The organism is Erysipelothrix sp. HDW6A, from assembly GCF_011400295.1.
In the GTDB taxonomy this organism is placed as follows: domain Bacteria; phylum Bacillota_I; class Bacilli_A; order Erysipelotrichales; family Erysipelotrichaceae; genus Erysipelothrix.
The window spans coordinates 57672-173014 of sequence record NZ_CP049859.1 but is presented as its reverse complement, the minus strand read 5'-3'; the positions used below and the strand labels follow the sequence as shown (position 1 = coordinate 173014).

Below are 115343 nucleotides of genomic sequence, written 5' to 3'. Positions count from 1 at the left end.
ATACATACGTTTTCACTGTGGAAGAGAATGGAGAATATGAGTTTCAAGCGAACTATGCTTTAGAAGTTGTTGGCGAAGACGAACAACCTCTAAGTAGAGAAGAAACTTATGGATTTAAAGTAAATGTCTTAGAAGTTAAAGATAAAACAGAAACATTAAGTGATGAAGCAAGTCAAGATCAACTTAATTCACCTACAGGAACACCCGAAGCAACTATGGGGTCGAATGCCGTTGATGGCGTAATAACCATGAACATTCCCGAATATGATGGTGTTGGCTGGAATAACGATGATATTAAATCTAAAACATTATCGATAAGTGTTGATTTTTTAGCAAATGCTGAGAAGCCAAACAAACTTGAGGTAGTTATTCCCGAAGGAATGAGAATAACTAGTCTTCATGTTGTTCCGGGTACTGATGTTTCGGGAATTGATCCTCAAACAGGTATCATAGCTGAATATGGTGATTCGTCACCTCATGCTAAAGCAATTAAGAAAATGACAGTTCCTAAACAAGAAGCTTTTCCAATGAAATCCATTTTTGGAAAAGTTGTATATGAATTTAATGACGAACTAACAGTTGATGCAATAACCTTAGATATAGGACTATCTGTGGATGAAAAACGTTTCTATGGTCCACATACAGTTCCTGAGCCTGTATCTGCAACAGCTTACCGTGTTTCTACATTGACTCAAGAAATGGGTCATGTCGCTGAAGTCATTCATGCTACTGGTACAAACGGACTTAAAAGGGTTCAGTATAATGCTGCTCCAGCATCACAACTACTAACAAGCACTGCGGAAGTGCCAACACGTTCAACAGCAGGAAATATTAAAACAACTTTAAGTAATGCAAAATCAGAAGAATTATTTGCTCTATTTATGGTGTATAACTTTACTTATCCAAAGGAATTTAAAGTTGATCAAAAAGCAAGTGATTCAAGGTTTGTTAAGTATCTAACTGATGAAGCTAAAGGTGAAATATCATTTGCAAGTAACTGGAAGTCTACTACTTATCTAGGAGTAGATTATGAATTACCTCTTGGGCTATCAGCTGGTGATTATGCACCGCTTAAGAACTCTTCGGTAGAAGTTACATTTTATGATGGTCATACGATAACATTAGAGCTTGCAGATAGTGCACGAAATGTAAAAGTAATTGATGAAAACCTTAATCAATTAAGCCTATTGTCACATGATGTGAGAGATGTTTCTGGAGTTCCAAATCATACAGTAATAGGAGCAGGGTTTGTTGTTGGTAATAGAAGTGGTGGCCCAGTAACTAATCAGATTTTTGAGATGGAAATCGATGGGTTATTCCAAACCGAAAAAATAATGCTTCCAACAAGATTTGTTAAAGGTGACTCAGTATCTGTTCAATATACAACCACAAAGAATAGTACGGAAAGAACTTATGTTGGGACCATTGGTTATCAAAATATTAATTTAAGTTTTGTTGACCAAGAAATATTAGGTTTAGATTCTGACGAATATATCACTTCAATTAAGCTCGAAGTGGGAGATTTCCCTTATCCTTATTCAAGTGGTGCATACGCTCATGAGTTTGAAAGAGTTGCACCGATAGGAAAATTACCAAAAGGAATGGGAGTAACAAATGTTACAGTAAGCACCTATGACGTAAATGATAAGCAAAACACATTTTCAACAAAAACAGCAACAATCACCGAAGATGATAATGTTATGGCGTATGGTAACAACTCTGGTACTTTTACTCCTGGAGCTATTATGGCGGGGGAAACTTATTCTGTAGATGCAAAACTTGCCCTAAGAGATTCACAAGGTGTTATGATGACAGGATTATTTGAACCAGAGATATATATTCGCGAGGTTAAAGGACATAACTTAAATCTTAATAGTCTTAAATTGACCGATGCAAATGGAGATTCAGTTGACTGGACATTTGTCAAAAAGCAAAACTCCGCAGGCGAGAATGTCTATACAATAAAAACAAGAAACTATACAATGACTCATGGGGGTACCGGAGACATAAGACCATTAAATGTGGTTTTTGATGTATCCACAACAATCCAAGCTGACGACGAATTCACCATGAACGAAATAATTTCTTTTGGAAAACCTGGACTTAAGTTAGGTACAAGTTATTCTTGGATTCCTAATAAAGTTACTAAAGATATTCATGACTTAAATGGCAATGGTGATACGACAGAAAACATGATTGGTGTAAGTGCAACAATATTCAAAGTTAACAAGTACGACGGCATGATTGTTGAATCGTTCTTGGTGCTTGCAGGCGAAGATCCAAAAGCGCCTTTTGTCCCAGGAAATAAAGAAACCGTTGCGTATTTTACACCGGGAACTGATGCTGAGTATGTTGTTAATATGACTAATAATGGTTCTGTACCGTCATCAGAATACATACTATACATTCCTATTCCAAAAACTGGCGACAACTTTGCGGGAAATTTCCAAAAAGAAGCATTTAAATGGGATATGAGATTAGCGAAAGAATTGGATGCTGTTTCAGGATATACAATTGACTATGCTACTACAGCGACATCAACTAACTATAAAGAAAACTCAATCTATAATTCAACAACACCATCAGATCTTGCTGATGTTAATATGATTCGAATTAAAGCAACGAAACCTATTGAGGTAAATGAGGGAGCTGAATTTAAAGTTCCACTTGTTGTTGATGAGACTTTCCTAAGTGCTACTCAAGATAAGAAAATTGGAAAGATGAATATATATTCAGCAGCATTTAGCATTGTTAGTGATAAGTTTAGTGGTGAGCTTCCAGGTACTCTAGCTGGAGCTGAACTGGTAATCGCTGAAGTAGGAGGAACTATTTTCCTCGACAAAGATGTTGATGGAATTTACGACACAAGTAAAGGCGACGAACCAATTAGTGGTCATACTGTCGAATTATATGAGTGGAATGATACAACTAGTTCATATGAACAAGTGGTAGTAAATGGTGTTAAAGTTTCTACAGTTTCAGACTCAAACGGTGTATATGTATTTGATGAAAATGCAAATCTAGGGTACGGTAAGTATGCTGTTCGATTTGTAGAAAAAGGCAATGGTACATATGAATATACAATAAATACCGCAAACCCTACATTCTACGAATTAGATAGTGATGCAATTATTAATGCTGATATTCCAAATGTTGGTGATAGTTATAAAGGTTGGGCGCTAGATATTGATGCGACAAAACCAGAAGCAAAAACTATTGGTGCTGGATTTATTGCATATAATCCTCCAATTGATCTGACTGTAACTATCGGAGGTCCAACAGAAGTTAAATCTAATGAATCAATTACACTAAGTCCAGAATCTATCACTCCTGATTTCTGGAACAACATAAAAAATCCTAATAATCCATATTCTTGGTCAATTGTCGGAGATGCAGTGGAACAAGCCAAAGCTAGCCTTACTGTAGATCAAGCAACAGGAGATGTGCGTTTAACAGCTGCTACCCTTGCAAAAGGAAAAACAACAGTAAAGGTTAAACTTACAATTCATGATATTTATGGTAATGAAGCTGAAAGTAATATGTTAGAAATAACAATTCTTTCAACAGAAAAACCAGTAATTACAGTTGTTACAAATCCTACAGTTATTGAGTATGGTGAAACTGCACTTGATGAAGCAGCATTTATTGCTCGTGCTGGAATCAGTGCAAAAGATAATGAAGGAACTGAAATTAGCTTTACAACTGATTTTGATTCAGTAGTGGATCAAACAATCCTTGATGATTATACAGTTACGATTACAGCAACTGACTCATTCGGTAATACAGCGACACGTCAAATGACTGTTACTGTTCAGGATAAAACACCACCTGTTATTACCTTGGCTAAAGATACTCATACTGTAGAGATGGGACCTGAAGTTACATTTGAATCTATCGAAGCTGCATTTGATGCGAAAGCTACAGATAATTATGATCCAAGTGTTACAGTTACAAATAATATAGCAGATGAAGTTAAGTTAGATGTTGCAGGAACCTATATAGTTACTTTCACGGCTACAGATACAAATGGAAACACATCTACAAAGACAGCGACAGTTGTAATTAAAGATGAAACACCTCCAAACATTACATTTACAAAACAAAATGTTGTTGTTGAGATCAATAGTGGTCAAACACATGATGATATCTTAGTGTTGATTGGTGCAAGTGTTACTGATAACTCAGGAGAAACTCTTACTCTTTCAAATAACATAACAACTGTTAAACTTGATACATTAGGAACTTATCCTGTTATCTTTACAGCTGAAGATTCAAATGGAAATAAAACAAGTAAAACAGCAACTGTAAAGGTTCAAGATACAACAAACCCTGATTTAGTAATTACTAATAGAGAAGTATCTATTGAAATTAATGGTGGAACAACCGAGGATAAACTTATGGAGTTAGCTGGTATAACTGCTACAGATAACTCAGGTATTAAACCAACAATAACCTCAAATTTTGATTCGGAAGTAAATCAAACTCTATTAGGAACCTATAATGTGACTATTACAGCTTTCGACTTAAGCAGCAATGTTTCAACAGACACTGTTGTCGTAACAGTTGTAGATACAACAGCACCTGTAATTACAATTGTAAACTCTGAGGTAACTATCGAAATCAACGGTGGGACAACAGCAGATGATCTGATTACATTAGCAGGAATTACTGCAACAGATAATTCAAATGGTACAGTTACAATAACATCAGATTTTGATGAAAAAGTAGATCAAACAAAGGTTGACATCTATACAGTAACTGTCACAGCAACAGACCCATCAGGAAATGAAACTATTGAAACTGTGGAAGTAACAGTGGTAGATACAACAGGTCCAGAAATTACAATTGAAAAACCAGAAGTATCTATCGAAATCAATGGCGGAACAACTGAGGAAGAATTTATCAAGTTAGCAGGAATTGATGCAACAGATAACTCAGGTGAAGCACCAACAATTACAACAGACTTTGATACAGTAGTAGATCAAACAACACCTGGAGATTACACAGTAACTATCACAGTAACTGACTCAGAAGGAAACGTTACAACAGATACAATTGTTGTTACAGTTGAAGATACAACTGGTCCAGTAATTACAATTGAAAAACCAGAAGTATCTATCGAAATAAATGGCGGAACAACTGAGGAAGATATTATCAATTTAGCAGGAATTGATGCAACAGATAACTCAGGTGAAACACCAACAATTACAACAGACTTTGATACAGTAGTAGATCAAACAACACCTGGAGATTACACAGTAACGATTACAGTAACTGACTCAGCAGGAAACGTTACAACAGATACAATTGTCGTAACAATTGAAGATACAACTGCTCCAGAGTTAACACTCACAAATGACGTTGTAGAAATTAACTTAAACAATCCTTTAAGTGATGAAGACTTCATCAAATTAGTTGGCCCAGTAACATCAGACAACTCAAAAGGAAAAGTTACAGTTACAACAGACTTCGATCTTGTGGATCAAAAGAATCCATTAGGAGAATACATAGTTACAATTACTGCAACAGATGAAGCAGGAAATGTTACAACAGAAACACTTACAGTCAAGATTTTAGATGACGAGAATCCAACTGTTAGCGGTGGAGAAGAATATTCATACATCGTTGGTGGAGATATTACATTAGAACAACTAATTGATGATATCGGATTTATCGCAACTGATAATAGTGACCAAACATTATACCCAGTATCAATCACTTCAGATATCGCAAATGTTGATTTCAGTAAGATTGGTACCTACGATGTAACAATTACAGTTACTGACGTATCTGGAAATGTTACACAACATGTTGTTACAATTAATGTTGTACGTGAAGCTACATATCATATTGAAGCTGACCGTGTAATTATCGATGTTAAAGACTTAGATGCAATTCTTGCACTCGATAATGTCGAAGATAAAGTTATCGAACTTCTAAATGCTAAAGCATGGCTCGATGACGCAATCAATGGTATTACTGACCTTCCAGTATATATCAAGAACTACGAAGAGATGATTAATTTCTTAAGTAGAAAAGACCTTGCAAATGGAGATCTATTTGATGTAATTCTTACAACAAACAATCCATTATCAAGAAGTCTATTTGGATCAGAAACAGTTGCTCAAATTGAAATTACGGGCGTTGTTGAAGATCTACCGGTAGTTGATGAAACTCCAAAACTTCCAGCAACGGGTGTTGGCAATAGCTACATCGCGTTATATGGAGGAGTCTTAGCAGTCTTTGGTGGATTGATCTTATCATATTCAAAAAAGAAAAAAGAAGAAGAAAATTGCTAAGAAGTAAATAGTTAATAAAGGCCACTCAGTATTATGCTGAGTGGCTTTTCGTTTCGTGTGATTATGGTTGAATTCTATTTATGCTGAGTGACTGCGTTTGCTTTCTTCGTAAAGGAGTCTCTCTACCTCTTTCTGTTTTTGATTAGCTCTAAAGAGAAGCGAGAAGTAAATCAAAATAGGAACAATTAATGTTGTTGCGAGTATCGTTGAGAAAGTAAAGTAGTTCTCATAAGTTTCTTGCTTGGGATGAAATGATTGATGGTAGAGATCGAGAATGATGTCATCTACAATATTACACAAGACAGTAACGCTCGTGCCTTTTTCTGTAGCGAAGGTAACTTCCCATATGTTGTCTCTAAGTTCATGAACCTTAACGCTAGTAATTGGGATATCTTGATTAGTATCTAAGTCCCATGCATAAGCGTCCGCCTTATCAATCAATTCAGCATCTGTAAGGTTATTTACATCTTCAGTGACAAGGATTTTAAAGTCTTTTGCATCAATAGCTTCATTATTGTTTTCGTTTACTACTGTGCTTGGAAAGGTTACTACTACAGCGACTTGTTTTTCTACAGTATTACCATTTTCATGTGCGTATACTGTAACAAAATACGTTCCAGCCTTCTTAATGTTTGTAATATCAAATTCTTCTTCCTCTGCCCTAATCTCGCTAGGAAATAATATGAGTAAAGATAGAACTAGTATAAGAATAGTTTTAAGTTTGAAATTAAGCTTCATGTCTACCACTATCCTTTGGAATGATAGCTTGAATTCTAATTACTGAGTCTTCAACAAACAAGTTATACTCGCCACATAAATTCGCTATCATTTCTTTAATAATAAACATACCTACACCGCTACTATATTTATTGGTGGAGCTTGGTTCTAAATTAGAGAATAGATGTTCAGATTTCTTAATTCTATTAATATCTTCTTCAGTAGCTTCGTTAATAGTTTCAATAATTACTGAATCATCTTGACTCTTTACAACAAATGATATTTCTGTTTCTTCAGGAGAGTAAGTAACGGTATTTGATACTAGATTAAATAGTAATATTTGCAGTGAAGCATAGTTTGTTGAAACCTTCACATCATCTTCCAGAATAAGATTTGGAAAGTTATTCTTCAATCTCATATCATTTTCAAATGTACGAACTGTTTCATGAAAAAGTCTTGATACATCAACGGATTCAATGTTAGATAAATAATTGTTGTCATCTTTTTTTAGAATATCCAATATTTGATTTATTTGTGTAATCATTTTATCGGATATCTTAATGTTGGTAATTAGAGTCTCTCTTAATCGTTCGTTACTTTCATCTGGTTTATTTAATGAATGTTGACTTCTTAATATAAGTTGATGAGCTGGTGTTTTAAGGTTATGGACTAGTGATTTAGAGAAAGTAATGATGTTTGATAGACGTTCTTCTTGCTCTTTGAGTTCAATCTCAAGGTGTGTGTAGGATCTTGATACATTGTCGATAGTCTTCTCTAAGCTTGAAGAAAATTCGTAGAACTCCCTGTTTATCACATCCTCTGAAGATTTAACTCCTTCGAAGTTGTAATCCTTAATATTGTTGATACTCTCTTTAATCTGTTCTAACGGTTTAATCATTTGTTTTCGAGTGTTAAAGAACATAAAAGAAATAAGGAGTAATGACAGTATTGAGATACCAAGTTGTGATACTAGAAATTTACTTGAGAAGTCACTGGAGTTTGGTGAGTAGATTGCATACCATAAGTCATATCCTCGAATCTCTCCTTGAGCCTCAAAAAGCAAGGCCTGAGGATTGATGTTATTCATCTTATTGTAAGATGGACCAAATGATATGGAGCTATAGATATCTTTATTATCTTTTGTAAGACCAATCTCAAGCAAATAGTCTTCAGTGAGTTTTTCAAGTTTCGATGCAATAGTTTTAGGGTCAGAGTTGTTTTCTATAACATCTGATATTTCTTTTTCGATTGTCTTAATGTGTTTGTCTTCAAATTTTCGATAAGAGTTCGAAATATTTAGTCCATTAAAAATCAGTAATGATATTAACACAATGTATAACATAATAAATATGATATTAATTTTGCTTTGTTTTTTTATCGTCTTCATAAACAGTTTCTTTCTATATTTATATATGTTAATTATATCATACGAGCAGAGCATATAATCAACTTCTCACCACAACATCAACAACATCTTAAACTTCCTAAACTTATTAATATCAATTATCCAGGATAAATGAAAGAAACAGAAACTATTTTATGATAAAATGAAATCAATGGTGATAGTCTATGGATAAACAAGTGGAAAAGGTAATGGATGCGTGCATCCTTGCTGGTAAAGTTTTAATGGAAAATGGTGCAGAAATGCATCGTGTTGAAGATACTATGAATCGTATTCTTGCGGTAGAACAGGGCAGCAATCATGCTGTTAGTTTTGTAATGCCAACAGGCATTTTTATTACCTCTGCTCATGGTTCAACAACAAAAATGAAGAGAATCACAAAGCGCAGGCAAAACATGGATCGAATTGGTGAGATTAATCGTTTGTCGCGTGACTTTGCATCTGGTAAATATACAGTAGATGAACTTTATGATGAAATAGTTAAAGTTGAAAATGAAGAGCCTGATTATCCATTATGGCTTAAATATATTAGTGCTGGTGCGGTGAGTGCTGCAATGTCAGTAATATTCAGAGGTCCACTTGAGGATATCTTCGTTGCTTTCATTATTGGTGGAGTAGGGTACATGCTTTATGGACTGCTAAACCGAACTCTAGGTACACGTTTCTTGCAAGAATTAATCGTTTCTTTTCTAATGGCTACGATTGCGAATGCATTGTTTGCTCTGGGCTTAGTCAGTAATCACGATACCCTAATAATTGGATGTATCATTATATTGGTTCCAGGCATTCAAATCATGAACTCAATTCGTGACTTTTTATCTGGGAATACCATATCAGGATCCATCTTCTTAATTGAAGCAATCTTTGTGGCTTGCATGATTGGCGCAGGCGTTATGACAGGGGTGAAATTCATATGACAATACTCATTCAATTCATAACGAGTTTCATTACCGGTCTTTGTTTTGGAATCATAGTAAACGTACCGCGTCGTGTCTTAGTTCAATGTGGACTCGTTGGTATGTCGGGTTGGGTTGTAAACTGGTTATTCTTACAATTAGGTGTTACTGAAATCTATGCGATTTTTATGGGAGCGACTGTGGTATCCATTGTTTCGATTATCTTTGCGCGTCGTTACAAGGTCCCTACAACGACCTTTAACCTTCCGGGGTTCTTCCCTCTAGTTCCAGGAATTAGTGCATACCAGGCCCTTAGACACCTAATGAGTGGCAAATATATGGAAGGTATCGAGATGCTCTCAAAAACACTGATGCTTTCAGTAACGATAGCACTAGCTATTGTAATGGTAGAGGTAGTATTACGTGTTATAGAACGACCAAGGAAAGCGAGAATCCGTCTATGAGAAAAGTTGAAACTACGAAACAACATATTAACCTAAGTTTTCTATTTTTTGCAGGATCATTAGTTCTTTTATATATTACAGCCTGGGCAATCTCCTATTTAAATATAGGGTGGAATGCGCTCTTTACAGGGGTAGGGCTTATGATTGTTGCAGGGATACTCCATTATTTCGCAAAAGACTATTATCACTTCTATATTATGAGTTATGTACTAAATATGGTAGGTTCTGGTTTATCGTTTGGATCCTATTTCACAATTAAAGAAGTAGCTTTCGACAGTAAAATCATGATAATCGTCATGTTATCGGGGATTGTTATTGGATTTGTATTCTCTCGTGCTTACCTGAAAACGGAGTATTATAACTACCGAAACTTAAACTTAATATTGGGATTAATTACAGGATTTGTAGCTTTGATTTTTGCACTATTCTGGATATCTGGAGTTAACAGTGCTAAAAACGCAATCATGACCATGATGTTGATCTATGTACTCATATATATTGGCTTACTTAATTTCATTGTAAAACGAGGCAACCAATATCGATATATTTCTCTGTATAGTTTTGGAATCTATATCGTTGTAACGTCAATTGTATTAATGGCGGTAACAGAAGGAGACCTATTCCCAGGGGACTTCCTTAGTTTCTCAGGTGAGCCGAATAATAAGCGAAATCAACAACCAAAATTGTAGAAAAAAGTGATATATTTTGAGACTCATAATTGCTTATTAAAGCTCTGGTACCAGAATGAAATTCGGTTGTTAAACCTAAATATTAAATGACTCTGTATACTAATAAAAAGGTCATAGATAATAAACTAACAATCATTATAACTTTTAGGACAAAAATCAAAGTGAATAATTACTTTGATTTTTTCTTTTCCTCAGAGTATAAATATCACATTATGACCATAAACAAGATATAATGACAGCATTATGTAAGCGTTATATATTATGATGTAAGAGTTATATGTGTGCTGAAAACAGTATAGAGGGAGAAACTTTATGGTAAAAAAATACGATGATAGTTTAATTAGTGTAATTAAAGAAAAGGAATACCACAAAAACATTAACGATGTCGATGTTCTTGTAAAGCCGATTCCTGATTGTAATATACCGGGAGCAATGGATCCAAGGTTGTATGCTTCAGCAAAGAAAACGGTGTTTATGATGAAGTTCATACCAAAAAGATTATTGAAAATGGATGCGAGTCCAAAATCAATTGCCAGACTTCGTAAAATGTTTAACTCAGTGGATAGTACTCCTATGGTAGAAGAAGACATTGTTGTTGAGAATCATATATGTCTAACTCGAGATAGTTTTCAAATGCCTATTATTAGCTATACGCCGAAGGTAAGAAATAAGAATGTACCGATTCTATACTATATCCATGGAGGAGGCTTCTTTGCAGGACATCATGGTGTCGTCGAAGAGGCGATGAAACTGTTAGTAGAAAAGACAGGAATTGCTATTTTCTCGGTAGACTACCGTTTAGCTCCAGAGAACCCATATCCAACAGGCCATGAAGATTGTTATGACGGATTGAAGTGGGTACATGAGAATGCAAGACACGTGGATGGAGACTCTGAGTCAATTTTTATTGCAGGAGATAGTGCTGGTGGAAACTTAACACAGTACTGTACCAATAAAGCTCTGGAGGATGGACTTTCATATGTAAAAGGGCAAATGCTGCTCTATCCAACAGTTAATATGGGTGGTATAAGTGATGAGTATGTAGACTTCGATATCAATAAAATTGAAATATACGATAAGCACGCCAAAGCAATCAATCTAAGCCTAGGAATGTTTGGTAATTCATCATCGATGCTACAAGACCTATTGGGGACAGATAATATATTAAGTAAGTATCTAACTCCATACAGTGATGTTAGCCCTAATCTTCCACCAACATATGTGACAGTAGGAGAACATGATTTTCTAGCTATAGAAACCTTGGCCTATGCTCGCAAGCTTGTTAAGGCTGGAGTCGATACAACGACCGTGTTATATAAAGGCTTGGGACATGCATACATAGATCATGTCGGAAATTATCCACAAAGTGAAGACTGCATAGATGAAATGGCTAGGTTTATTCTAAAGTATTCATGAAAGTAGAATGAAATTAGATGAAAAGTCCTCAGTAAGTGAAGATTTTTCAAGACACATATTGAATAGATCGAAAACACAAGTCTTGTCACCTGATGAGACTTGTTCTCTGTTTAAGAAGATAAACAGTTTTGGTGTATAATGAAGTTACTATTAAAGGAAGGTTTGGCGTGTATATGAATATAGATGTAAAAATGGTGGATAAACTAATTCAAGAGCAGTTCCCAAAATGGAACGGTCTATTGATTAAGCCAGTAATCCAAAGTGGACATGATAATAGAACGTTTCATTTGGGTGATTCCATGCTGGTAAGGATGCCAAGTGGTCCGGAGTATGTAGCTCAAATTGAAAAAGAGAATAAATGGCTACCTTTACTCGCAAAAAATATTAGTTTGCCAATAACTAAACCAATAGCGCTAGGAAAGCCCGATAGAGAGTATCCATATCCTTGGGCAATTAATGAGTACCTTCCTGGAGAAACTGCCAACACAACGAATTTTCGTTCATTGGAGAGCTTTGCGGGAGAGATTGCGGAATTCTTAAAGGAACTCCAAACTTTGGATACTACAAATGCTCCTACAGCAGGAGAACATAATTTTTACCGAGGAGCTCATCCTTCTGTGTATCAAGAAGAAGTCAATGAATCCTTGCGAGATTTAAAAGAAATTCTTCCAGTTAAAGATATAGAGACAATTTGGGAAGAGTCAATTAATTCGGTGTGGAAAAAAGAACCAGTTTGGATTCATGGGGATATTGCACCAGGGAACCTACTTGTAAATGATGGCCAACTTTCAGGTGTTATTGACTTTGGAATTATGGGTGTTGGTGATCCTGCATGTGATTATGCGATGGCGTGGACTTTTTTTAATATAGATTGTCGAGCTAGTCTTTTTAAATATATTGATGAGGATACTCAAAAGCGTGCAAGAGCGTGGGCTTTATGGAAAGCGTTGATAACATATCGCTCCGAAAACAAAGCGATAAGTGATAATGCTAAAGCAACAATCAATGAAATAATGGAAGAGTATTACGCTACACGATAATATGGAGTAAATATGTAGTGTCATTGAATAAAATCCATTGCACATTGGTTAATAGTATGGTATTATAACTTAGCACTTATCTAAGGTGATCAAATCAGCTTAGGCGGAAGGAGACATGAACATATGAAAAAAGGAATTCATCCAGAGTACGCAAAAACTAAAATTGTTTGTACATCATGTGGGACAGAAATTGAAGTAGGTTCAACAGCAACTGATTTACGTGTTGATACATGCTCAAACTGCCACCCATTCTATACTGGAAAACAACGTTTCGCAAATGCGGCTGGACGTATTGATAAATTCAATAAGAAATACGGTCTAAAATAAGGGGTAACCCTTATTTTTTTTTGCAAAATAAGTTAGAATATAACAGAGGTGATTGGACATGATGTATCATCAATATAAAGATGGTTACGTAGAATTGATTACAGGGTGTATGTTTGCAGGAAAGACGGAGGAATTAATCCGTCGAATTAATACATTAAGTTATGCACACAAGAATATTATTGTGTTTCGACCACGTATCGATAATCGATACAGTGATAATGAAGTCGTATCACATGCTGGAAAGCGTGTAGCAGCTGTTATTATTGATAATGCTTTAGAAATATTAGATTATGTTTCTGAAGAAACGGATGTTGTCGCAATCGATGAAGTGCAGTTCTTTGATGAGAATGTCATTAAAGTTTGTGACTATCTTGCTGAACAAGGAATCCGTGTTATGGCAGCAGGTCTTGATATGGACTTCCGTGGAGAACCTTTTGGGTTATTCCAAAACTCATGACAACAGCAGAGTTTGTTACAAAGCTTACCGCAGTCTGTACAGTGTGTGGTGGACCAGCAACGCGTTCTCAACGTCTTGTTAATGGGAAACCTGCATCCTATCATGACCCAATCGTATTAGTTGGAGCGAGTGAGGATTATGAGGCACGTTGCCGTCATGACCACATCGTCGTTGATAAGCCAGGAATTGAAAAATAAAGTTAGGTGAAGTAAGTATGGAAAATACAATGAAACAACGCTTAGATTCTATTCTAAGTCGTGATGCCGAACTTGGTGAATTAATGATGAGTCCTGAAGTATTAGGAGATCATCGTTTGATGGCTAAGTACGGTAAAGAACAAGCGTCATTAATAGGAACAGTAGAAGCATACCGTGAATATTTAGATGCAGAAAACTTCTATAACCAAGCAGTTGAAGTTGCTCAAACAGAAACAGAAGCAGAGCTTGTTGAACTTGCAGAAATGGAAATGGAAGAATACAAGGAAAAGATGGACACTTTAGTAGAATCACTACGTCTCCTTCTTATTCCTAGAAACCCAGCAGATAATTATGATGCGATTATTGAAATTCGTGGAGCTGCTGGTGGTGATGAAGGTAATATCTTTGCAGGTGACTTATATCGTATGTATACTCGTTATGCAGAAAGTCTGGGTTACAAGTATGAAGTTATTGAAGCATCAGAAGCTGAATCAGGCGGATATGCTTTGATCTCATTTGTAGTTAAAGGTCAAGAACCATACCGTCACTTTAAGTTTGAATCTGGTGCACACCGTGTTCAACGTGTACCAAAGACTGAAACACAAGGTCGTATTCATACATCAACCGCAACAGTACTAGTTATGGCCGATGTGGAAGATGAAGGCTTTGAGATTGATGTTAATGATCTTGAAATTGATACAATGAGATCTTCAGGTGCTGGAGGACAACACGTTAACAAGACGGACTCCGCGGTAAGAATTGTGCATAAACCTACAGGTATCTCAGTTAAGTGTCAAGATGGTCGTTCACAACATGATAACCGTGATAAGGCAATGCGTTTAATTAGTGCACGTGTCTTCGAACATCACCAACAAAAACTTGAAGAAGAAAAGAACGTAAACCGTCAATCAAAAATTGGTAAAGGCGATCGTTCAGAAAAAATCCGTACCTATAACTATCCACAAAACCGTGTTACTGATCACCGAATTGGTTTAACACTTCAAAAATTGGATATTATTATGGAAGGAAAACTCGATGAAATCGTTGATGCTCTCCTTGCAGAAGAACAACGCGAAATATTAGAAAATGGTGGACTATGATCTATAGAGATCTTGTAAAAGAAGGAACAAACATCTTAGATAAGCATTCAATTTACACAGGCTTTGCTCGTGTTTTAATGCTTGAGTTGCTTCGTGAACAAGATATCGACATGTTTGCTGAATTTGATAATGAAGCAGATGAAGCAATCGCCACAGATTACATGAAGAAGATTCAAGAACTTGCTCAAGATATACCTTTAGGATATGTATTAGGTTATGAGTGGTTTTATGGTTATAAAATCATTGTTAATGAAGGTGTCTTAATTCCTCGAGGAGAAACTGAGGAGTTAGTAGGTCATGTGTTGAGTGATATTGATGATTACTTTGAGGATCCAGTGATTGCTGATGTTGCTTGTGGTAGTGGTGCTATTGGACTTGCTCTTGCTAAAGAGACAGGTCTACCAGTCTTCGCAACAGATATAAGTGAAGAAGCACTCGTTGTTGCTAAAGAAAACGCAAAAATTAATGAAGTGGATATGACATTCTACCAAGGTGATATGTTACAACCACTCATTGATCGTAATATTAAGTTGGATGTACTTGTATGCAACCCTCCCTATATTAAGAACACCGAACACGTTCAAACATCTGTACTGAATAATGAACCTCATGTAGCATTATTTGGTGGAGAGGATGGTCTATTCTTTTACCGTAGTGTATTATCGAATGCCCATAAAGTGTTGAATGAAAAAGCAATGATTGCTTTTGAAATTGGTTTTGATATTGGAGAAGCGGTTGTAGAATGTGCACAATCCTTTTTCCCAACCGCTCATATTGAATTGCGTCAAGATATGAATCAATGTGATCGTATGGTTTTTGTTTATCAAGGTATTAGTCCTATTAAGGACTAGTATCTTTTTTTATGTTAAAATACTCTTAGAAATTAGGGGGTAAGTATGATTACCAAAGTATATAATAAAAGTGAAATTAATGAAGTTTCAGAACAATTAAAAAAGGGTGAGCTTGTCGCTATAATGACGGATACCGTTTATGGGCTCGCTGCTAGCACGCACGATGAAGCTTTGTATCAGAAGTTAATTGATGTGAAGCATCGACCAGATACAAAACCCTTTCCATTAATGGTGGCTTCGTACGAACAGATTGAAGCAGTAGCAGAACTTGAAGACTGGCAACGTCATCTCATGCATACCTTTATGCCTGGGGCAGTGACCTTTATCTTCAAGAGAAAACAAGGAGTCTTTGATTTCCTGGGAAATCAAGATACCCTAGGAATTCGTATGGCTGATGATGTTTGGGTTCAAGAATTAATCGATAAACTTGGACATCCATTATGGCTGCCTTCAGCGAATATTTCAGGAATGCCCACAGCGACATCATCGGCTATGGTATTGGAACAATTAGATGGTAAAATAGCTGGTGTAATTGAAGGGGATATTCAGGGAAAAATATCATCAAGTGTATTTGACCTTACAGGGTCTCAAGTAGTATGCTTAAGAGAAGGAATTGTTCCTTTAAAAGCAATCCTAGAGGAGGTAAAATAGTGAAAACAATAGCATTGGCATGTGATCAAGGTGGTTACGTTCAAAAAGAAGCATTAAAAGAAGTGATTACAGGACTTGGTTATGAAATAACTGACTACGGAGTAATGTCTGAAGATAGTGTTGATTACCCAGATGTAATCTATCCAGCAGCAAAAGCTGTAGCTAGTGGTAAACATGATTTAGGTATTATTTTATGTGGCACTGGTATTGGAGCTTCAATCGTAGCTAACAAAGTGCGTGGAATCCGTTGTGCCCTCGTTACGAGTGTTGAAGTAGCGACATTAACACGCGAACACAACAATACAAACATTCTTGCAATGGCAGGAAGAACTACACCTCTAGAGGTAAACAAAGAAATCGTTAAAGCATGGTTAGAAACACCATTTAGTAATGATGAACGACACATACGTCGTATCAATAAAATTAGCGACATTGAAATTGTGGAGGAACGCGAATGAGAGATGATTTAGTCTTTGCAACGATTGCAGATGAAGCAACACGTCAAACAGAAAACATTGAATTAATTGCCTCAGAAAACTTTGTATCCAAACAAGTTTTAGAAGCACAAGGAAGCATCTTAACCAATAAATATGCAGAAGGATATCCAAACAAGCGCTACTATGGTGGCTGTGAGTTTGTCGATATTATTGAAACACTAGCAATTGAAAGAGCAATTGAAATATTTGGTGCAGAACACGCTAACGTTCAACCGCACAGTGGTTCGCAAGCAAATATGGCAGTCTATTTATCAGTCCTAGAACACGGAGATGTTGTTTTAGGGATGGACTTGAACTCCGGTGGCCACTTAACACACGGTCATAAGCTAAACTTCTCAGGTAAGAATTATACATTCTTTGGTTATGGAGTTGATCCAACAACAGAAAAGATTGATTATGATGTCGTTCGTGAATTAGCGCTTGATATTCGTCCAAAGTTAATTGTTGCGGGTGCTAGTGCATACTCACAAATTATTGACTTTGCAAAGTTTAGAGAAATCGCGGATGAAATTGGTGCTTACCTCATGGTCGATATGGCACACATTGCAGGACTTGTTGCTGCAGGTGTTCATCCAAGCCCAGTTCCATATGCTGACTTTGTAACATCAACAACACATAAAACATTAAGAGGTCCACGTGGTGGGTTAATCTTATGTAAGAAAGAATATGCGAGTGCGATTGACCGTTCTGTATTCCCAGGGGTACAAGGTGGTCCACTAATGCATGTAATCGCAGCTAAAGCAGTATGCTTCCATGAAGCCCTACAACCAAGCTTTAAAAAATACCAAGAACAAGTAGTAAAGAATGCATTAGCTCTTGCTGAAGAGCTTGGAAACTGTGGATACAGACTTGTTAGTGGTGGTACTGAAAACCATTTGGTTCTTGTTGATCTCAAAACAAGTATTGGTATCACAGGTGCACATGCAGAGAAGATTCTTGAAACAGTAGGAATTACGCTCAATAAGAACGCAATCCCATTTGATAAAGAACGTCCTGCAGTTACAAGTGGTATCCGTATTGGTTCGCCAGCAATGACAAGCCGTGGATTTAAAGAAGAAGAATTCAAACTTGTCGCACGTTTTATTGATGAAGCATTACGTAACTATGAAGATGAAGATAAGCTTGCATCAATTAGAGAAGAAGTTGTCGCACTTACTAGAAATTACCCAATCAGAGGAGAAGAATAATTATGATAACAGTTTTAAATCACCCATTAATTACACACAAGCTAACACAAATGCGAAGTCTTTCAACAGGTACTAAGGACTTCCGTCAAAACCTTGATGAAATTGCAGGGCTAATGGCGTATGAAATCACTCGTGATTTAAAATTAGAACCAGTAACTGTTAATACACACAGTGGTCCTTATGATACATTCCAACTTAATAAAGAAGTTGTGCTTGTACCAATCTTACGTGCTGGTTTAGGAATGGTCGAAGGAATTCTTGATCTTATTCCAACTGCTAAAGTAGGCCATGTGGGAGTGTATCGTGATGAAGAAACATTACTACCTCATGAGTACTTTGCGAAGTTCCCAGATAAACTAGAACAAGCAGAAGTATTAGTTCTAGACCCAATGCTTGCAACCGGTGGTAGTGCCGATGCAGCAATCGAAATTGTTAAAAAACGTGGAGCAAAAACTATTAAATTAGTATGTCTAGTAGGAGCACCAGAAGGTGTTGAGTTTATTAAAGAAAGACATCCAGATGTTGATATCTTTTTAGCGGCTCTTGATGAAAAACTTAATGAACATGGCTATATTGTGCCAGGTTTAGGAGACGCTGGAGACCGTATTTACGGTACAAAATAATTGTAGTTAAATGAATCTTTGAGGCCTTATGAAAATAAGGCTTTTTTTTGAAATTAGTATATATGTATAAAATATCTAAACGCTTACATAATCATGAACGTTTGCACACAATACATGTTAGAATATAAGAAAAGGAGACCTGTATGAATAATTTGAAGAAAGATGCATTAGATTTACATAAAACATTAAAAGGGAAAATAGAAATTAGAAACAAGGTTAGTGATGTAAGCCAAGAGTCATTAAGTTTACTTTACTCACCAGGAGTTGCAGAACCTTGTTTAGAGATTGAGGAGACGCCTCATAAAGTATACGATTATACTTGGAAAGGAAACACTGTAGCGGTTGTAAGCAACGGGACTGCAGTACTAGGTTTAGGTGATATCGGAGCAGCAGCGGGACTTCCTGTTATGGAAGGGAAAGCGTTCTTATTCAAAGAGTTTGCGGGGGTTAATGCGATTCCACTCGTACTAGATACTAAGGATACCGATGAGCTTATTAGAACTGTAGAGATTCTTTCACCAACCTTTGGAGGTATTAACCTTGAAGATATTAAAGCACCAGAGTGTTTTATCATCGAAGATGCTTTAAAAGAGAAACTTGATATTCCAGTATTTCATGATGACCAACATGGTACAGCGATTGTTGTAATGGCAGGATTGATCAATGCTTATAAACTGTTAGGAAAAGATTTGAAAGAAGCTAAGGTAGTTGTGTCAGGAACAGGTGCTGCAGGATGTTCGATCATTCGTATGCTCTATGATTATGGAATTCGTTCAATTAAAGCAACAAATAGTAAAGGGATTATTGATCCAAAACAAAAAGAAAAATATAATGAAGCAGTTCAAAGGATCATTCCTTATTTAAGTGACATTAACGATGAGAAGACATTATCAGATGGTATGTGTGGAGCGGATGTGTTTATTGGCGTTTCAGCAGCAAACATTGTTTCTAAAGAAGATGTAAGTTCAATGAATCGTAATGCAATTGTATTTGGACTTGCTAATCCAAATCCAGAAATACCTTACGATGATGCTATTGAAGCTGGTGCACGTATTGTGGGAACAGGTCGTTCTGATTACCCAAACCAAGTCAATAACGTTCTTGCTTTCCCAGGTATATTTAAAGGAGCGTTATCTGTAGAAGCTTCAGAAATTACAGAGTCAATGAAGCTTGCGGCAGCATACGGTATCGCTTCCATGGTTAAAGATAATGAAATATCAGAAACAAACATTCTTCCTCTTGCTATTAATAGAGATGTTGCGGATGTTGTAGCTGAGGCTGTTGCAGAAGAAGCGATTCGCGCAGGAGTAGCACGAAAACATGAATAAAATCGCAGATATTTACGGAGAAGTCACCATTCAAGAAGGTGCACTTTGGGGAGCAAACACACAGCGCAGTCTTGAGAACTTCCCAATTGGAACAGAGAAAATGCCTAAAGAGTTTATCGAGATGCTATGCGAGCTTAAAAGAGCTTGTGCAGTTGCTAACCAAGAATTAAAGGCTGTTGAGTATGATAAGACTCTTGCAATAATTAAAGCTATTGATGAGCTTTTGATGCAAGATTTTATGCAACACTTTCCACTTGCTATCTGGCAAACAGGGAGTGGTACACAGACAAACATGAATGCCAATGAAGTTATTGCTACACTGGCTTCAAGGATACTGGGTTCAAAAGTTCATCCAAACGATGATGTGAACCATGGTCAATCATCCAATGATGTCTATCCAACCGCTATGCACATGATGGCAGTAAATATGATTGCTCAGGACTTAATTCCGGTACTCGATAAAGTAATCATTACCTTAACACAGTTAAAACGAGAAAACACACTGTCGTATAAGTTAGGTAGAACACATTTCCAAGACGCTACCCCGATGACATTTGCTCAAGAGGTAAGTGGTTGGATTGTAATTTTTACTGATGCAAAAAAACAATTAGAAGCATTGCTTCCGTTTATGAGACAACTTTCTATTGGCGGAACCGCAGTAGGGACGGGGCTTAATACAATAAAAGGATTTGATGAGCAAGTAGTTAGAGCACTTTCTCAAAGTCTTAAACAAGAGTTTACAGTTTGTGAGAATAAGTTCTTTGCGATGGGATTTAAAGATGCTTATGTAAGTGTACATGGAATCTTAAATACTCTCGCGTCAAATTGTCTAAAACTTACAAATGATATTCGATTCTTATCCAGTGGTCCACAGACTGGACTTCAAGAGATTAAACTTCCGGCTAATGAGGCAGGAAGCTCGATTATGCCTGGAAAAGTTAATCCAACACAAGCAGAAAGTCTAGCTATGGTTTGTGTGAGGGTAATTGGTAATCATCAAACGATAACACTAGCAAACTCTCACGGGAATCTTCAACTTAATACCTATATGCCTGTGATGGTATATAGCATGTGGCAATCTATTCGTTTACTTTCAGATGGATTGGACAGTTTTAATACACGATGCTTAGCAGGAATCGAAGTTAATACGGAAAAGATGATGGATAATGTAACATCATCAATTATGACTGCGACATTCCTTAATGAAAAACTTGGATATGATACAACTGCCAAGATTGTGAAAGAGGCATATCAGGATAAGAAGACATTAAAAGAAGTTGTTGTGTCAAATGGACACATGACTGCCGAGGAATTTGATCAATACTTTGATTATTCGAAAATGATTCAAGCAAAATAATAGATTATGAACACTATCAGAGAAAAGAGGAACTTTTAATATGGTTAGAATCGAGAAAGATTCTTTAGGTGTTGTGGATATTGCAGACGACGTACTTTACGGAGTTCAAACGGCAAGGGCAATAACAAACTTCCAAATAACTGGACAGTATGCAAATCCTGAATTCTTTACATCCCTTGCAAAGATAAAGAAAGCTTGTGCGCTTGCAAACTTTGAAGTAGGAGATCTTTCACAAGAAGTGTGCGATGCGATTTGTCAGTCATGCGATGAAATTATTGCGGGCTCTTATTATGAATACTTCGTTACTGATGTCATTCAAGGTGGAGCCGGCACATCGTTAAACATGAATATTAATGAGATTATCGCAAACAGATCGGCACAAATACTAGGAAAAGACCTTGGTGTATACGATGTAGTCCATCCTAACGATCATGTTAATCGATCACAGTCCACTAACGACATTATTCCTACAGCAGGTAAGTTAACGACATACTTGTTGGGACAAGAACTCATCCGCGCGATTAATCAGCTCTCTGACTCTTTTGCATCAAAAGGTGATGAATATCAATCGATAATAAAAGTTGGGCGAACACACTTACAAGATGCTGTGCTTATTTCGATGGGACAAGTTTTCCACAGTTATGAAACAATGCTCCGTCGTGAAGTTAAGCGTATTGAACATGCCCTAGAAGAAATGTTGATAATTAACCTTGGTGCTACGGCGGTTGGTACAGGTATCAACTCATTAACGGGTTATCGAGAAGCCGCTGTGAAGAATCTTTGCGATATTACTGGTCTTAAATTTGAAAGTGCCGAAGACTTAATCGATGGTACAAAACATATTGATGGTTTTGCCTATGTTCATAGCAGTCTTAAGTCATTGGCTTCAAGTCTATCCAAAATGTGTAATGACTTACGTCTAATGGCATCTGGCCCTAAAGTGGGTATCAGTGAAATCATTCTTCCAGGTAAACAACCCGGATCATCGATTATGCCTGGGAAAGTTAATCCTGTGATTCCTGAAGTTGTGAATCAGATTGCTTTCCAAGTTATCGGTAATGATCTAACAGTGACAATGGCAGTAGAGGCAGGCCAAATGGAGCTTAATGTCTTTGAACCTGTCCTCTTTAAGAATCTATTTGAATCATTAATGATACTTACCAATGCATGCGATACCTTAAGAATTCACGCGATTGATGGACTCATTGTGAATAAGTCACGAATTGAACATCTGGTAGACCATTCATTAGCAATGGCAACAGCTCTAGTTAAAGAGTTGGGATATCAAAAAGTATCGGATATCACGCAAGAGGCACTTGATACTAATCGTTCCATTCGCGAGATTGTTCTTGAGAAAAAACTCATTGATGAAGAGAAGTTACAAGAACTGCTTAGACCTGAGACAATGATTGCTCCTAAGAACAGACCATAATTATTACTAATCTAAGAGGTCCATAATATTGGGCTTCTTTTTTAGTGTGAAGAGTGGCCAAAGTTCATCTCTTTTGACAAAAAAAGTATAAGTGTGTGAATCTCATGAGAAGTAAATTGAAGTAATGGAATTTTCACTAAATATTTGATATAGTATTAGCGGTGAATAAAATGTATGATATTCTAAGAATTAGTGTCTATTTACTTTGCTTTCTATTAGCTTCTTATGCTTTAAGTGGCTTTGATTTTTCCAAAGTAATGAGACCTCAAAGTCAAACTAAAATGCAAGTGCTCTATCTTTTACTTTCACTTGCACTAGCCTATCTTGTGGCGCAATTTCTTCTTGGGTTATCGGTCAATTATTTAGTATAAAATTATCGGAGGATTTCTTATGTTTTCAAAAGCAGTAGGTATCGACTTAGGTACCGCAAATATTTTAATTTATGTAAAAGGTGAAGGTGTTGTTTTAGATGAACCATCAGTAGTTTCTATTGATGCAGAAACAAAAAAATGCTTAGCAGTTGGGCAATCAGCTAAAGAGATGCTTGGTAGAACACCAGGTCGTGTCTTAGCAATTCGTCCATTAAAAGACGGTGTCATTGCAGATTTTGAAGTTACAGAAATGATGCTTCAATATTTTGTTCGCAAATTGAATTTGAAAGGTGTGTTCTCACGACCAACAATATTAATCTGCTGTCCATCAAACATTACATCGGTTGAACGTAAAGCAATTAGCGATGCTGCATACCGTGCAGGAGCAAAACGTGTTTACATTGAAGAAGAACCAAAAGTTGCTGCAATCGGAGCAAACTTAGACATTTCTAAACCACAAGGTTCAATGGTATTGGATATAGGTGGTGGAACTACAGATGTCGCAATTCTATCGTTAGGTGAAATTGTTACAAGCACAAGCCTTAAAGTTGCTGGTGACCGTTTAGATTCAGATATTATCAAATATGTAAAAGATACATACAAACTTCTTATAGGAGATCGTACTGCTGAAGAGATAAAAACTCACATCGGTGTTGCAGGTAAAGATGTAATTAGCGAATTAGAGAGTTCAACATTTGCGGTTAGTGGACGAGACTTGGTAACAGGATTACCAAATACTATCGTACTAAATGCTGAAGAAACTGAACTTGCAATGAAAGAGAGTTTACAAGACATTGTTCGTGCTTGCCGTACAGTGCTTGAACAAACACCTCCTGAGTTATCAGCAGATATTGTAACTCGTGGAATTGTGTTAACAGGTGGTGGTGCCCTACTTAGAGGACTTGATACATTGATTTCAAATGCTTTAGGTATTCCAGTCTATGTAGCAGGAAATGCATTAACTTGTGTCGCAGAAGGTACAGGAATGATGCTAGAAAATCTTGATTTAGTTCGATAAAAATTTCAAAGACAGTCCGTTAGGATTGTCTTTTTTATGTGATTTATAAAAATAATAAAAAAATTAAAGAAATTTTTAGGAATAATAAAAATACTTACTTATTTATTAATAAGGAGGTATCCAAAACATGGAACTTAATGAAGAATGGCTAGACAGCTATAGAAGATTACCAAGAAAAGATTTGATTGAAGATTACATTGAGAATTACAAGATGTACTTAGAAAGTTTAAGTGACGATCACCTAAAGCGTGAATGCATTAGTGGACGTAACCGACTGACTAGAATGGGGATTACAAGATGTGTAATTCCCGATGAAACAATAAAAAGCGGGGACATATGTCTTTTCGATTTTGGACAGGCATATATTCAAGAGAGTGGATATTCCCACTTAGGTATTGTAATATCACTTGAGATACAGAAAGTATTAGTGGCACCACTTTCGTCAAATCCACATGCTGTGGCATCTGCTCGAAATATGAAGAAAAATGGGAAACAACATTTATATACTGTTGGAAAGTTGCCAGGCTTAGATAAACCATCAGTCGTGTTCCTCAATGATTGTAAGTACGTTAGTTCTTCACGGATTATTGATGTTAAAACACATCTTGCTGTAGAGTCAGAAATGTTTCAAGAAATTATTTCTATCATCCGAGAGAATATGTTTGGCGGTATTATGTTAAAATAGATTCGGTGATATAAATGACAGAAACTTGGGTTGTAGCTGTTTCAGGTGGTCCTGATTCAATGATGCTACTGGATGTATTGCATAATAAAGGAATCCAATGCATTGCTGCGCATGTAAACTATCATAAACGTAATACAAGTGATCGTGATATGAACATTGTAAAAGCATATGCAGAGAAACATAATATTCCATTAAGAGTAAAACATTTTGACGCAGAAGTTAGGGATAACTTTCAAACAGCTGCCCGAGTTTTTCGTTATCAATTTTTTAGAGACATAGTAAAAGAAAGTAATGCAATAGGAGTAGCGGTCGCTCATCACTTGGATGATGATGTGGAAACATATATCTTTCAAAAAGAGAGAAATATGAAAAGCGATAGTATTGGTCTAAATGAAAGACAACACATTGAGAATACCGAAGTGTGGCGTCCGCTTCTTTCCTTAAGTAAAAAAGAGATTGTTGAATATTGTGAAAACAATAAGATTCAATTTGGTATTGATGAAAGTAATCTGGAACTCGATTACACACGGAATAAAATTAGACACACATTGTCTATGTTAAGTAATAAGGAATATAAAGATTTGATTACTGAAATGTATAAAGAAAAGGCAGAACATGAGAAGTATGTAACAGACCTTGGAAAAACTGTAGAAGATTGGGGAACAAAAGTTCCGATAGATACGGTAGAGTCAACAGATTTACTTCGGTACTGGCTTAGAAAGCAAGGGGTTCCTATTCACGAAACGAGCGAGCGCCATTTAGAAGAAATGCTCAAGGCATTTCAGAAGAATAAAGGTGTTTATGAATTTGATGAGTGGATTGTGAATGCCCAGTATGGTTATGTATTTTTAGGAAAGTTACAAAATGTCTATGATACGCATACTAGTTTTGAACTGGGTGATTATCATGGATATCGTTTTAGCAACAAAGGTCTAAAAATTCAAGGGCTTGTCTTAGAGGAAAAAGACTTTCCAATTGTTGTGAGAAATGCCCGAAAAAATGATAAAATAAAAATGAGATACGGAACAAAACTCTTGAGCCGACATTTCATTGATCGCAAAATACCGCTCATAGAACGTAAAAATTGTCTCGTCATTGAAAATTCCTTGAAACAAATTGTGTTTGTTGTGGGATTAGGCAGTGATATTCATCATTACGCTAACAATATGAATAATTTTGTGATAGAATTATGATTATCGCAGGAGGATTTTTACGATGCATAAAGATGTAAAAAGTATTTTAATTGAGGAAGCAGCAATTGAAGAAAAATGTGCTGAACTGGGTAGTATAATAACAAAACATTATAGTGATAGTGAGAAGCCACTTGTGTTGGTTGCATTACTAAAAGGATCTGTACCATTTTTAGCTCGCTTAATTAAATACATTGACTTGGATATTGAATATGATTTTATGGACGTATCCAGCTATGAAGGAACAAATTCAACCCGCGACATTAAGATATTAAAAGATCTCGATCGTTCAATTAAAGATGTAAATATTTTGTTAGTTGAGGATATCGTTGATACAGGACATACAATTGAAGCAATCATTAACTTACTAAATAATAAAGGAGCAGCAGAAGTTAAAGTTGTATCTTTATTAGATAAACCTTCACGTCGTGAAGCAAACGTTAAAGCTGATTTTGTAGGTTTCGAAATTCCAAATGAGTTCGTAATCGGATTTGGATTAGATTTCAACGAGAAGTACCGTCAATTACCTTATATTGGAATCTTAAAAGATGAAATTTATCAATAAAAAGGAGTGCACATACATTGAAGAAAAATAACAAGAATAATCTGTTACTGACAATTATGTCGTTGCTTGTGGTCATTGTGTTAATTCGTTTTGCAATGTTCTCAACAACTTCAACAGTGTCCGTAAGCCAATTTGAAGAAGTGTTAGAAAAACAAGATGTTACAAACATCGTAGTTTCTCCACGTCAATATGTTATTGATGTTACAGGTAAATATAAGGAAAACGGACGTGAGTTCCAAGTATCAACACGCTATCCTAAATCAGAGACAACAACTAATGAACTATTAGGTAAGTTATCTCAAGAAGATCCAAAGTTAGAGTATGTTGATGTAACTCAAACAAATCCATTCATTGAAATTCTTATGTATACAGTTCCTTACATCATTCTTGGGGTGGCAATGATTTTTGTCTTCTCAAAACTTGGTGGAGGCGGAAACAACAAAGCCTTCGAATTCAGTAAATCTCGTGCTAAAATTCAAAGCAACGTTAAAGTTCGCTTTAGTGATGTAGCGGGTGCTGATGAAGAAAAAGAAGAAATGAAAGAATTAATCGACTACTTAAAAAACCCTAAGAAATATGAAGCAATGGGTGCTCGTATTCCTAAAGGTATGCTCCTTGTAGGGCCTCCAGGAACAGGTAAGACTCTTCTTGCGAAAGCAGCAGCAGGTGAAGCAGACGTTCCATTCTTTGCGATTTCTGGTTCAGATTTCGTTGAGATGTTTGTTGGTGTCGGTGCAAGTCGTGTACGTGACATGTTTAAAGAAGCTAAGAAAAATGCTCCAAGCGTTATCTTTATTGATGAGATTGATGCTGTTGGTCGTCAACGTGGTGCTGGTCTTGGTGGTGGACATGATGAACGTGAACAAACACTTAACCAATTACTTGTTGAAATGGATGGTATTGAAGAAAACTCAGGTGTTCTTATCTTAGCAGCTACAAACCGCTCTGATGTACTTGACCCTGCACTTCTACGTCCAGGTCGTTTTGACCGAACAATTACTGTAGGATTACCTGATATTTCAGGACGTACAGCAATCTTAGGCGTTCATGCTCGTAATAAACAACTCGCAGCAGATGTTGATTTAAAAGGAATTGCACGTCGTACACCAGGATTCTCTGGTGCTGACTTAGAAAACGTTCTTAACGAAGCAGCTATCCTTACTGTTCGTGAGAATGAACCAAAAATTACAACCGCAATATTAGATGAAGCAATTGACCGTGTTATGATGGGTCCTGCTAAGAAATCACGTAAGTATTCAGAAAAAGAACGTTACATGGTCGCTGTTCACGAAACAGGACACGCTATTATTGGTATCAAGTTAGCAGCAGCTGATAAGGTTCAAAAAGTTACAATTATTCCTCGTGGTGAAGCAGGTGGTTACAACCTCATGATGCCAGAAGAAGAGACATTTACACAAAGTAGAACGGAACTTGTAGCACGTATTACAGGATTACTTGGTGGTCGTGTAGCCGAAGAAGTTTACTTTAATGAAATTTCTACAGGTGCATACAGTGACATTCAAAAAGCAACACGTATTGCTCGTGCAATGGTTACCACTTATGGTATGAGTGATTTGGGACCAATCCAATATGATGATGGTCATGGTGATAACGTCTTCTTAGGAAGAGACTACTCATCACGCTCAAGCTATTCAAGTGAAATTGCATTTGAAATTGATAAAGAAGTTCGTCGTATTATTGATGAAGCAAAAGCAGATGCTAAGACAATTGTTGAAGCAAACCGTCCATTAATGGATAGAATTGTTGAAGCGCTTCTTGAGTACGAGACCATTACCGCTGAACAAATTGAAAATATTAGCGCGGGTCGTGATCTTAATGACTCAGGAGATATTGTAGTAGATATTCCCAGTGAAAATTAATGAGAACCCCTGTTAAGGGGTTTTCTTGTCTAAGGAGAAAAAGATGGCAGATAAAATTATTAGAGGTATTGCAAGAAATGGAAATATTCGCTTTTTTGTAGCGAAGACAACCGATTTAGTAGAAAAAGCACGTGTACTTCATGACACCTACCCAGCTGCATCTGCGGCATTAGGTAGACTCATGAGTGTATCCGCAATTATGGCACTTAACCTTAAGGGTGATGATGAGAAGCTCGTTGTTGAGATTCGTGGAGATAATGAGTTAAAACATATGCTTGTCGATGCAGATCGTAATGGATCAATTCGATCAATAATTTCTCATCCACATGTACACCAAGTGAATGAAGCTACTGGAAAATTGGATGTTGGTGGAATTATCGGTGAAGGATTCTTAAGTGTATCTTATAAACTCAATGGAGCAACTACATTTAGTTCCCAAATTGAATTACAAACAGGTGAAATTGGAGATGACTTTGCTTACTATTATGCACAAAGTGAACAAATTCCTTCAGCACTCTCTGTTGGAGTACTCGTTAACGAAGATATTACCATCAAATCAGCAGGAGCAATCCTGGTACAAGTTATGCCAAATGCTACAGAAGAAGATATCGTTGCAATAGAAGACTTATTCGCAAGACTTGCACCGGTATCAACAATTATGATTGATCATGAAGCATTGGAAGTTGCAACAACATTATTTGATGATGCTGTGATTTTGGATAGTGTTGATTTGAAATATCACTGTGGATGCAATCGTGATCAAATGCGTGATGTATTGAATACATTAAATGATGACGAACTCCAACAACTCATTGATGAAGACAATGGAGCAACCATTATTTGTCAATACTGTGGAAAACAATATGCATTTAGCGGTGAAGAGCTTGGAGAGATTATCAATGCTCGGAAAACAAATTAAAGTAGGAAATGTCATTTTAGACAACAATGTCATTATCGCACCAATGGCAGGAGTTAGTGATATCTCATTTCGTTCAATGCTAATTGATTTTAAACCTGGACTCATGGTTTCAGAAATGATTAGTGATAAGGGTATACTTTATAAGAATGAACGTACTTTAGAAATGTGCAAAACATTAGAACACGAACATCCAATTTCACTCCAATTATTTGGCAGAGATTTAGAAACTATGATCCCGGCAGCGAAATTTCTTGATAAGGAAACAGATTGCGATATTATTGATATCAATATGGGTTGTCCTGTTGCCAAGGTAGTAAGCACTAATGGTGGCAGTTCCCTCCTAAAAGAGCCGGAACATGCCTATGAGCTTGTGAAAGCAATTGTGGAAGCCGTTGATAAGCCGGTAACGGTCAAGATGCGTGTTGGTTGGGATTCAACGTCAATCAATGCAGTAGAATTTGCTAAACTCATGGAAAAATCCGGAGCGAAGATGATTGCGATTCATGGTCGTACTCGCTCACAGAAATACAAAGGTGATATCTATTATGATGTCATTCGTGATGTGAAGAATGCTGTATCAATCCCTGTTTTAGGTAACGGAGACATAACAGATATCGCAAGTGCTCGACATATGATGGAGACAACGGGTGTCGATGGTGTTATGATTGGTAGGGCTATTCTAAATAACCCTTGGCTCATTGAAGAAGTTAAGGCAGATTTTTTTGAAAAAGAGTATGCAATGACAATGACAAACGAAGATCGTTTCAAATGGCTTCGCAGTCGTTTTATTAAAATGATAGAAATTACAGAAGAATCTCATGCAGTTAAGAAAATGAGAGGCTTCTCAACATGGTTTATAGCGGGCTTACCAGATAGTAAAGCACTTAAATCACGCTTTATTAGGATGAATTCCGTTGCAGAATTTGATAGAATAGTAGAAGAATATCTAGAAGAGAGGAACGTGTGATATTATGCCGCATGAATTAACAGAACAAGAACTCGTCCGTCGCGAGAAAATGGAAGCCCTACGCGAAAAGGGAATTGAACCTTTTGCAAGTGGTTTTAAACCTTCAGCACATTCTTCAGACATTGTTGCAGAATACGATGAGAAAACAAAAGAAGAACTTGCTGAGATTAATGCACCTACATCAATTGCAGGTCGTGTTATGACAAAACGTGTTATGGGTAAAGCAGGATTTGTTCACGTTCAAGATCGTGATGGCCAAATCCAAGTTTATATTCGTAAAGATACAGTTGGAGATGAACAATTTGAATATTTCCAAGACTTAGACTTAGGAGATATTATTGGTGTAGAAGGAATTGTATTCCGTACAAACCACGGAGAACTTTCAGTTAAAGCTACAAACCTTGTCCACTTAACCAAAGCATTACGTCCACTTCCAGATAAATATCATGGATTACAAGATATTGAAGAACGTTACCGTCGTCGTTACGTTGATTTAATTATGAACGAACAATCACGTAAAACAGCTTTTATGCGTCCAAAGATTATGAAAGCAGTACGTAACTTCTTTGATGATCGTGGATTAGTAGAAGTAGAAACTCCTGTACTTACTTCAATTCTATCAGGAGCAGCAGCTCGTCCATTTGTAACACATCATAATACTTTAGATATGGAATTCTACTTGCGTATTGCAACTGAACTTCCATTGAAGAGATTAATTGTTGGTGGTATGGAAGGCGTTTATGAAATCGGTCGTTTATTCCGTAATGAAGGAATGAGTCCAAAACATAATCCTGAATTCACAACAATTGAAGCATATATTGCTTATGCAGATATGTATGACATTATGGATTTAAGTGAACAATTCTTTGAATATCTAGCAAAAGAAGTATTAGGAACAACAGAAATCACTTATCAAGGAACTGAACTATCATTAAAAGCTCCATTCAAACGTATTCATATGGTTGAGCTTATTAAAGAAGTAAAAGGTGTAGATTTCTTTACTGTAACTTCAGATGAAGAAGCATTAGCATTGGCTAAAGAACATGGTCTTCATATGGAAAAACACCAACAATCATTTGGTCACGTTGTGAACTCATTCTTTGAAGAGTTCTGTGAAGAAACATTGATCCAACCTACTTTAGTTTATGGTCACCCATTAGAAATTTCACCACTAGCGAAAAAGAATCCAGAAGATCCACGTTTTACCGATCGATTTGAAATCTTTATCAAAGGTAGTGAGTATGGAAATGCCTTTAGTGAGTTAAATGATCCAATCGATCAACGTGAACGTTTCGAAAACCAATTAAAAGAAAAAGATTTGGGTAATGATGAAGCAAACGAGATGGATGTAGACTTCGTAGAAGCATTAGAATATGGTATGCCTCCTACAGGTGGTATTGGTATCGGATTAGACCGATTAATAATGCTACTAACAGATAGCGCAAGCATTCGTGATGTAATTCTTTTCCCACATATGCGTCATAGATAAATATATAAACTTAGAGGCTGCAAGCCTCTTTTTGTTGCCTCTTTAGTTTCTGGTTTTGGTGATCCAATATCTTAAGTTATTGAACCATGCCACACATTTCTCAATGTGTGTTTTTTTTATTGTACTAATCTTACCATAGTATTCGTGGTTAGTAAGATTCTACTTCTAAAATTATTGAAATCTCGATAGCCAAAAGCGACTCGTTTTATACCTTTGATTAAGTTATTGGTTCCTTCAAGTAGACCGTTCGTTGTTTGATACTTCATTGAGTTTCTAATCGATGTTTTATGTTTAGTTAGAGTATGTAGCGCTTTCTTCATTTGAAGCGACAATCCTTTGGGATTGGAATGTACGAGGTTAAACATATCTTCAGCTCGACCGTCATTATAAGCATTTATAAAAGATTGATAAATATGATAGCTCGTTTCTAATTCTGAATCTATTCTCAATAATTTATCAACCACTTGGCTTTGTGTCATGAGATAAGGAAAGCATGTGTAGTGTTTGTGATTCTTAAAATCTAGCTTTCTTTCGTTCATGAGTAATAGTTTCCAGTATCGTTTAAGTTTACGGTAATGTTTAGGATACTTCTTCATGGTTTGAATCCGTGTTCCGGATAATTTCGTGATAAATGTTGAATAACATGGAATCTATCTGTGATAATCTTTGCATTGGGAAAGCAAGCCTGTATACACTCGATATAGGGAACGTAGATATCAATACATATTGTCTCTACTTTGGCTCTTACTTCATCAGGATAGGTCCAAAAGTAACTTTTTAAGTAGCTTAGGCGTCTTTCTTGAAGGATATCAATGACTTAATGGGTATGAGCATCCGTTGATATTTTGTTTTTATAGGAGAGAATACACGAGTGGAATGTGTTGTTTGAAATGGAATGATTATCTTTGACGATACTTGTAGAAATAGTAAAAGTATGATCACAGTGTTTGCATAGATAGAGTTGCTTCTTCAATTCTAGAAAAGTTCGTTGATTCGATACACGTGACAACTTGATTCGAATCAATTAAAAAACCATGCTTGATGATGTCGAATTGGTGATTAATGCATCCACACTTAGGATATAAATCAGGAGTCTGAGGTGATAGTGTACCTTTGAATATAAGACATTGAGTTCCTTTGATAGTTTTCTTAAAAATATAATTTTTTGAGAACCTTACTCTCTTATCTTTAATATTTAACAATAATCGTATAGAATAAGAAATGGCCATAGTAATTTTCCTTTCTTCCTTGTGTGTCGTAACTCAAGTATATCGGAAATCACTATGTCTTTTTATATATATATTCAATTTGATACAAAAAGGTGTTAGCAAGAATAAATCTCACCAACACCCGAAATTGTAGAACCCAAATAGTTGTTTTCTTTTTCTAGATTCAAAATGTGAAATACATCGGAATACTAGAGCATAATGGATAAACTATAGTGTTGCTTTCTCTTGTAAACGCTTTAATAGTATGATGTAATAAGTATAGTGGATATCAATAAATAGTTTATTATATGAATTATATATCAACGGTAGTATTCAAAAGGAGAGCATAATGAACAATTCAGAACATTTTATTGAACTATATAAAGAATTGGAAAATACAGTTAGAGAAATTTACAAAATTAACGATGGAGATTCAATTTCACATTACCTTGCAAATAACTCAAAGTACAAAAGAAACAGCAATGAGATAAAATATTGTCAAAGAGTAAGAAACTTATTGCAACATAATACAAAAATTAACAATGAATTCTCTGTAGTTCCATCTGATGATATGATATTTTTTTTAAAAAAGTTAATAAAAGACATTTCTAATAGACTACAAGCTAAGGATGTTTCAATAAATTTAAATAGTATATATTTCAAGGCAATGGGTGATAGAGTCGACCAAGCTATGATAAGAATGAAAAGAGACAATTACACGCACATTCCAATTTTAGAAGAAAACGTTGTCAAGGGAGTTTTTGACGAGAATGCTGTTTTCAATTATATTGCCGATGAAGAAATCATTACCTTTGAACATACAAAATTTATAGATCTGGAACAGTATTTGAGTTTAGACAATAGAGAAACCGTTACTTTTGATTTTGTTAGCCCTAATGATTATGTCGAAGATATTCTAAAGAAATTTGAATGTAACTTGAGTAAAGGTGTAAGGCTAGGGATGATATTTGTTACTCCTTCGGGAAAAAGGACAGAGAAAATAACTGGAATAATCACACCTTGGGATATTTTGGGCTCTAGTAGTTTATAGAGTTTTGAGGTGGTCAATATGGATGGAGACTTAAGCAAAACAAAAAAAATGATTAATGAAAGATTCAGATATGGATCATCAGTTAAGTATGAAGAGATACAATTACTTATTGATATCAACAACATTAAAGAAGATGAGGTTTCAGAGATTTATGAAGAACTCGAATCTTTAGATATTGATTTAATATATTCGAAAGATTATATTCGAATAATCATAAATGAAATATTCATCTTAATTACTAATGAAGAAATTAAGTTGTCTGAGTTATTGAATTGGTATAACAACAAAAAAATAAATTATTTGCTACAAAATCAACTAACTCGTGAATTGCAAAAAGTTGGTGTATCAATTATCAATGATTTGGATTTAGAGCCAAATTATGATGACCTAGATTTAGATTTTGATGAAGAAACAGATCTGGATTCCTTAATTGACAGTGAGGAATTCAAAGCAGGAGTAGCGTCATTAAAAGAAGTTATAAGAAAAGAAAATAATATAGAGTATTTAGAGGATTTCAGTTATGCCACAGATATAGATATGAAAAAGAGGTCATTAGAAAAAATAGTAGTGGCAAATGAAGGACTAGTTTGGAAAGTTGCTATGAAATATAAACATTATGCGACACCTTCTTTCAGTGTTGAAGATATGTACCAAGAAGGTGTTAACGGACTTACCAAAGCAGCTGAAAGATTCGATATTAGTTTGGGTAATCAGTTCTCTACGTATTCTGTGTGGTGGATTCGTCAAAGCATTCTTAGGGGAATAGCTAATTATAGTACGTTAATTCGAATTCCCGTCCATATGAGAGAAAAAATACAGAAATACAACAAAGCGATAGGTTATTTTTGGAGCGAAAATAGTCGTGTTCCTTCAGATGAAGAATTATCAAAGATATTAAGTTTTTCTTTAGAAGAAATAAAAGATCTAAAACAATATATTCAAATTTCAAACTTGGTTAGTTTTGATCTTCCAATAGGAGAGGGTCAAGACACTTATCTCATAGATTTCATTAAAGACAATAAAGTACAAACACCTCAAGAGTTTAATGATCATCTTGAGTTAAAAGAAGAATTAGAAAATTCGATGAATTCCTTGCTAACAGAACGTGAAAAGACAGTAATTAGGTTGAGATACGGTATTGATGAATGTAAAGTTCATACGCTAGAAGAAATTGGTAATCAAATGGGAGTTACTCGTGAAAGGATTAGACAAATCGAATCTAAAGCACTTGGAAAACTGAAGAAGAATAAAATTAAAGAAAGGTTAAAGCCGTTTTATTATGATAACTAGTAAGATTAATGAAATAATATTGAAAGAAGGAAGGTCAATTATTGTTTTAATAGGGTTAGATACATCGGAGCTTCCTGAAGAAAAAAAATACTTTGGATTTACTATTGACCATTATGACATAGTGGATTTAAGTACATTAAGAGAGCAAGCTCAGGAAGATATAATTAACAACAGAGAATTTGAGGAAAATTATAAATGGATGACAATTGAAGAATATCAATTATTTAATGAAAGTAAAAACATTAATAAAATGCCGATAGTCATTCTAAAAAATAACATCTACTATAAGCAATATCCATATGACTATAAACTTAGTAACATAGAAAGCATATATCATTATCTTTATTTTCAAGAAGATAAGGAACTAGAAAATGAAGAGCTAAAACTTCTTGAAAATGTTTCGTATTTTTATGGACAAATTGATTACTCTAAACAAGGTAATAATTATTATTTAACTTATCCAGAAATAGACAATAGCATTCCGGAATACAAATTATTTAAAGGACTTAGTCAATCGATAGAATTTACTGAGGATTTTCCTGAAGATGTATATAGAATTGAACTATCAGATGACGAATTACCTTTTTTAGATTTTACAGAGAACCTTCTTAAGAGTAGTAAACATAAAGAAATATTATTTGTGGTTTCAGGAAATATAGAAGAGCTGCCAAACAATTATATTGAAAGAATTAATATCTTAAAGGAATACAAAAATCTGGTAGTGTTTTTCACTTCATTAACATTGAAAAGACAAATTATTAAAAGGGAAACCGAGTATATAAAAATATTGAAAGAGGTATATGGATATTCGAGTTTTAGAAACTTGGAGTTCTATAGAAATATTGAAAATAAATCTAAGGAAACCGTAAATATCTCACAAGCGCAGATAATAGATGATATAGTTGAACAAGCAGAAAATGCAATAAGTGGAGAAAGTTTTCAGGACATTTATATAACATCGTCTACGGGGTCGGGAAAATCAATAATGTTTCAAATACCCGCTTTGTATTTAGCAAATAAATATATAGAAAATAAACCCTTGACTCTTGTAATTTCTCCGCTAATTGGTTTAATGGATGATCAAGTAGGTAGTATGAGAAGTAAAGGAGTGTCTTCAAGTGGAACAATACATGGGAACACTTTACCTTTCGAAAGAGAAAAAATATTAGAAAAAGTGCAGACAGAAGAAATTAATGTGCTTTATTTATCACCTGAAACTCTACAAGCTCGAAGTGACATTAAAATGTTGGTAGGTGATCGAAGAATAGGGGTAGTAATAATTGATGAGGCACATATTGTAACCACTTGGGGAAAATCTTTTAGAGCTGACTACTGGTACTTAGGGATATATCTTGCAAAACTAAGAAAAGAACATAAATTCCCTATTGTAACATTTACTGCTACCGCAATATATGGTGGCCGTGAAGATATGTATCTTGACACCAGAAACAGCTTAAACATGATCAGTCCAATCTCTTACTTTGGTAAAGTGAGAAGAGATGACATAATAATGAATGTAAAAAGCAGTGAAAAAGAATTCAAGATACAAGGAAGTGATTATAGAAAAACAAAAAATGCTTTAGCACTAAAGCATGTTTTAAAAGCGTATGAAAACAACGAAAAAACATTAGTCTATTTTCCTACAGTCAAATTACTTACAGATTTTCACAATTTCTTGTTACATAACAATATAGAGTTAAAAGAAAAAGTTGGGAAATATTATGGAAATTTGAGCAAGGAAGAAAAAGACGAGGTATTAAAACAATTTAAAACAGGAGAAATTAGATTTGTTTTAGCAACAAAAGCTTTTGGAATGGGCATTGATATCCCCGATATTAATAGCGTTTATCATTATGCACCTACTGGGAATGTAGTAGATTATATCCAAGAAATAGGTAGGGCTGCACGAGATAAAAGCAAAGTGGAATATGGAGTTGGAGCAATAGATTTCTTGCCTAGAGATTTTAATGAAGTTAAGCAATTACATGGAATGTCAGCAATAAAGAAGATGCAAATCTTGGAAGTAATGAATAAAGTTCTTTCGGTATATAAGGAAAAAGGAAATAGTCGTAATTTAATAATAAGCCCTGAAGATTTCAAATATATCTTTGTTCAAAATAAGAGAGATGAGGAAACTTTGGATAATAAAGTAAAGACAGTATTGCTCATGATTGAAAAAGACTTTTCCTCACCCAGCAAATTAGGATATTCTCCATTTGTTGCGCGTCCTCGAAGTCTATTTGGAAATGATTTAATTTTTGTCGATAAGAGCATTGAAAAAAAAATAATTACTTCTGATTTGTCGCGTTATTTTACCAAAATTGAGGAGATTAATGGAGGTAAGTATAAATCAATTTATCAAGTTAATTTAAGTGGAATATGGGAAAAACATTACAAACGAATGACATTCCCCAGCTTTAAATTTTCATTGTTCAGTAGTGAAGAAATAGATAAACTTAAGCATTCAGGTTTGTTTAACACATTTATATATAGTTCAGGTATCACAGTACAAATTAATGACAGCACATCTGCCGAAGATACTATATCAAAATATAGAAAAATTCTAAGATCATTTGAAGACTTTATCAATAACTATAAAATAAGCGATGGTTACTTTTCGGTAAAAGATCTTGGATATCATTTTGTAAAAACACTGAAAATATCTGATGCTTTTGAAGCGAGATCATTCGCTCAAACACTAATAAATGCTTCTTTTGAGTTTAGCAAATTGAAAAACATTAAATTCATTTCAGAAAGACAGAACCACACATCTAATGTACAAAGTTATAAAATACATCACGATGGTGATATTTTTACAAATTTTATACTTGATAATGTTAAAGAAGTGATTAATCCGAAAGATAACTATACAGTAAATGAGATGGGAATTACCTCATACTATTTCCGGAAGTCTTCAATCGACATTGATGCTAGAATAACTGCTCTTGGGATAGGTGAGGCAAGAAAATTATTAACATACCAATTAAAAGGTGGTAATAATCCTCAAATATACTTGAGAATGAACTCAGTTTATCCACTCGAAAAAGCAGTCAAGGAAGGAAGTTTTTATCAAAATGAAATTTTAAATAGCGTACAAAGAAAACACTATATTAGTGTTCAAATGCTTACTTATTTATTCAAAAAAGAAAAAGAAGGGGAGACTAGTAAAGAACAAATAATCAATTATACAAAATGGTTCTGGGATAAAATTGAAAACTATTTTATGGGGATAATTCCAAATGAAGTGGTAGAGAATTCAAGTGCCGATAAGCCAGAAATTGAATAATGGTTTAAGTGAAAAAATGCTAACATCTAAAATAAGTTTTATTAAATACGAACAGTATTCACAAAGGTGAATAGAAGCGCTTCCATACAAAAAGTTTCCCACGGGAAAAGGCCAAGTAAATTTATGAAAATGGCAAGAATCAAAGACTAACTAATGCTGATCCATTACAAAATTTATCTGTGAAGATTTGCTTAAAATAAATAATAGGGTATAGTTAGTGCGAATTAAGGAGAAAATAATATGGAAAAAGAAATATTTGACTTCAAAGGGTCAGATAAAGAAATGCTAATGTATATTGGTGCTTCGTTAGTGGCATTGTTGTTACCGATTTATAAAGTTAGTTTTTTGGGGCTTTCAGAATCAATTATAGGGTTTGATTTAGTTTTCTCAAGCGTCTACTTTATCTACATAGTAGTATTATTGGCTGCATTCGCGGTTCAAGTTGTTCCACAAGTTAGAGATCACGAGCTTGTAAGACAAAATAGTAAGGTGATTGACATAGTGATTCCTGCAGTTCTTGCATTCATTACATTCTCGATGACACGTAGTGTAAAGCAAGCAGCATTAGGAATGGGAAGCAGAACAATCTTTGCATACCTATTAATTGTTGCTCATATAGGATTCGCATTATATAAAAGCGGTCAATTGAATACTATCATTGATAAAATTAAGAGCAAATAAATCGTAAGTTGGTAATTTATATAAATTATCAACTTTTTCTTTGTGAATTGCATAATATTTAATGGTATGATTAACATAACAAATGAAAGGGCTTTACTATGAGAAAAATAATATTGGTTTGTGCTGGTGGCATGTCTACTAGTATTCTAATGAAACGAATGGAAGATACCGCAAAAGAACAGGATTACGAAATTGATGTATCAGCTCACCCTGTAAGCCATGCTTATAAAGTAGGGGTAGATGCAGATATTATCTTGATTGGACCTCAAGTTCGATTCCAACATCAAAAAGTTCAAGACTTATTTCCAGAGAAACCTGTTTTGGTTATGGATATGAGAACGTATGGAATGATGGACTCTGTTGCGATTATCAAAACTGTAAAAGAAACATTGGGTGACTAAGCTTCTAGGAGGGGACTATGCAATATCTTGTATTTGATATTGGTGGAACATTCATTAAATATGCGTTGATGAACGAGGAGTTAGATATTCTTGAAAAGGACAGTGTACCAACACCGCTTGATACACAAGAAAACTTCGTTGCATCGCTAAAAAATATCTATGAAGAATATAAAGATCAAATTGATGGTATCGCAGTATCAATGCCAGGTCGTATTGATCCATATAATGGATATGCTTTTACCACTGGATCGCTACTACATTCAATGGAAACAGATCTTGTTAAGTTATTCCGACAGTTCACTGACTTACCAGTATCGTTTGAGAACGATGCAAAATGTGCTGTTCTTGCAGAATTGGACAAAGGGGCACTCCAAGGTGTTCAAGATGGTGCTGTCTTGGTGTTTGGTTCAGGAGTTGGTGGAGGAATTGTAAAAGATGGTAAGCTTCATCGTGGACATAACTTTGCGGCTGGAGAATTTAGTTTTATACTAGGTTTGAATGAGCAAGGGAAATTAGGACATTTCGCACTGTCCTCCAATACTATGTCTTTAGTACGTAAAGTTGCGAAACGAAAGAATGTACCAAGTTCTACTTTAGATGGTAAGGCAGTCTTTGATCTTGTTGAAGAAGGTGATGAGGATGCGTATGCAGCTCTTATCGAATTCTGTGATACTATTGTTGTCCAACTCTATAATATTCAATATATTAATGACCCAGAAGTTATGGCTATTGGTGGCGGTATCAGTGCTCGACAAGTTTTTATTGACACTCTAAATGATCGAATCGATGTATTGGAAACGAAACTACCTTTCGAGATGACAAAACCACGTGTAACGGTCTGTAAATACAGAAATGATGCAAACCTAATTGGTGCTTTGCTTCATTTTAAAGAGAATGCAATTCAATAATAACCAAAAACGCGATATTATCGCGTTTTCTTCACATTATTAACTTTAATCCCAAGGTATGTTGTGCTAGAATACTAGAAAGGAGAAAACATGATGGAGTATTCAGTATTAGTTGTAGCTGCTGGTAAAAAAGCGGGAGAAGGCGAAAGCTATGAAAAAGTTCATGCTTTGTTTAATGGTTCAAAGCGTGTGCTAGATCAAACTGTTTCAATTTTTTTAGAGGACGAAAAATGTAAACAGATTGTAGTGGTAACCAGCCCTGCTGATATGCAAACATTTGTAAAAACTTCTGGCAGTGGAAAAATATTATTTGTAAAAGGCGGTAAGACCCGACAAGAAAGTGTTCTTATTGGACTTACAGCAGTGTCTGAGGATATCGTATTAATTCATGATGGAACGCGTCCTTGGTTAACTCATGATCTTATCGATAAATTGGTGCGTCGAATGAAGGAAGAAGAAGCGTGTATCTTAGCGGTTCCTACAGCGACTGCAGTACATCGCGTTGAGAATGGATATGTAGTAGAAACATACCCTTCTGAAGAAACAATGCTTTCACAAACACCACAAGCATTCCAAACATCCTTTATTATAAATTGCTATCAAAAAGCAATTCAACAAGGACTTTCACTTCTTGATGATTCAGCAGTTGTAGCTGCGGTTTCTGATAGTAAAATTGCGATTGAAGAAGGAGACATTCGCAATACACGATTTATTTTAAAAGATATTAATAATTAATAGGAAGAAACCAATTATGTGCATATATTATAGTGATGGAATATGTTTACATAGTAGGTTTCTTTTGCTATAATAGTCTAACGGATAAAGAATATTATCCTTGCTCGAAAGAGCCATAGACCAAAAGGAGGTGTACAAATGCGTAAATATGAACTAATGTACATCGTAAAACCTTCACTAGACGAGGAAGCTCGTACAGCTGTTGTCGAAAAAGCACATGCTATCTTAACAGATAACGGAGCAACAATCGATAAAGTTGATGAATGGGGATTACGTGAACTAGCATACGAAATCGAAGACTTTAAAAAAGGTTACTATGTAGTTACTACATTTACATCTAATGACGAAGCTGTTAACGAATTCAATCGTTTGACACGTATTAACAAAGATGTATTACGTCATATGATTGTTCGTTTAGACGAAAAAATCTAAGGAGTGATTAACTATGATTAACCGCGTTGTATTAGTGGGTCGTTTGACTCGAGACCCAGAACTTCGTAAAACACAAACAGGAAAATCGGTACTTTCATTTGCCGTTGCAGTTAACAGAAGATTTTCAAAAGAAGATCAAGCTGATTTCATTAACTGTGTAGCGTGGAATCAAACTGCTGATTTTATTGCGAACTACCTTACAAAAGGTGCGCTCGTTAGTGTCGAGGGTTCAATTCAATCGAGATCGTATGAAGATGCTACTGGTAAACGTGTTTATGTTCAAGAAGTGGTTGCAGAATCTGTAAACTCACTTGAATCAAGAACACAACGTCAAGAGCGTGAACAACAAACACAACCGTATCAATCATCTGGAAACACAGGATACCAACCTGATCCAGAACCATCATTTTCAATGGATGATGAGCCGGTTCTTGACATTACAAGTGATGATCTTCCGTTCTAATTTAGAGAGGAGCTAGACTATGTCATTTAGAAAATTCCGTGGTCCACGTCGTAAAGTTTGCTATTTTACAAAAAATAACATCCAAACAATCGATTACAAAGATGTGGAACTATTAAAAAGATTTATCTCAGCAAATGGTAAAATTATTCCTAGACGTGTTACTGGTACAAAAGCTAAGTATCAACGTCCATTGGCAACTGCAATCAAACGTGCTCGCCAAATGGCTTTATTACCATACGTTTCAGATAACTAAGAAACAATCAATCCTCTCCATGTGAGAGGATTTTTCATAATTTTAGGAGGGGTAGAATGAAGCAAACAAAAAGCTTAACAGTTGGTGCGATGACAATCGCCTTAACAATGATGATTATGATGCTTGATAGAATAACGACAGGTTTCTTTATGACGTTTTTGGGCATACCTCTAGTTGTGTATGGCTCATATTATGATCTTAAGAACAGTGTTATTGTCTATGTTGCTTGTATTGTTATGACATTCATTCTAACTGCCTATCTTCCAACAATTCTACTCATGATAGGTTATGGTGGAATGGGATTAGCTACGGTCTATACTTACAAAAAGAACATGAAAAAATGGCAATCTTATTTTTTCACTTACTTACTAAGTCTTCCGTTCTATTTTGTAATGATATATTACTTTGGTCAATTCTTTGGAGTTGATATTCAAGCGTCCATTGACCTTGTCGCCAACATTATTCCGGTAGAATCCAATGAACTTGTAGCTAACTTATTTGTATGGCTTAATATTATGATATTGCCAGCATTAGAAGTATGGCTCATTAGAATTTCTGCATACCTCGTTACAAATCTATTAAAACAACGATATCCTAATCTTCTACAATAGTCACAAAGGTCTTTTTGTGGTAGTATTTAGAAGTACCGACAAGGGGGAACAGTATGTCCAAACGATTGGAAAATTTACGTAGTAAACTCTATATTCTTGTCTTAATTCAATTAGTAGTAATTGTTATTTTTCAAGTGTTCATCACTGATTATTTAAGTATCGTACAATATATTGCTTTATTAATAGATGTCGTGTTAATTTTTGTGGTTCTATTTAACGCTGTAAAAAGTGGAAGAGAACGTGTAGTTGAAGTTGCTGAGCTTTTAGGAGAAGAAGCACAATCGGCTTTTGAGTATGGAAAGATTTCCGTAATAACTCTTGATCAAGCTAATATCATTACTTGGATTAGCGAAAACTTTGATGAAGCTGTAATTGGAAGTCGTATTGATGAGGTGTTTCCTGATCTAATTCCATTAGTCTCTGGAAAAGAAGAAAAAGTTCGATTAATTATGAAAAATCATAATTATGAGGCAACAATGGCTGAAAGTGATCAACTTATCTTTCTTAAAGATGTTACGGTTCTTACAGAACTAGAACGTGTTAACCGAAACAATGCTATTGTTCTTGGTTTAGCTCACCTTGATAACTATGAAGAAATTACACAATACGAGGAAGAACAAACAATTGCATTAATTGATGCAAACATTCGTCAAGAAGTTGTACGTTGGGCTGATACTCATAATATGTATGTCCGTCGTATACGACAAGACCGTTATTTATTAGTATTAAATGAACAAATTTTTGAAACTATCTCTGAGGATCGCTTTTCAATACTTAATGATATCCGAAAAGCGTCCGCTAATATTCATGCAAGTATTACCTTATCCCTTGCGTTTGCACGTAAAAGTGAGAACTTAAAGGAACTAGAGGATATGTCAAACTCAGCTCTTGAACTTGCTCAGGCACGTGGAGGAGACCAAGTTGCTATAAACCATAAAGAATCAGGAATGTCTTATTTCGGTGGTGCTAGTGAAGCCGTTGAGAAAAGATCGAAGGTTCGAGTTCGGGTTATGGCAGAGAACTTGGGAGACATTATTAGTAAATCCAAGGATGTAATTATCTTAGGACATAAAATGATGGACTTTGACTGCTTTGGTAGTGCTCTTGGTGTAGGTGCTATTGCAGAGGCATATGGTAAGAAAACATACATTGTTATGGATGAGAAAGATACGGAGATTAATCTTCTGGATGCTTTCTTTGATAAACGCGAAGTCTTTGAAGAACACCATAACTTCATTTCAAAAGAAGATGCATTTAAACTCATAAGTGATAAAAGCCTTCTCATTATGGTTGACCATCACAGTCTTGAACAAACTCAATCTGTTGAACTTGTTGGGGTTGCCAAGAGAATTGCAGTGATAGACCATCACCGTAGAACGGGTGACTTTAAGTTTAAACCGATACTAACGTATATTGAATCATCGGCATCATCAGCAAGTGAGTTAATTGTTGAACTGTATCCTTACCATAGGAATAAAGTTCTCATTAGTAAAGATGTCGCAACCTTTATGTATACAGGTATGCTTATTGATACTAATCGATTCCGACATAGAAGTGGAAGTAGAACGTTTGAAGCGGCTGCTGAACTAAGAAAGTTTGGAGCAGATATTTCAGAAGTTGAAAACATGCTTCGAGATGACTATGTTGATTTCGAGATTAAAAATAAAATATTGGCAACAAGTAAACTTTATGACAATTACTATGTTATTGCTGCATATAAACATGAACCACTATCTCGTACAATGCTTTCACAAGCAGCAGATGAAATATTATCAGTTCGAGAAGTAGAAGCTTCATTTGTTGTTGCTTATATTAATGATGATACAGTAGCTATATCTTCCCGTTCAAAGGGAGAACTCAATGTGCAAATCGTTATGGAACGACTTGGAGGTGGTGGTCACTTTACGGGTGCAGCTACAGTTATCCATGATCAATCCATTCAAGAGATTGTAGAACGATTAGTTAAAGTAGTCGATGATGTAAGAAAGGAAACAGAAGTATGAAAGTAATATTATTAAAAGATGTAAAAAAACTAGGTAAAAAAGACGATATTGTCAATGTAGCAGATGGTTACGCTCGTAACTTTTTACTCCCAAATAAATTAGCGGTTATCGCAAGTGGAACCAGTCGTGATGTTTTATCCGATCAAAAAGAAGAACGTGCCAAAGAACATGATAAGAAAGTTCAAGAAGCGCAAGAACTTGCAAAGGATTTAGAAAAGATTGTTCTTGAATATACTGTTAAGGTTGGGAAAGATGGTCGTCCTTTTGGAACAATCTCAACCAAACAAATTGAAGAGACATTAAAGAAAGAACACGGTATTGCTGTTGATAAACGTAAGTTTAAACCAAGTGGACCTTTAGCACATTTAGGAACCACGAAAATTACAGTAACACTTTATGATACTGTCACAGGTATTATTGAAGTTAGAGTCCATGCTGAATAGGAGATAAGAAATGCGTAAACTTCCTTATAGTCAAGATGCTGAAATAGCACTTTTGGGTACTTTATTAGTTTACCCTGAGTCTGTTGACCGCATTCGAGAATACAATCTCAATGAAGATGATTTTTATAACACCGAACACAAGCGTATCTTCCAAACTATGGTAGATATTCTTGATGCTGGGAACTTTTTAGATTCAACAACACTTATTTCCAAACTACGTGACTATAATGAATTAGAACGTGTTGGTGGAATTGATTTTCTTTTCCACTTAACAGCTAACGCTGCAGCTCCTGCAACTCTAAAACACTACATCGATGTAGTTCAAGAAAAGTCACAGATGCGTCGACTTATTGAAGTTGCGCAACTTGTTGTTGATAAAGGATTTGATTCAAGTACAGAGCTCAACACACTTTTAGATTTTGCAGAGAAGAATGTATTATCCGTTACACAAGCACGACAAACTTCAGATATGTTATCAAGTCGTGAAGTTGTTGAAGAGTTTATGGAAAACTTAGCTCGTATCCAAGAGAATAAAGACAGAATCACTGGACTTCGTACAGGATATGATTCCTTGAACCATATAACTAACGGACTTCAACGTGGTGACTTAATTATCTTAGCGGCGCGTCCATCAGTTGGGAAAACAGCGTTTGCCTTAAACTTAGGATTAAACGTTGCTCGTCATAACTTAAATGGCAAAGCTGGTGTTGCTATCTTCTCACTAGAGATGCCTGCAACGCATTTAATGAGTCGTATGTTATCGGCTCAATCATCAATCAAGAGTGAGTTTTTACGTTCTGGTCAACTCAATAACGACCAATCCAACGACCTCAGTGTTGCGGCTGGAGTTCTTTCGTCAACAAATATCTATATTGACGACAGTTCAACGGTAACTGTACCTGAGATTTTCTCAAAATGTCGAAAGATGAAAGCAGAAGTCGGTCTTGATCTCATTGTTATTGACTATATTCAATTAATTACAGGTCGTGGGAATAGTGATAGTCGACAACAAGAAGTTTCTGAAATTTCTCGTGGTTTGAAACAATTGGCCCGTGAGATGGATGTTCCGGTTATTGCCTTATCACAATTATCTCGTAACGTTGAAAAACGCGAAGTTAAGATTCCGCAATTAAGTGACTTGCGTGAGTCAGGTTCAATTGAGCAAGATGCCGATATTGTTATGTTCTTATACCGTGAAGCGTACTATGATAATAATGATGATGATAATGCAACGCCAATGCCACCACAAGAACGACAAGAAGTCCTTGTAAAAATTAGTAAACACCGTAACGGTGCCCTTGCTGATGTGACTATGCAATTTAACCCTTCGATTACGAAATTCTATGATATTGCTCACGATCGAAGATAAGATTTTAGAGGTGTGTTATGAAGTATACGATTTTAGCTAGTGGTTCCAAAGGAAATGCCAGTATTGTTGAAACTGACAATATACGAATTCTTATTGACTGTGGAACTACTAAACGATATTTAACTCAAAGATTTGAGGAACTCGGACTGCAATTCAATGATATTGATGCAGTCCTTATTACTCATGATCACTCAGACCATACGAGTCAACTTAAACACTTTGTTGGAGCGACGATATATTGCCCATCACCAAATCCCTATACCAATGTTCAAGTTGAACCGTATGAAAGATTCTTTGTGGGTGATGTAGATGTGTTTCCAATCAAAACATCCCATGATGATGAATACTCTGTGGGATATGTGATTACTTGGAATGACACCAAGCTGGTTTATATTACAGATACAGGATATGTCCGTGATCAAGATCTAGTTTACATTGAAGATGCAGATTACTACATTCTTGAAAGTAACCATGATCCGGAGATGTTAATGAAAACTAGCCGTCCCTATTATATTAAACAACGCATTCTTTCTGATGAAGGTCACTTATCTAATGATGATGCAGGACAAGTCTTAGCGAAGATTGTTACCGAAAGAACAAAAGAAGTTGTTCTTGCTCACCTTAGTGAACAGGCTAATACAGAAGTGCTTGCAGTTCAGACTGCAAAGAAATATATTGAATATCAAGAGATTCAAGTGAGAGCTGCCAAACAATTTCAAATAATGGTAGGTGGTAAGCGTGAATAAAACAGAGTTCAAACGTATTTTTATCGGTGCGAGTATATTAGTGGGTATCTGGATGCTTCACTTGAGTTTTCAGTATGGAGAAGCTCAGGACAGAATAGAACGCCAGAATTCAAGTGTTGCAGAAACTCGAGAAATAACCAATTATGAATTTGAGACTCCAGTTACACGTGCATATGAATCTGCGAAAGAAAGTGTTGTAAGTGTCTTAAACTACAAGTCTACCGATGAAAAGAAACATAACTCTTATGGATCGGGTGTTATTTATAGCGCAACTGATGACGGGCTCTATATTGTTACCAATCACCATATCCTTGAACCAGGACTAATTCATAATGTTAGATTCTGGGATGGAAGAGAACTACAGGCAACATTTGTTGGTTCAGACAAGTATAGTAATTTAGCGGTACTTTACGTAGAAGGTGACTTCGAGTATCAAATTATTAAGCATGCGAATAGTGATGAAGTAAAATCCGGAGATTATGTCTTAGCTCTAGGAACTCCACATGACTTAAGTTTTGCGAACTCTGCAAGCTTTGGTGTGGTATCAGGGTCTAATCGTGTAATAGCGGTAGATACAGATGGAGATGGACGTGTCGATTGGAACATGCGCACGCTTCAAAGTGATGCTTCAATAAGTAATGGAAGTAGTGGGGGTCCTCTTGTAGATATGGACGGATCTCTTGTTGCTATTAATACATTAAGAATCAGTAAAGAAGCAGTTGAAGGAATGGGTTTTGCGATACCAATTAATGATATTCATGCTGTAGTAGATACATTAATCAAAGATGGTTCAATTCAGTATCCATCTCTTGGTATTACAGTTCAATCTATTGAAGACTTGAGTCTCTATAACCGTATTCAAAAAGGAATACCTGATTCAATTGAGGAAGGAATCCTAGTAATTGATGTAGAAAATGGTAAGAGTGCTTCAAAAGCAGGTATTCTAAGCGATGATATCATTCTTGGAATAAATTCTGTTTCAACACCAAACTTCAGGCTTTTCCGAGTGGAACTGTTTAAGTCAAAAATTGGTGATACGATTGAAGTAGACTTTTATCGAGAAGGTAGCATTCGTACAATTAAGGTGGTGCTTGAATGATAGAAATCGTTGCGATAGGTAGAATCAAAGAAAAAGCTATGACCAGTCTTATTGACGAGTATCTTAAAAGATTGAAGCCAATTCATCAAGTTGTGATAACAGAGCTCAACAATAGTAACCGTAAAGATACTGAAGTTAGTGGGATTATTGAAGATGAGAGTAAGAAGATTCTTGAAAAGATTGATAGCCGAGACTATGTCGTCCTATTAGATCTTAGAGGGAAGGACTTAAGTTCAGAAGATATGTCTTCAAAAATCATGGGTGAGATTGATGCTTCGAAGAAGATAGTCTTTGTCATTGGTGGGTCCCATGGAGTAAGTGAAGAAGTTAGAAATCGAGCAAACTTTCGATGGAAAATTTCAAATTTAACTTTTCCTCACCAGTTAGTTCGTGTAATGCTTTGTGAACAAGTTTATAGAATGTTTATGATTGCGCGAAACCATCCTTATCACAAGTAATGTAATCACTTGCAAAGTTGCGCCATTTTGTTTGTATTCTTTAACTAAATAAGGTAGAATTAAGAAGAACGTAGGAGGTAATACTAATGAAAGAAGTTACAGTAACAGTTATCGACCCAGTAGGTTTGCACGCACGTCCTGCAACAGTTGCAGTTAATGCAGCAAGCAAATTCAAAAGCGAAATCAAAATTAGCTACAAAGGTAAAGCTGTAAATATGAAATCAATTATGGGTGTTATGTCTCTTGGAATTCCAACACAGTCAGAAATCGTTATTTCAGCTGAAGGTGAAGATCAAGAAGAAGCAATCACAACAATTGAAGAAGTACTAAAAGCACAAAAAGTAATTGCTTAATTTAATAATTACACTAAAATAGAAGATGAGAGTATCTTCTATTTTTTTGTGAGGAGGACACAGTTATGACACTAAAAAATTGGGAACGTATTGCAAAGGACTATCCATGGATTCAAGATGGATTAAATTCAATGAGCGACCATGATAAGCAGGATGCATTTTACAAATCGTTAGAGTTTGGAACTGCAGGAATGCGTGGATTACTGGGGGTAGGTCCAAATAGAATGAACTTATTAACAGTTGCGAAAGCAAACTTAGGTTTTGGTAAGTATCTTGTAGAAGAATTCGAGGGACAAGAACTTAAGATTGCGATTGCGTATGATAACCGTCATATGTCAAAAGAATTCGCAGATATTTCAGCAAGAATTTTATCGACATTTGGGATTCAATCCTATGTGTTTGAGAACTTGAGACCAACACCAGAACTATCATTCGCAGTTCGCGAACTTTCCTGTATTGGTGGTATTGTGATTACAGCAAGCCACAATCCTAAAGAATATAATGGCTACAAAGTATATGACGAAACAGGATGCCAACTTATTGATTCTAAGATCGCTAAGGTTATCGCAAACATCAATGAAAACCCTGATGAGACACTTATTGATCTAAACGTTGGTGATACTTCACTCATTCATACAATTGGTGAAGATATGGATCACAAGTATCTTGAAGCATTAAAAGGGATTCAATTACGCCCTAATGATGAAAAAGACTTAACGATTGTCTTTACTTCACAACATGGTACTTCATACCCACTTGTTCCAAACTTACTCGAGTCATGTGGATACAAAGTAATTGTGGTAGAAGAACAATCGTCATTTGATCCTGACTTCTCAAATACTAAGACTCCTAACCCAGAAGAATTGGAAAGTTATGACTTAGCAATTGAATATGCAATAAAATATAATGCAGATATCGTATTAAGTTGTGATCCAGATGCCGATAGAATGGGTATTGTTGTTAACCATGAAGGATCCTTTGAATACCTAACAGGGAACCAAGGTGGATCAATACTACAAGAATACATCTATAGCTCACGCAATGAACTTAATAAAATGCCTGAAAGACCTATCATGTTTAATACGGTTGTTACTTCAGACTTAGGTGACAAGATTGCGAAAAAATACGGTATTACTGTAGAAAAAACATTAACAGGATTTAAATACATTGGTACTAAGATTCAAGAACACAATACTAAAGGTGATTATGAGTTTGTGTTTGGTTATGAAGAAAGCTATGGATACCTTCTCGCTGATTTTGCACGAGATAAAGATGCGCCTCAAGCATGCTTAATGGTTGCAGAAGCAGCAAACTTCTATAAGAAGGAAAAACGAACACTTGTTGATGTATTGAATGGACTCTATGCAGAACATGGAGCACACGTTGAGAAACAAGTTGCGATTACCCGTGCTGGCGAAACTGGACTTCAAGAAATTCAAAATATCTTAAAGACTTTCCGAGAAGATAGCCCTGCAACACTGGGAGGCATCAATGTATTAATGGTTGATGACTTCTTGACATCGAAACGATCAACAGGCGAAGATTTAGACTTCCCACAATCAAACGTCTTAAAGTTCTATCTTGAAGATGGTTCATGGATTGCAATTCGACCATCAGGAACAGAACCAAAATGTAAGTTCTATTATTGTGTAATTGGCAAGACAACAGAACTTGCTAACGAGAAATTTGAAACACTAAAAAATGACGTAAATAGAATCGCAAAAATCTAAAAAACTGACACTGTCAGTTTTTTTCTTTTTACTGAGAATATTGCCATACTAAGCAATTGAATGTATAGCGATTTTACAGTATGATATTGGTAAGAAAAGGGGTAATTTATGGTATCAATAGAAAAATTAGCAGTAAATACATTACGTACATTATCAGTTGATGCAGTTCAACAAGCAAACTCAGGACATCCTGGTATGCCACTTGGAGCTGCACCTATAGCATATACATTGTGGGCAAATCACATGAATTTTGATGTGAAAGATAGCAAATGGATAAACCGCGATCGCTTTATCTTGTCAGCAGGTCACGCATCAGCGTTATTGTATTCACTACTACATGTCTTTGGATATGATGTAAGTATTGAAGATTTGAAAGATTTCCGTCAATTAAACTCAAAAACAGCAGGTCACCCAGAATTTGGTCATACAGATGGTGTAGAAGCTACAACTGGACCACTTGGTGCAGGTCTTGCTACAGCTGTTGGTATGGCAATGGCACAAGAGCACCTAGCTGCTAAATACAATCGCCCTGGATACGATGTTGTCGACAACTATACATTTGTATTAAGTGGTGACGGATGTATGATGGAAGGAATTACTTCTGAAGCATCATCATTAGCAGGTACTTTAGAATTAGGTCGCTTAATCGTTATTTATGATTCCAACAATATTACAATTGAAGGAAATACTGATCTTGCATTTAAAGAAAATGTTCGTGCGCGATACGAAGCATACGGTTTTGAAACATTCTTAGTAGAAGATGGAAATGACCTTGAAGCAATTAACGCTGCAATTACAGCTGCTAAAGCTAATACTGATAAACCATCCTTTATTGAAGTTAGAACACAAATTGGATTTGGTAGTCCAAAAGAAGGAACATCGGGAGCACACGGTGCACCACTAGGTGTTGAAGGTGTTAAATCACTCAAAGAATTCTTAGAGTACCCAAGTCAAGAACCATTCTTTGTTCCTGAAGAAGTGTATGCTCATTATAAAGAGATTGCTGAAGAAGGTACAAAAACTCATGAAGTGTGGGAAGAAATGTTCTCAGATTACTCAAAAGAATATCCTGAACTAGCGCAACAATGGGAAAAAGACTTTACAGATATTACTGTTGAAGAATTGATAGCAAATAAAGAACTCTTTGAATTTGAAAACAAAGCGATTTCTACACGTGTTGTATCGGGTATGATGTTAAACCGTCTCAAAGATACCTATAAGAATATTTTCGGTGGCTCGGCAGACCTTGCTTCCTCAAATATGACAGCATTGGATGGTGAAACATCATTCAGTTCAGAAAACTATGGTGGACGTAATCTTCACTTTGGTGTTCGTGAACACGCAATGGCAGCTATGGGTAATGGACTAACACTATATGGTGGTCTAAAATCTTACGTTGCAACATTCTTTGTATTCGCTGATTTCTTAAAACCAATGGCACGTTTAAGTTCATTAATGAACGTACCTCTTACTTATGTATTAACTCACGATAGTATTGGAGTTGGGGAAGATGGTCCAACACACGAACCAGTAGAACAACTTACAATGTTACGTTCACAACCAAACTTCTATACATTCAGACCAGCTGATGCAAAAGAAACAGCTTATGGTTGGGTCTTAGCTCTTACTTCAAAAACAACACCTGTAGGACTTATCTTGTCACGTCAAAACTTACCACAGTTGGAAGCAACAGGCGAAGATGCTCTTAAAGGTGGCTATATCGTTTATGGTAAAGAAAACACAGATGTTGCGATTGTTGCGACAGGTTCCGAAGTTTCTATTTCTATCGATGCTGCAAAGGCTTTAGAAGAAGAAGGGATCAAAGCGCGTGTTATTAGTATGCCATGTCTTGAACTCTTTAATGAACAATCAAAAGAATATCAAGAAACTGTACTACCACGTACAATCACAAATCGCGCTGTAGTTGAAGCGGGATCATCCTTATCATGGGGACGTATCTTAGGGTTTGATGGTGTTGCTGTTACACTTGATGGCTTTGGCGCATCAGGTAAAGGCGATGATTTATTCAAATACTTTGGCTTTACAGTAGAAAATATTGTAGAAAAAGTTAAAGCAAACTTAAAATAAATAATAGATGAAAGTCAGGGTTCCCTGACTTTTCTTCTAAAAGGAGTGACTTATGAATATTAGATATATGGAAATACCTGAATTAAATAAGGTGATTGATCTATGGTTGGAAGTGAATACTGAAGTTCATCATAAGATAGATAAAAAATATTGGCTTAAACATAAAGATGAAGTCAAAGAGTCCATGGAAAATAGTAATATCTATATTATGGAACATAATAATGAAATAATTGGCTTCGCTGGTGTTACTGAAGGTTATTATCTTGCTGGAATATTTATTGATAAAAAATACCGTTCTCAAGGATATGGGAAATCGATGATTGATTACCTAAAGTTAAAATATGATGAGCTGATTTTGGATGTCTATGAATTTAATGAAGAAGCAATAAAGTTTTATGAACGTGAAGACTTTGGAATAATCGAAATAAATATAAATGAAGAATTACAGATAAATGAAAAAACAATGGCATGGCCTAAAGAAATTTAGGTCGTGTTTTTTTTCTAAAACGCAGTGTTTAGAGGGATAAAATGGTGTAGATGTGAAGAAAATGAAAATAAAAAATAAAAAGTTGTTAAAAGCGTTGACAGTGAATAGAATGAATGATATTATGTACAAGCGCTAAGGGAACGAGGCGCAAAAAGGTCTTTGAAAACTAAACAGGAAACGTCAATTTCAATAGTAATTTTAGATAGAAATAAACTCGTCAGAGTTAAAGAGAAAGAATCAAATGGAGAGTTTGATCCTGGCTCAGGATGAACGCTGGCGGCGTGCCTAATACATGCAAGTCGAACGAAGAGCGAAGAAGTTTACTTTTTCAATCTTAGTGGCGAACGGGTGAGTAATACATAAGCAACCTGCCTCACTGCCTGGGATAACTGATGGAAACGTCAGCTAATACCGGATAGCTTATCTTAAGACATCTTAAGATAATTAAAGATGGGATACATCACAATGAGATGGGCTTATGGCGCATTAGTTAGTTGGTAAGGTAACGGCTTACCAAGACGATGATGCGTAGCCGACCTGAGAGGGTGACCGGCCACACTGGGACTGAGACACGGCCCAGACTCCTACGGGAGGCAGCAGTAGGGAATTTTCGGCAATGGGGGAAACCCTGACCGAGCAACGCCGCGTGAGTGAAGAAGGCCTTCGGGTTGTAAAGCTCTGTTGTAAGGGAAGAACAAGTGTGAGAGGGAATGCTCATGCTATGACGGTACCTTACCAGAAAGCCACGGCTAACTACGTGCCAGCAGCCGCGGTAATACGTAGGTGGCAAGCGTTATCCGGAATTATTGGGCGTAAAGGGAGCGCAGGCGGTTTATTAAGTTTATGGTGAAAGTTCGGGGCTCAACCCCGTGATGCCATAGAAACTGGTAGACTTGAGTGCAGGAGAGGTTAGTGGAATTCCATGTGTAGCGGTAAAATGCGTAGATATATGGAGGAACACCAGTGGCGAAGGCGGCTAACTGGCCTGTAACTGACGCTGAGGCTCGAAAGCGTGGGGAGCAAATAGGATTAGATACCCTAGTAGTCCACGCCGTAAACGATGGATACTAAGTGTTGGAGAAATTCAGTGCTGTAGTTAACGCAATAAGTATCCCGCCTGGGGAGTATGCGCGCAAGCGTAAAACTCAAAGGAATTGACGGGGGCCCGCACAAGCGGTGGAGTATGTGGTTTAATTCGAAGCAACGCGAAGAACCTTACCAGGTCTTGACATACCACGCAAAAGCATAGAGATATGTAATAGTTATGGTGGATACAGGTGGTGCATGGTTGTCGTCAGCTCGTGTCGTGAGATGTTGGGTTAAGTCCCGCAACGAGCGCAACCCTTGTCTTCAGTTACCAGCATTAAGTTGGGGACTCTGGAGAGACTGCCGGTGATAAACCGGAGGAAGGTGGGGATGACGTCAAATCATCATGCCCCTTATGATCTGGGCTACACACGTACTACAATGGCGTATACAGAGGGCAGCGAAGCAGTGATGTGGAGCGAATCTCAGAAAGTACGTCTCAGTTCGGATTGGAGTCTGCAACTCGACTCCATGAAGTCGGAATCGCTAGTAATCGCGAATCAGAATGTCGCGGTGAATACGTTCTCGGGCCTTGTACACACCGCCCGTCAAACCATGAGAGTTGGTAATACCCGAAGCCGGTGGCCTAACCCGAAAGGGAGGGAGCCGTCGAAGGTAGGACCGATGATTGGGGTTAAGTCGTAACAAGGTATCCCTACCGGAAGGTGGGGATGGATCACCTCCTTTCTAAGGAGTAATACACTTAAGAAAGAAGCGGAATTGACACAAAGTTTCCTGTTTAGTTTTGAGAGGCTTTTTAATAAGAATCTCAGAAGAAATGAATGATCTTTGAAAACTGAATAATAGAGAAGACAATAGATAGAAATAGAGATATAGACATCAGTAGGTCTTTTCGAATAGTTGAAAACTAGATTTACATCAAGTTAAACAAACAGTAACTTAAGCAAAGCGAACACACGTTTATCAACAGCTGATAAACACAAAAACTGATTTTAAACAATCAGGCGCAAAACCATGTGATTAAATATGGAAGGGCGTACGGTGGATGCCTAGGCACTAAGAGTCGAAGAAGGACGCGACTAACAGCGAAATGCCTCGGGGAGTGGTACGTACACAATGATCCGGGGGTATCCGAATGGGGGAACCCAGTACTGGTAATGCAGTATTACACATGTATGAATACATAGTACATGCTGAGACAACCTTGCGAATTGAAACATCTTAGTAGCAAGAGGAAAAGAAAACAACAGTGATTCCCTGAGTAGTGGCGAGCGAAACGGGAAGAGCCCAAACCAACTTTAGAGTTGGGGTAGTAGGACCATGATGTGGGATTAGTCAAAGTTAGTTGAATGGCATTGAAAGGCCAGTCGTAGAAGGTGCAAACCCTGTAAACGAAAACAGCGACTACCCTAATGGAATCCTGAGTACGGCGAGGCACGTGAAACCTTGTCGGAATCAACCGGGACCACCCGGTAAGGCTAAATACTCCTTAGTGACCGATAGTGAACCAGTACCGTGAGGGAAAGGTGAAAAGAACCGCGGAAGCGGAGTGAAATAGAACCTGAAACCGTATGCTTACAAGAAGTCAGAGCCCGTTAAAGGGTGATGGCGTGCCTTTTGTAGAATGAACCGGCGAGTTACTCATAATGTGCGAGGTTAAGTTTTAAAAGACGGAGCCGAAGCGAAAGCGAGTCTTAATAGGGCGAAATAGTACATTGTGGTAGACCCGAAACGAGGTGATCTAGCCATGACCAGGTTGAAGTTTGGGTGAAACCAAATGGAGGACCGAACCGACCATCGTTGAAAAGCTGGCGGATGAGTTGTGGCTAGGGGTGAAATACCAATCGAACCTCGATATAGCTGGTTCTCCCCGAAATAGCTTTAGGGCTAGCGTCATTGGAATGACTTTGGAGGTAGAGCACTGAATGTATGATGGCCCCATCTCGGGGTACTGATTATAATCAAACTCCGAATGCCAAAGTAGAAATAGATGGCAGTCAGACTGTGGGTGATAAGGTCCATAGTCGAAAGGGAAACAGCCCAGATCGCCAGTTAAGGTCCCAAAATACATGCTAAGTGGAAAAGGATGTGGGGATGCACAGACAACTAGGAGGTTGGCTTAGAAGCAGCCACCCTTGAAAGAGTGCGTAACAGCTCACTAGTCGAGTGACCCTGCGCCGAAAATGTACCGGGGCTAAGCATGATACCGAAACTGCGAATTTATAGTAATATAAGTGGTAGGGGAGCGTTCTATACCGCGTTGAAGATGTACCGTAAGGAGCGTTGGAGCGTATAGAAGTGAGAATGCCGGTGTGAGTAGCGAGAGGTCAGTGAGAATCTGACCCACCGATTGCCTAAGGATTCCAGGGGAAGGCTCGTCCTCCCTGGGTAAGTCGGGACCTAAGATGAGGCTGAAAAGCGTAGTCGATGGACAACAGGTTGATATTCCTGTACCCGAATCATAAGTGAAGGAATGACAGAGAAGGCTAGATTGAGCAGGCGAATGGAAGAGCCTGTCTAAGCGAAGGAGCAGTGTGGTAGGCAAATCCGCCACATAATGCAAAGGCGTGATGGGGAGTGAACCCGTGAGGAAGTAACGAAGCAATTGATGCCAGCTCTCGAGAAAAGTTTCTAGCGTTAATTATGATTTGGCCCGTACCAAAACCGACACAGGTAGGCAAGGAGAGAATCCTAAGGTGAGCGAGAGAACTGTTGCCAAGGAACTCGGCAAAATGACCCCGTAACTTCGGGAGAAGGGGTGCTCTTGTAAAAGGGAGCCGCAGTGAAGAGGCCCAAGCGACTGTTTAACTAAAACACAGCTCTCTGCAAAGTCGCAAGACGAAGTATAGGGGGTGACGCCTGCCCGGTGCTGGAAGGTTAAGGGGATGTGTTAGACCTTGAGTCGAAGCATTGAACTGAAGCCCCAGTGAACGGCGGCCGTAACTATAACGGTCCTAAGGTAGCGAAATTCCTTGTCGGGTAAGTTCCGACCCGCACGAAAGGCGTAACGATTTGGGCGCTGTCTCGGCAGCAGACTCGGTGAAATCTTAGTACCGGTAAAGATGCCGGTTACCCGCAACTAGACGGAAAGACCCCATGGAGCTTTACTGTAGCTTGATATTGAACTTTGAATTTACATGTACAGGATAGGTGGGAGACTATGAAGCATGGACGCTAGTCTATGTGGAGTCATCATTGGGATACCACTCTTGTAAGTTTGAAGTTCTAACCGCAACCCGTTATCCGGGTTCGGGAGAGTGTCAGGTGGGCAGTTTGACTGGGGCGGTCGCCTCCTAAAGAGTAACGGAGGCGCCCAAAGGTACCCTCAGATTGGTTGGAAATCAATCGACGAGCGTAAAGGCAGAAGGGTGCTTGACTGCGAGACATACAGGTCGAGCAGGGACGAAAGTCGGGCTTAGTGATCCGGCGGTACCGCGTGGAAGGGCCGTCGCTTAACGGATAAAAGCTACCCTGGGGATAACAGGCTGATCTCGCCCAAGAGTTCACATCGACGGCGAGGTTTGGCACCTCGATGTCGGCTCATCGCATCCTGGAGCTGAATTCGGTTCCAAGGGTTGGGCTGTCCGCCCATTAAAGCGGTACGCGAGCTGGGTTCAGAACGTCGTGAGACAGTTCGGTCCCTATCTGTTGTGGGCGTAGGAAATTTGAGGAGCGCTGCCCCTAGTACGAGAGGACCGGGGTGGACATACCGCTGGTGTACCAGTTGTCCTGCCAAGGGCACGGCTGGGTAGCTAAGTATGGACTGGATAAGCGCTGAAAGCATCTAAGCACGAAGCCAACTCCAAGATGAGATTTCCCATACGTAAGTAGTAAGACCCCTGAGAGACGATCAGGTTGATAGGTCAGAGGTGGAAGCATAGCAATATGTGTAGCTGACTGATACTAATAGGTCGAGGATTTAATCACACACCACAACTATTTGAAAAGAACTAAGAGTCACACTTTATTATTCAGTTTTGAGAGATTATCTCTCAGTAAAAGCAATTGATCTGGTGATAGTTGCGAAGTGGTCACACCTGTTCCCATCCCGAACACAGAAGTTAAGCACTTTAGCGGCGACAATAGCTAGGCACGCTCTAGTGAAGATAGCTCATTGCCAGGTAATTCGGAACACCTTCTCGGTGTTCCTTTTTTTATGCTTTCATGCATGGTATAATGAAATGGTTTCTAACAGTATACTAATCGATACTGTTTAGAAGGAGGAAGTTAAATGGATACAAACCAAATACAATCAACAATCACATTAATCAACGAAAACTTAGTATCAAACGATATGCTACAAGATATTGTTCTAGATACAATGTTAGAAAATATCGGTAATACAAATTCAGAGCTTAGAGATGATACAATTTATTCAGCTTGGGGACAGCTACTATCAAATGGTAGAGTTAACCATAAACAGAAAATGAAAATGTTGCGACATATTATTGATAACAAAACATTATTTATTGGGATTGATCAACCATTTGAAGACACTACATTTGAAAGAGCATTTTCAAGCTTATTGTTAGTTCAACTTCTAAACGACCATTATAAAGAAAAATGGATACCTGCCTACACAGAGAGTCATCTTGTCGATGTAACACTGAATTATATGATGCAAGAAAAAGATAACCGAGGATTTGTAGAAGAGTTTGGATGGGCACACGCTTTTGCTCATGGTGCTGACTTAATGGGAGCAATCGCAAAGTCACCTCTATTTAGTCGAAGAGACTATCAAAGGTTCTTAGAAAGCATAAAACATGCCTTAATTGATGTGGAAAACTTTCATTATGGTGAAGAAGGACGTCTCGCGGAAGCACTTGTACAGTTCATAAAAAGTCAAAATCCATCTGAAGAAGAAATCTCTAATTGGATTACAAGAGTATCTGATGAATTACTTATTCATGGTGTATATAACGTTTGTTGGAAGAATTTTTTAATGTCCTTCTATTTTAGCTTAAATGTTAATGAAATCCTTGTTCCTAAAATATCTAATACTATTGAAGGAATATTGAAGAGATATTATCAAGAATTCAGAGTATTTTAATATATAATTAGTATTAAAAGCAATCCTTTGGGATTGTTTTTAATTGTTTTAACATAGATTGGAAACAAATTTTCAATCTTTCCATGTATAATTGAAAATAGGAGGGATTATCTTATGAAACCCATTTTGGATTTACACATGCATAGTAATAATAGTTTAGATGGTGATTATGATATTGAAACTTTAGTTGATCTTTGCGATAAAGCTGGACTTAAGTACGTAAGTCTTGCGGACCATAATAGTATTGCTGGTGTGCAAGAAATGATGAGAGTTGGCAAAAGCAAAGGTATTACCGTTATCCCAGCGATAGAAATTGATTGTGCCTATAAAGACACCAATCTCCATATTCTTGGATATAATATTGATATCGAAAATCCTCGATTTAATCAATTAGGTGTAGATTTACTAAATCAAGAAAGAGATGGTTCAAAAGAAAGAATCCGACTTGTTGAAGCATTAGGTATTTATGTGAATCACGATAAAATTGAAGAGCTACAAATTGACGGTATCGTTACTGGGGAAATGATTGCTGAGGCAGCTTTTGATGAGCCGGAAAATAAAGGTCTAGAAATACTTAAACCGTTCATGCCAGGAGGTTCGCTTGCTGACAACCCTTATGTAAACTTTTACTGGGCGTATTGTGCTCAAGGTAAACCTGCCTATATTCCAATTGAAATCCCAACACTAGATTCTATTATTTCTCTAATTCACGAGACTGGTGGAACAGCGGTATTCGCACATCCGGGACATAACATTAAAGATGACCCACAACTACTTAATGAAATAATGACAAGTGGTTTAGATGGCATCGAGGCATATAGTAGCTACCATTCAAATGAGCAAATTAAGTTTTATGAAGACTATGCTTTGGAACATAATAAACTGATAACTTGTGGTAGTGATTTCCACGGTAAAATAAAGCCAGCTATTGAACTTGGAAAAATCATCTTCCCTGAAGATTACTTCAATAAAGTTGTGGATAGACTCGTAAAATAAGACTGTTTACTTATAAAAGCGAAACATTTATTTTGGATATACTTATTAAAGTTTGATATATAATTTTAAGAAACAAGCACTAATTCATAGTGACCCTGTCTCTTTTAATTTCCAATCGAAGATGAATGCCTATTTATTTTAGAATAATACTTTTTTCTTAAAGAATGCTTTATAATAAGGAGTAATAGTCAGATTGATGAAAAGAAATTATCTTTGTTAATGAAAATTAAGATAAAAAGTCTGTCTTTTCTTGAAAAGGCCTCAATTAACAGGCAATACCTACATAATCATTGACACTAGGGTAATAAATGAAGTATAATAATCAAGCCTGAAAAGGTGTTTTTGTGTGGGAGAGTGATGCAACCATTCATCTAACCACAACACGGACAATCAAAAATAAAGGAGGAATGTCTTGTGAGTAAAAGAGTTGCTAAAATCGCGAAACTTCAGTTTCCAGCTGGAGGCGCAAAACCAGGACCTGCATTAGCTGGTGTTGGTATTAACATGCCGCAGTTCACAACAGCATTTAATGATGCTACTCGTGATCGTGCTGGTGATATCGTTCCTGTTGTTATTACAGTCTATGATGATAAATCATTTGATTTTGTATTAAAAACAACACCTGCTGCTATCTTGTTAAAACGTGCAGCTGGTATCCAAAGTGGTTCAGCTACACCAAACAAAGCAGTCGTTGGTACAATTACTGAAGCTCAATTGCGTGAAATTGCAGAGTATAAATTACCTGACTTGAATGCAAATGATGTTGAAGGTGCTATGCGTATTGTTGGTGGTACAGCAAGAAACATGGGTATCAAAATTGAAGGAATGGAGGACTAAGCACAATGGCTAAAGTATCAAAAAATAAGAAAAAAGTTAGTGAATTAGTCGATCGTTCAAAAGTTTATTCAATCGATGAAGCACTTAAAGTATTACGTGAAACATCATTTGTTAAATTTGATCCAACTGTAGAAGTTTCATACAACTTAAATGTTGACCCACGTCACGCTGACCAACAAATCCGTGGTGCAATGGTATTGCCACATGGAACAGGTCGTTCACAAAAAGTTCTTGTTGTTACACAAGGTGCTAAAGAACAAGAAGCTAAAGACGCTGGAGCAGACTACGTAGGTGGAAAAGAAATTCTTGAAGAAGTAAAAAATGGTTGGTTTGACTTCGATATTATCGTTGCAACACCAGACATGATGGGTGAATTAGGAAAATTAGGTCGTGTTTTAGGTCCTAAAGGTCTTATGCCAAACCCTAAAACAGGAACAGTTACAACTGACGTAACTAAAGCTGTTGAAGAAATCAAAAAAGGTAAAATTGAATACCGTGTCGACAAAGAATCAAACATCAACACAATCGTTGGTAAATTATCATTCGAAGACAAAGCATTAGTAGAAAACTTCCGTGCTTTACATGACACAATTGTTAAGGCTCGTCCTGCAGCAGTTAAAGGTACATTCATCAAGAACCTTGTTATTTCAACAACAATGGGTCCTGGAATCAAAGTTACATTAGACTAATTAAAAACCGGAATTTTGAAGGACCAATTATTGGGTTCACTTCAATTTCCGGTTTTTCTTTTACCTAGAATAAATAAAATGAGTATCTGTAGAACGATTACTATCAAAAGTGTAATCCAAGACAGATACTTTTTTAAGTTCCTCAAGAGTATCGATTCTATTTTGGATGATTTCTTTTACCATAACGCCTCTAGCAACTTTGGCATAGGTACTCTTAACGATAGCTTTACCATTAACTATTTCTTGAAAACTTACGGTAATAAAAGGAACTTTCAACTGACCAAGATCAACCATTTCTGAATACTCTTGAGATGCGAGGTTAATAATTGGCATTTTCAGTTCATTAAGATATTGAGTAATCGCTGGCTGCCATAAATTATAAAGATTCGTATGGAACTTTGTAAGGAAGTCTAGACGATAAAGACCAATAGAATCGTTAGGCTTCAAGATTCCATACATTGCAGATAGAATTCTCAGATGATCTTCTGCATACTTTAAATCGTCTTCGTTCCAATCATCTCGTTCCATATTCTTAAAGCTAGAACCTTGATACGTAAAAAGTGCGCGATTATTTTCTTCAAATTCACTATTGGTTTTGTAGATGCTATTCGCTAATTTCTCTGAAACTTTATAGTTGACTAGTATCTCCTCAAGAGACCAAGAAGAAATAGTGTTGTGAATATCCATGGATTGTTGGAGAAACACTGGTTCTTGATAAAATAAAGACGCAGAGTGTTTTTGCGTCTTTGTAGGTGAAATTAAACAAATCATGGAATTAATGTAGCATACATTTCTTCGTGGAATCCTAAGAAGATGCCTTTATCGCTAACCATGACAGGGCGACGAATTAAACGTCCTGTTGTTGCTAATAAATCTAAAGCCTCATCATCTGTCATTGTTGGCAACTTATCTTTTAGTTTCATTTCACGGTAAACAATACCTGAAGTGTTGAAGAAACGTTTGATTGGATAGCCGCTTTCACCAAACCATTTTTGTAGTTCCTCACGCGTTGGATTATCTGTCATAATATCACGATACTCTACATCAATGTTATGTTCTTCAAGATATTTAATTGCACGTTTACATGTTGAACATTTAGGGTAATAAATAAATAGTGGTTTCATAAAAAAAGTCCTCCTAGGGACTATTCTATCATATTTTTGATAATCGGTCTCGAATAAACGAAGCGATACTAAAGTCTACAAGACTATGTACAAAGCCTCCAACACCGACTAAACCAAGAACTACGATTAGGTAACTCTGTGATGCTTTTGATGGATCTGAGATAAAGAATGGAGTGACCACAATCATCTCAGCAATGACATGGATGAGAGAAATCCAAACTGAGAATAATATAAGTTGTTTTGGATTATCTTTCATTTCTGGATGCTTGCGAATATATAGTGCACCAATTGTAGCGAATACAATGTGTGATAATGCACGAGCAGCAATTTCTGGAGTTGAAGTCATCAAGAACCCGAATGCTGTTCCCAAAGAAACTAAAATAGCTATAAGTGGAGATATAAACATTGCGATAAATACAGGTACATGTGCCGCTAGCGTGTATGATGCAGGTGGCAAGAAAAGTTTTATTGGCATAACCATAGGAATAACGATACCAATTGCAATCAGGATGGCACTAATGGCTAAATCTTTTGTTTTCATAATAGGAAACCTCCGAAGGTGTCTTGACACCTGTACCTTATTGTAAAGAAAAAACAACTAGGTGTCAAGACACCTAGTTGTCATAAAGGAAATTATGTTCCGAGAGAAGTTTCGTAATTCTTTGGTAGTGATCGTCATCATCACAGACAATAGTATGTAGATGAATACCATCTGTTAATGTTGAAAGTAAATATCCCTCTTTACTTGTAAAGTTATCAACATCTTGCTTGGTTTTAATATTTAAGTTTCCAACTAACTCTCCATAGATTGGATGCTCTACCATAACATTAACTACTTGAACACCATTATTAATTAGGAGTTGTAACTCTTCCTCAGTCCGGTCTGGAGCATGATTGACTGCAATGATGTAAGTATTCTTCTCAGTCTCGTCCAGGACATAACCACGTGGTGTTGCCATAATCTTATATCCTTCTGCCCGAAGTAAGGCAATATCACCTACAATTATTTGTCGTGACACCTTATATCTCTTTGCAAGACTTGTTGCGCTTATTGCTTCTTCAGATTTGCTTAATAAGTTAAATATATAAGTTCTTCTACGTTTCCCATTCATTGTCGCCACCTCTGTTTATATCATACAATATATTTAGCAGTGAATGATGGGAAACTTAGTGAAATGTGACAGTTACGGCTATTTGACTAGGAAAACTATAAATGATACTGTATTATTATTAACAGTACAGTGAAGGTGATTATCTTGAGAATATTATTATATCAAAAAGGCGAAAAAGCACTTAGCAAATCAGGAATCGGACGTGCAATGAAGCACCAAATCCGTGCACTTACAGAAGCTGGTGTAGACTTTACTACAAACGAAAAAGATTACTACGATATTGTACATATTAATACCGTAGATTTCGGTGCGCGTTCAATGGCGAATAAAGCTCGACGTGAAGGTAAAAAAGTAGTATACCATGCTCACTCAACAGAAGAAGATTTTAGAAACTCATTTATATTTTCCAATCAATTGTCACCACTATTTAAAAAACATATAATTTCTAGTTACGAATTGGGTGATTACATTCTCACTCCAACTCCATATTCAAAACGTATTCTTGAAGGTTATGGAATCACAAAGCCTATATTTGATGTGTCAAATGGTATTGATTTAAACAAGTTCCAACCTGACAGTCGTAAGATTAAAGCATTCAGAGAATTTTTTAATTTGAGTGATACTCAGAAAGTTGTTATTTCTGTAGGTCTATATTTTGAAAGAAAAGGACTTCCTGATTTTATGGAAGTCGCAAAAGAGTTACCAGAGGTTACATTTATTTGGTTTGGTCACACACCTCTTGCAAGTGTAACGTCTAAAGTTAGAGATGCAATTAAAAACAAACCAGATAACGTAATTCTACCTGGGTATATTAAGGGAGATGTCATTGAGGGGCTTATGCTTCTGCAGACGTTTTCTTCTTCCCTTCATATGAAGAAACCGAAGGTATTGTTGTGCTTGAAGCACTGGCCTCAAAATGCCAAGTTATTGTCCGTGATATCGGCGTCTATGATCCATGGCTCGTAGATAAAGAAAATTCATACAAAGGAACGAGCAATAATGACTTTATTTCTCTAATTAGAGGTATAATAAATGGAGAGATACCAAACACAATTGAAAAAGGATACGAAGTTGCAGAATCTCGCAGCATCCTTAATATTGGAAATAAATTGAAAGGTATCTACGAAAAATTAATGAGAGGTGAAGATTTATGAAATTAGAAGCATATGAGTCACTAGAAAGTCTAGAATCAATCTTAGGAATTAAGAAAGACTTAAATAGAGCTGCATTCAAAGACATGGCAGTAATATTGGAACATTATGATGTTGACTTAGATATTAAGAACGCTAAACAACATCCAGAAATTGAGAAACAATTTGAAACACTTCCTCATTTTGTGGTAGATGGTAAAGTAATGCTTTCAGGACGTTATCCAAGTGTGGAAGAAGTTTCTGCATGGTTTGATTTGGATCCTATTATTTTCGGTTCAATTAAAGTTGAAAGTAATATTTTTAGGGCTGCCAATGATGGTCGTATTGGGGCTTGTTGTGGTGTTGGAACTGACGTGTTCTTAGATCCTTATGAGGATGATAATGAATAAGAAGTTAGGGAACCTTTTGGTGAGTGTGTTCATGATGTTTATTCTCGTTGCCTGTGCAAAAGAAACTCCAAATACACCATCAGAACCAGAACCAGAAAAACAAGAAGAAGTTGTGCCTAATTATGATACAACCACTTTTTCTTTAAAGGGTAAGGAATATCACTTACCTGTTAAATATGAGGAACTCGCTCAAGATGGTTGGGAAGCAAACTCAAACATTGATCAAAAGATTGGTAGCAATAAAAAAATCAGTCAGATTTTCTTACGTAATGGTTCAATGATTATTGAAGTTACCTTCTACAATGGTTCAGATACAGAACTAGATATGAAGGATGCATCCATTGCTGAAGTAGCTGCAGAAAACAGAACATTTAAAGGTGATGTTGCTGCGGACTTAGTAATTCATGGAGAGTTTGACTTTAATACAACACCAGAGCAATTTGAAGCTAAATTGGGAGCCTTTGAGAAGACTGGCAATGAAGTCTTCGATATTTACACATTCAATCACACAGCGAAAGCAAAGACGGTTATCGAGTACTATAAAGATGGTCGCGATGGATCTGTAAGTCGTTGGATACGGATTTCTAATTTTACAAACAAGAGATAGTACTTAAAGTATTATCTTTTTTATTTGACAAATTTTACTGATGGTTTACAATAGTATTAGCACTTGAAGTTATAGACTGCTAGGGAAGGAAGATAGTATGGCAAGAAAAAAACAATTTAAAGCAGAGTCACAACGACTCTTAGATTTAATGATTAACTCAATCTATACAAATAAAGAAATATTCTTAAGAGAGCTCATATCGAATGCAAGTGATGCTACCGATAAACTCTATTTCAAATCACTTCAAGATACAAGCGTTGAGTTGAATCAGGATGATTTAGTTATTACGTTGACAATAAACAAAGATGAACGTCAACTAATTATAGAAGACAAAGGGATTGGTATGAATGATAAGGAACTTGAATCATTCTTAGGAACAATCGCAAACAGTGATTCCCATGCATTCAAAAAGGCACTTGATGAGGAAGAAGATGTTGATATCATTGGTCAGTTTGGTGTGGGCTTCTATTCCGCATTTATGGTTAGTTCAATGGTTAAGGTCATCTCTAAAGCATATGGTGATGACAAAGCCTATGCCTTTGAATCCAATGGTTTAGATGGTTATACCGTAAGTGAAACTGAACGTGATTCTCACGGTACAACAATCATACTCACAATCAAAGAAAATACCGATGACGACAATTATGATGAGTATCTTGAAAGCTTTACAATCAAGAGTTTAGTACGTCAATATTCAGACTATATTCGTTATCCAATTATGATGGAAGAAGATGGAGAACTTAAGAAATTAAACTCTCAAGTTCCTATTTGGAAACGTTCAAAAAATGATGTTACTGAAGAAGAATTAAATCAATTCTATAAAGATAAGTTCCATGATTTTGAAGATCCATTCAAAACAATTCAAATGAAGGTAGAAGGTAATCCATCTTTTGATGCTCTTCTATATATTCCAAATCGTGTACCAATGAATTTCTACTCACAGCAATTTGAACCTGGATTACAGTTGTACAGTCGTGGTGTATTTATTATGGATCATAATAAATCACTGATACCTGAACACTTCCGATTTGTGAGAGGACTTGTGGATTCTCCTGACTTATCACTCAATATATCTCGTGAGATTCTCCAACATGATCGCCAATTAAATGCGATTTCAAAAAGAATTGAACGTAAGATTCGTTCAGAGTTAGAACTCATGATGCGCAACGAACGTGAGCGTTATGAATCATTCTGGGATAACTTTGGTCGTCCTATTAAGTACGGTCTCTATGCTCAGTTTGGTGCAAATAAAGAAGACTTACAAGACTTACTTCTCTTTAAGTCAACTCATGAAGATAAATATACGAGTCTTAAAGAATATATCGAACGAATGAAGGAAGGCCAAGATGTCATATACTATGCATCAGGTGAAAGTATTGGAAAAATTAAGGCTCTTCCACAAACAGAATATGTGGTTTCTAAAGGTTTCGAAGTATTCTATTTAGATGATGAAATTGATGAATTCGTAATTCAAATTCTTCAATCTTATGACGATAAAATGTTTAAGTCCATCAGTCAAGGTGAGCTAGATATTGATGATGAAGAAACAAAAGAAGAACTACAAAAGAAAACTGAAGAATCTAAAGACTTGATGAACGAATTAAAGGATGCTCTGAAAGACAAGGTTGATGATGTGCGATTATCAACTCGTTTACTCAATCATCCTGTCGGCTTGGTAAGTGAAGAAGGTTTATCATTTGAAATGGAAAAGGTCCTAAATCAAATGGAAGACAAGCCACAAGAGTTTAAAGCGAAACGTATTCTTGAAATTAACCCAGAGCATGATCTACTTAAAGCTCTTGAGACAGTTTATGAGAATGATAAATCACGTATTGAGGACTTAGCAGCGATTCTTTATGACCAAGCAAGCCTTATTGAAGGTTTAGCTATCGAGGATCCTGTAGCATTCTCAAGACGTTTAGCACAACTAATGATTGATGCATCGAAGAAAGCTTAGATTTAAGCTTTTTTCTTTCTTAGACTGTATCTTATTTCACATAAACAAGTTTAATATGATACAATAAAACCTAGTAATGAGGTAATTATGAAACGATTTGGAAACAATTTATTACAATTTGTCGGAGACTTTACAGTTATTGATTTAGAAACCACAGGACGTAGCAATAAACCTGTAGATATTACAGAAATTAGTGCTATTAAATATCGTGGCGGAAAACCAGTAGACTCACTATGCTCTTTTGTAAAACCGGAGAACTCGATTCTCCCTTTTGTGCAATCGTTAACAGGGATTACCGATGATATGTTAGTGGAAGCTCCTAAGATTGATACCTTGATTGAGGATGTGATTGCCTTTATTGGTGATGATGTCATTCTTGGTCATAACGTTAATTTTGATTATGGTTTAGTCTTTGCAGCATATTATGATAAAACGGGTAAACGAATGAAAAATGACTATATTGACACACTTCGCATATCACGATTAATCAATAAAGACATCAGAAATCACAAATTAGAAACGTTATGTCAATACTTTGAAGTTGAACGATCAGTAGGACATAGAGCCTTAGATGATAGTCATCAAACAGCTCAGGTATATTTAAAAATGCGTCAAAAATATATTGAACTACGTGAAATAAAAAGGAAAGAGGAAAGCTACTATGAACGTATATGATTGGGATAAAACAATTTATGATGGAGATAGTTCCATTGATTTCTATAAACATTGTTTAAAGAAATATCCATCGATTTCAAAGTACTGGCCTCGACAAATGCGTGCAATGAGCCAATACAAGCGCCGTAAAATTACAAAGACTGAAATGAAGACAGTCTTCTATGAGTACTTTCAATCGATTCCAAACATAGGGCAAGAAGTTCAAATTTTTTGGGATGAAAATGAACATAAAATAAAGTCATGGTATTATGATCAAAAGAGGGATGATGATTTAATCATTTCAGCATCACCAGACTTTCTATTAAGACCAATGATGAATAAGTTGGGGATTGCTCTTATTGCTTCAGATGTGAATCCTCTAAGTGGTGAAAACATGCAGGAAAACTGCTATGGACCTGAAAAGGTTCGAAGAATGAAACTTGAATATGATATCAATGAAATGGAAGAGTTTTACTCAGATTCATATTCTGATGACCCTCTTGCACAGTTCGCGCAAAAGAGTTACCTTGTAAAAGGTGATGAACGCTTACCTTGGTAATCATCACTGTAAGTAATTCATAGCATCACCATTAATTTCATAAGTAGAAAACAGCTTCCGGAAGGTTGCTGTTTTTTTGCTAAATAGAAGAGAATTATCATAATAGACTGTCATTAGTCAGTAGATTCATTTTTTAGATTGTAACATTATAATCTTTCATATAGAATAAAGTATATGATAAAGGATGGTAATAACTATGAAACGATACTGTGGTATTGATGTTGGGGGAAGCTCTATTAAATATGGAGTGTTTAATGAATTAGGAATTGAGTATGCTGGAGAGAACGGACAAATTGTTACTCCTAAAACTAATTTGGACGATTTTGTAGATTGTGTTGTAGGAATCATCGAATCGTTTAAAAACATTGATGCAGTTGGTTTAAGTATTCCTGGTGGAGTCAATACGGAAGAGGGATATATCATTGAAGGTGGTGCAATACCTTTTATTGGTGGTTCGCGAATTGGCGAGCTAATTGAAAAGAGAGTTGGAATCCCAGTAGCAATTGAAAATGATGCGAACTGTGTAGCTCTAGCAGAAAAGTGGATTGGTAATGGTGTTAATGCACGTAACCTTGTCTGTATTACTATTGGAAGTGGTATCGGTGGGGGTATCATTATTGACCATAAACTATATACCGGTAGCAACTTCTTTGCGGGAGAATTCGGGTACATGATTAATCGTGAATTTGAAGACTATGAAGACATTGAAATTATGAGTGCAACTAGTGCATCAATTCCACTTGTAAGAATGGTTGCGAAAGCACTTGATGTACCATTTGAATCGATCGATGGAAAGAAAGTATTCCAATACCTTGAAGACGGTAATGAAAAAGTAGAAGCAATCTATAAACGATGGATTCGTGCATTATCAACAGGAATCTTAAATATCGGTTTTGCACTTGACCCTGATACAATTCTTATCGGTGGTGGCGTGAGTGCTGTGCCACGTATTCTTGAAGACATTAAAGATCAAGTCGCTAAAATGAATAAATATTCCAAGCATTGGAACATTGATGTGTGTAAACAATTCAATGATGCAGGTAAAATCGGTGCTGCATACAAAGCTGTCTTAGCAGAAAAATAAGCTCAAAAACCTTAGGAAATCTAAGGTTTTTTTATGAATATACAGCTTTGATATTCATTCATTTACTGTGTTTTTAGTGTTTGTTGATTTCGCAACAAATTTCTATCAAATGTTGATTTTTTTATGACGATAAAAGTGCTGTTCATGACATTTTGGTAGATAGATAACAATTATGATTTATTATACAGTCGCTTACTTTCTTGAACAGTGGAAGTAGCCAAAAGAAAGAGAGGTAAAACAAAAGATAATTGTCAGAATCAAACTGTTTCTTAGTAATACTTTTATCTGGTATTATTTATCTTTTCACAGAAATGCCTACATCGTAGGAACGACCCTCGAATGAACCTTAGCATCCTGATAGAAATGCTAAGGTTTTTTTCTGTTTAGGAGTATAGATAATTTAGTCTCTATTTAATAGTGGTGATAATCATGAAGCAATGTGTTCGTTGTTTGGAAGATAATGAACAGTTATTTTATCTGGGAGAGTGTCGAAGGTGTTTGTCTTTTCCTTTTGCAGAAGATGTAGAAATTTCTGTTTGGGATGACTTTGAGAAAACTATTACACTTATGCCATGGCAAGATGAGATTAGTGCTGTGCTTGCTGAAAAGGGTGTGCATGAATCAATGTTTATTGATGCAGTTTGCGGTGCTGGTAAAACTGAGATATGTCTTGAATTAATAGAACGTTGTTTTAGGGAGGGGAAACCTGTAGCTTGGACTGTGCCTCGTAGAGAGGTGGTTTTAGAGCTTGCTGCACGTCTACAGTCGTATTACCCTAGTCAAAGTATCATACCGGTATGTGGAGGTCATACAGATAAAACAATTGCAGATTTAGTAGTCTGTACAACTCACCAGCTATTTCGCTACTATCAATATTTTGATGTGCTAATTCTTGATGAACCGGATGCATTTCCTTATGCAGGAAACGAGATTCTTGAAAGAATTCTCCACACATCATGTCGTGGCACGATTATCTACTTGTCTGCTACTTTTAGTATTGATCACGTTAAAAGACTGGAATTAAGTATTAGACCAAGTGGTGTTCTTTTACCTGTTCCTGAAATCAAACGTGGTTATTTCTTATTGATACGTCTCATACTAGATTTGAGTAAGTATTCCAATGAATCGTGTCTTGTTTTTGTACCTACAAAAAAGCTTGCCAGAAAACTTAGTCACATCTTAAGGTCTCCAATGATTACATCGGACACTGAAGATAAACAGTCGCCAATTGATACATTTCGACAATCCGGTGGAATCCTGATTGCGACGACGGTTTTAGAGCGAGGGGTAACCTTCCCTGAGTGTTTTGTATTTGTATACTGTGCTGATCACATAACATTTAATGAAGGATCATTGGTTCAAATATCTGGAAGAGCACTAAGAGGTATGAAACCCAAAAAAGGAAAGGTAATTTTTTATTGTCTAGAAATAAATCAAGATATTCAAAAAGCAATCAAACGAATCACAGCGGCAAACAATTCTGCGCTCTCTGTTTTGAAGAATCACCCAAAGACAAACCTATATTAGATACTTTCCTTGATAATCCATATCTTTGTCAGAAATGTCAGCTATCCACACACTTTCGTCACATTAAGATGGAGGGAGTTAAAATTACGTTTCTTTACCAATATGAAGACAAGGTTCGGGAAACTCTCTTAAGGTATAAAGAAGGTCGTGACAAGTATTTAGCACGGTGTATTCTATGGGATTATCGATTCTACTTAAAACTACTATCAAAACGATGGAAGTTTGTGTGCGTTCCATCTCGTAATGAATCGAGACGTAAAAGAGGTTTTGATCATTTACCACTGTTACTAGATTGCTTGGGAATTGAGCCAATAGATGTATTAATAAATTTAGCTGAGAACGACCAAACGCAAAGTAAGGACAGAACAGCCATTCTTAAAAATATTATCGTTAAGTCTACGGAGGAAATTGAAAATTGTAAGGTCATTCTGTTGGATGATATTAGCACTTCAGGCAATACAATTACTGCATGTATCCGTGCACTTAAACCTCATACGAAAAAGCTTAGAGTCATCGTAATTGCTTCGGCAAACATCAAACACTGAGATACTTGTGATTTAATGCACTCTAAAGTATAATTATGATGTGAGTAATGAGGTGTTTAGTATGAAAGGTCAGGTCAAGACATACAATACAGAAAAGCGATATGGATTTATTACAACAGAAGATAACAAAGATATATTCTTTCACTTTTCTCATATAATCATGGAGGGCTACAAAGTCATTGAACCAGGCGTACTGGTTGAATTTGAGATTGTGGAAACAGAACATGGAAAACAAGCTCACAACATCATGAGAATCTAAAGGAAAGTTGGTTCGAAACCAGCTTTTTTATAAGGCTATATGTTACAATAATCAAGAATGGAGGATTTACCATGGCAGGCTTTTTTAAGAATTTATTTAGCGGTGATGCTAAGGTTTTAAAAAGTGTAGAAAAGAAAGCTGAGTTGATTGAGGCACTCAAGGATTCAATGCGTGCACTTGATGACGAAGCATTAAAACATAAAACAGTAGAATTTAAACAACGACTCGAAAATGGTGAAACATTGGATGACATTTTGGTAGAGGCATTTGCAGTTGCTCGTGAAGCTGCTTACCGTGTTATTGGAGAGTTTCCTTACTTTGTGCAGTTAATGGGGGGTATCATTTTACATCAAGGTGACATTGCTGAAATGCGTACTGGTGAAGGTAAGACATTAACAGCTATTTTACCAGCATACTTAAATGCTCTTGAAGGTAAAGGTGTTCACGTTATTACAGTTAACGAATACTTAGCGGATCGTGATGCGAACTGGATGGGTGAAATTCACCGTTTCCTAGGTTTAACAGTAGGTACAAACTTACGTCAACTTACTGCAACACAAAAACGTGAAGTATATCTCTGTGATATTACTTATACAACTAACTCAGAAGTAGGATTTGACTATCTTCGTGATAACATGGTTACTCGTGTTGAAGATCGTGTTTTACGTCCGCTTCACTTTGCATTAATTGATGAGGTTGACTCGATTTTAATTGATGAATCACGTACACCACTTATTATTTCAGGTGGACAACGTGAAGGTGCTCGTTTGTATGAGCAAGCTGATCGTTTTGTGAAAAAACTTAATGAAGGTGCTGATTACGTTATTGATCAAAAATCACGATCAGTTCAACTTACAGAAGCTGGAGTTGAGAAGGCTGAACGTAGTTTTAAACTTAACAACCTTTATGATTTAGAAAACACAAATTTACTACACCATATCAACAATGCGCTTAAAGCTAACTATGTAATGTTACGTGACATTGAATATGTTGTTCAAGACAATCAGATCGTGATTGTTGACCAATTTACAGGTCGTTTAATGGAAGGTCGTGAGTATTCAGACGGTCTTCACCAAGCACTTAGTGCAAAAGAAAACGTTACAATCAAACAAGAAACAGTAACATTAGCTACTGTTACATACCAAAACTTCTTTAGACTTTACGATAAACTTTCAGGAATGACAGGTACTGCAAAAACTGAGGAAGAAGAATTCATTGAAATTTATAACATGCGTGTTATAGAAATTCCTACAAACCGTCCAGTAATTCGTATTGATGAATCTGATTTAATCTTTGGAACTAAAAAGGCTAAATTTGAAGCTCTAATTGACATGGTTCGTGAACTCAACGAGAAAGGACAACCTGTTCTTGTTGGTACAGTTGCCGTCGAAACATCAGAGTACATTAGTATGATGATGACTCAACGTAAAATTCGCCATGAAATCTTGAATGCGAAGAACCATGCTCGTGAAGCTCAAATTATCGAACGTGCAGGGCGTAAAGGCTCTGTAACAATCGCAACCAACATGGCTGGTCGTGGTACTGACATTAAGTTAGATGATGAATCACGCGCACTTGGTGGTTTAGCTGTTCTTGGTAGTGAGCGTCATGAATCACGTCGTATTGATAACCAATTGCGTGGTCGTTCTGGTCGTCAAGGAGACCCTGGATTCTCAAGATTTTTTGTATCCTTTGAAGATGATTTAATGATTCGTTACGGTAGTGAACGTTTTGAAGGATTCACATCAAAACTTGGCGATGTTCCAATTGAAAATAAAGTACTTACAAAACAAATTAGTGCTGCACAACGTCGCGTTGAGGGAATCAACTTTGATGTTCGTAAAACATTACTTGGATATGATGACGTATTACGTCAACAACGTGAAATTATGTATGAACAACGTGACTACATTTTAGAGAACGAAGATGTACACACTGTTGTAAAAGAAATGTTTACACGTGTTGTATCCAATGCAATTGCAGGTCATCGAGATATGGAATCAAAAGACCACAGTGTTGATATTCAAGGCTTGGTTGAAGGTTTAGAGAAACTTGGTTTAGTATCCGATGTTGTTAATCCACAAGCACTTTCTAATCTATCAGTAGAAGAGATGAAAGGGTTCATTGTTGATGATGCATGGTCACGATATGAAGACAAGATTAAAGAAGTTAAAGATCAATTTACACGAATTGAAAAAGATATGTCACTAAGAATGATTGACCGTTCTTGGATTGATCATATTGATGCAATGAGTAAGCTACGTGAGGGAATTCACCTTCGTTCTTATGCACAAGAGAAACCTCTACAAGCTTATGTTGAAGAAGGTTATGAAATGTTTGATGATATGTTGAATCAAATTGCTCAAGATATTGTCATGTTCTGTATTAATGTAAAAATCGAATATAGACAAGGGTGATAAGTATGGAATTATTCGAGATTGCACAATTTATTGATGCATCGAAAGAATCATTGAAAGCGCTCGGTGATTCACTTTGACTTGGCTACAAAACGTGAACAAGTTAAAGTATTAGAAGCAGAAATGATGGCAGATGGCTTTTGGGATGATAATCGTAGAAGTTCTGCTCACATTCAAAAATTAAATGGGATTCGTAAAGTGGTAGAAACTCATGCTGAGCTCACTAAGAAATTAGAAGACAGCGAAGACACACTTGAACTCATTAAAATGGAAAACGACGAAGAATTTAAAGAAATTCTTGAGTCAGATATAAAAGACATTGAAAAAGAGTTGAACGAGTTCTCGATACTAGTTCTTTTAAGTCATGATTATGACCAAAAGAATGCGATTGTAGAGATTCACCCAGGTGCTGGTGGAACAGAAAGTCAGGATTTTGCGGAGATGCTGTATCGTATGTATACACGTTGGGCGCAAGATCATGGATATAAGATTAGTGTCTTAAACTATTTGGATGGTGACGAAGCAGGTATTAAATCTGTAACCTTCTCTGTCTCAGGTCCACTTGCCTATGGTTATCTAAAAGCAGAAAAAGGTGTCCATCGTCTTGTAAGAATCAGTCCTTTTGATTCATCAGGACGTCGTCACACTTCATTTACGTCCGTAGATGTATCACCTGAGTTTGATGATACAATTAGTATCACTATAAACCCAGAAGATATTGATGTGGATACAATGAGAGCTACAGGTGCAGGGGGTCAACACGTTAACAAGACAGACTCTGCAGTTCGAATTACTCACAAAGCAACAGGTATCGTTGTTACATGTCAAAGCGGAAGAAGTCAGCTACAAAACCGCGAAGAGGCATTAAATATGCTTAAGAGTAAACTTTACCAGCGTGAAATTGAAGAAAAACAAGCAAAAATGGCAGCCATTAAAGGTGAACAAAAAGCTATTGAGTGGGGCTCTCAAATACGCTCATACGTAATGCACCCATACTCAATGGTTAAAGATCATCGTACAAAGTTTGAATCAAGCCAAGTCGATGATGTGCTCGATGGGGACCTCGATGATTTTATTGAGGCGTATCTTAAAACAAATGTAGGTATGTAACATGAAAAACACTCGCGAGAAATTAATTGATGCAATATTACTGATAGCAGGGAACTTTATCCTTGCTTTTTCTGTTACCTTTTTCATTATTCCAAACAATATTTTATCAGGAGGAGTTGCAGGGGTTTCCATTGCCATCAAGCCTTTTGTTGATATCGAAGTAACAACTCTAATGAGTATTATCATTGGTGTGACTTTTGTGTTGGGATATATATTTTTAGGTAAGAAATTCGCACTAAAAACAGTTGCAAGTTCAATTCTTTATCCAATATTTATTGAATTGCTAAGCCATGTGGATATTCCAACAAATGTTGACCCTATATTAGCATCAATCTTTGGAGGAGCATTATCCGGTCTTGCTTTAGCCTTAACATTTAAGACGGGAGCAAGTACAGGGGGTATGGATATTCCACCACTAATCCTAGAAAAGCTTACAAGAGTCAAAGTTTCTGTTTGGATATTGGTTGTAGATGCGATAACGGTACTCTTAGGATTAATGAATTATTCACTGAATGATGTTCTAATTGGTTTGGTTTCAGTCTATGCTGCAACAACCATCCTAGATAAGATTTCCGTTATTGGTGGACAACAAGCTCGCCAAGTTACAATTATTTCAGACTTCTACGATGAAATCCTTAAACATCTACATTTTGAGATTTCTCGAGGTTCAACATTACTAAAAGCACGAGGTGGATATACGCTTCGGGATAAAGAAATTATTCTTACTGTAATTGATCGTTCAGAATATTATGAGTTAGAAAAAACAGTACTCGATATTGATCCAGACGCCTTCCTTATTGTATCTAATGTAACTGAGGTTCATGGGCTTGGATTTAGGACAATCTAGTTTCACCCAATGTTCAAAACGAGTATGCTATAATCAAAATTGTTAAGGAGATCTAATATTAATGCTAGTACTAAAAAATGTTTCAAAACAATATAAAAATGGCGTTAATGCGTTATATGACATTAACCTTGATGTGAATCAAGGGGAATTTGTTTATATCATTGGACCTACCGGAAGTGGAAAATCGACACTCATTAAATTGCTTGACGGAGAAGAAATTCCTTCAAGTGGGACTGTTACTGTTGGCAAGTTTAATGTTGGAAAATTACGCCACTCAAAGGTTCCTCATTATCGTCGAAATATTGGAGTTGTCTTCCAAGATTTTAAATTATTAGAACGTAGAACAGTATTTGAAAATATTGCTTTTGCTTTAGAAGTAGTTAATACTCCACGAGCAAAAATTCGCTCACGTGTTCGTGAAGTTTTAAGATTGGTTGATTTATCTGATAAAGCAAATGCTTATCCGCTTGAATTGAGTGGTGGGCAACAGCAACGTGTAGCAATCGCTCGTGCAATTGCTAACAAACCGCAATTACTAATTGCTGATGAACCTACAGGTAACTTAGACCCTGAGAAGTCAGCAGAAATCATTAGTTTGTTAGAGCAAATTAATGAACAAGAAAACACAACTATTTTAATGGTTACTCATGATGTTGATATTGTAAATAACAATAAAAAGAGAACAATTGCTCTTGAAGCAGGACACGTAGTTGCCGATTTAACTTCAGGAGGATATATTAGTCATGAGTAGAATAACACGCGTATTTCGTGAAGGGTTCTTAGGAGTAATTAGACACTTCGCATTATCGCTATCAAGTATTTCTTCTGTTACTGTAACACTCTTATTGATGGCAGTATTTCTACTTCTAAGTGTTAATATTAACAGCATTACGCATCAACTTGAATCAAGTGTTCAAATTCACGTACAAATTGATGATCAACACGAAACACAAGAACAAATTGATGCAATCCGTGCTCAAATTGAAGCAATACCATCCGTAACTCACATAACGTATTCTTCTAAAGAAGAAGAGTTGGAAACATTTATTCAGATAAATGGAGACGAAAGTGATGTTGCAGAAAAGCTCTATGGACCGTTCCGTGGAGACAACAATCCCTTGCTTAATGCATTTATTGTACAAACAAGCACTGGTGAGAGTATGAATGCTGTAACTGAGCAAATTGAAGCGATTGAAGGTATCTTCAATGCTAGTCATGGTGGTACTGCCACAATGCTATTTGTAGAAACTTTGGGGAATGTAAGAAACGTTGGATTTGTAATTGTTGTTGCCTTAGGATTCATTGCTGTATTCCTAATCTCAAATACAATTAGAACTTCAATTCATTCACGACGTAGAGAAATTAGTATTATGAGAACGGTAGGTGCTACCAATTGGTATATCCGTTGGCCGTTTATCATTGAAGGAATGGTAATTGGTTTGATTGGTTCAATCATACCGATTCTGGTAACAATATTTGGATATAAGTACTTATTCCAATTTGCAAATGGATTAATCTGGAATCAAGTGTTAACACTTGTACCTGTAACGCCATTAGTATTTGAAATAAGTGGCTTATTAGTAATGATTGGAACTGTTGTAGGAGCGTTAGGAAGCTTATTCTCTGTAGGTAAGTTCTTGCGCTGGTCACGATAAGAATGAGGGGTGAACTTTTTGAAATCATTTGTTAAAAAAAGTATAATTCTAATCGTTGTAATTTTTATGGTATTAATGACGCTTATTCCTATTTTTGCTGTATCGGATGCTGATTTTGATGCAAACCCAGGAAAGTATAAGGAACTTTGTACGGGAGTAATTGATTCCTCTAATAGAGATGTATGTATGAAATACAAAAAATATCTCATAGATAAAGCTCAAAGTGGTCAATCAAGTCTTGCACAAATTGAAGCGGATAAAAAAGCTTTAGAACAAAATATTATCGAAAACTTAGGTAAAATTGATGAGTACAATACACAAATTAGTGCGATTGATGCTCAAATAGTTAAAAAAGAAGCTGAAATCAAATCACAAGAAGCTGAAATTGTTCGTCTTGAGGGTGAGATTGAGATACGCGTTCAAAAAGTTGAAGAAGCAGAAAAAGAAGTTAAAGCATATATGGTTAATTCACAATCGACCATGCGTGTTAATGGATATATTGAGTTTGTAATGGGGGCTAATGACTTTGCGGATATCATTCGTAGAATTGAAGGAATGAATCACGTGAAACGATATAACGAAGGCTTAATTGAAGCTCTTCAAGCTGAAAGAAATGCTTTAGAAGAAAGTAAATTAAGTGTAGTAGCACAAAAGGAATCGATTGAACTTGATAAGCAATTAATTGAAATCGATAAACAATCTATCGTTGAGTTTAAGAGTGTTGTAGAAAAAGCTTACGATGAACTCGTAGCACAAAAGATTCAGTTTGAGACTGCTGCAGCTGAGATGGCTGCTGAAATCAAAGTCAGCCAAGAACTTGCAAACTCTATTAATGAACAAAAACCTTCAGGGTCTATGTTAAATCCTGTTCCAGGAGCTCGTAAGACAGAAAGTGTTTGGCATTATACTTGGGGTGGAACACACTTAGGTACTGACTTAGCAGCAGGTGTTAATACACCAATCCTTGCAATGGGTAACGGTGTCGTTGTTGTTACAAGCAATAATTGTGCTACAACTGGAAGCTTTGGCTGTAGCGGTGGTATGGGTAACCATCTCACGATGATATTTGAAGCGGATGGACGTATCTATGGTGCATTAATTATGCATATTGCGAGAGGTTCATTTAGAGTATCTGCAGGAACACCAATTACAAAAGGACAACAACTTGCAGGTGTTGGAAACTCTGGATCATCATACGGAGCACATGCTCACGTAGAACTCTTTGATTTAGGAGTATCAACAGTAGCTGAAGGATTATCCATGTGGAACTCCTCATGGCGTACTGCACAATTTGGTCTCGGTGGATCTGCTGGTGGAACATCTTCACTCTGTTCAAACAGAGGAGCACCATGTCGTTTAAACCCAGAAGGATACTTGGGAGTTTAATAAAACATAAAGCGCATCAATCGATGCGCTTTTCTTTATAATCTTTTTGTCATATGATAGTTTGTAAAATCAATACCATCTTTGATTACACTTTGCTTTCTCACTATTTGAAAACCATGACGAAGAAAGAAAGGTAGTGCAGTAATCGAACTATCCACTGTAATAAGGTGATGATTTGATAGAGATAGTAACTCTTTAAGTAGTTTGCTGGCGAGACCTTTTGATTGAAAGTCCTTGTGAATAAATAATCGGTTAAGATAGCCACTTTTCTCTAAATCAATAAACCCAATAACTTCATGATCCACTAAAGCCACCAAGCTAAGATTTTTTGAAAGTGTAGTGTTCCATAAGTCTTTATTTGGATTCCTTGGTGCCCATGTATCAACTTGCACCGGGGAGTAATCTACTATATTGACAGTATGAACTGTATCGTAAAATAGCTTTAGTATTTGATCGAGGTCTTGAGGCGTATAAGGTCGAATGTACATTATTGAAATGACTTTATGAGTTCAACAGCATCTTCATTAAATAATATTTCTTTAGCATCTTCTTCTTTAATCAGGCTGTTCTTAGTTGCATGATTAATATACTGTAGAATACCATCGTAGAAACCATCGATATTCGCAAATCCTACTGGCTTATTAAAATATCCAATTTGGTTTAGTGTAATTACTTCAAACACTTCATCCATCGTTCCACATCCGCCAGGGAATGCGATAAATGCATCGGCCATGTCATTCATCATTTGTTTACGAATAGACATATCTTCAACAACAATAGATTCAGATAAACCAGTATGCATCACTTCTTGATCTACAAGAATGCGAGGCATGATACCAATGACATAGCCTCCATGTTCAAGCATTGTATCAGCGAGGACTTTCATAAGTCCTACATTTGCTCCACCATATATTAGTTCAATATTACTCTTGGCTAAATATTCCCCAAGTTCTTTAGCTTTTTGTGAAAAAATAGGGTTCTCAGGCATTTTCGAACCACAAAATATAGCAATCTTCATTGTAATTCCTCCGTATGTACAATTATAGCATGAGATAAATATTTAGGTCTTTAAATTATTGTTGAAAATGACATAATTAGTTACTTAATATAAGCAATTTCAGTAACTGTATGGTAAACTTATCTTACTGAGGTGATTTTTGTGGATAATGAAAAACAGAAAGTTCAAATTAAAGTAGAACGCCATAAATGGGCAGATGAAATCGCAAAAGAAAAACAGAAACGAAAACTCATTACAATTACTGTATTGGCAATTGTGGTTTCGTTTTTTGTTGGTTGGCAAGCGAAAGGATTAGTGAATACTCCTTCAATATTAAGAGGGACATCCAGTGAAATGGAACGTTTTGAGCAAGTCTATGATTCAGTATTGAGTAACTGGTATTTTTCCAAAGACATGGAAGATCCAGCAAAAGAAATTATCGATAATGCAATCAAGGGAATGTTGGAACGTAATGGAGATATTCATACTTCTTATATGACAGGTGAAGAAATCAAACAATTCAATGATTCTATCAATAGAAACTTTGTAGGTATTGGTGTTCAATATATGCAAGTAGATACTTTGAATATTGTAACGGATGTGTTTAAAAACTCTCCAGCAGAAAAAGCCGGAATTATAGCGGGTGATATCTTCTCTAAAGTAAATGGAGAATCAACCAGTGCAGGGGAAGAAGTATTAAAGAATATTCTTGGTGAAGAAGGTACTGTCGTTGAAATCGAAATGATACGTAATCAAGAACCAATTACTTTCTCAATCGAACGTGCTGAAATCAGTGCGTTAGTTTCAGGAAAAATAATTGACAACAATGTAGCGTACCTTAATATCTCATCGTTTGGTAGAACTCTTTCAGAAGTAACTGAAGAACATTTGAAAGACTTCAAAGCTGCAGGTGCAGATAGTTTAATTATCGACTTACGAGACAATGGTGGTGGATACTTAAATACAATTCAAACTATGGTAAAACTCTTTCTAGAAGATGGTCAGATTGCGTATCAAGAGAAGTTTAGTGATTCAAAAACTACTTCCTATACAGTAAAAGGATCTAAAGCTGCAGAGTATAAGTTTAAGAATGTTGTAGTATTGGTAAATGAAAACTCTGCAAGTGCTTCTGAAGTATTAACGCTTGCACTTCAAGAAAATATTGGTGCAATCGTTGTAGGAAATACAACTTATGGTAAAGGAACTGTCCAAAACCAAGTTGAGTTTAAAGACAGTAGTTCACTAAAAGTTACAATTGCAGAGTGGTTAGGACCTAACGGCGATAGTATTAATGGTGTTGGGATAAAACCTGATGAGTTAGTATTGCTTCCTGAAATCTTCTATGCACGATTCCCAGATTTAGGAACTCTAGAAATTAAATATGACACTGTGGATGAAGGTGTTCAATATGCTCAAAAAGCTTTATCATACCTTAAATTCCACACAGGAAGAACTGATGGTTATTTTGATAGTGCAACACAAGATGCACTTCAATCCTATGCAACAAGTAATGGTTTCAACTATAAGGGAGTCATTACTAGCGATGTACTAAAACAACTGTATAGCTCCGTCTTGGCTGATTGGGCTATGAATCGAACAGAAGTTGATAACCAACTTCATAAAGCCATTGAGGTAGCAAAACGATGAGTCAAAAATTTGAACTAGTTTCAAAGTTTGAACCAAAAGGTGACCAAATTAAGGCCATCAAGCAACTTGTCGATGGTTTAAATGAAGGTAAGAAAGATCAAGTACTTCTAGGAGCAACTGGTACTGGTAAAACATATACAGTCTCGCAAGTGATTCAAAAAGTGAACAAACCTACTTTAGTCTTTGTCCACAATAAAACACTGGCAGGTCAATTATATTCAGAGTTTAAAGAGTTCTTTCCGAATAACCGTGTAGAATACTTTGTCTCAAACTTCGACTACTATCAACCAGAGGCTTATCTACCTGGGTCAGATACCTACATTGAAAAAAGCTCTATGATTAACCAAGAGCTTGATATGTTACGCCATGCAGCACAAAACTCGGTGTTGCAACGTCGTGACACTATTATTGTTGCCTCGGTTGCGAGTATCTATGCGACGGCTGATCCAGAATACTATAAAGCGATGCTTTATGTTATGCGTGTTGGGCAAGAAATTACTCGCGAAGAATTAATGATGGACTTAGTAAACCGTCAATATACACGAAACGATATGGAACAGTCCCGTGGAACCTTTAGAGTTCGTGGTGAAGTTGTAGAAATAGTTCCTGGAGACACAGATGATTTTGTAATCCGTATTGAATTCTTTGGCGATGAAATTGATCGTATCGTTGAGGTAGACCGCATTACAGGACATGTTAAAGATGCTTATAAAATCTATGACATTTTCCCTGCTAATGAGTATGCTCGTGATATGGTTACAATCCGTAAAGCGGCAGACGAAATTGAAGAAGAATTACATGAACGCTTAGACTATTTTGAAAAAGAAAATAAACTTGTAGAATATCAACGTTTAAAACAAAGAACAGAATATGATTTGGAAGCTTTACGTGAGTTTGGTATGTGTTCAGGTATTGAGAACTATTCCATGCATATTGATGGTCGTGATCCAAGTCAAAGACCGTTTACCTTATTTGATTATTTCCCAGATGATTTCTTATTGGTGGTTGATGAATCACACGTATCCTTGCCGCAAATCCGTGGTATGTATAATGGTGACCAATCACGTAAGAGAACATTGGTGGAATATGGTTTTAGGTTACCAAGTGCGATGAATAACCGACCAATGCAATTTGAAGAATTCCAATCGGTTCTTAATCAAACAATCTATGTATCAGCAACCCCTGGTGATTACGAACTTGAAAAGGTCAACAATCAAGTAGTCGAACAAATTATTCGTCCTACAGGTCTTGTTGATCCTACTATTGAAGTTAAGCCAAGTCGTGGTCAAGTTGATGATATTGTTGATCAAATTATCGAACGAAGAAAACGTGATGAACGTGTTCTTATTACTACACTGACAGTTAAGATGGCTGAGGATCTAACAAGTTACTTATTAGAAACTGGTATTAAAGTAGCGTATCTCCATCATGAGACGAAAACTCTAGAACGTATTGAAATCCTTCGTGAACTACGTTTGGGTAAATACGACGTCGTTGTAGGAATTAACCTCTTACGTGAAGGTTTAGACCTTCCGGAAGTAAGTTTAATTGCGATTCTTGATGCGGATAAAGAAGGGTTCTTAAGATCATATCGTTCGTTAGTTCAAATTGTTGGACGTGCAGCTCGTAATGCTTCAGGCCATGTCATTATGTATGCTGACCGTATCACGGATTCAATGAGAAAAACAATTGATGAAACGCAACGTCGTCGTGATATTCAAGAAGCCTATAATAAAGAACACGGCATTATTCCACAAACAATAAAGAAACCAATTCGTGAAGCAATTGCTGGTAAAGAAACACTTGAGCTTACTAAGAAAGTACGTGGCGGTAAGAAACAAGATAAGAAAGCAGTTGAGGAACTTATTGGACGTCTGGAAAAAGAAATGCGTGAAGCAGCTGCAATTCTTGATTTTGAAAGAGCGGCTCAATTACGAGACGTTGTTATGGAAATTAAAACAGACAATAATCTGTAAACCAACCAAGGCTCAGGTCTTGGTTTTTTTATGATATTTTTATACTTTGACAATCAAAGTATAGTGGCGTATAATTTTCTTCAGTTGGAGGAAATTATGAACTATCAAAAAAACAAATATAACTTAATCTATATCTTTATTTTCTTATGCATTGCTGCGGTAGGAATCAACGACTCAATGGGGCTAAGTCGTGGTGAATTTCATCCGCCAATTTTTTACACAACACTAAGTGGGCTTCTATGCTTTATCTATTTCTTATTTGGTTTTGTGAAAGGGATTGTGTATCAAATTCAAGGAAGGGATGAAGAAAACTTCTTTGTGCTCCCGCGTTTCAAGGGTTCCGTTACCATTGCGATTACAGTAACGCTACTTGTATACCATTTCTTAGTTTATGAAGGACCGATATTAAGTGTTGATACTGATATCTATAATATTATTAAGCACTATATTGTTCCTATCATGGTTATCGCTCATTACTTCTTATTTGATAATAAAGGAATCTACAAAGTGATTGATCCAATCATTTGGCTAGTCTTCCCAACATGTTACTTCACATGGGTTAATATCAAAGCAGCAACAGTAACTGGACCTTACTGGGACGGTAAGTACTATCCATATGGGTTTATTGACTTAACACTACACAGTGTATCTGAAGTTGCTGTTACAGTTGTTATTCTCTTTGCATTCTTTACAATCTTAGGTTTTGGACTGTATGCCATTGACCGCAAACTAGCAGTAAAGAATCACATCTACTCTTACTCAAATGAGATGTCCAAATCACTTTAAACACTACCGAGATGAATATCTCGGTATTTCTTTACCATTAAAAATAGAATAGGTATAATGAAACAAAGTGAGGGTGTACTATGAGAAGTGAAAAAGATATGCTTGAACTAATATTAGGTGTTGCGACTTCATCTGAATTAATAAGAGTTGTAGCTATGAATGGTTCCCGTACTAATTCTTCTATTCCTAAAGATCCTTGGCAAGATTATGACATCGTGTATCTTGTGGATGATGCTGACAAGTTTGTAGAAGATAGAGAATGGATCGATGTTTTTGGTGAGCGTCTTATCATGCAAACGCCAATGGATTCTGATCCAAGTGGACAAAAGTGGTTTACCTACCTCATGCAATTTCAAGATGGGAATCGCATTGATTTAATGATAGTTCCTACCAGAGATCTTCAGGAGTATTTAGAATCTGATTCACTCATCGAAATCCTCCTTGATAAAGATACTAAGACACCATCTTTAAACCGTTCCAATGATTCTAAGTACTGGGTAAAGAAACCAAGTCATCAAACGTTTGATGACTGTATTAATGAATTCTTGTGGGTCTCTTTGTACGTAGTGAAAGGTCTACACCGTCGTAACATGATTTATGCAATTGAACATCTAAATATCATGCGGACATGTTACTTAGAGATGTGTGATGCACTATATGGAATTCATACACAATTTAAATCCAATGTCGGAAAAGGACATCAAAAGTTGGAGAATTTTCTACCACCAGAACAATGGAATCGCCTTTTAACAACATATTCTATGAGTGACTTTAATCAGATTACAGAAGCTTTAAGAATTCTATTGATTGACTTTAGATGCGTTAGTGAGAGAGTATCGTCGAGTCTAAATTACACAATAGATAAAGAAGAATACCAAGGGATTGTTGAATACATAGAGAAAGATTTAGATATAAAAATTAATGTTAAAGAATAGCCTACGCTAGGGTGCCGATTAGCTGTAAAGTGGATGCGTAGTTATGCAAACTTAGAACGCATCGTAATGTATAAGATTTGTAGTATCTGTTATAATAAGAAGAGTTGAAAAGTGTGGAGGCATTATGGAAAACGATAAAATAATCATCAAAGGAGCCAAGGTTAATAATCTTAAAAATATTAGTCTTGAGATTCCTCGCAACAAATTAATCATTATGACTGGGCTATCGGGCTCAGGAAAAACATCATTAGCTTTTGATACGATCTATGCAGAAGGTCAACGTCGTTATGTCGAGTCTTTAAGCTCGTATGCGCGTCAGTTCTTAGGAAATATGGAGAAACCTGATGTCGAGCTTATCGAAGGTCTATCTCCTTCTATAGCCATCGATCAGAAAACCACAAGTAATAATCCACGTTCGACAGTAGGTACGGTTACAGAAATCTATGACTACTTACGTTTACTCTATGCTCGTGTTGGAGTTCCATACTGTCCACATCATGGTATTGAAATTAGCTCACAAACAATTAAGCAAATGGTAGACCGTATCATGGACTATCCTGATAAAACGCGTCTTGAAATTATTGCACCAGTTATTAAAGAACAAAAAGGTGAGCATCGCGATACGTTAGACTATCTTCGTAAAGAAGGGTATTTACGTGTATATGTCGATGAAGAGCTTCTTATGTTGGAAGAGGATATTCATCTTGAGAAAAATAAGAAACATACCATTGAAGTGATTGTCGATAGAATTGTAAAGAAAGAAGACAGTCGCTTCCGTTTAAGTGATTCTTTAGAAACTGCATTATCTTTAAGTGAAGGTATTGTCCACGTAAAAATAGGTGATGAGGTCATTGTCTTCTCTAGCCAGTTTGCGTGTCCAATCTGTGGTTTTAGTATTGCTTCAATTGAACCGCGCCTATTCTCATTTAACTCACCAATGGGTGCTTGTGCTACATGTAATGGTCTAGGAATTACTCAGTCTGTAGAGCTAGAGTTCCTCATGCCTGATAAGTCATTAAGTATTCTTCAAGGTGGTATCCGTTATTATAAGAACTTTGCAGGTTCACAAAATATAGAATGGCAAACATTTGAAAAATTATTAGAATTTGCTGGTGTAGATCCTAATATGCCAATAGAAAAAATTTCGAAGAAGAAACTTGATATTTTACTGTATGGTAGTCAAGTTCCTGTTAAATATAAAATAGAATCACGTTCAGGGAATTCATTCAACCGTAACGAGCCTTTAGAAGGTGTCGTAAATCTAATTGAACGTCGTTTCCGAGATACAACGTCCTCTTCAGCTCGTGAATGGTATGGGTCATTTATGGGTGAGGCTGTGTGTCACACTTGTCATGGATCAAGACTTAATGAAGAAGCATTAAGTGTCAAAGTCGGAGGCTTAAGCATTAGTGAATTTACTGCCTTAAGTGTTGAAGATGCATTACACTTTGTGGAAAACCTTGAACTTGATGAAATGAAAGCTAAGATTGCTGAGTTAATACTTCAAGAAATCACATCACGTTTAAGCTTCTTAAAGGATGTTGGATTAGAATATTTAACCCTTGATAGAATTTCAGGAACAATGTCAGGTGGAGAATCACAACGTATACGTCTTGCGACACAAATCGGTTCTCGACTTATGGGAGTTCTCTATGTTCTCGATGAACCATCCATAGGCTTACACCAAAGAGATAATGCAAAACTTATCGAAACCTTGAAGAGTATGCGTGATCTTGGGAATACTCTGATAGTAGTAGAACATGACGAAGAAACCATGGAAGCAAGTGACTGGATTGTGGATATTGGTCCGGGGGCGGGTGAGAACGGTGGAGAAGTTATTGCTAATGGACCACTTTCGGAAATTATCGATAATACAAACTCATTAACGGCAGATTACTTGAGTGGACGTCGTAGTATTCATACTCCTGAGAAACGTCGTAAAGGAAATAAGATCTTTTTAGAAGTAATGGGAGCACAAGAAAACAACTTAAAGAATATCAATGTGAAGTTCCCACTTGGAACATTCATTAGTGTTACTGGAGTTAGTGGTAGTGGTAAATCGTCACTAGTCAATGAAGTGTTAAGTAAAGCTGTCTATCAAGCACTTGGTAGAACGCGTGTTAAACCTGGTAAGTTCAAAAAAATCAAAGGTTTAGAAAACATTGACAAGCTTATTACAATTGACCAAAATCCAATTGGACGAACACCACGTTCAAACCCTGCTACATATACAGGGGTATTTGATGATATTCGTGATCTTTTCGCGAGAACACCAGAAGCTAAAATGCGTGGTTACGAAAAAGGACGCTTCTCCTTTAACGTTGCCGGTGGACGATGTGAGACATGTCGTGGTGATGGAGTAAAACGTATATCGATGCACTTCTTACCAGATGTCTACGTAAAGTGTACTGAGTGTGATGGGAAGCGTTATAACGAAGAGACCCTACAAGTTCACTACAAAGAAAAAACAATCTCAGATGTCTTAGAAATGAGCATTGATGAAGGAATTGAGTTCTTTAGCGCAATCACAAAAATACGAAACGGGCTTCAAACATTAAGTGATGTTGGACTTGGGTATATCAAGTTAGGTCAATCCGCAACAACTCTTTCAGGTGGTGAAGCACAACGTGTTAAACTTGCAAGTGAACTTCAACGACCATCAACAGGAAAAACAATGTTTGTACTTGATGAACCAACTACAGGACTTCACAGCTATGATGTGGATCGCTTGATTACAGTGCTTCAACGTATTGTAGATAATGGAGATACCGTCGTAGTTATTGAACACAACCTTGATGTTATTAAAAATGCTGACTATGTTATTGACTTAGGTCCTGAAGGTGGAGCAGGTGGAGGAACACTTGTAGCCAAAGGAACGCCTGAACAAATTGCTAAATGTGAAGATAGCTATACAGGAATGTACTTGAAGAAAGTACTGGAAAAGAGGTAAACATGGAAGAACGTAAAACGACAACGGTTAAAGTATTAGCTGAACACTTAGAGTTAAAACAACTAACTGGTGATAAAGAAGCATTAAGCCGTCTGATTACTTTACCGAATACGAACAGACCAGGTTTAGAACTTGCTGGCTTCTTTGATTATGCTGAGAAAAAACGTATTGTTATTTTAGGTAAGAAAGAAAATGCTTATCTAAAAAAACTTGATGATCAATTACAAGAATTAAGTTTTGATTTCCTGACAAGTGATGAGACACCATTATTGCTTATCACAAGTGGAAAACCAATTCCAAAAGTATTAGAAAAGATTGCTAACGAAAAGAACTTCCCAGTGTTTGTCACAAAACGTTCAAGTTCTGATGTCATGGTTGATATCGTAACGTTCTTGGATGAAGTTCTTGCTCCGACTACAAACGTTCATGGTGGATTAATGAGTGTTTATGGACGTGGTGTATTAATAATCGGTGGTAGCGGTATGGGTAAATCAGAATTAGCGCTTGAACTCATTAACCGCGGTCATGCACTAGTCGCTGATGATCGTGTGGATATTTCAAGAGTTAAAGAAACTATTATCGGTACAGCTCCTGAATTATTAAAAGGGATGTTGGAGATACGTGGAATCGGGATTATTGATGTTCGTAGTATGTTTGGGCATCATGCATTCTTAGAGAAGATTCCTGTTGATTTCGTCGTTGAACTTGAGAAATGGGACGATAATAAAGAGTATACTCGTGCGGGGATTGAATCTGATGCCTTCTATGAGGCACTTGATGTAGAAATACCTCACCTCGTCTTCCCGGTTCGTGAAGGTCGAAACATGTCTGTACTTGTTGAGTCGGCAGTTCGAGATTTCATCCTCAAACAAAGTGGAATCAATACAGCTGCTCAATTTGATGAGCGGGTAATGAATTTCATTCTAATGCAAAATAAGGAGTCTTAAACATGCAATTTTTTCCAAATGTAAAAACTTTTGTACAACTAGGTCCATTAGAAGTAACCTGGTATGCTGTACTGATTGTTACTGGTGCATATATCGCATATATGATCAGCCGTCGTAATCTTGTAAAAGTAGGTTATGACATTGATGATATCGATAATATCTTCATTGGTTCTCTGCTATTCGGATTTCCGGGTGCACGTATCTGGTATGTAATGTTCTCGGATTTACAATACTATTTACAAGATCCAATCCAAATTTTTAATATCCGTCAAGGTGGTCTTGCAATTCAAGGTGGTTTAATTGCAGGGGCAATCTTCTGCTATATCTACATGAAGAAACGCCGTATCAACTTTATGCAAGCTGCTGACTTAATTGTTCCTAATATCTTGATTGCTCAAGCACTTGGACGTTGGGGAAACTTTATTAATCAAGAAGCATTCGGTGGACCCGTTCCAGAGACATTCTTCAACTACTTCCCATCTTTTATTAAAGATATGATGTTTATAGGTGGTGAGTATCACCATCCAACATTCCTTTATGAAAGTGTTGCCAATCTTATTGGTTGGGTGCTGATTGTATTGGTGCTTAAACGAGTGAATAGAAATCGCCGTGGTGATCTAACCTACGCATATCTCATGTGGTATGGTGTAACACGCTTCTTTATTGAAGGGTTAAGAACTGATAGTCTTTACTTCTTCAATACTGGAATTAGAATGGCACAGTTAACATCCATCGTGTTTGTAATTATTGGTATGGTCGGATACTTTGGTGTCTTTAGAAAAATATTCAAGCAAGCAAAACCGATTATTCTTTGGGACTTTGATGGCACCATTGCAGATACTCACAATGCGATTGCTAGCTCCTTCAAGAAGTTGTTTGCTGAACATAAACAAGATTATGATTTGACAGATGAACAAATCCTAGAGTTTATGGGACCAACATTAAATGAAGTCATGGAAAAACATTTCCCAGGAAATGTAGAGGAAATGACGGGAATGTATCGAAGTTATAGTCAAGAATTTACAGATATGATTCAATTGATGCCTGACGTGGAAGCGAGTTTACGTTATCTACAAGAACAAGGTTACCGTCAAGGAATTGTATCCAATCGTGTAACACCTTCTTTAGAACAACAATTACTTAGATTAAATATTCAAGATTACTTTGAAGTGGTTGTTGGTGCGGATCAATTTGAAAAGAGTAAACCAAGTCCTGATGGTATTGATAAAGCTCTTGAATTAATGGGAGCAGATCATGGTGGTGTTATCTATATTGGTGACACGCCAACAGACATGGAAGCCGGTCGTAGGGCAGGTTCGTTTACTATTGCTTATGTTTCTGATAAAATTCGAGAAGAAACACTTAATAAAAGTAATCCTAATCGTATAATTTCAGATTATACATTATTACCAACAATTCTTGAGGAGGACCACGAATGGACAACAACTATGATGTAATCATAATCGGTGCAGGACCTGCTGGATTAACAGCTGGTGTCTATGCTGGACGAGCAGGTTTAAAAACTGCAATTTTAGAATATGAAGCACCCGGTGGGAAAATGGTAAAGACCGATGAAATCGCAAACTACCCTGGAACTATCGATATCAGTGGCGTTGATTTATCCATGAAAATGTTTGAACATGCTACAGCATGTGGTACAGAATATCTTTACGGTGAAGTCAGTGACATTATTGATGAAGGTGAATGGAAAAAAGTAATTGCAAGTGGCACAGAATACCGTGCTCATGTAGTAATTATTGCAACAGGTACAAAAGAAAGAACTCTTGGTTTCCCAGAAGATGAGAAACTCTTAGGAAAAGGTCTTTCATACTGTGCAGTATGTGATGGTGCGTTCTTTAAAGATAAAGAAGTTATTGTGATTGGTGGGGGAACTTCAGCACTTGAAGAATCTGTCTATCTTACACAATTCGCAAAACATGTAAAACTTGTAATTCGTCGTGATGTCTTTAGAGGCGATGAACTTAGCCAAAAACAAGCATTAAGTAATCCAAAAATTGAGGTAATCCGTAAACGTCTTCCAGTAGCCTATGTTGTGAATGAAGAAGGACGTCTGGGTGGCGTACGATTCAAAAATGTGGACACTGGTGAAGAAGAAGAAATTCTAGGAGATGGCTTGTTCCCATATATTGGAGCATTTCCAGCTACAAATTTCTTAGAATCAATTCCAGGTCTTCTTGATAAAGACGGATACGTTATTGTAAACGACCGTTTAGAAACTGTAATGCCAGGAGTATTTGGAGCAGGAGACGTCGTTCAAAAACATTTACGTCAAATTGTTACCGCAACAAGTGATGGCGCAGTAGCAGCTCAAAATGCTTTCCATTACATTCAATCACTGAAACAAAACTAAGAAGCATCGATAGATGCTTTTTTCTTGCTTGAGTGGAGAAGACAAAGCAAGGACATCTGTATATTATGTGTTTTATAACACACAGACTTAGTTTCAACTTATTCATGAATTTGATACAATAGAGTGTGAGGTGGCACTATGGAAAATCGTAGAATTGTCTTAGTTACAGGTTTATCAGGAGCAGGAAAAACAAGCTCAATGGCAGTCTTAGAAGATATGGGCTATCATTGTATTGATGGCTTCCCTGCGTTCTTGGCAGATACTCTCGTTGAAGAAATTGATAAAAACGTTCATATAGAGTATAACCAAATTGCAATATCAGTTTCTGCCAATGATTTTGATACCTTTTATCATAAATTAAAAAACACATATACAGAATTATTAGTATTATTTTTAGATGCTTCAAAAGAGCAGTTATTATTGCGCTATAAATACAGCCGAAGAAATCACCCACTGGTAGTTAAGGGGCTAGCCAATAGCCTTGAAGAAGCTATCGATGTGGAAATTCAAGAATTTGCTTCAATTAAATCAAACGTATCTATTATTATTGATACATCACATTTAACCAATCAAATGTTGACATCAAGAATCCAAAGATTCTTTGGTATAGAAGGTAAGAATTCTTTAACATTAAGTTTTATTTCTTTCGGGTATCGTAATGGATTGCCAATGGATGCAGACTATGTCTTCGATGTACGTTTCTTAAACAACCCTTATTGGGATGAAACATTACGTTCAAAGACGGGTAATGATGCTGCAGTATTTAGCTATGTAATCGATGATCCTAAGACCCAAGTGTTCTTAGAAAAACTACAACTCTTTTTAAACTATGCAATTAATGAAAATCTCGAAGCTTCAAAACATTTATTAACGATCGCAATCGGATGTACAGGTGGACAACACCGTTCAGTGTCAGTGACAAACTGGCTCTATGACTTTTATCGCAAAGAATACACAGCAATCAAAGACCATAGAGATATAAAAGAAGGACCAGAACTATGAAATTAGTTGTATTTGGTGGCGGAAAGGGTCAATCCGCGTTATTAAAAGGACTCAAACTTATTGATGAATTAGAAATTAGTGCAATTGTTACAGTGGCAGATGATGGTGGTAGTACAGGTCGTCTACGCGAAGAATTTAGTATTCCAGCTATGGGAGATATTAGAAACGTGATGCTCTCACTTGCTGAATCAGAGAACCTCTTATCACAAATGATGAACTATCGTTTTGAATCCACAAGTCGTTCTAGTTTAGCTGGACATAACTTAGGGAACTTAATCTTTACTGCCTTAGCAGACACAAGTGGTGACTTTATGGGAGCAATCTCACAGTTATCAGAGGTTCTAAATGTTAAAGGACGTATCATCCCAGCTTCGACAGAGTTAATCACACTATGTGCACGAATGACAGATGGCACAATCGTAAGAGGGGAATCAAACATTCCTATGTATGATAATGCCATTGATAAGGTTTACTATGATGTGCCTGTGAGTGCTACAGAAGAAGCTATTACAGCGATCGAAGAAGCTGATGTTATTCTTATGGGAGTCGGTTCAATTTATACGTCAATCTTACCGAATCTTATTATTCCTGAAATATATGACGCAGTACATAAATCAACTGCAAAGAAAATCTATTACTGCAATGCCATGACTCAAGCTGGTGAGACGGATGGTTTCTCAGGAGAAGATCATGTTAATGCATTAATTAAACATACCGATGTAAATATTGATGTCGTTGTCTATGCCATTGATACAATTCCTGAAGATGTACGTTTACGTTATGTTCAAGAAAGAAGTTTCCCAGTGTCATTCTTATCAGAAGACCATACGTATAAGATTGTGAAACAGGAAGCTTTAACATTTGAAGACAATATTATTCGACACGACCCAATGAAAATTAAGAATGGATTCGCAAAAGTATTGGAGGTGGCTGGATGTCCTTTAGTAGCGAAGTAAAACATGAGATTACAACAGTAGAACTGGAAGAGTGCTGTGAACGTGCACAACTTTCAGCTTTTCTGCATGCAAACTCAAACATGATTATCGCTAATAAAGCTATTCAGTTACAAATAGAAATTGAGAATGCCAACACTGCTAAACATATGTTTAGTCGATTAAAGAAACGCTATGGCGTTAATATTGAACTAAGTGTTGTAAAGAAAAGTCGCTTTAATAAGACGAATACTTATGTTTTAAAAGTATTAGAGCGAGGTATTGAAATACTTGAGGACTTGGGTATTTATACTTCTAAGGGTATGCGCCAAACACCTTCAAGAATTATTACTTTGAAATCGTGTTGTGCAAGAGCATATCTCGGGGGACATTCTTAGCGAGTGGAAGTGTTAACGCACCCAATACTGCTAACTACCACCTTGAAATCTCAACGGAGTCAGAAGAACTTGCAAAGTTTGTTCAGAAAACAATGCGTCAATTTGAAATTGAATCAAAGATTACAGTGCGTCGTAATCGCTATGTTGTATATATTAAAGCAGCTGATTCGATTGCTGACTTCTTAACCGTTGTAGGGGCTCATGCTCGTACTTTAGAATTTGAAGACGTAAGAATTCAAAGAGACTTTAAAAACTCACTGACGCGTCTTGATAATTGTGAGGTTGCGAATGAGATGAAAATTATTAAAGCGGGTAACAACCAGATTGATGCGATTCAGAAACTCATCGAACATAACCGCTACAATCATCTCGAAGAGAGACTTCTAAACGTAGCGGAGCTTCGTATGAAGTATCCAGAATCAAGCCTTAATGAACTCATAGATTACTATGAAGAAGTACATAATGAAACAATTAGTAAATCGGGTCTACAACACCGATTTAAGAAGATAATCGAATTAGCCAATAGGATTGAAGATAACGAGTAAATCAGAAGTTATATTGACTGTGATATAATAACGAAAAAGGTGATAATATGGGATATATTTTAGGATTCTTACTAGTATTGTTAATAATTTATCTGTTACCAACGTTTTTAATGTTTGCTTTAGGCGCATATATAATCGTTGTGGTTGTGAATCTTGTAAGAAATTTTCTTTACGGGCCACGTCCTAAACAAAATAGATATACACAATCAAATCAACAAGAACGTTATAACAGCACACAATCCAGACCAAACCAAACACGTAATAGCGATATTATTGATGTAGAATACACAGAACATGAAGTCGATGACGAGTAGGAGGACACCATGATACGAGAAGCAAAGCCAGAAGATACTTCGATCATTGATTCTATGATGACAAAAAAGTTCAAAAACGGTGACTACAAAAGGTATCGAGAGAAAATACTAAAGCACGATAAGTGCTATATTTCACTTGATCAAGGTGAGTATACAGGTATGGCTTATGTGGAACCTAAGGTACTATCCTTGCATGATACTTTGATTAAGACCTCTTATATTGTTGATGTTGTGAATGCTGATGCTATTATGGATCAACTGCTATCGTTATTATCTCGTGACGATATTATTACTTTAGTTCGTACTGACAATTCAGAATCGTTTGAAAAATTTGGATTTGAACCTGTTGTTGAAAGTTTTGAATACAACCTTAACACGAGTCTACTATCAAATTTTGATGTTGCAGGAATAAACTTAGAGCCTAGTAATGAATCTTTGGTAAAAGTATACCAACAGTTTACACGACATTTTACTGGTTTTTTCACAAGGGATACTGATTACTTTGAACGAATGAAGACTGAACTTTCCTCATATGGAGGTATTATAGGTTTTAATGTTGACGACCAATTGGTTGCTTACATAATCTATGAGATTCATGACAGTGTTGTTCATGTTAGAGAATGTTGTTACTTAAAGAGTGGACATCTCTTACGACTCTTATCGTTCATTACACGAGGCAAATCCCGACTTATTCTGTGTGCTTCCGTTCATGAACACATGAATCGTATCTTGCCTGATGCAAAAAAAGTACGCAAACAAACCATCATGGCACGTATCAACGATAAGGAATTATTTGAACGCTTGTTCCATATAAAAATCATAAGTGCGTACTCTGGATTTAACGCTTTTGCAAAACCTTTATGGAATCAAGATATTTATTGATTGCTAGCGGTTTCACAATTGACAAGCGTGACATATGGTATATAATATAAGAGTCGAATAAGGAGGATTTATAGACTATGGCAGTAAAAGTAGCAATTAACGGTTTTGGACGTATTGGACGTCTTGCAACACGTTTGATTCTTGAATCAGATAACATGGAAGTTGTTGCAATTAATGACTTAACAGATGCAAAAACACTTGCACACCTATTCAAATATGACTCAGCTCAAGGTCGTTTAGGCAAAGAAGTTGAAGTTAAAGAAGGTGCATTTGTTGTTGATGGAAAAGAAATCAAAGTTCTTGCAGAACGCGATCCTAAAAACTTACCTTGGAAAGAATTAGGAATTGATGTTGTTATTGAAAGTACAGGAATCTTCACATCAGAAGAAAAAGCTGGCCTTCACTTAGAAGCAGGAGCACGTAAAGTTATTATCTCAGCTCCAGCAACAGGAAACATCAAAACAGTTGTATTCAACACAAACCACGAAATCTTAGATGGTTCAGAAACAATCATCTCAGGTGCTTCATGTACAACAAACTGCTTAGCTCCAATGGCTAAAGTATTAAACGATGAGTACGGAATTGTTCAAGGAACAATGACAACAATCCATGCTTATACAAATGACCAAAATACATTAGATGGTCCACATGCAAAAGGTGACTTACGCCGTGCACGTGCAGCTGCAGAAAATATTATCCCTAACTCAACAGGTGCTGCTAAAGCAATCGGTCTTGTAATTCCTGAATTACAAGGTAAATTAGATGGTGGCGCACACCGTGTTCCTGTAATCACAGGTTCAATCACAGAATTAGTTGCTGTTGTTGGAAAAGAAACAACAGTTGACGAAGTTAACGCAGCAATGAAAGCAGCAGTTAACGAATCATACGGTTACACAGACGAACCACTAGTATCATCAGATATTATCGGTATGTCATATGGTTCATTATTTGATGCAACACAAACTAAAGTAACAACAATCGATGGAATTACATTAGTTAAAGTTGCTTCATGGTATGACAACGAAATGTCATATACAAACCAATTAGTACGTACAGCTCACTATGTAGCTGACAAATTCTAAGAATTATAACTACTAATAACTAAAGAATCGAGTTCGCTCGGTTCTTTTTTTGTGAAGAAATGAAAGATACAAATACAAAGTGAAGAAGTGCTATGATATACTAATGGAAGAAAGAACAGAGGAAGTAACTATGAAACTATACAACTCAAAACATAAGAAAATTGAAGAATTCGTACCTATTGTACCAGGACAGGTTTCGATGTATGTTTGTGGTCCTACTGTTTATAACCATCCACATATTGGAAATGCACGCCCAATCGTTGTTTTCGACCTTTTACGTCGCGTTTTAGTAGAGCTTGGCTATAAGGTACATATGGTCTCAAACTTTACAGATATTGATGATAGAATTATTGAAAAAGCACAAAATGAAAAAATAAGCGAAAAAGATGTTGCATCTCGCTACATTGATGCTTATAATGAGGTCAGTAAAAAGCTTAACGCTAACGGTGTTGATGCCCGTCCTTTAGCAACAGATAGTATTGCAAGTATCATTAAATTTATTGAAGATCTCTGTGAAAAAGGCTTTGCCTATGAAAAAGAAGGAAATGTCTTTTTTAGAGTGGATCGCGTTGCTAGTTATGGCGAAATTTCTTCGCAAAATATTGAAGCATTAGAAGTCGGAGCACGTATCGAAGCTAATACCATGAAAGAAAACCCATTGGACTTCTTATTGTGGAAAGTTACAGATGATGATGGTATAAAATGGGATTCTCCTTGGGGTATGGGTAGACCTGGCTGGCATACAGAATGTGTTGTAATGATTCAAGATGAGTTTAAAACAAATCATATTGATATTCATGGTGGAGGAGAAGACTTAAAATTCCCTCATCATGAAAACGAATCAGCACAGTGCAAAGCACTTCATAATCACGATCTCGCAAATTATTGGATCCATAATGGCATGATGAATGTTGATGGAATAAAAATGAGTAAATCATTAGGGAATGTTACTTGGGCAAAAGACTACATTAGCGAGTTTGGAACAAATGTAACGCGTTGGCTACTCTTATCAACTCACTATCGACTCAACTTGAACTTTACTGAAGAAGTTGTTGAACAATCACAAAACGAACTAAATCGTATTGAACAAGTCTTACATAAAACTGAAATCGAATTCCAAAAGGGTGGATATCAGTCAGACTCTCTTGAAATGGTTGGAATGGTGTATGAGCAATTTATGGCAGCCTTACAGGATGACCTTAATGTTGCGAATGCTCAAGCAGTCATGTTTGAACTTGTGAAGACAATGAACCAATCATTGCGTCAACGTGATAAAGACTTTGAAGTAATGAAGACGCAATACAACACTCTTAAAAGAATGTTGGATGTTCTTGGGATTGATTTTGAAACAGTTGTTTTAAGTAATGACGATCTTCAGTTGTTTAATGACTGGGATGCTGCAAAAGCTGCCAAAGACTTTGAAACCGCAGATGGTTTGCGTGCGAAACTCTTAGAAAAAGGACTAATTTAATGAATACAACTTCAGGAAACGTCCTCGCTTTTGTGGGGATGCAGTTCATTCATTACAAGTGCGTGAACATTTGGTAAACATAGGAATTACAAAAACAAAGCAACTTCAAGAAACATCAATAAAATATGTAAGTGCCAAGGGACAAGCTAACTTTATTATGATGTTGATTGATAAAGAAATACTCAATGAAGATGAACTCGCTATCTTTCGTCGTGGAAGAAACGCAAAAAGTGCTTCAATGGCAAAAAATGCCGATGTTACTACATATCGTATAGCTACAGGTTTTGAAGCGGTATGGGGTTACCTATATATGGAAAAGTATCATGAACGATTGAACCAGTTATGGACAATGTTTATTGATTTTGTGGAGGAATAAAATGTCAAAGTATATTTTTGGAAAGAATACCGTTGTTTCATTTTTAAAGACTGGAAAACGTCCACAACGTGTCTATCTTTTTGATAAAGGTAATTACCCTGAAATTGTTCAATTGGCTAAAAGTCAAAATGTTGAATTGAGCTTTGTTGCTAAACATCGCTTGGATAAGATGGTTGATGGAGTTCACCAAGGAGTTGTTGCTGAAGTTGAAGACTACAAATACATGGAACTTGATGTACTCATCAAGAATGCAAAAAATAAATTAATTGTAATGTGCGATCAGCTTGAAGATCCACATAATTTAGGTGCCATACTAAGAACTGCTGACGCTACGGGTGTTGATGGAGTTATTATTGGAAAACATCGTAGTGTAAGTTTAACTGATACCGTCGCAAAAGTTTCTACAGGTGCGATTAATACAGTTCCAGTAGTGCAAGCTACGAATATGGTTCAAGCTCTTAAAGAACTTAAAGCAGCTGGATATTGGGTTGTTGCTGCAGAAAATGGTGTTAAAGCAGTCGAATATACTGAGTTTCCAGTTGATATGCCATTAGTTCTTGTAGTTGGTTCTGAAGGAAAAGGGGTATCACGAATTGTAAAAGAAGAGTGTGATATCCTAACCACGATTCCTATGGCTGGAAGTGTTAATTCATTAAACGTTTCTGTAGCTACTGCTGTTGTGCTCTTTGATATAATCAGACGTCGAAAGGAAAAATAGATAATGCACAATGACTTCGAATATGGATACATGATTTACCAGAAAGACGAGGATGCTTTTGCTGAAGTGGTTCGTCGCTATGAAAGACTTGTTCAAAAAAAATCAATAAAGTGCGCTAATGTATTTGATAGTATCGGAGCAACATACGATGAGGCGAGGCAAGAATGTCTTATTTCACTCTATGAGTCTATATTCTCGTATAAAGAGTACTTAGGAGTCGGCTTAGCTCGTTACATTGAAGTGTGTATGGAAACACGAATATTAGGGTACATTAGAACACTTACAAAAAAATCAAACGTATTGAGTGGTACCAGATACTCACTTGATTATTATGTTTCTGAAGATAACGCATATTACGAATGTACGATGGATCCAAGTTTTAGGACAGATCCAGAGCAAATGAGTTACTACTTCGAAGCGAAGGAATTTATGGACAAAGTACTAAATTTAATGTTACCGATTGAAAGAGAAGTCTATGAATTAAGGAGAATAGGATATTCTTACAAGGAAATCTCTGAAATATTTAACCTAACAGAGAAAGACGTTGATAATAAAGTTCAGAAAGTTCGACGTGCAATAAGAAAAGCATACGACCAATACTATGCCGGCCTTGAGGCAAACGATTTTGTGAGATCGAGACACAAATAATTAATTGACACCCACTGTGTATCTATGTTAAAGTTAGATAGCACGAAAGTGGGGTTTTTTTATTATGTCAAACAAGAGAGAAAAAGTAATATTAATCTGTACTGAATGTTTGTCTCGAAATTATACAACGACCCGCAATCATACAAATTCGCAAGAGCGTCTTGAAGTTAGAAAATTTTGTAAGCGATGTGGCAAACACACCTTACATCGTGACTCAAAATAGGAGGAAATGCTATGAAATGGTTTACAATAGCTGGTGTTAAAGAAGAAGTTCGTAAAATTCAATGGCCAAGCAGCAAGGAAACACGCAGAAATACGGTAATCGCAATATCATTTATCTTATTCTTTGTAGCGTACTTTATTCTTACAGAATTTGTGCTCGTATGGGCATTAAGATTGTTAGGAATAGGTGCGTAAAATGGAAGATAAACAATGGTATGTAGTTAACACTTATGCTGGACACGAAAACAGAGTTAAAGAAAATTTAATTCGTCGTGTTGAGACAATGGGTATTGAAGATTCATTATTCAGAATTTTAGTTGCTGAAGAAAAAGAAATTGAATACAAAAATGGTAAAAAAGTTGAGAAAATGCGTAATCTATTCCCTGGATACTTATTTGTGGAAATGATTATGACTGATGAAGCATGGTATGTTGTTCGTAACACTCCTGGAGTAACTGGATTTATCGGTTCATCAGGTGGTGGGGCAAAACCATTCCCAGTTTCACCAGAAGAAATTGAATCAATTTTACGTCGTATGGGAATGAGTGATCAAAAACTTGTTGTCAACTTCCAAGTTGGTGATACAGTTAAGATCTTATCAGGTCCTTTTGCAGGTATTGAAGGAACAGTCGATTCAATGAACGATGATGCTCAAACTGCAATGGTTCTTACAATTCTATTCGGTCGTGAAACACCGACAGAGATTTCATACACAGACTTAGAAGCAATCTAAAAGCGGGGAAACCCGTTTTTTACTTTAATATCGGAAGTTGTGTGAATCTAATCATTTTTAACATAATGGTGTATAATATAGCGTGGAAGGTGTCATATGAAAGAACTAGGTATAGGATATGCTCATGGTAAGATAATCTTGATGGGTGAACATGCTGTTGTGCATGGTCTTCCAGCAATTTCTTTACCATTTTACGGAGCATACGTAAAAACTACCGTATCAAAAACAGATTCGGTTTCAACAATTCATTGTTCCTATTTTGATGGGCTGCTTACTGAGGTTCCAAGTGAACTTCAAGGGATATCAATACTAATTGAAACAACTTTAAAATATATAAACAAAAGTAACTCATCAATTCACGTCGATATTGAATCAACATTACCTGCAAACAGAGGTTTAGGCTCAAGTGCTGCAGTCTCTGTATCCGTAGTGCGTGGTGTTATCGCAGCATTTGGTGTTGAGTTATCAGAAGACGAGTTAATTGAGCTTGTCAATGTAGCAGAGAACATTCATCATCTTAATCCTAGTGGCTTGGATGTGAATACGGTCATTGCAGACCTGCCTCTGTATTTTCGTCGTAATCATGAGAAACGTCATTTACCACTAAAACTTAAAGGGTATCTTGTTGTAGCAGATACTGGAGAACTTGGCAGTACACGAGAAGCTGTAGCTGATTTTGCAGGCAAACTCCATGATAATACTGATATGATTTCTCGTATGAATCGTATTGGTGTACTTACAGATGAGACATTATTAAACCTCTATACAGGAGACATGTCAAAAGTTGGAAAGGCAATGCTAGAAACTCATGCAATTCTCAGAGACTTCTCTGTTTCCAACGATACACTTGACCGCTTTGTCGAAATCGCAATGCAATACGGTGCATTGGGCGCTAAGCTTACTGGAAGTGGTCAAGGAGGGTGTATGATTGCTCTTGCAAAAGATGAAGAATCAGCAGAGACAATTGCCTTAAAGTTAAGAGAAAGCGGCGCACACCAAACTTGGTTCTATAATTTAGAGGGGAATATCAATGAGTAAAATTGTAAGAGCACACACTAATATTGCTCTATTAAAATATTGGGGAAAAGCAAATAGCGAGTTAAAGATTCCCCACAATTCAAGTATTTCACTTACATTAAACGAGTTTTATACTGATACTCGCGTAACTTATGATGACGCATTAGATAGGGATATTTTCTATTTAGATGACGAAGTAGTTGATGATAAAGTTGCAAAGCGTGTGTATCAGTATATGGACCGTATTCGTAGTATGTTTGATATTAACTCATATGCGAAGATTGAGTCATGGAACCATGTTCCTAAAGAAGCAGGATTAGCATCCAGTGCTTCAGCTTTTGCAGCACTCGCAAAGGCGGCAACCTTAGATTTGAATTTATCGAATGAAGAACTTTCTAAACTTGCAAGACTTGGATCTGGGAGTGCATCCCGTTCAATATATCCAGGATTTGTAAAGTGGAATCGCGGAAGCAATCATGATAATAGTTATGCGGAGCCTTTAGATGTAGCTCCATGGGACGATTTTAGAATGATAGTATGTATTATCAACGATCAGATTAAACCCTATTCAAGTAGTACTGCAATGGATATTACTGCCAAAGAGTCACCATATTACCCTGCTTGGATTGAGAACACTGAAAAAACTGCAGATCTGATTGAAGAAGCAATTCGTAATCAAGATATTTGGACATTAGGAAAACTAGCTCAGACCAATGCACTCCAAATGCATGCTTCCTTAATGGCAGTTAATATGTGGTACTTTGAACCTAAAACTTTAGATATAATGAATCGATTAAGAGAACTACAAAAGGAAGTTCCTGCTTTTTTTACTATGGATGCAGGACCTAACGTTAAGATTATGACGACACAAGAGCATGTAGATACTGTTCTAAAGTCTCTTCCTGACGGAATTGAAACAGTAGTATGTCGAAGTGGTGAAGGAATCAAAGTATTATGAAACTGAAATTTCCTGGGAAATTGTACATAATGGGTGAATATGCAGTAGTGATTCCGGGTCATCCAAGTGTTGTCGCAGCAATCAACCGATATATTCACGTTACCATCAATCCCGCAAAGAATTTGAAAGTGGAAAGTAGTTTTGGAACGATTCATGAACTTCAAGATGAAACGTTTAAAGGCCCAATGCGATACGTTGCATATGCACTTCAAACAGCTTTTGAATATGCAGGAAAAGAAGATTCTTTTACCATGCTTGTTGAAAGCGAACTTGATGATGTATCAAATAAGAAATATGGTTTTGGTTCTTCGGGAGTTGTGATTGTTTCAGTCATTGCATCAGTACTCTCACATTATGAAGTTTCATATACACAAGAAGAACTCTTTAAACTTAGTGTTTTAACACAGGCTCGAATGAATGAGCTTAGTTCCGGTGGTGATCTAGCTGCATCAATCTATGGTGGTGTGATTAGTTATTCACGATACGATAAAGACTGGCTAATGAAACAAGAGTTAGCAGTCGATCTCATAAAATTAGATTGGCCAATGCTTGATATTCAAAAGCTCCCTTGGAATGATTTTGAAATGGTAGTCGGATGGACGCAAAGTGAAAATAAAACCAATCCATACGTCAGTACATTTCTTGAGTGGGGTCGCAATAATCCCGTCAAGTACACTAAGTTTTTAGAAAACGCTCAAAATATTACACATGGTTTTATTGAAGGTGTGAAGAAAACAAATCGAGATTCAATGGCAGACTTTATGAGTCAATACCGTTATTTATTAAATCAACTTGCTCTTGATACTGGGCTTAATATCGAAACCAAGACTCTAGAGAAACTGGTTGCTATCGCTAATAAATACGATTTAATGGCGAAGTTATCAGGTTCTGGTGGAGGAGACTGTGGTATAGCAATTGGACAGAAGATTAAAAACGAAATTATTGAGAAAATAGACATAGAATGGCAAAAAAATGGTATTCTATTGTTAGATGTAGAGGTAACAAACAATGAGTATTCGTTCTAAAAGAAAAGATGATCACGTAGAACTAGCCTTATCGCTTCCAAAGCCTAAAGACCCTTTTGAATCGATGCGTTTAGTCCATAATAGTATTCCAAATATGAACTTAAGTGACGTTGATACTAGTACACGTTATTTGAACCGAGATTTCCCTTATCCTGTATATATTAATGCTATGACAGGAGGCAGTGAAAAAACGGGTCAAATCAATAAAAAACTAGCTTTGATTGCTGCTCGTTTGGATATTCCTATGGCGGTTGGATCGCAACACGTTGCTTTGGAACATCCTGAATATGAGGGTAGTTTTAAAATTGTTAGAGAGACGAACCCTCATGGTTTTATAATTGGTAACGTTAGTGCCAATGCAAGTGTAGATGATGCACAAAGAGCAATCGCAATGATTCAAGCGAACGCATTAGGTATTCATATTAATGTTGCCCAAGAACTTACGATGGATGAAGGTGACCGTGACTTTGCGCATTGGCTTGATCATATCGAGGAAATCGTAAAGGCAGTAGATGTCCCAGTTATCGTTAAAGAAGTTGGTTTTGGTATGAATGATGCTACTGTAAAACAACTGTATGAACGTGGTGTTAAACACGTAGACGTGAGTGGGCATGGGGGAACAAACTTTATATCCATTGAAAATGCACGTTCAGTTGAGAAACGCTATGACTATCTTACTGATTGGGGATTAACAGCAATTGAATCTCTTCAAATCACAAAACTTTATCATGATAAACTTGAAATCATTGCATCAGGTGGGGTTAAAACACCACTTGATGTCCTAAAACTGATTCGTTTAGGGGCTAAAGCCGTAGGGATTTCTGGTACATTCCTAAAGATGACACAACATGACGACAAAGAAATGATGAGACAGGCAGATAACTTCTTCGAAGATTTAAGACGTATTATGGTATTAATTGGAGCACGTAATATAAAGGAAGTTGCTCGTGTTCCTTATCAGATTAAAGAAAGCTGGGTGATAGTGCGTGAGTAATAGTTCAAGTAAGAATAAAATTATTATTGTAGGTGCACTATCTGCTTTGATTATTGCGGTAGTTGCCACAACGTTTCTTCTAATGTCTTCAAAGTGTACATTAGATGGTAAAAGTGCATGTTATGACAGAAACGTTGAGACATTTTTAATTGAAGATAAAGCAGAATTAACAGTACAAGTTGAAAGTGAAGAACTTGGAGAATACTTAGTAAGCAAGTGGAATGAACTTCATCCTACTCATCTTGATAAAGTTAGCTATATTGTTAGAGCGCCTCTAACACTCGAAGAATTATCACAAGGATTAGAAACAGATATTATTGTCACTACACAGAATAATGCAGCCTTTGCCCTTAATATGCTCTATGATATGCCTCAGAAAGTAAGTTCAGTCGTTGGGAGTACAGTGCCGTCTCTTGCACAGGATACGATTAACTTAAAAGGCTACTATTTTGTACAAAATAGTATTAAAGGACCGTTATTCACTTACAATAAAACCTTGATGGAAGAACTAGGCTTTGATTTAAAGGATGAAGACAATTCTTCAATTCCAGATGTATTTGAGTCCTGGGACAAAATTGCGCAGAATGTTGATCCTGTATTACAAGAAATTGATGTTCTCTTCCCACTTACATTTACAGATCAAATAAGTTTCTATCCATTCTTAACGGGAGGCCGATGGTCCTTGAATTTTACCAATTCTGGTTCTGAACCCGGATTTGATTCCAAAGAATTTAGAGATGGATTAAAACTTGTGGAAGCTATGGGTAATACTGCATGGGATAAAACAACGGCAGAGCCTTTAGTTGATGAGACTAAAGACGATGAAACGAAACCTCAAGAAGAAAAACCAGACACAGAAAAACCAAGCACAGAAACAACTGAAGAAGTAAAACCAAATAATGAAAACACTCCACTTACTGAGGAGGGTGAAGAAGTTGAAGAACTTCCTGAAATTATTGATTACACTAAATATCGTAATACTGCTGAATCTTTAGAGTGGAAATATGAATCTGCCTTTTATGAAAGACAATCACTTTTCACCATCGTAAACGACTTTGATTTCGCAAGACAATACGCAGAGGCAAGTGGAGACGAATATGTATACACAGCGTTTCCTTCTAATGATGGCTATCGCTTAACTCCGAGCGCTGAAGTTGATGGTTACGCTGTCAATAAAGATGTTAAGTATATATCTGCAGCTGCAGAAGTATTAAGAATTCTAAGATCAGGTGAAGCAGTTACAAATTACTACAATAGCACACATAAAACACCTATTTATCATAGAAATCTATTAGAGGTGCTTTCGATTGAGGATAATATGGTAATGGAGCAAATCAAAGCCTATAATTATAGCGATGCTCAACCTGTTATGGCTTTAGATAAGAATCCTAAAGTCTTGGCACGATCAATCTATACATCAATCGATATGATGCCAGTATTAAGAGATCTTTATGATGGGAAAATAGATGTTGAAACAGCACAAAAAGAAATTGTGGCATTATCAAAAGAATGGCTTGAGAAACATGATATAATTGAGGAAGAATAATTTTATTCTTCTTCTTTTTTTGAGGTGAGATATGAATTGGAAAACACTAATTGAACAAGAAAGTGCTAAAGGGTACTATCAAAAACTACAGGATACTTTGAAGAAACGTCGTTTAACACAAAGTATCTATCCATGTGAAGATGATGTATTCAAAGCCTTCGAATATACACCGTATTCAGACGTAAAGGTTGTGATTGTGGGTCAAGATCCGTATCATCAACCAGGACAAGCAATGGGGCTAAGTTTCTCGGTGCCCAAAGACTGGCCATTGCCAAAAAGTCTTATCAATATATTTAAAGAACTTGATGATGACCTTTGTATTCATAACACTCATGGAGATCTAAGTTCCTGGGCACAACAAGGTGTACTTCTACTAAACACGATACTAACTGTAGAAGATTCAAAGCCATTATCACACAAGAATATAGGTTGGGAGACTTTTACAGATCGTGTCCTAAGTGAACTGGGTAAGAGAGAGAAACCAATTGTGTTTGTACTTTGGGGGAAGAAAGCACAAGATAAAAAGCAACTTATTGATAAACATCATTATTTTATCGAATCAAGCCATCCATCACCTTTAGGAGCTTACAGAGGATTCATTGGATCCCATCCATTCAGTAAAATCAATGACTACTTAATAAAAACTGGGCAATCCCCGATAAATTGGAGCAATCATGTTTAAAACTATTGATGAAGCACGCGATATCGTAATGGCGAGAAAAAATCAAACTTATGGAATCGATTATTTAAATCAAGCATTAGATTATTTAGGTAAGCCTCAAGATAAGCTTAAAATAATACACATTGGTGGAACCAATGGAAAGGGTTCAACCACAAACTTTACCCGCTCTATTCTTCAAGAAGCAGGGTACAAGGTGGGAACGTTTACTTCTCCACATTTATTAATCCACAATGATCGAATACGTGTTCAAAACGAGCCAATCTCTGATGAAGATCTCCTTCGTTATATTAACTGGACATACCCTCTATGGGAAAAATTTCACTTAAGTATGTTTGAGATTGATATGATACTATCAATTCAATATTTTATTGATATGAAAGTAGATTACGTTGTATATGAAGTAGGTCTTGGAGGACGTCTTGACGCTACTAATGTCGTGACACCCCTTGTTTCGGGTATTACTAATGTTGGACTTGATCACCAGAATATCCTAGGAAATACAATTCAAGAAATAGCAAAAGAAAAAGCCGGAATCATTAAACCTTCGGTTCCAATTATTACTACTTCACAAGATATTGAAGTGCTGGATATATTTGTAGAGGTATCTACAGCATTAGAGAGTCCTTTCCGTCAAATTTGCATTCCTTACTACCATACAGTAGGTAAATCCTATGTGTTTGATTATTTAGATATGACACTTACCCTTACCAATCAAGGAGCCTATCAAGTCTCTAATGCAGTCCTAGCAATATCATTAGTCAATGAGATACTTCCAAACCTTGATCATGATATTTATATTCGCGGTATTGCTTCTACACACTGGGCAGGACGATTTGAGGAAATATCAGAAAATATATACATTGATGGTGCCCATAACGAAATGGGAATAACTCAATTGATTAATAGTATTCAGATTTTACCGAAACCATGGACAATTGTATTTACTGCTCTACGAGATAAAGATTTCTCAGGCATGTTAGATACACTGATTAGTAATGCAGATAAGGTCATTGTCACTGAGTTTGATTTCTACCGAGCAGCTTCGCTAGAAGAGCTATCAAAAGGAAAAAATGTTATAGCGATACGCGATCCATTTGAAGCCATTGATTTTGGTTTAGAATCAAAGGGTGAAGGTTCACTTATTGTTACTGGTTCCCTATATTTTATTTCTGAAGTTAGAGAATATTTAAAAAAACGTACGATTAGCGATTAATCGTACGTTTTCTATTCATTTTACGTTTCCTAATTTTATTTAAGTTATAGTATCGAATTCCTAGAATAGCAAGGATTCCGATAAACAGAATGACCAACAATGCTTTCAAGGCAAATATAAAGCCTCGCCATAGCCTTATAGTAAACTTCACAGGTATCTTCTGTCCCGTGATGATATCTTCCTCGTGTAGAACTGTGTCTCCAAGTTTCACGGAGACTTTTCCTAGAATGCTATTCGCTTTAATCGGGGCCACAAGAGTTTCGGAAGCAGGTTCAATTTGAATTGATAAATCATGAATCGATACATCTTTTGGTAAGTAATAAGAGATATTCCTATCAATAGTCACTTTAAAGTCTGTTTTTGCATCTCTAATTGGAAGAGTTCCTATTTCCTGACTCTCTTCGAGTATTGTTTCACGGTTAAATGAAGAAAAAACATAATTATAGACATTTATTGCATCAAGAATATTTGTGCCAATTTTATCTTCTAAAGGAGCATTGGTACTGATGAAGATGAGTGTCTTACCATCTTTCTGTGCAAAGCTTGATAGAGTTCGTTCGCCCATCTCTGTATATCCAGCTTTCGTGCCAATTAGATCCATCATTCCCTGTTCATGTGCGAAGACAAGTGCTCCATTCTTTAGATTGATCCCTTCAGGATTTTCTGTAGTCTGACTCGTTGTGTATCTCTCAGTAGAATAGAGTTTCTTAAAGGTTTCATTCTTTAAGGCATATTTTATAAGCAAGGCTAAGTCGTAGGGTGTTGTTAGATGATCCTCATGATCTAGGCCACTTGTATTTACGAAATGTGTCTTAGTCATATTAATTTTTTGAGCAAGAACATTCATATGCTCTGTTAATCCTTCTGGATCTCCTGTTAAGTGATATGACATAGCACGTGTTGCATCAGCGCCACTTGGAAGAATTATTCCATGAAGAATATCATTAAGTGTGAGTGTTTCATTTCGTTTAAAACCAGCAACAGTAGCAATAGAACTAAGACCGTTAAAGACTTCGTCACCGAGAGTTACTAAGTCAGTCAACTTCATGTTCTTTGACTCCATCATTTCTATTGCGGTGATGGCTGTAAGAACTTTTGTGATTGAAGCAGGATGAACAAGTTCGTATCCATTTTTTTCAAAAAGTACGGTTCCATCATCTGCATCCATAAGTAAGTAATTATCACTATAGAAATACAGAGGTTTTGTTGAAATTTGATTGTCTGCCTGGATATTTTGAAACATCAAAGGTAGCAGTAAGATTGATGTTAGTAATAGTTTGTATAACCTTTTTTTCATATAAACCTCCAAATACATACTCTATTTTACCAAAAAAAAGTGGCCAATAGTTGACCACTTAGATAATTATAGAACTTTACTTAAAAATTCACATAAGCGAGGACTCTTAGGATTGTTAAAGATATCATCAGGTGTTCCGACCTCTTCAAGATGGCCATCATCCATAAAGATAACAGTATCACTAATTTGCTTAGCGAAGTTCATTTCATGAGTAACAATTAGAATTGTCATCCCACTATCAGCTAATGATTTAATAACATCTAAAACGTCATTAACCATTTCTGGATCTAAAGCACTTGTAGGTTCGTCAAACAACATTACTTCAGGATTCATAGCTAGAGCCCTGACGATAGCTAAACGTTGTTTCTGGCCTCCAGATAACTTTGTAGGGTACTCATCTTTTTTATCAAGCAAACCAACCTTATCGAGAAGTTCTTCTGCCTGGAGTTTTGCGTCTTTCTTTGAGACTCCTTTTTCAAGAGTAGGAGCTAAAGTAATATTTTCAAGAACAGTCATATTTGGAAAGACATTGAAATGTTGAAATACCATCCCTAACTCTTGGCGTAATGCGTCAAGTTTTTTAGTATTCGTAAGATCTTGATTTTTATATAGTATAGTTCCAGATGTTGGTTTTTCAAGAAGGTTTAGACAACGTAAGAATGTTGACTTACCAGATCCTGATGGACCGATAATTGAGATAACTTGTCCTTGATTGATATCAAAATCAATTCCTTTTAATACTTCTAAAGATCCGAAATTTTTCTTAAGATTTGTAATTTTTATGAGTGGATTAGGCATGAGTTCTATTTCCCTTTCTTTCAAAGTGTGTAATAACTTTAGATAATGTAAATGTAAGAATAAAGTAGATAATACCAACAATGATTAATGTTTCAAATTTCATGTGAGTAGCAGCTGAAATGATTGACTGTGTGGTCATTAAACTGTTGATAAAGAAGATTGATGCAAGTGATGTCTCTTTTATCATCATAATAAACTCATTACCGAGTGCTGGTAAAATGTTCTTGATTGCCTGCGGTAGAATAACTTTAATCATCATATTTTTATCAGATAAACCAAGGCTCTTAGCTGCTTCAAACTGCCCTTTATCAACAGCTTGTATTCCTGAACGGAAGACTTCCGCAACATAAGCACTAGAGTTAAAGATAAGTGCAATAACAACCCACATGTAATCACTAACCATATTTGGAAGGAGTTGTGCTCCACCATAAACAAAGAGGTAGAGTTGTAATAGAATTGGTGTTCCACGGACAATTTCAACGTACACACTTGAAACAATATTTAGGAGTTTTAGTTTTGACATCTTAGCAAGGGTAAGTAGGGCACCAAAGATTGTTCCAAAGAACACAACAACTGCTGATAACCAAAGGGTACCTATAGTACCTTCCCAGAATAAATCACCATATGTTTTTGCAAGTGTGAAGATAGTAGGTTTTACTCCATCACCCATATTCGATACTTCCGCATCAAGAATAACAGCTTCATCCATCCACACTTGATATTTTCCACTATCAACAACATCATTTAGGATTTCATTGACAGCATTCAAGAGCTCTGGTTCACCTTTAGGCATAATAGCCATAATTCCTTGTTCGTTCTCGCTGTTGAACTTAACATCACTAATTTTGATTCCTGAATTGTTCTTAAGGAATGTCTCACCGGATGCACAGCTTATTGCAACGGCATCAGTTTTTCCTGCCTTTAGTTCCATTACAGCATCATCTAATGATGTAACAAGTCTTACGTTTGCATTTGGGAGTTGTTCATTAACATATTCTTGTTGGAGTGATCCGTTTTGAGATGAAACAGTAGCTTTATCGAAATCATCTAAAGAATCAAAAGTATTGGTGTCAGACACAAGGAAGCCTTGGCATTTTGATTCTGAACTGTCATAAGAGATTGAGAATTGAATAGCTTGTGCTCTCTCTTCTGTATAGGTAAAACCTGATAGACCAATATCATATTTTCTGGCAATAATGGATGATGGAATATCATCGAATGACATGGGCTTAATCACAAGATCAACACCAAGCTCTTTCGCTAGCAGCTTGGCAAGCTCCATATCAGCTCCGACATATTTGTTTTGTCCTAGTTGTGATGGGTCAATAAACTCGTATGGTGCATAGTCAGGAGATGTTGCAACAACAAGTTCACCTCTCTGTTGGATCTCTTCAAGTAAGTTTTGTGGATCATTATCATTGTTGTTAACTGAACAAGCAGTAAGTACAAAGATAAGACACAGTAGTGTTAGTAATTTTTTCATAAACGATTCCTTTCTTAAAATAAAAAAACTCTAGACAAATAATTGTCTAGAGACGCATTGGCGCGGTACCACTCTAGTTGATATTTTAAAAATATCCCCCTCTTTTTGGTAACGCTGCATCAGCGATGCTTCCTATGATTTCAGAAGCATATCTAGCAAGTGCGGTTCATCAATTTCGAATGGTTGGCTTACACCGTTTCCAACTCGCTAGGCATTCTAGATTGACTACTCTCTTGTTCATTGACTTTAATGATGATCTGGAAATAAAAAACGCCTCCAGATATTTGTATCTAGAGACGTGTTAAACGCGGTACCACTCTAATTGCCTTGTATGTATGACAAGACCCCTCAATGCTATAACGCTAGCTGGCGACTGAGCCTACTGTGAGTTCAACTCAATTTCTCCAAAGTGCGGTTCAATATATTTGGTATCACCAGGCTTCCACCAACCCTAGCTCGCTTAGATCCAAAGTATATCTACTCTCTTTTTCAACGATGTAATAGAATAATAGCCGATATAAAATACAATGTCAAGAATATACTGAAAAATAATGGATAATATTTCAATAACTGAAAAAGGTTTCTTATGAAGTTGATACTATTGTCATCTACACAGCCCCAAAAACCATAAGTCAAGCCGCGAATATGTATTTGTAAGACATTAAAACATCATTTTATGACATATTGCAATTATGGGGCAATAAAGGATATATACTATGAGCGTGAGGTTAAGAGAATGAGAAAATTAATTATAAGTTCAGTATTAGCTGGCTTAGGGATATCTTTTGCTACATATTATTTAAGCAAAAGAGAAAAATACACCGAAAATATTGTTAGAATACCATACAGCGCAAAAGATGTGATTTCAAAAGAAAACTTAAACAATGAAATAGTAAGGTTTTCTTATGACGAAGAAACTATCTCAAAACTTATTCATCATGTTGATACAATCGAGCACTTAGGTGTAGATATTAAAATAAACCCTAAAGAAGTTCATGGGTCTTTTTTCCAAATTATCTTTCCTTTAGAAATTTCAAAAGAACACAACATTTCAGCATCTCTACTTGCTGAATATACTGACTCAGAGATTGTTCACTTAAAAAAATTCAGACTCAATAAAGATATGTCTCTAGAAGATAGAACCTATACATTTAAAGATCTCGAAGATTTCTGCATTCATGAAAAAAATGGGGATTTTCCTAATAAATTAATTGTTAAGTTATATGCGATGGACAGTAATGAATCGTATATTAATATTTCAGATGAGTTACATTATGATAGACCTTT

General features: G+C 36.4%; 106 protein-coding genes, 3 rRNA genes, 3 pseudogenes and 2 other annotated features (2 of these 114 cut by a window edge). Of the genes and pseudogenes, 100 read left to right on the top strand and 12 right to left on the bottom strand.

Annotation, left to right across the window (positions count from 1 at the left end; translation table 11 throughout):
• Positions 1 to 6299 carry the 3' portion of a LapB repeat-containing protein gene (locus G7059_RS00945; protein ID WP_166080212.1) on the top strand. 289 nt of this gene lie to the left of the window's left edge, so 6299 of the gene's 6588 nt are visible here — the last part of the coding sequence; its start codon lies off the left edge, out of view; its stop codon occupies positions 6297 to 6299.
• A gap of 78 nt (positions 6300 to 6377) precedes the next feature.
• Here the strand turns inward: G7059_RS00945 and G7059_RS00940 are convergent, their stop codons facing one another.
• Together G7059_RS00940 and G7059_RS00935 are read right to left on the bottom strand one after the other, a co-directional pair.
• Positions 6378 to 7037, bottom strand: coding sequence for a hypothetical protein (locus tag G7059_RS00940; protein WP_166080211.1), 660 nt, complete (start codon positions 7035 to 7037; stop codon positions 6378 to 6380).
• Positions 7027 to 8403, bottom strand: a complete 1377-nt coding sequence (locus G7059_RS00935) for a HAMP domain-containing sensor histidine kinase (RefSeq protein WP_166080210.1) — start codon at positions 8401 to 8403, stop codon at positions 7027 to 7029. The genes G7059_RS00940 and G7059_RS00935 overlap by 11 nt, the downstream gene beginning before the upstream one ends.
• 182 nt (positions 8404 to 8585) lie before the next feature.
• Between G7059_RS00935 and G7059_RS00930 the strand changes: the two genes are divergently transcribed.
• The 25 genes and pseudogenes from G7059_RS00930 (at position 8586) to lysS (ending at position 32014) form a co-directional block, all read left to right on the top strand.
• Positions 8586 to 9335 (top strand): threonine/serine exporter family protein, encoded by a 750-nt coding sequence (locus tag G7059_RS00930; RefSeq protein ID WP_166080209.1) that lies wholly within the window; start codon positions 8586 to 8588, stop codon positions 9333 to 9335.
• Positions 9332 to 9778, top strand: coding sequence for a threonine/serine exporter family protein (locus tag G7059_RS00925; RefSeq protein WP_166080208.1), 447 nt, complete (start codon positions 9332 to 9334; stop codon positions 9776 to 9778). The genes G7059_RS00930 and G7059_RS00925 overlap by 4 nt, the downstream gene beginning before the upstream one ends.
• Complete coding sequence (locus G7059_RS00920) at positions 9775 to 10467, top strand: 7TM diverse intracellular signaling domain-containing protein (protein WP_166080207.1); 693 nt, start codon at positions 9775 to 9777, stop codon at positions 10465 to 10467. Before G7059_RS00925 ends, G7059_RS00920 begins: the two co-directional genes overlap by 4 nt.
• Positions 10468 to 10779: 312 nt before the next feature.
• Positions 10780 to 11883: an alpha/beta hydrolase gene (locus tag G7059_RS00915; protein ID WP_166080206.1), complete on the top strand. Its 1104-nt coding sequence runs from the start codon at positions 10780 to 10782 to the stop codon at positions 11881 to 11883.
• A gap of 173 nt (positions 11884 to 12056) precedes the next feature.
• The gene (locus G7059_RS00910) at positions 12057 to 12923 is read left to right on the top strand and encodes an aminoglycoside phosphotransferase family protein (protein ID WP_166080205.1); all 867 of its coding nucleotides are present in this window, start codon (positions 12057 to 12059) and stop codon (positions 12921 to 12923) included.
• Positions 12924 to 13046: 123 nt separating this feature from the next.
• Entirely contained in the window at positions 13047 to 13250 is a 204-nt protein-coding gene (rpmE, locus tag G7059_RS00905; RefSeq protein ID WP_166080203.1) for a 50S ribosomal protein L31, read from the top strand.
• A 61-nt stretch (positions 13251 to 13311) separates the two neighbouring features.
• Positions 13312 to 13904 (top strand): annotated as a pseudogene (locus G7059_RS00900) (thymidine kinase).
• Positions 13905 to 13921: 17 nt separating this feature from the next.
• Complete coding sequence (gene prfA, locus G7059_RS00895) at positions 13922 to 15004, top strand: peptide chain release factor 1 (RefSeq protein ID WP_166080202.1); 1083 nt, start codon at positions 13922 to 13924, stop codon at positions 15002 to 15004.
• Positions 15001 to 15855: a peptide chain release factor N(5)-glutamine methyltransferase gene (prmC, locus tag G7059_RS00890; protein ID WP_166080201.1), complete on the top strand. Its 855-nt coding sequence runs from the start codon at positions 15001 to 15003 to the stop codon at positions 15853 to 15855. The genes prfA and prmC overlap by 4 nt, the downstream gene beginning before the upstream one ends.
• A gap of 45 nt (positions 15856 to 15900) precedes the next feature.
• Positions 15901 to 16506 (top strand): L-threonylcarbamoyladenylate synthase, encoded by a 606-nt coding sequence (locus G7059_RS00885; protein WP_166080200.1) that lies wholly within the window; start codon positions 15901 to 15903, stop codon positions 16504 to 16506.
• Positions 16503 to 16964 (top strand): RpiB/LacA/LacB family sugar-phosphate isomerase, encoded by a 462-nt coding sequence (locus G7059_RS00880; protein ID WP_240920548.1) that lies wholly within the window; start codon positions 16503 to 16505, stop codon positions 16962 to 16964. The genes G7059_RS00885 and G7059_RS00880 overlap by 4 nt, the downstream gene beginning before the upstream one ends.
• On the top strand, positions 16961 to 18190 hold the full coding sequence (glyA, locus tag G7059_RS00875; protein ID WP_166080197.1) for a serine hydroxymethyltransferase: 1230 nt from the start codon (positions 16961 to 16963) through the stop codon (positions 18188 to 18190). Before G7059_RS00880 ends, glyA begins: the two co-directional genes overlap by 4 nt.
• Before the next feature lie 2 nt (positions 18191 to 18192).
• Positions 18193 to 18813: a uracil phosphoribosyltransferase gene (gene upp / locus G7059_RS00870; RefSeq protein ID WP_166080195.1), complete on the top strand. Its 621-nt coding sequence runs from the start codon at positions 18193 to 18195 to the stop codon at positions 18811 to 18813.
• A gap of 143 nt (positions 18814 to 18956) precedes the next feature.
• Positions 18957 to 20141, top strand: a complete 1185-nt coding sequence (locus G7059_RS00865; protein WP_166080194.1) for an NADP-dependent malic enzyme — start codon at positions 18957 to 18959, stop codon at positions 20139 to 20141.
• The gene (locus G7059_RS00860; RefSeq protein ID WP_166080193.1) at positions 20134 to 21498 is read left to right on the top strand and encodes a lyase family protein; all 1365 of its coding nucleotides are present in this window, start codon (positions 20134 to 20136) and stop codon (positions 21496 to 21498) included. The genes G7059_RS00865 and G7059_RS00860 overlap by 8 nt, the downstream gene beginning before the upstream one ends.
• Positions 21499 to 21538: 40 nt before the next feature.
• Positions 21539 to 22930 carry an aspartate ammonia-lyase gene (locus G7059_RS00855; protein ID WP_166080192.1) on the top strand — a complete coding sequence of 464 codons (1392 nt, stop codon included), beginning with the start codon at positions 21539 to 21541 and terminating at the stop codon, positions 22928 to 22930.
• Between the two features lie 170 nt (positions 22931 to 23100).
• Complete coding sequence (locus G7059_RS10580; protein WP_166080191.1) at positions 23101 to 23301, top strand: DUF1146 family protein; 201 nt, start codon at positions 23101 to 23103, stop codon at positions 23299 to 23301.
• Between the two features lie 19 nt (positions 23302 to 23320).
• Positions 23321 to 24319: a rod shape-determining protein gene (locus tag G7059_RS00845; RefSeq protein WP_166080190.1), complete on the top strand. Its 999-nt coding sequence runs from the start codon at positions 23321 to 23323 to the stop codon at positions 24317 to 24319.
• A 127-nt stretch (positions 24320 to 24446) separates the two neighbouring features.
• Positions 24447 to 25004 carry a hypothetical protein gene (locus tag G7059_RS00840; protein WP_166080189.1) on the top strand — a complete coding sequence of 186 codons (558 nt, stop codon included), beginning with the start codon at positions 24447 to 24449 and terminating at the stop codon, positions 25002 to 25004.
• A gap of 14 nt (positions 25005 to 25018) precedes the next feature.
• On the top strand, positions 25019 to 26197 hold the full coding sequence (gene tilS / locus G7059_RS00835) for a tRNA lysidine(34) synthetase TilS (RefSeq protein ID WP_166080187.1): 1179 nt from the start codon (positions 25019 to 25021) through the stop codon (positions 26195 to 26197).
• Positions 26198 to 26219: 22 nt separating this feature from the next.
• Positions 26220 to 26759 carry a hypoxanthine phosphoribosyltransferase gene (hpt, locus tag G7059_RS00830; RefSeq protein WP_166080186.1) on the top strand — a complete coding sequence of 180 codons (540 nt, stop codon included), beginning with the start codon at positions 26220 to 26222 and terminating at the stop codon, positions 26757 to 26759.
• 56 nt (positions 26760 to 26815) lie between these two features.
• Positions 26816 to 28639 (top strand): ATP-dependent zinc metalloprotease FtsH, encoded by a 1824-nt coding sequence (ftsH, locus tag G7059_RS00825; RefSeq protein WP_166082038.1) that lies wholly within the window; start codon positions 26816 to 26818, stop codon positions 28637 to 28639.
• A gap of 43 nt (positions 28640 to 28682) precedes the next feature.
• Positions 28683 to 29558 (top strand): Hsp33 family molecular chaperone HslO, encoded by an 876-nt coding sequence (gene hslO / locus G7059_RS00820; RefSeq protein WP_166080185.1) that lies wholly within the window; start codon positions 28683 to 28685, stop codon positions 29556 to 29558.
• Positions 29539 to 30525, top strand: coding sequence for a tRNA dihydrouridine synthase DusB (gene dusB, locus G7059_RS00815; protein WP_166080184.1), 987 nt, complete (start codon positions 29539 to 29541; stop codon positions 30523 to 30525). The genes hslO and dusB overlap by 20 nt, the downstream gene beginning before the upstream one ends.
• Positions 30526 to 30529: 4 nt before the next feature.
• Positions 30530 to 32014 carry a lysine--tRNA ligase gene (gene lysS, locus G7059_RS00810; RefSeq protein WP_166080183.1) on the top strand — a complete coding sequence of 495 codons (1485 nt, stop codon included), beginning with the start codon at positions 30530 to 30532 and terminating at the stop codon, positions 32012 to 32014.
• A 116-nt stretch (positions 32015 to 32130) separates the two neighbouring features.
• Here the strand turns inward: lysS and G7059_RS00805 are convergent.
• A pseudogene (locus tag G7059_RS00805) lies at positions 32131 to 32822 on the bottom strand (ISL3 family transposase).
• 749 nt (positions 32823 to 33571) lie between these two features.
• Between G7059_RS00805 and G7059_RS00795 the strand changes: the two are divergent.
• From G7059_RS00795 to rplA, 28 genes are all read left to right on the top strand, one after another.
• Positions 33572 to 34273, top strand: coding sequence for a CBS domain-containing protein (locus G7059_RS00795; RefSeq protein ID WP_166080180.1), 702 nt, complete (start codon positions 33572 to 33574; stop codon positions 34271 to 34273).
• Positions 34274 to 34291: 18 nt separating this feature from the next.
• Positions 34292 to 35563 carry an RNA polymerase sigma factor RpoD/SigA gene (locus G7059_RS00790; RefSeq protein WP_166080179.1) on the top strand — a complete coding sequence of 424 codons (1272 nt, stop codon included), beginning with the start codon at positions 34292 to 34294 and terminating at the stop codon, positions 35561 to 35563.
• Positions 35553 to 38849, top strand: coding sequence for a helicase-related protein (locus G7059_RS00785; RefSeq protein ID WP_166080178.1), 3297 nt, complete (start codon positions 35553 to 35555; stop codon positions 38847 to 38849). The genes G7059_RS00790 and G7059_RS00785 overlap by 11 nt, the downstream gene beginning before the upstream one ends.
• Positions 38850 to 39089: 240 nt before the next feature.
• Positions 39090 to 39530 carry a hypothetical protein gene (locus G7059_RS00780; protein WP_166080177.1) on the top strand — a complete coding sequence of 147 codons (441 nt, stop codon included), beginning with the start codon at positions 39090 to 39092 and terminating at the stop codon, positions 39528 to 39530.
• Positions 39531 to 39628: 98 nt separating this feature from the next.
• Positions 39629 to 39931 carry a PTS sugar transporter subunit IIB gene (locus G7059_RS00775; protein ID WP_166080176.1) on the top strand — a complete coding sequence of 101 codons (303 nt, stop codon included), beginning with the start codon at positions 39629 to 39631 and terminating at the stop codon, positions 39929 to 39931.
• A 17-nt stretch (positions 39932 to 39948) separates the two neighbouring features.
• Complete coding sequence (locus tag G7059_RS00770) at positions 39949 to 40839, top strand: ROK family protein (RefSeq protein WP_166080175.1); 891 nt, start codon at positions 39949 to 39951, stop codon at positions 40837 to 40839.
• Between the two features lie 90 nt (positions 40840 to 40929).
• Complete coding sequence (locus G7059_RS00765) at positions 40930 to 41574, top strand: 2-C-methyl-D-erythritol 4-phosphate cytidylyltransferase (protein WP_240920507.1); 645 nt, start codon at positions 40930 to 40932, stop codon at positions 41572 to 41574.
• Between the two features lie 138 nt (positions 41575 to 41712).
• Entirely contained in the window at positions 41713 to 42006 is a 294-nt protein-coding gene (rpsF, locus tag G7059_RS00760; RefSeq protein ID WP_166080174.1) for a 30S ribosomal protein S6, read from the top strand.
• A 13-nt stretch (positions 42007 to 42019) separates the two neighbouring features.
• Positions 42020 to 42469, top strand: coding sequence for a single-stranded DNA-binding protein (gene ssb / locus G7059_RS00755; RefSeq protein WP_166080173.1), 450 nt, complete (start codon positions 42020 to 42022; stop codon positions 42467 to 42469).
• Between the two features lie 19 nt (positions 42470 to 42488).
• Positions 42489 to 42722, top strand: a complete 234-nt coding sequence (gene rpsR / locus G7059_RS00750; protein ID WP_166080172.1) for a 30S ribosomal protein S18 — start codon at positions 42489 to 42491, stop codon at positions 42720 to 42722.
• 56 nt (positions 42723 to 42778) lie between these two features.
• Positions 42779 to 43333: a DUF2232 domain-containing protein gene (locus G7059_RS00745; RefSeq protein WP_166080171.1), complete on the top strand. Its 555-nt coding sequence runs from the start codon at positions 42779 to 42781 to the stop codon at positions 43331 to 43333.
• Positions 43334 to 43386: 53 nt separating this feature from the next.
• Positions 43387 to 45336 carry a DHH family phosphoesterase gene (locus G7059_RS00740; RefSeq protein ID WP_166080170.1) on the top strand — a complete coding sequence of 650 codons (1950 nt, stop codon included), beginning with the start codon at positions 43387 to 43389 and terminating at the stop codon, positions 45334 to 45336.
• The gene (gene rplI / locus G7059_RS00735) at positions 45333 to 45779 is read left to right on the top strand and encodes a 50S ribosomal protein L9 (protein ID WP_166080169.1); all 447 of its coding nucleotides are present in this window, start codon (positions 45333 to 45335) and stop codon (positions 45777 to 45779) included. The genes G7059_RS00740 and rplI overlap by 4 nt, the downstream gene beginning before the upstream one ends.
• 10 nt (positions 45780 to 45789) lie before the next feature.
• Positions 45790 to 47148, top strand: coding sequence for a replicative DNA helicase (gene dnaB / locus G7059_RS00730; RefSeq protein WP_166080168.1), 1359 nt, complete (start codon positions 45790 to 45792; stop codon positions 47146 to 47148).
• A 17-nt stretch (positions 47149 to 47165) separates the two neighbouring features.
• Positions 47166 to 47894 carry an MBL fold metallo-hydrolase gene (locus G7059_RS00725; protein ID WP_166080167.1) on the top strand — a complete coding sequence of 243 codons (729 nt, stop codon included), beginning with the start codon at positions 47166 to 47168 and terminating at the stop codon, positions 47892 to 47894.
• Positions 47887 to 48993: a S1C family serine protease gene (locus G7059_RS00720; RefSeq protein WP_166080166.1), complete on the top strand. Its 1107-nt coding sequence runs from the start codon at positions 47887 to 47889 to the stop codon at positions 48991 to 48993. Before G7059_RS00725 ends, G7059_RS00720 begins: the two co-directional genes overlap by 8 nt.
• Positions 48990 to 49451: a 23S rRNA (pseudouridine(1915)-N(3))-methyltransferase RlmH gene (locus tag G7059_RS00715; RefSeq protein WP_166080165.1), complete on the top strand. Its 462-nt coding sequence runs from the start codon at positions 48990 to 48992 to the stop codon at positions 49449 to 49451. The genes G7059_RS00720 and G7059_RS00715 overlap by 4 nt, the downstream gene beginning before the upstream one ends.
• A gap of 86 nt (positions 49452 to 49537) precedes the next feature.
• Positions 49538 to 49804, top strand: coding sequence for a phosphocarrier protein HPr (locus tag G7059_RS00710; RefSeq protein ID WP_166080164.1), 267 nt, complete (start codon positions 49538 to 49540; stop codon positions 49802 to 49804).
• A gap of 65 nt (positions 49805 to 49869) precedes the next feature.
• Positions 49870 to 51534, top strand: a complete 1665-nt coding sequence (locus G7059_RS00705) for a phospho-sugar mutase (RefSeq protein WP_166080163.1) — start codon at positions 49870 to 49872, stop codon at positions 51532 to 51534.
• Between the two features lie 108 nt (positions 51535 to 51642).
• Complete coding sequence (tkt, locus tag G7059_RS00700; protein ID WP_166080162.1) at positions 51643 to 53622, top strand: transketolase; 1980 nt, start codon at positions 51643 to 51645, stop codon at positions 53620 to 53622.
• A gap of 52 nt (positions 53623 to 53674) precedes the next feature.
• On the top strand, positions 53675 to 54109 hold the full coding sequence (locus G7059_RS00695; RefSeq protein WP_166080161.1) for a GNAT family N-acetyltransferase: 435 nt from the start codon (positions 53675 to 53677) through the stop codon (positions 54107 to 54109).
• Between the two features lie 238 nt (positions 54110 to 54347).
• Positions 54348 to 55882, top strand: a 16S ribosomal RNA gene (locus tag G7059_RS00690).
• A gap of 292 nt (positions 55883 to 56174) precedes the next feature.
• A 23S ribosomal RNA gene (locus G7059_RS00685) occupies positions 56175 to 59083 on the top strand.
• An 82-nt stretch (positions 59084 to 59165) separates the two neighbouring features.
• Positions 59166 to 59279 (top strand): 5S ribosomal RNA (gene rrf, locus G7059_RS00680).
• Together the 16S, 23S and 5S rRNA genes form the textbook arrangement of a ribosomal RNA operon.
• 108 nt (positions 59280 to 59387) lie before the next feature.
• The gene (locus G7059_RS00675) at positions 59388 to 60206 is read left to right on the top strand and encodes a DUF2785 domain-containing protein (RefSeq protein WP_166080160.1); all 819 of its coding nucleotides are present in this window, start codon (positions 59388 to 59390) and stop codon (positions 60204 to 60206) included.
• A gap of 114 nt (positions 60207 to 60320) precedes the next feature.
• A complete protein-coding gene (locus tag G7059_RS00670; protein WP_166080158.1) occupies positions 60321 to 61202 on the top strand; it encodes a PHP domain-containing protein in 882 nt (293 codons plus the stop codon).
• A gap of 414 nt (positions 61203 to 61616) precedes the next feature.
• Positions 61617 to 62039 (top strand): 50S ribosomal protein L11, encoded by a 423-nt coding sequence (rplK, locus tag G7059_RS00665; RefSeq protein ID WP_166080157.1) that lies wholly within the window; start codon positions 61617 to 61619, stop codon positions 62037 to 62039.
• A 5-nt stretch (positions 62040 to 62044) separates the two neighbouring features.
• Positions 62045 to 62728, top strand: coding sequence for a 50S ribosomal protein L1 (gene rplA / locus G7059_RS00660; protein WP_166080156.1), 684 nt, complete (start codon positions 62045 to 62047; stop codon positions 62726 to 62728).
• Between the two features lie 60 nt (positions 62729 to 62788).
• Here rplA and G7059_RS00655 read toward each other — a convergent pair whose 3' ends face one another.
• From G7059_RS00655 to G7059_RS00640, 4 genes are all read right to left on the bottom strand, one after another.
• Entirely contained in the window at positions 62789 to 63499 is a 711-nt protein-coding gene (locus G7059_RS00655) for a YaaA family protein (protein ID WP_166080155.1), read from the bottom strand.
• Positions 63496 to 63852, bottom strand: a complete 357-nt coding sequence (locus G7059_RS00650) for an arsenate reductase family protein (protein WP_166080153.1) — start codon at positions 63850 to 63852, stop codon at positions 63496 to 63498. Before G7059_RS00650 ends, G7059_RS00655 begins: the two co-directional genes overlap by 4 nt.
• A 28-nt stretch (positions 63853 to 63880) precedes the next feature.
• Positions 63881 to 64393 carry an ECF transporter S component gene (locus G7059_RS00645; RefSeq protein WP_166080152.1) on the bottom strand — a complete coding sequence of 171 codons (513 nt, stop codon included), beginning with the start codon at positions 64391 to 64393 and terminating at the stop codon, positions 63881 to 63883.
• Between the two features lie 73 nt (positions 64394 to 64466).
• A complete protein-coding gene (locus G7059_RS00640) occupies positions 64467 to 64964 on the bottom strand; it encodes a transcription repressor NadR (protein ID WP_166080151.1) in 498 nt (165 codons plus the stop codon).
• A 144-nt stretch (positions 64965 to 65108) separates the two neighbouring features.
• On the opposite strand from G7059_RS00640, the gene G7059_RS00635 reads away from it, so the two are divergent.
• The 17 genes from G7059_RS00635 (at position 65109) to G7059_RS00560 (ending at position 81111) form a co-directional block, all read left to right on the top strand.
• Positions 65109 to 65930 (top strand): glycosyltransferase, encoded by an 822-nt coding sequence (locus G7059_RS00635; RefSeq protein ID WP_305038672.1) that lies wholly within the window; start codon positions 65109 to 65111, stop codon positions 65928 to 65930.
• A complete protein-coding gene (locus tag G7059_RS10610) occupies positions 65852 to 66118 on the top strand; it encodes a hypothetical protein (protein ID WP_370519187.1) in 267 nt (88 codons plus the stop codon). Before G7059_RS00635 ends, G7059_RS10610 begins: the two co-directional genes overlap by 79 nt.
• A complete protein-coding gene (locus G7059_RS00630; RefSeq protein WP_166080150.1) occupies positions 66115 to 66504 on the top strand; it encodes a thioredoxin family protein in 390 nt (129 codons plus the stop codon). Before G7059_RS10610 ends, G7059_RS00630 begins: the two co-directional genes overlap by 4 nt.
• Positions 66497 to 67111 carry a hypothetical protein gene (locus tag G7059_RS00625; protein ID WP_166080149.1) on the top strand — a complete coding sequence of 205 codons (615 nt, stop codon included), beginning with the start codon at positions 66497 to 66499 and terminating at the stop codon, positions 67109 to 67111. Before G7059_RS00630 ends, G7059_RS00625 begins: the two co-directional genes overlap by 8 nt.
• A gap of 97 nt (positions 67112 to 67208) precedes the next feature.
• Positions 67209 to 69068, top strand: a complete 1860-nt coding sequence (gene htpG / locus G7059_RS00620) for a molecular chaperone HtpG (RefSeq protein WP_166080148.1) — start codon at positions 67209 to 67211, stop codon at positions 69066 to 69068.
• An 87-nt stretch (positions 69069 to 69155) separates the two neighbouring features.
• Complete coding sequence (locus tag G7059_RS00615) at positions 69156 to 69743, top strand: PolC-type DNA polymerase III (protein WP_166080147.1); 588 nt, start codon at positions 69156 to 69158, stop codon at positions 69741 to 69743.
• On the top strand, positions 69730 to 70281 hold the full coding sequence (locus G7059_RS00610) for a haloacid dehalogenase-like hydrolase (protein ID WP_166080146.1): 552 nt from the start codon (positions 69730 to 69732) through the stop codon (positions 70279 to 70281). Before G7059_RS00615 ends, G7059_RS00610 begins: the two co-directional genes overlap by 14 nt.
• Before the next feature lie 196 nt (positions 70282 to 70477).
• Positions 70478 to 71365 carry an ROK family protein gene (locus G7059_RS00605; protein ID WP_166080145.1) on the top strand — a complete coding sequence of 296 codons (888 nt, stop codon included), beginning with the start codon at positions 70478 to 70480 and terminating at the stop codon, positions 71363 to 71365.
• A 498-nt stretch (positions 71366 to 71863) separates the two neighbouring features.
• Positions 71864 to 72892, top strand: a complete 1029-nt coding sequence (locus G7059_RS00600) for a DEAD/DEAH box helicase family protein (protein ID WP_166080144.1) — start codon at positions 71864 to 71866, stop codon at positions 72890 to 72892.
• A 68-nt stretch (positions 72893 to 72960) separates the two neighbouring features.
• Positions 72961 to 73437 (top strand): ComF family protein, encoded by a 477-nt coding sequence (locus G7059_RS00595; RefSeq protein WP_166080143.1) that lies wholly within the window; start codon positions 72961 to 72963, stop codon positions 73435 to 73437.
• 61 nt (positions 73438 to 73498) lie between these two features.
• Positions 73499 to 73696 (top strand): cold shock domain-containing protein, encoded by a 198-nt coding sequence (locus G7059_RS00590; RefSeq protein ID WP_166080142.1) that lies wholly within the window; start codon positions 73499 to 73501, stop codon positions 73694 to 73696.
• Between the two features lie 71 nt (positions 73697 to 73767).
• Positions 73768 to 76113: a preprotein translocase subunit SecA gene (gene secA / locus G7059_RS00585; RefSeq protein ID WP_166080141.1), complete on the top strand. Its 2346-nt coding sequence runs from the start codon at positions 73768 to 73770 to the stop codon at positions 76111 to 76113.
• A gap of 5 nt (positions 76114 to 76118) precedes the next feature.
• A protein-coding gene (gene prfB, locus G7059_RS00580; RefSeq protein ID WP_205700217.1) for a peptide chain release factor 2 occupies positions 76119 to 77223 on the top strand; the annotation gives its coding sequence in 2 pieces (ribosomal slippage) (positions 76119 to 76190 and positions 76192 to 77223; 1104 coding nt in all).
• Between the two features lies 1 nt (position 77224).
• Complete coding sequence (locus G7059_RS00575; protein WP_166080139.1) at positions 77225 to 78070, top strand: YitT family protein; 846 nt, start codon at positions 77225 to 77227, stop codon at positions 78068 to 78070.
• A 61-nt stretch (positions 78071 to 78131) separates the two neighbouring features.
• Positions 78132 to 78821 carry a cell division ATP-binding protein FtsE gene (gene ftsE / locus G7059_RS00570; protein ID WP_166080138.1) on the top strand — a complete coding sequence of 230 codons (690 nt, stop codon included), beginning with the start codon at positions 78132 to 78134 and terminating at the stop codon, positions 78819 to 78821.
• Positions 78814 to 79725 (top strand): permease-like cell division protein FtsX, encoded by a 912-nt coding sequence (gene ftsX, locus G7059_RS00565; RefSeq protein WP_166080137.1) that lies wholly within the window; start codon positions 78814 to 78816, stop codon positions 79723 to 79725. The genes ftsE and ftsX overlap by 8 nt, the downstream gene beginning before the upstream one ends.
• Before the next feature lie 66 nt (positions 79726 to 79791).
• Complete coding sequence (locus tag G7059_RS00560; protein ID WP_166080136.1) at positions 79792 to 81111, top strand: murein hydrolase activator EnvC; 1320 nt, start codon at positions 79792 to 79794, stop codon at positions 81109 to 81111.
• Between the two features lie 35 nt (positions 81112 to 81146).
• Here G7059_RS00560 and G7059_RS00555 read toward each other — a convergent pair whose 3' ends face one another.
• Together G7059_RS00555 and G7059_RS00550 are read right to left on the bottom strand one after the other, a co-directional pair.
• Complete coding sequence (locus G7059_RS00555; RefSeq protein ID WP_166080135.1) at positions 81147 to 81599, bottom strand: GNAT family N-acetyltransferase; 453 nt, start codon at positions 81597 to 81599, stop codon at positions 81147 to 81149.
• Positions 81599 to 82129, bottom strand: coding sequence for a TIGR00730 family Rossman fold protein (locus G7059_RS00550; protein ID WP_166080133.1), 531 nt, complete (start codon positions 82127 to 82129; stop codon positions 81599 to 81601). Before G7059_RS00550 ends, G7059_RS00555 begins: the two co-directional genes overlap by 1 nt.
• 141 nt (positions 82130 to 82270) lie before the next feature.
• Here G7059_RS00550 and G7059_RS00545 point away from each other — a divergent pair, with 141 nt between their 5' ends.
• From G7059_RS00545 to G7059_RS00410, 28 genes and pseudogenes are all read left to right on the top strand, one after another.
• Positions 82271 to 83755, top strand: coding sequence for a S41 family peptidase (locus G7059_RS00545; protein WP_166080132.1), 1485 nt, complete (start codon positions 82271 to 82273; stop codon positions 83753 to 83755).
• Positions 83752 to 85731, top strand: a complete 1980-nt coding sequence (gene uvrB / locus G7059_RS00540; RefSeq protein WP_166080131.1) for an excinuclease ABC subunit UvrB — start codon at positions 83752 to 83754, stop codon at positions 85729 to 85731. The genes G7059_RS00545 and uvrB overlap by 4 nt, the downstream gene beginning before the upstream one ends.
• A 96-nt stretch (positions 85732 to 85827) precedes the next feature.
• The gene (locus G7059_RS00535; RefSeq protein WP_166080130.1) at positions 85828 to 86517 is read left to right on the top strand and encodes a Pr6Pr family membrane protein; all 690 of its coding nucleotides are present in this window, start codon (positions 85828 to 85830) and stop codon (positions 86515 to 86517) included.
• 80 nt (positions 86518 to 86597) lie between these two features.
• Positions 86598 to 87452 carry an aminoglycoside 6-adenylyltransferase gene (locus G7059_RS00530; protein ID WP_166080129.1) on the top strand — a complete coding sequence of 285 codons (855 nt, stop codon included), beginning with the start codon at positions 86598 to 86600 and terminating at the stop codon, positions 87450 to 87452.
• A 124-nt stretch (positions 87453 to 87576) separates the two neighbouring features.
• Positions 87577 to 90402, top strand: a complete 2826-nt coding sequence (gene uvrA / locus G7059_RS00525; protein ID WP_166080128.1) for an excinuclease ABC subunit UvrA — start codon at positions 87577 to 87579, stop codon at positions 90400 to 90402.
• A 2-nt stretch (positions 90403 to 90404) separates the two neighbouring features.
• Positions 90405 to 91349 (top strand): HPr(Ser) kinase/phosphatase, encoded by a 945-nt coding sequence (gene hprK, locus G7059_RS00520; RefSeq protein ID WP_166080127.1) that lies wholly within the window; start codon positions 90405 to 90407, stop codon positions 91347 to 91349.
• Between the two features lie 2 nt (positions 91350 to 91351).
• Entirely contained in the window at positions 91352 to 92806 is a 1455-nt protein-coding gene (gene lgt / locus G7059_RS00515; RefSeq protein WP_166080126.1) for a prolipoprotein diacylglyceryl transferase, read from the top strand.
• Entirely contained in the window at positions 92785 to 93720 is a 936-nt protein-coding gene (locus G7059_RS00510) for an NAD(P)/FAD-dependent oxidoreductase (RefSeq protein ID WP_166080125.1), read from the top strand. Before lgt ends, G7059_RS00510 begins: the two co-directional genes overlap by 22 nt.
• Before the next feature lie 138 nt (positions 93721 to 93858).
• Complete coding sequence (rapZ, locus tag G7059_RS00505; RefSeq protein ID WP_166080124.1) at positions 93859 to 94722, top strand: RNase adapter RapZ; 864 nt, start codon at positions 93859 to 93861, stop codon at positions 94720 to 94722.
• A complete protein-coding gene (gene yvcK, locus G7059_RS00500) occupies positions 94719 to 95678 on the top strand; it encodes a uridine diphosphate-N-acetylglucosamine-binding protein YvcK (RefSeq protein WP_166080123.1) in 960 nt (319 codons plus the stop codon). Before rapZ ends, yvcK begins: the two co-directional genes overlap by 4 nt.
• Positions 95657 to 96597: pseudogene (gene whiA, locus G7059_RS10620) on the top strand (DNA-binding protein WhiA). The gene yvcK and the pseudogene whiA overlap by 22 nt, the downstream one beginning before the upstream one ends.
• Before the next feature lie 47 nt (positions 96598 to 96644).
• A complete protein-coding gene (locus tag G7059_RS00490; protein ID WP_166080122.1) occupies positions 96645 to 96911 on the top strand; it encodes a hypothetical protein in 267 nt (88 codons plus the stop codon).
• Between the two features lie 9 nt (positions 96912 to 96920).
• Positions 96921 to 97793, top strand: coding sequence for a hypothetical protein (locus G7059_RS00485; protein WP_166080121.1), 873 nt, complete (start codon positions 96921 to 96923; stop codon positions 97791 to 97793).
• A 77-nt stretch (positions 97794 to 97870) separates the two neighbouring features.
• Positions 97871 to 98875, top strand: a complete 1005-nt coding sequence (gap, locus tag G7059_RS00480) for a type I glyceraldehyde-3-phosphate dehydrogenase (protein WP_166080119.1) — start codon at positions 97871 to 97873, stop codon at positions 98873 to 98875.
• Positions 98876 to 99005: 130 nt separating this feature from the next.
• Positions 99006 to 100346, top strand: a complete 1341-nt coding sequence (gene cysS / locus G7059_RS00475) for a cysteine--tRNA ligase (protein ID WP_166080118.1) — start codon at positions 99006 to 99008, stop codon at positions 100344 to 100346.
• Positions 100347 to 100416: 70 nt separating this feature from the next.
• A complete protein-coding gene (locus G7059_RS00470; protein WP_240920500.1) occupies positions 100417 to 100722 on the top strand; it encodes a Mini-ribonuclease 3 in 306 nt (101 codons plus the stop codon).
• 1 nt (position 100723) lies between these two features.
• The gene (gene rlmB / locus G7059_RS00465) at positions 100724 to 101440 is read left to right on the top strand and encodes a 23S rRNA (guanosine(2251)-2'-O)-methyltransferase RlmB (protein WP_166080116.1); all 717 of its coding nucleotides are present in this window, start codon (positions 100724 to 100726) and stop codon (positions 101438 to 101440) included.
• 30 nt (positions 101441 to 101470) lie between these two features.
• Positions 101471 to 102088, top strand: coding sequence for a sigma-70 family RNA polymerase sigma factor (locus tag G7059_RS00460; protein ID WP_166080114.1), 618 nt, complete (start codon positions 101471 to 101473; stop codon positions 102086 to 102088).
• A gap of 64 nt (positions 102089 to 102152) precedes the next feature.
• Complete coding sequence (gene rpmG, locus G7059_RS00455) at positions 102153 to 102311, top strand: 50S ribosomal protein L33 (protein ID WP_166080113.1); 159 nt, start codon at positions 102153 to 102155, stop codon at positions 102309 to 102311.
• A gap of 11 nt (positions 102312 to 102322) precedes the next feature.
• On the top strand, positions 102323 to 102505 hold the full coding sequence (gene secE / locus G7059_RS00450; protein WP_166080112.1) for a preprotein translocase subunit SecE: 183 nt from the start codon (positions 102323 to 102325) through the stop codon (positions 102503 to 102505).
• 1 nt (position 102506) lies between these two features.
• Positions 102507 to 103043, top strand: coding sequence for a transcription termination/antitermination protein NusG (nusG, locus tag G7059_RS00445; protein WP_166080111.1), 537 nt, complete (start codon positions 102507 to 102509; stop codon positions 103041 to 103043).
• 96 nt (positions 103044 to 103139) lie between these two features.
• On the top strand, positions 103140 to 104081 hold the full coding sequence (gene mvk, locus G7059_RS00440; RefSeq protein ID WP_166080110.1) for a mevalonate kinase: 942 nt from the start codon (positions 103140 to 103142) through the stop codon (positions 104079 to 104081).
• Positions 104074 to 105018, top strand: a complete 945-nt coding sequence (gene mvaD / locus G7059_RS00435) for a diphosphomevalonate decarboxylase (RefSeq protein ID WP_166080109.1) — start codon at positions 104074 to 104076, stop codon at positions 105016 to 105018. Before mvk ends, mvaD begins: the two co-directional genes overlap by 8 nt.
• Entirely contained in the window at positions 105015 to 106043 is a 1029-nt protein-coding gene (locus G7059_RS00430) for a phosphomevalonate kinase (protein WP_166080108.1), read from the top strand. The genes mvaD and G7059_RS00430 overlap by 4 nt, the downstream gene beginning before the upstream one ends.
• Entirely contained in the window at positions 106027 to 107037 is a 1011-nt protein-coding gene (fni, locus tag G7059_RS00425; RefSeq protein WP_240920499.1) for a type 2 isopentenyl-diphosphate Delta-isomerase, read from the top strand. Before G7059_RS00430 ends, fni begins: the two co-directional genes overlap by 17 nt.
• Positions 107030 to 108583, top strand: a complete 1554-nt coding sequence (locus tag G7059_RS00420) for an ABC transporter substrate-binding protein (protein ID WP_166080107.1) — start codon at positions 107030 to 107032, stop codon at positions 108581 to 108583. The genes fni and G7059_RS00420 overlap by 8 nt, the downstream gene beginning before the upstream one ends.
• Positions 108584 to 108614: 31 nt before the next feature.
• Positions 108615 to 109265 (top strand): uracil-DNA glycosylase, encoded by a 651-nt coding sequence (locus tag G7059_RS00415; protein ID WP_166080106.1) that lies wholly within the window; start codon positions 108615 to 108617, stop codon positions 109263 to 109265.
• On the top strand, positions 109258 to 110478 hold the full coding sequence (locus G7059_RS00410; protein WP_166080105.1) for a folylpolyglutamate synthase/dihydrofolate synthase family protein: 1221 nt from the start codon (positions 109258 to 109260) through the stop codon (positions 110476 to 110478). The genes G7059_RS00415 and G7059_RS00410 overlap by 8 nt, the downstream gene beginning before the upstream one ends.
• Here the strand turns inward: G7059_RS00410 and G7059_RS00405 are convergent.
• From G7059_RS00405 to G7059_RS00395, 3 genes are all read right to left on the bottom strand, one after another.
• Positions 110468 to 111775: a D-alanyl-D-alanine carboxypeptidase family protein gene (locus tag G7059_RS00405; protein ID WP_166080104.1), complete on the bottom strand. Its 1308-nt coding sequence runs from the start codon at positions 111773 to 111775 to the stop codon at positions 110468 to 110470. The genes G7059_RS00410 and G7059_RS00405 overlap by 11 nt on opposite strands.
• Before the next feature lie 66 nt (positions 111776 to 111841).
• Positions 111842 to 112573, bottom strand: coding sequence for an amino acid ABC transporter ATP-binding protein (locus G7059_RS00400; RefSeq protein ID WP_166080103.1), 732 nt, complete (start codon positions 112571 to 112573; stop codon positions 111842 to 111844).
• Complete coding sequence (locus G7059_RS00395; RefSeq protein WP_166080102.1) at positions 112566 to 114056, bottom strand: ABC transporter substrate-binding protein/permease; 1491 nt, start codon at positions 114054 to 114056, stop codon at positions 112566 to 112568. The genes G7059_RS00400 and G7059_RS00395 overlap by 8 nt, the downstream gene beginning before the upstream one ends.
• A gap of 45 nt (positions 114057 to 114101) precedes the next feature.
• Positions 114102 to 114306: a binding site (T-box leader), on the bottom strand.
• Positions 114307 to 114345: 39 nt separating this feature from the next.
• Positions 114346 to 114558: a binding site (T-box leader), on the bottom strand.
• Positions 114559 to 114792: 234 nt separating this feature from the next.
• Between G7059_RS00395 and G7059_RS00390 the strand changes: the two genes are divergently transcribed.
• Positions 114793 to 115343 carry the 5' portion of a hypothetical protein gene (locus G7059_RS00390; RefSeq protein WP_166080101.1) on the top strand. The gene runs 112 nt beyond the window's last position, so only the first 551 of its 663 coding nucleotides appear in the window; its start codon is at positions 114793 to 114795; its stop codon lies beyond the right edge, outside the window.

Bases quoted from the DNA above. Each gene is read 5' to 3' on its own strand.
- rpmE (WP_166080203.1), top strand. From the start codon at position 13,047: ATGAAAAAAGGAATTCATCCAGAGTACGCAAAAACTAAAATTGTTTGT.
- G7059_RS00915 (WP_166080206.1), top strand. From the start codon at position 10,780: ATGGTAAAAAAATACGATGATAGTTTAATTAGTGTAATTAAAGAAAAG.
- G7059_RS00610 (WP_166080146.1), top strand. From the start codon at position 69,730: ATGAACGTATATGATTGGGATAAAACAATTTATGATGGAGATAGTTCC.
- hslO (WP_166080185.1), top strand. From the start codon at position 28,683: ATGGCAGATAAAATTATTAGAGGTATTGCAAGAAATGGAAATATTCGC.
- G7059_RS00705 (WP_166080163.1), top strand. From the start codon at position 49,870: ATGACACTAAAAAATTGGGAACGTATTGCAAAGGACTATCCATGGATT.
- G7059_RS00695 (WP_166080161.1), top strand. From the start codon at position 53,675: ATGAATATTAGATATATGGAAATACCTGAATTAAATAAGGTGATTGAT.
- G7059_RS00605 (WP_166080145.1), top strand. From the start codon at position 70,478: ATGAAACGATACTGTGGTATTGATGTTGGGGGAAGCTCTATTAAATAT.
- uvrB (WP_166080131.1), top strand. From the start codon at position 83,752: ATGAGTCAAAAATTTGAACTAGTTTCAAAGTTTGAACCAAAAGGTGAC.
- G7059_RS00795 (WP_166080180.1), top strand. From the start codon at position 33,572: ATGAACAATTCAGAACATTTTATTGAACTATATAAAGAATTGGAAAAT.
- rpsR (WP_166080172.1), top strand. From the start codon at position 42,489: ATGTCATTTAGAAAATTCCGTGGTCCACGTCGTAAAGTTTGCTATTTT.
- G7059_RS00615 (WP_166080147.1), top strand. From the start codon at position 69,156: ATGAAACGATTTGGAAACAATTTATTACAATTTGTCGGAGACTTTACA.
- fni (WP_240920499.1), top strand. From the start codon at position 106,027: ATGAGTATTCGTTCTAAAAGAAAAGATGATCACGTAGAACTAGCCTTA.
- G7059_RS00560 (WP_166080136.1), top strand. From the start codon at position 79,792: ATGGTATTAATGACGCTTATTCCTATTTTTGCTGTATCGGATGCTGAT.
- cysS (WP_166080118.1), top strand. From the start codon at position 99,006: ATGAAACTATACAACTCAAAACATAAGAAAATTGAAGAATTCGTACCT.
- G7059_RS00710 (WP_166080164.1), top strand. From the start codon at position 49,538: ATGAAAGAAGTTACAGTAACAGTTATCGACCCAGTAGGTTTGCACGCA.
- rpsF (WP_166080174.1), top strand. From the start codon at position 41,713: ATGCGTAAATATGAACTAATGTACATCGTAAAACCTTCACTAGACGAG.
- dnaB (WP_166080168.1), top strand. From the start codon at position 45,790: ATGCGTAAACTTCCTTATAGTCAAGATGCTGAAATAGCACTTTTGGGT.
- G7059_RS00590 (WP_166080142.1), top strand. From the start codon at position 73,499: ATGAAAGGTCAGGTCAAGACATACAATACAGAAAAGCGATATGGATTT.
- G7059_RS00865 (WP_166080194.1), top strand. From the start codon at position 18,957: ATGAATAATTTGAAGAAAGATGCATTAGATTTACATAAAACATTAAAA.
- rlmB (WP_166080116.1), top strand. From the start codon at position 100,724: ATGTCAAAGTATATTTTTGGAAAGAATACCGTTGTTTCATTTTTAAAG.
- upp (WP_166080195.1), top strand. From the start codon at position 18,193: ATGATAACAGTTTTAAATCACCCATTAATTACACACAAGCTAACACAA.
- G7059_RS00490 (WP_166080122.1), top strand. From the start codon at position 96,645: ATGGGATATATTTTAGGATTCTTACTAGTATTGTTAATAATTTATCTG.
- htpG (WP_166080148.1), top strand. From the start codon at position 67,209: ATGGCAAGAAAAAAACAATTTAAAGCAGAGTCACAACGACTCTTAGAT.
- G7059_RS00935 (WP_166080210.1), bottom strand. From the start codon at position 8,403: ATGAAGACGATAAAAAAACAAAGCAAAATTAATATCATATTTATTATG.
- rpmG (WP_166080113.1), top strand. From the start codon at position 102,153: ATGTCAAACAAGAGAGAAAAAGTAATATTAATCTGTACTGAATGTTTG.
- G7059_RS00770 (WP_166080175.1), top strand. From the start codon at position 39,949: ATGCAATATCTTGTATTTGATATTGGTGGAACATTCATTAAATATGCG.
- glyA (WP_166080197.1), top strand. From the start codon at position 16,961: ATGAGAGATGATTTAGTCTTTGCAACGATTGCAGATGAAGCAACACGT.
- G7059_RS00645 (WP_166080152.1), bottom strand. From the start codon at position 64,393: ATGAAAACAAAAGATTTAGCCATTAGTGCCATCCTGATTGCAATTGGT.
- G7059_RS00575 (WP_166080139.1), top strand. From the start codon at position 77,225: ATGAAAAACACTCGCGAGAAATTAATTGATGCAATATTACTGATAGCA.
- G7059_RS00675 (WP_166080160.1), top strand. From the start codon at position 59,388: ATGGATACAAACCAAATACAATCAACAATCACATTAATCAACGAAAAC.
- G7059_RS00910 (WP_166080205.1), top strand. From the start codon at position 12,057: ATGAATATAGATGTAAAAATGGTGGATAAACTAATTCAAGAGCAGTTC.
- G7059_RS00430 (WP_166080108.1), top strand. From the start codon at position 105,015: ATGAAACTGAAATTTCCTGGGAAATTGTACATAATGGGTGAATATGCA.
- lgt (WP_166080126.1), top strand. From the start codon at position 91,352: ATGCAATTTTTTCCAAATGTAAAAACTTTTGTACAACTAGGTCCATTA.
- ftsE (WP_166080138.1), top strand. From the start codon at position 78,132: ATGCTAGTACTAAAAAATGTTTCAAAACAATATAAAAATGGCGTTAAT.
- mvk (WP_166080110.1), top strand. From the start codon at position 103,140: ATGAAAGAACTAGGTATAGGATATGCTCATGGTAAGATAATCTTGATG.
- tilS (WP_166080187.1), top strand. From the start codon at position 25,019: ATGACAGAAACTTGGGTTGTAGCTGTTTCAGGTGGTCCTGATTCAATG.
- G7059_RS00670 (WP_166080158.1), top strand. From the start codon at position 60,321: ATGAAACCCATTTTGGATTTACACATGCATAGTAATAATAGTTTAGAT.
- G7059_RS00415 (WP_166080106.1), top strand. From the start codon at position 108,615: ATGAATTGGAAAACACTAATTGAACAAGAAAGTGCTAAAGGGTACTAT.
- G7059_RS00640 (WP_166080151.1), bottom strand. From the start codon at position 64,964: ATGAATGGGAAACGTAGAAGAACTTATATATTTAACTTATTAAGCAAA.
- rplI (WP_166080169.1), top strand. From the start codon at position 45,333: ATGAAAGTAATATTATTAAAAGATGTAAAAAAACTAGGTAAAAAAGAC.
- G7059_RS00740 (WP_166080170.1), top strand. From the start codon at position 43,387: ATGTCCAAACGATTGGAAAATTTACGTAGTAAACTCTATATTCTTGTC.
- G7059_RS00920 (WP_166080207.1), top strand. From the start codon at position 9,775: ATGAGAAAAGTTGAAACTACGAAACAACATATTAACCTAAGTTTTCTA.
- G7059_RS00745 (WP_166080171.1), top strand. From the start codon at position 42,779: ATGAAGCAAACAAAAAGCTTAACAGTTGGTGCGATGACAATCGCCTTA.
- G7059_RS00785 (WP_166080178.1), top strand. From the start codon at position 35,553: ATGATAACTAGTAAGATTAATGAAATAATATTGAAAGAAGGAAGGTCA.
- G7059_RS00535 (WP_166080130.1), top strand. From the start codon at position 85,828: ATGAACTATCAAAAAAACAAATATAACTTAATCTATATCTTTATTTTC.
- G7059_RS00655 (WP_166080155.1), bottom strand. From the start codon at position 63,499: ATGATTTGTTTAATTTCACCTACAAAGACGCAAAAACACTCTGCGTCT.
- G7059_RS00940 (WP_166080211.1), bottom strand. From the start codon at position 7,037: ATGAAGCTTAATTTCAAACTTAAAACTATTCTTATACTAGTTCTATCT.
- G7059_RS00395 (WP_166080102.1), bottom strand. From the start codon at position 114,056: ATGAAAAAATTACTAACACTACTGTGTCTTATCTTTGTACTTACTGCT.
- G7059_RS00860 (WP_166080193.1), top strand. From the start codon at position 20,134: ATGAATAAAATCGCAGATATTTACGGAGAAGTCACCATTCAAGAAGGT.
- hprK (WP_166080127.1), top strand. From the start codon at position 90,405: ATGGAAGAACGTAAAACGACAACGGTTAAAGTATTAGCTGAACACTTA.
- G7059_RS00845 (WP_166080190.1), top strand. From the start codon at position 23,321: ATGTTTTCAAAAGCAGTAGGTATCGACTTAGGTACCGCAAATATTTTA.
- G7059_RS00765 (WP_240920507.1), top strand. From the start codon at position 40,930: ATGATGGAGTATTCAGTATTAGTTGTAGCTGCTGGTAAAAAAGCGGGA.
- yvcK (WP_166080123.1), top strand. From the start codon at position 94,719: ATGAAATTAGTTGTATTTGGTGGCGGAAAGGGTCAATCCGCGTTATTA.
- uvrA (WP_166080128.1), top strand. From the start codon at position 87,577: ATGGAAAACGATAAAATAATCATCAAAGGAGCCAAGGTTAATAATCTT.
- tkt (WP_166080162.1), top strand. From the start codon at position 51,643: ATGGTATCAATAGAAAAATTAGCAGTAAATACATTACGTACATTATCA.
- G7059_RS00715 (WP_166080165.1), top strand. From the start codon at position 48,990: ATGATAGAAATCGTTGCGATAGGTAGAATCAAAGAAAAAGCTATGACC.
- G7059_RS00510 (WP_166080125.1), top strand. From the start codon at position 92,785: ATGGACAACAACTATGATGTAATCATAATCGGTGCAGGACCTGCTGGA.
- G7059_RS00410 (WP_166080105.1), top strand. From the start codon at position 109,258: ATGTTTAAAACTATTGATGAAGCACGCGATATCGTAATGGCGAGAAAA.
- G7059_RS00790 (WP_166080179.1), top strand. From the start codon at position 34,292: ATGGATGGAGACTTAAGCAAAACAAAAAAAATGATTAATGAAAGATTC.
- gap (WP_166080119.1), top strand. From the start codon at position 97,871: ATGGCAGTAAAAGTAGCAATTAACGGTTTTGGACGTATTGGACGTCTT.
- G7059_RS00630 (WP_166080150.1), top strand. From the start codon at position 66,115: ATGAAATTAGAAGCATATGAGTCACTAGAAAGTCTAGAATCAATCTTA.
- G7059_RS00485 (WP_166080121.1), top strand. From the start codon at position 96,921: ATGATACGAGAAGCAAAGCCAGAAGATACTTCGATCATTGATTCTATG.
- G7059_RS00725 (WP_166080167.1), top strand. From the start codon at position 47,166: ATGAAGTATACGATTTTAGCTAGTGGTTCCAAAGGAAATGCCAGTATT.
- nusG (WP_166080111.1), top strand. From the start codon at position 102,507: ATGGAAGATAAACAATGGTATGTAGTTAACACTTATGCTGGACACGAA.
- G7059_RS00840 (WP_166080189.1), top strand. From the start codon at position 24,447: ATGGAACTTAATGAAGAATGGCTAGACAGCTATAGAAGATTACCAAGA.
- G7059_RS10580 (WP_166080191.1), top strand. From the start codon at position 23,101: ATGTATGATATTCTAAGAATTAGTGTCTATTTACTTTGCTTTCTATTA.
- G7059_RS00530 (WP_166080129.1), top strand. From the start codon at position 86,598: ATGAGAAGTGAAAAAGATATGCTTGAACTAATATTAGGTGTTGCGACT.
- G7059_RS00855 (WP_166080192.1), top strand. From the start codon at position 21,539: ATGGTTAGAATCGAGAAAGATTCTTTAGGTGTTGTGGATATTGCAGAC.
- rplA (WP_166080156.1), top strand. From the start codon at position 62,045: ATGGCTAAAGTATCAAAAAATAAGAAAAAAGTTAGTGAATTAGTCGAT.
- secA (WP_166080141.1), top strand. From the start codon at position 73,768: ATGGCAGGCTTTTTTAAGAATTTATTTAGCGGTGATGCTAAGGTTTTA.
- G7059_RS00555 (WP_166080135.1), bottom strand. From the start codon at position 81,599: ATGTACATTCGACCTTATACGCCTCAAGACCTCGATCAAATACTAAAG.
- G7059_RS00595 (WP_166080143.1), top strand. From the start codon at position 72,961: ATGGAGGGAGTTAAAATTACGTTTCTTTACCAATATGAAGACAAGGTT.
- G7059_RS00625 (WP_166080149.1), top strand. From the start codon at position 66,497: ATGAATAAGAAGTTAGGGAACCTTTTGGTGAGTGTGTTCATGATGTTT.
- ftsH (WP_166082038.1), top strand. From the start codon at position 26,816: ATGTCGTTGCTTGTGGTCATTGTGTTAATTCGTTTTGCAATGTTCTCA.
- G7059_RS00400 (WP_166080103.1), bottom strand. From the start codon at position 112,573: ATGCCTAATCCACTCATAAAAATTACAAATCTTAAGAAAAATTTCGGA.
- G7059_RS00405 (WP_166080104.1), bottom strand. From the start codon at position 111,775: ATGAAAAAAAGGTTATACAAACTATTACTAACATCAATCTTACTGCTA.
- G7059_RS00550 (WP_166080133.1), bottom strand. From the start codon at position 82,129: ATGAAGATTGCTATATTTTGTGGTTCGAAAATGCCTGAGAACCCTATT.
- G7059_RS00930 (WP_166080209.1), top strand. From the start codon at position 8,586: ATGGATAAACAAGTGGAAAAGGTAATGGATGCGTGCATCCTTGCTGGT.
- prmC (WP_166080201.1), top strand. From the start codon at position 15,001: ATGATCTATAGAGATCTTGTAAAAGAAGGAACAAACATCTTAGATAAG.
- hpt (WP_166080186.1), top strand. From the start codon at position 26,220: ATGCATAAAGATGTAAAAAGTATTTTAATTGAGGAAGCAGCAATTGAA.
- G7059_RS00885 (WP_166080200.1), top strand. From the start codon at position 15,901: ATGATTACCAAAGTATATAATAAAAGTGAAATTAATGAAGTTTCAGAA.
- lysS (WP_166080183.1), top strand. From the start codon at position 30,530: ATGCCGCATGAATTAACAGAACAAGAACTCGTCCGTCGCGAGAAAATG.
- ssb (WP_166080173.1), top strand. From the start codon at position 42,020: ATGATTAACCGCGTTGTATTAGTGGGTCGTTTGACTCGAGACCCAGAA.
- dusB (WP_166080184.1), top strand. From the start codon at position 29,539: ATGCTCGGAAAACAAATTAAAGTAGGAAATGTCATTTTAGACAACAAT.
- G7059_RS00650 (WP_166080153.1), bottom strand. From the start codon at position 63,852: ATGAAACCACTATTTATTTATTACCCTAAATGTTCAACATGTAAACGT.
- prfA (WP_166080202.1), top strand. From the start codon at position 13,922: ATGGAAAATACAATGAAACAACGCTTAGATTCTATTCTAAGTCGTGAT.
- G7059_RS00925 (WP_166080208.1), top strand. From the start codon at position 9,332: ATGACAATACTCATTCAATTCATAACGAGTTTCATTACCGGTCTTTGT.
- G7059_RS00775 (WP_166080176.1), top strand. From the start codon at position 39,629: ATGAGAAAAATAATATTGGTTTGTGCTGGTGGCATGTCTACTAGTATT.
- G7059_RS00460 (WP_166080114.1), top strand. From the start codon at position 101,471: ATGATTTACCAGAAAGACGAGGATGCTTTTGCTGAAGTGGTTCGTCGC.
- ftsX (WP_166080137.1), top strand. From the start codon at position 78,814: ATGAGTAGAATAACACGCGTATTTCGTGAAGGGTTCTTAGGAGTAATT.
- secE (WP_166080112.1), top strand. From the start codon at position 102,323: ATGAAATGGTTTACAATAGCTGGTGTTAAAGAAGAAGTTCGTAAAATT.
- mvaD (WP_166080109.1), top strand. From the start codon at position 104,074: ATGAGTAAAATTGTAAGAGCACACACTAATATTGCTCTATTAAAATAT.
- G7059_RS00780 (WP_166080177.1), top strand. From the start codon at position 39,090: ATGGAAAAAGAAATATTTGACTTCAAAGGGTCAGATAAAGAAATGCTA.
- rapZ (WP_166080124.1), top strand. From the start codon at position 93,859: ATGGAAAATCGTAGAATTGTCTTAGTTACAGGTTTATCAGGAGCAGGA.